We start from the raw sequence: 115,343 nt of genomic DNA on the forward strand, positions 1-115,343 counted from the left end.
CCCACGAATGTTGAAAAATTCGGGGATGAGGTGGGGGTAGCGGAGAAATTCCAATCGAACTCGGAGATAGCTGGTTCTCCCCGAAATAGCTTTAGGGCTAGCCTCGGTGAATAGAGTCGTGGAGGTAGAGCACTGATTGGGTGCGGGGCCCGCAAGGGTTACCAAGCTCAGTCAAACTCCGAATGCCATAGACTTGTAACCGGGAGTCAGACAGTGAGTGCTAAGATCCATTGTCAAAAGGGAAACAGCCCAGACCATCAGCTAAGGTCCCCAAGTGTGTGTTAAGTGGGAAAGGATGTGGAGTTGCACAGACAACCAGGATGTTGGCTTAGAAGCAGCCACCATTGAAAGAGTGCGTAATAGCTCACTGGTCGAGTGACTCTGCGCCGAAAATGTAACGGGGCTAAACACACCACCGAAGCTATGGCTTGATGCGTATGCATCAGGGGTAGGGGAGCGTTGTATACAGCGTTGAAGGTATACCGTAAGGAGTGCTGGAGCGTATACAAGTGAGAATGCCGGTATGAGTAACGAAAAGATCAGTGAGAATCTGATCCGCCGAAAGCCCAAGGTTTCCTGAGGAAGGCTCGTCCGCTCAGGGTAAGTCGGGACCTAAGGTGAGGCCGACAGGCGTAATCGAAGGACAACAGGTTGAAATTCCTGTACCACCGTAAACCGTTATGAGTGATGGGGTGACGCAGGAGGGTAGTGACGCGAGCTGATGGATGCTCGTCCAAGCAGTGAGGCTGGTGTGTAGGCAAATCCGCACACTTTAAGGCTGGGCTGTGATGGGGAGGGAAAATTACAGTACCGAAGGTCATGATCTCACACTGCCAAGAAAAGCCTCTAACCAGGTGAAGGTGCCCGTACCGCAAACCGACACAGGTAGGCGAGAAGAGAATTCTAAGGCGCGCGGAAGAACTCTCGTTAAGGAACTCGGCAAAATGACCCCGTAACTTCGGGAGAAGGGGTGCCCCGGTAGTGTGAATAGCACGAGGGGGCCGCAGTGAAAAGGCCCAAGCGACTGTTTAGCAAAAACACAGGTCTGTGCGAAGCCGCAAGGCGAAGTATACGGGCTGACGCCTGCCCGGTGCTGGAAGGTTAAGGGGAGCGGTTAGGGAGTAATCCCGAAGCTGTGAACCGAAGCCCCAGTAAACGGCGGCCGTAACTATAACGGTCCTAAGGTAGCGAAATTCCTTGTCAGGTAAATTCTGACCCGCACGAATGGCGTAACGACTTGGGCGCTGTCTCAACGAGAGATCCGGTGAAATTTTAATACCTGTGAAGATGCAGGTTACCCGCGACAAGACGGAAAGACCCCATGGAGCTTTACTGCAGCTTGATATTGGATTTGGGTACGATCTGTACAGGATAGGTGGGAGCCTTTGAAACCTGAGCGCCAGCTTGGGTGGAGGCGCCGTTGGGATACCACCCTGATCGTATCTAGGTTCTAACCTGGTACCGTAAACCGGTATGGGGACAGTGTCAGGTGGGCAGTTTGACTGGGGCGGTCGCCTCCTAAAGAGTAACGGAGGCGCCCCAAGGTTCCCTCAGAATGGTTGGAAATCATTCGAAGAGTGCAAAGGCAGAAGGGAGCTTGACTGCGAGACCTACAAGTCGAGCAGGGACGAAAGTCGGGCTTAGTGATCCGGTGGTACCGCATGGAAGGGCCATCGCTCAACGGATAAAAGCTACCCTGGGGATAACAGGCTTATCTCCCCCAAGAGTCCACATCGACGGGGAGGTTTGGCACCTCGATGTCGGCTCATCGCATCCTGGGGCTGAAGTAGGTCCCAAGGGTTGGGCTGTTCGCCCATTAAAGCGGTACGCGAGCTGGGTTCAGAACGTCGTGAGACAGTTCGGTCCCTATCTGTCGTGGGCGTAGGAAATTTGAGAGGAGCTGTCCTTAGTACGAGAGGACCGGGATGGACGTACCGCTGGTGCACCAGTTGTTCCGCCAGGAGCATGGCTGGGTAGCTACGTACGGACGGGATAAGCGCTGAAAGCATCTAAGCGTGAAGCCCCCCTCAAGATGAGATTTCCCAGTATGTAAGACCCCTTGTAGACGACGAGGTAGATAGGTTGGAGGTGGAAGTGCAGCAATGCATGGAGCTGACCAATACTAATCGGTCGAGGGCTTATCCAATAAGATTAATTCGCAGATTCGTTTCGTATCTAGTTTTCAGGTGATCAAGCACTTGAACGTTTGGTGGCGATAGCGGAGGGGTTCCACGCGTACCCATCCCGAACACGACCGTTAAGCCCTCCAGCGCCGATGGTACTTGGACCGAAGGGTCCTGGGAGAGTAGGACGTTGCCAAGCGGTATATTCCCTGATAGCTCAGTTGGTAGAGCACTCGACTGTTAATCGAGTTGTCACAGGTTCGAGTCCTGTTCGGGGAGCCATTTGCTCTCATAGCTCAGTAGGTAGAGTGCATCCATGGTAAGGATGAGGTCACCGGTTCGATCCCGGTTGAGAGCTCCATATTTGTGGCCCGTTGGTCAAGGGGTTAAGACACCTCCCTTTCACGGAGGTAACATGGGTTCGAATCCCATACGGGTCACTTTCTTCTTTTGTTCCACATAAGGTTCGTCGGATGTACTTTCGTTGGGACAAGCTTTGCTGCCTTTAAACGAAGGAAAGATCCGGACGGGTCATCGTGTGTTTTAATGGATACATAGTTTGCATGGAGGCTTAGCTCAGCTGGGAGAGCATCTGCCTTACAAGCAGAGGGTCGGGGGTTCGATCCCCTCAGCCTCCACCATTCATGATATGAAATACTTAAAATTGGGCAGACTATAGTTATTCGTAACTTTGGGGATTAGCCAAGCGGTAAGGCAACGGACTTTGACTCCGTCATGCATAGGTTCGAATCCTATATCCCCAGCCAGTGAGAGCCATTAGCTCAGTTGGTAGAGCACCTGACTTTTAATCAGGGTGTCGAAGGTTCGAGTCCTTCATGGCTCACCAGTTTTATTTACAGGTTTTGCGCGTGTGGCGGAATTGGCAGACGCACTAGACTTAGGATCTAGCGTCTTTGACGTGGGGGTTCAAGTCCCTCCACGCGCACCACTTTGTTTGATGCGGACGTGGCTCAGCGGTAGAGCATCGCCTTGCCAAGGCGAGGGTCGCGGGTTCGATTCCCGTCGTCCGCTCCATATGCGCCCTTAGCTCAGCTGGATAGAGCGTTTGACTACGAATCAAAAGGTCAGGAGTTCGAATCTCTTAGGGCGCGCCATTTAACTGTTTTACAATAGATATCGGGATGTAGCTCAGCTTGGTAGAGCACCTGGTTTGGGACCAGGGGGTCGCATGTTCAAATCGTGTCATCCCGATACGCATGCACAGCTTCGTGCAAGTCATGATTGTTTCAAGACTTGCACGAAGATCTGCGGGTGTAGTTCAATGGTAGAACTTCAGCCTTCCAAGCTGATAGCGTGGGTTCGATTCCCATCACCCGCTCCATACATACAACATAACGCCGAAAGGCGTTTTTTTGTTTGGAGCGGTAGTGTGGGAGAGAACCTACGCAGCGTGGGTACGACCGTCCGTGCTGGCTACTGTGAAGGAACCCGATCAGGACGCGCGTCAACATCTACCTCAATGGCGGGCCGAAGGCACTCTTTTAAATTTCAGATGTCTTCAACGGGCTGTTATGCACGATTACAAGGTATCTCTCTGAGGTTTTACCTGATTGCCTCTATAACCGCCTTATTTGCCCCTCTAGCCCTTTTAAATGGAGGTTAATAACCACACAATTGCATTTATTATGCCGAGCTAAGCAAGCTAAACACAATCTAATATTGGTATCCCCGTGATTCCTTAATATGTGTTCTAAGTTGGATCTATGAACTAACATCTATATGAACAAGAGATACAGTAAATCAGCTGCTGTAATGAAAAGGTCCAAAGACATTTTTCGTTAAACTAACTTCATGTTAAATATTAACGAGATGATTTGTTTAATGAGTTAACTTATGTGGTAAATAGTGGATGAGGCATCTGGGCTATGCATAAATAAACTCAATGCAGTATTTTATTTAGAATGAAACCCGCCGTATTATCCATAACATCTGGTAAACCATATGTCAGGAATTAGGCATGACTGAATGAAAATACATATTTTACATCGTGTTTTTACGCGAAAATCTGCGCTTTATTTAATAAAAGTGCAGATTTTCGATGTGATTTATTGTATGATGTTAAGAAAGTATGAACAAAGAGAAAGCAATACAGACGGGATAGAGACGGGAGGAGTAGCATGACTGAACTTACGGTAACCGCGAACAAAAGCAATTCCAACAACTTGCTGCGGCGTGACGTGCGATTCTTGGGGAACATACTCGGGGAAGTGCTTGTCCATCAAGGGGGCAATGAACTCTTAGATATCGTTGAGAAGATCCGTGAAACAAGCAAATCTTTACGTTCTGTTTTTTTGCCTGAATTGTATGAAGAATTCAAAAAGATGGTTGAAACCCTTGAGCCGGATATTCGCCATCAGGTGATTCGTGCTTTTGCGATTTACTTCCAGCTTGTGAATATAGCTGAGCAAAATCATCGGATCCGCAGAAAACGGGACTATGAGCGCTCAGCTGGAGAAAGTGCTCAGCCCGATTCGATCGAGATGGCCATCAAGGAACTGAAAGAGCGGAACTTTACGGTCGAAGAAGTTCAGGACATTATTGAGAGCCTGTCCTTGGAACTGGTAATGACCGCCCATCCGACGGAAGCCATGCGCAGAGCGATTCTGGATATTCATAAACGGATTTCCGAAGATGTCATGCTGCTGGACAATCCGACTCTTACGTTCCGAGAGCGCGAACAGCTTCGGGAGAAGCTGCTGAACGAAGTCATTACGCTGTGGCAGACGGATGAGCTTAGAGCCCGTAAGCCTACGGTACTGGATGAGGTCCGGAACGGAATGTATTACTTCCATGAGACGCTGTTCCACGTTCTGCCTGACGTCTATCAGGAATTGGAACGCTGCTTGACCAAGTATTATCCGGGACACCTCTGGCACGCGCCTACGTACCTGAAATTCGGCTCATGGATCGGCGGCGACCGTGACGGTAACCCATCTGTGACGGCCGAAATCACTTCGCAGACGCTTCGTATGCAGCGCAAGCTGGCTATTCGGGAATATCAGCGCATTTTAGTTGAATATATGCAGTATTTGAGCTTCAGCACTTCCATAGTAGAAGTTTCCAAGGAACTTCAGGATTCCATTGAACGGGACCGTGCAAATGTAACCGTTACAAAAAGGGATATTTGGAACAATGCGAAGGAACCTTACCGTATTAAACTGGTTTACATGATGGAGAAAATCGCGAACGTTCTGGACGACAGTAAAAAAGGAACAGCCGAGTCCTACGCTTCGCCAGCGGAGTTTATCGAAGACCTGAGCATTATTGACCGCAGTCTTCGCTTCCATTTTGCGGACTATGTAGCAGATACTTATATCAAGAAGCTGATTCGCCAGGTGGAGCTGTTCGGGTTCCATACGGCGGCGCTGGATATCCGTCAACATAGCCAGGAACATGAGAATGCGATGAAAGAGGTCCTGGAGAAGAGCAACATTACGCCGGACTATGCAGCGCTTTCCGAAGAGGAGAAGATTGAGCTGCTCACGAAGCTGCTGAGCGAACCGAGACCGATCTCGTCGGTATATCAGGACTACAGCCCAAGCACTAAAGAGTGCCTGGATGTATTCCGGGTAGTCAAGGAAGCACAGCAGGATTACGGCAAAGATTGCATTACCAGCTACTTGATCAGTATGGCTGAAGGAGCCAGTGACATTATGGAAGTCATGGTCTTCGCCAAAGAAGTCGGGCTGTTCCGGCAAGTTCCGGACGGTACCGTAGAATGTACATTGCAGGCGGTTCCGTTGTTCGAGACCATAGAGGACCTGCACGCCGCTCCGGAAATTATGAGACGGCTTTTCAAACTGCCGATTTATCGTCAGAGCATTACGGCCCGGAACGACCTTCAGGAAATTATGCTGGGTTATTCCGACAGCAACAAGGACGGCGGCGCGGTTACAGCTAACTGGGAACTGCGGGTTGCTCTGAAAGAGCTGACGGCTGTCGCCAGCGAGTTCGGCATTAAGCTGAAATTTTTCCACGGACGCGGCGGATCGTTGGGTCGCGGCGGCATGCCGCTGAACCGGAGCATTCTGGCTCAGCCGGCTTCTACCATCGGCGGAGGCATCAAGATCACCGAGCAGGGTGAGGTCATTTCCTCGCGCTATTCGTTGAAGGGCATTGCTTACCGCAGTTTGGAACAGGCAACATCGGCGCTGGTGACGGCAGCAATCAACTCGCGTTCGCCGGAAGAGGATGACGCAAACGAAGCCCATTGGGATGAGATCGTGCGCGAGATGTCCGAGGTTTCCCGGAATAAGTACCAGGATCTGATCTTCCGTGATCCGGACTTCCTGGCATTCTTCAAGGAATCCACGCCGCTTCCTGAAGTCGGAGAGCTGAACATCGGTTCGCGTCCTTCCAAGCGGAAGAATACCGACCGTTTTGAAGATCTGCGCGCCATTCCGTGGGTGTTCTCGTGGACCCAAAGCCGCTACCTGCTTCCTGCATGGTACGCCGCGGGTACAGGCCTTCAGAGCTTTTATCAGAACAAGGAAGAGAATCTGAAGGTGATGCAGGAGATGTACGAGAAGTTCTCCTTCTTCACTTCCTTGATCGATTCCCTTCAAATGGCGATCGCCAAGGCGGATATGGTCATTGCCAAGGAATACGCCGGCATGGCCCGCAACGATGAGGCACGTCGCCGTATCTTCGGACTGATAGAGGAAGAGTTCAAGCTGACATCAGAGCTGATTTTGAAAATTACAGGACAAAAAGAAATTCTGGATAATGTGCCTGTCATTCAGGAATCGATCCGTCTCCGCAATCCTTATGTGGATCCGCTCAGCTATTTGCAGGTACAGCTGCTCAGCGAGCTCCGCGGACTGCGCGAACAGGATGAGGATAATGCAGAATTGCTGCGTGAGGTTCTGCTCACGATCAACGGCATTGCCTCGGGACTCCGGAACACAGGCTGATGATACGATTACTTCAATAAGCATCCCTGAAGCCAGAATAGGAAAGCTCAGTGCCTGAACCCCAGGTGCTGTGGCTTTCCTATTGTTCTGTTATACGGCTTGTCTTGCTTTTTAGAGAGACTTCATTTACGATTTGAATGGAAAAATAAATTGTTGTCGTACCCATCAGCAAGTCTGGGGGAATCTTGATGGAAAATATAGAAAACCGGCTGACAAAACTGGCTCTGAAAGGAGACCAGCGGGCGTTTGCCGAAATTGTGGAACTGTACAAGGACAAAATTTATCATCTGGCTTACAGGATGCTGAACAACCGCCACGAAGCGGAGGACGTCGTTCAGGAGACTTTTTTACGCGTATATAAAAATTTGGACAGGTATGACCAGAATCAGAAATTCTCCACATGGATTTACCGCATTGGAACCAATTTATGCATCGACCGGCTGAGGAAACGGAAACCGACCTATTCCCTCGATGCTGAGATGAACGACCAGGAAGGTATGGACGGGTATTCGATGATTCCAAGCGATAACCGGACGCCTGAGAGCGAGACGCTGATCTCGGAGACGCAGCAGATCATTTACGAAGCGATTGAGAGCCTTCCGGCGAAGTATAAGTCGGTCATGGTCCTCCGGTATTTGCAGGATTTGTCCTTGCAGGAAATCAGCGATGTGCTTGGAATGCCCGTAACAACGATTAAAACGAGGGTGCACCGGGGTCGCGAATTTTTGCGCAAAAAATTAGAGCCCAAATTATAGAAAACGAGCTTCGGTTTTGAAACTTCTTCAGAACCTGTACGTATTACAAATGAAACTGACCTGTGCCCCTGAACCGGGGAGATTGAATACATTCATATTAATGAAAGGATTGGCTCAGAATGGATTGCAAATTAGCCGTCTCTTTAATGCATGATTATTTAGATGACGACTTGTCCAAGGAGCAGCAGTTGGAGCTTAAGACCCATATGCTGTCCTGCCCTGACTGTCGGATGCAGTTTAAAGAGCTGGAACAGACGGATATGCTGATGTACTCACTGACGCACCATACGCCGTCTGCATCTCTTGAGCTGACTGAGCGGATCATGAATTCTCTCCCGAAGCAGAAGAAGCAGCAGCTATGGCTTACATGGGTCAAGAGACATCCGGCCATTACAGCCGCGGCTATATTTGTCTTAGTGATGCTGTTTAGTACCGTGAGCTTCTGGGATCAGGATACCCAACTGGTGGTTAAAGGCAGTGATCTGGATCAAGTTGTCATTGAAGGGAACACGGTCATCGTGCCTGAAGGCAAGAGTATTGCGGGCAATTTGACGGTAGAAAATGGAAAGACTCAGATCTATGGTGACGTCCAAGGTAATTTGACGGTCATCGATGGATCGCTGTACCAAGCCTCAACCGCCCATATTTCGGGTCAGGTGAAGAGCATTGATCAGGCGATGGACTGGATATGGTATAAAATCACAAACATGTTCTCTGATGTCGCCTATCGTTAGTAAATCTTGATATTTGTGGATATTGGCGCCTCTTTGGGACAAAGCAGGCGTCTTTTTTGTTGGCAATATTTATAAATGGTTCCAATTTAAAACCGCGGCCGCTTGCAACCTGAAGGTGTACGTTATAACCTAGGTAATATAGGGGAAATTAAATGACATAGAGACCCATCATCATGAAGGGGAGTATGGGGGCCTAAGTATGAGTTATTTTGCGGACTTAACGTGGAAAGAGTCCATTAAAGATATCATTGACATCGCCATCGTTACATATATCATTTATCAGGTCATTTTGCTTGTAAGGGGGACCCGGGCGGTTCAGCTGTTGAAAGGGATTTTGGTCCTGGTCATCATCTGGGCGCTCAGTACATGGTTTGATCTGTACACCCTTAAATGGCTTATGAATCAGATATTTAACTTTGGCATTTTGGCGATCTTTATCATCTTTCAGCCGGAGCTCCGGCGGGCGCTGGAGCAGTTGGGGCGAGGTAAGCTGTTTGGCCGCTCATCGGCGGAAGATGAACAGCTCAATAAGCTGATCGGCGAAGTCATTAAGGCCGTGAACTATTTGGCTCGCAGAAAGATCGGAGCGTTAATCGTATTTGAACGGGAGACAGGTCTCAATGAATATACGGAGTCCGGGATTCCTATGCAGTCCATGGTGAGCTCCCAGCTGCTCATTAACATTTTTATACCGAATACACCTCTCCATGACGGTGCCGTGATCATTCAGAACCAACAGATCGCCGCTGCCGCCTGCTATTTGCCGCTGTCCGAGAATCCTTTTATCAGCAAGGAGTTGGGCACCCGGCACCGGGCGGCCATCGGGATCAGTGAAGTAGGGGATGCGGTGTCCATCGTCGTATCGGAGGAAACCGGACAAATATCGTTGGCCATTAACGGTCAGGTCGTTCGTGATATTAAAGAAGAATCCTTAATATCGAAACTGTATGAAGAGCTCCGTCCAAATTCCTCTGCGAAAGAAAAACGTCCTGTTTTCTGGAAGCGGAAGGGGAATGATAATCATGAATAAGTGGATCAATAACAACAATATTTCGAAAGTGCTGGCGCTTGCCGTAAGTATTTTGCTCTGGAGCATGGTTCATTTGAACGATGTGACGCCTACGCCTACCGCTAAAATTGATTCACGGATCATTGATAATGTGAAGGTACAGGCTTTTGGACTGGATGAGAAGAAATATATTCTGAGCGCCATGGACACGGATCAGGTTCAGCTTGAGGTCAAAGGAAAAAAGTCGGACCTGCTCTCGATGTACTCGGAAGATTATAAGGTAAGGCTGGACCTGAGCAAAGCCAAAGTAGGCACCAGCACGCTGCCGCTTACCGTAGACGTTCCTTCGGGAATTGAGGTGGTCAACGTTCAGCCGTCAACCGTGACTGTCAATATTGAAAAGAGGGATACATCGTCTTTCCCGGTATCGATCGTGACGAGCGGGGAGCCGGCAGCCGGTTATCAGATGGGCAGCATTACCATGGAACCGGCTACGGTGTCTGTTACGCTGCCTGAAAGCGACCTGAAGAGGGTCGATAAGATTCAAGGATCGGTATCCATTGATGGCGAAGACGCAACGATTAAGGAAAAGCGGGTGAAGCTGACCGCGTTGGACAAGCAGGGGAAGGAAATTGAGGGGGCGGTAATTGAGCCGTCAACCATCTCCGTGGTCGTACCGATTACGCCGCCATACAAAGAGGTGCCGATCGAACTGCACTATTCCGGCCAACTGCCTGACGGCCTCGTGATTTCCAAGGCTCAGCCAAGCGTGACTACCGTGAAGCTGTACGGTTCTCAAGATGCGCTTGCGGGAATAAAGTCCTATAATGACGTCGATGTGGATTTGGGGCAAATCAAGGAAGCGGGAACAATGGTACTTCCTGTGGACTTGACGCCGCCGCAGGGTTTTGAGAAAATCGAGCCGAGCTCTATGGAGGTTGAAATCACCACGGTGTCCAACTCCCAGCGGGTGATTGACGACATTCCGATTAAGATCAGCGGGGCCGGCTCTGACGTGCAGGCCGCGATCAAGAGCCCGGCAAGCGGCACTATGTCGCTTAAGCTGAGCGGCGCTCCCGGACTGCTGAACAGCCTGACAAAGGATGACATTCAGCTCATCGCCAGCGTTGGTAACCTGAAGCCCGGTACGCATCAGGTGAACCTGCAGGTGGTCCTCCCACGCTATGTTTCGCGGGTGGATCAGGGAAATGCGCTAACGGCGACCATAGAAATCAAGGATAATGCTGCAGCAACGTCGACCCAGCCGGATTCGAAGCCTGAAGATAACAGCAAGGGAACAACCGACAACAGCAATAAAGGAACAGGCGGCAATTCAGGGTCCGAGACGGATTCGACGAACGTGGATGAGACAGACAACAATGGAACGGCGGGTGACACCACGCCGCCGGAAGGGCAGGAGCCACAGACAGATACCGGCTCACCCTGATCTGAACGAACACATACAGTAACTAGAGATGCACTCAAAAAGGAGATCAATTATGGGGAAATATTTTGGAACTGATGGAGTACGCGGTGTTGCCAATAAAGAACTGACTGCCGAAATGGCATACAGCATTGGACGCTGCGGCGGTTATGTGTTGACCGGGGACGTGGAGAAACCTACGGTTGTCATTGGAATGGATACCCGGGTTTCGGGAGTTATGCTGGAATCGGCACTGGTTGCGGGTCTGCTGTCCATCGGGGCGCATGTTATCCGTATAGGTGTTGTATCTACGCCAGCGGTGGCGTATATTACACGGTTGTTAAAAGCGGATGCCGGAGTTATGATTTCGGCTTCCCACAATCCGGTCGAAGATAACGGCATTAAGTTCTTCGGCGGGGACGGCTTCAAGCTGTCCGACGAGACCGAACTGAAAATCGAAGAGCTGATGGACGCAGCCGAAGATACGCTTCCGCGTCCGATTGGCAAAGATCTGGGCAATGTTATTGTCGATAATGAATCGAAATATAAATATTTGGAGTATTTGAAAACGACGATTTCCCACAGCTTTGACGGGCTGAAGATCGTACTCGACTGTGCCAACGGCGCCGCTTACGAGCTGGCTCCTAAGCTGTTTGAGGAACTCGGCGCAGAGGTGGTTACGATCGGCACCGAGCCGAACGGGTTGAACATCAATGACCACTGCGGATCCACCCACCCGGAAAAGCTGAGAGAAGAAGTGCTCAAGGCCAAAGCCGACCTGGGTCTTGCCTTCGATGGCGATGCGGACCGTCTGATCGCGATTGACGATCAAGGCGAGGAAGTCGACGGCGATTTCATCCTCTGTATTTGCGGCGACGCTATGAACAAGCAGGGTAAGCTGAACAACGGCACAATCGTATCGACCGTCATGAGCAACATCGGTTTTTATAAAGCGACCGAGAAGCTGGCGCTGAAAACGGCCAAAACGGCTGTCGGCGACCGTTATGTGATGGAGGAAATGCGTAAAGGCGGCTATAACTTGGGCGGAGAGCAGTCCGGGCATGTTATTTTCCTGGACTACAATACGACCGGTGACGGCATTCTGACCGCGATCCAGCTGGTGGATACGATCCAAGCTTCGGGCAAGAAGCTGAGCGAACTGAGAACGATGATGCGCAAGTACCCTCAGGTGTTGGTGAACGTACGGGTAGAGGACAAGAGCAAGTATGAAGGCAATGCGGCCATTAAGGATGCTATTCAAGCCGTTGAGGGGATCCTTGGGGATAACGGCCGGGTATTGGTTCGTCCTTCCGGCACGGAATCGCTGATCCGCGTCATGGCTGAAGGTCCTAATAAGGAGGACCTGGATCAGTATGTCTCCCAAATCGTCGATGTGGTGAAACGGGAACTAGTATAGCAGGTAAATGTTGGTTTTTTCTATAAAATAAAGCATAAATGCCATAGGCCGGTGAGACTAGAATTGCGGTTTCATCGGCTTTTTTACAGGGTAAATAACGGGGACTCCGATTTGGGGCTATCAGCCCGATTGCAAAACGGAGATGACATGAATATAATTAGTAAATGTCATTACGAAACAGAAAGCGAGGGTCGTGAGGTTAGCAACAATAGCGCCAGAACTTGAGCTTGCGCGGGGAAGAATCTGAAGGAGCACGACGCTTCGGATTCACGGCAGCATCAAGTTGACGAGGTGGAGGTGTTCGAAATGTTCGGCGGGGACCTCCCGGTGATACACCACAGCCGTAAACTCGAAACGGAAAATGGACGGGCGACCGTTCACACAACGTTTCCAGTGGGTGTTAGAAAATAGTGATCATTTTTCATGAGTGTGCGGGCAAGCGCATAAGAGATGCGGCGATGCTAGGATGTACATTCGTGAATGCACCTTGTATAACTGAATACAATGTTCGTTTTCCTGTACATTCCTGAGCTATGCCGCACCTTTATGCTCCCGTACTCTTCTAAAACCCAATTCGAAGAAGTGAACGGAGGATATTAACTATGTGTGGTATTGTCGGATATATTGGTAAAAAGGATACGCAAGCGGTATTGATCGAGGGTCTGAAGAAGCTGGAGTACCGCGGGTACGATTCTGCGGGTATTGCCGTGTTCACCAACCAGGGATTGCAAATTGCCAAGGCGCAAGGACGTTTGGCCAATCTGGAGTCTAAGCTGGAAGGGACACCGCTGGTGGGTAGTGCCGGCATCGGGCATACGCGCTGGGCTACTCATGGCAAGCCATCGGACGTGAACTCTCATCCGCATACGGACAACAGTCATAAATTTTCGGTCGTGCATAACGGCATTGTCGAAAATTATCTGGAGCTGAAGGATGAGCTGATCAGCCAGGGACATCATTTCGTGTCGGAAACCGATACGGAGGTGATTTCCCACCTGATTGCCCGCGAATACGACGGCGATATCGTCAAAGCGGTTCAGAAGGCCATCGGTTATATGCGCGGCGCCTTTGCCCTCGGTGTATTGACCGAGTACGAACCGGATAAACTCGTGGCTGTGCGTCAAGCAAGCCCGCTGATTATCGGGATTGGCGAAGGAGAGAACTTCATCGGATCGGATATTCCGGCAATTCTTCAATATACGCGTAAAGTATATATTTTGAATGACGGTGAGATGGCCGTATTGACGCAGGATTCTGTCGAATTGATGACCATTGAGGGGAATTTTATTTCTCGGGAAATGATTCATGTCGACTGGGATGCAGTGACGGCGGAAAAAGGCGGCTTTGAGCATTTCATGCTGAAAGAGATCCATGAGCAGCCGAAAGCTTATCGCGACACGATGCGCGGACGGATTGACGAGTCGGGTAAAAAGGTAGTTCTGCCAGAGCTGAAGCTGACGGCCGATCAGATCAAAAATATCCGCAACATTCAAATCATTGCCTGCGGTACAGCATACCATGCAGGTCTCGTGGGACGCAGCGCGATTGAATCGCTGGTACGCATTCCGGTAGAGACGGATGTAGCGTCGGAATACCGTTACCGCTCTCCAATCGTAACGCCGGAAACGTTGGTCATCGTCGTCAGCCAATCCGGTGAAACGGCGGATACGCTCGCTGCGATGCGTGAAGCCAAAGCAAACGGCGCACATGTACTGGCCATCACCAACGTGGTGGGCAGCTCGATCGCCCGTGACGCCGACGACGTCATCGTGACGCTGGCCGGTCCGGAAATTGCCGTAGCATCCACTAAGGCGTATACGTCGCAGCTGATCGCGTTCTATCTGCTGGCGCTGTACCTCGCCGAGGTTCGCGGCACGCAGACGCCGGAAGCGGTGGCTCAGATCGTAGCCGCTATGCAGGCTCTGCCGGAGCAGGTGGAAAGCATGCTGGCCAAGCCGGATGCCATTAAAGCCTATGCAGAGCATATTTCCAAGCATGAGCACTTATTCTTTATCGGTCGCGGACTGGACTACGCGGTAGCGCAAGAAGGTTCGCTGAAATTGAAAGAAATCTCTTATATTCACTCCGAAGCGTACGCTGCGGGTGAACTGAAGCACGGTACGCTGGCGCTGATCGAGGAAGGCATTCCGGTCATTGCCCTGGCAACCCAGGAAGCCGTTCTGGAGAAAACAGTCAGCAACATCAAGGAAGTGAACGCACGCGGCGCGGACATCATGGCGATTACCCATGAAGAAAATGTCGCAGGTCTGCTGAAGTCGGTTGATCAAGCGTTTGCGATTCCGAAGACGCTGCCGCTGCTGACGCCTGCCCTGTCGGTTGTGCCGCTGCAGCTGCTGTCCTACTACGCATCGCTTGCCAGAGGCAACGACGTCGACAAGCCGCGGAATTTGGCGAAAAGCGTAACGGTGGAGTAAGGGGAGTAAGAGGATTGTCGACGACGACGACAACACGACGACCGACAACTTCTATCTGGTCACATTAAAGTTAGTGCTAGACATTATTGTTGAGCCGTTACACCAGTATTTTTGCAATAGAGTTGGTGTCTCGACATTTTAAGAATATAGCTGAACAAAGCAAAGTTAATGGCTTCGTCCCTGGTTGGGGGCGAAGCCATTAGTTGTTTTTGAGGAGCGGGACAGCTCGCTATATAAGATTTTGCTGATTTAAGTTCAAGGTCCAAGAGCGCCGATTGGTGTAGCTTTTGTACTGTGGTCAACCAAAGTACTAAAAAGTAACTGAATGATATTGGTTGTAACATCTTAACTATATACAAAGGAGCCCGGATTATTAAACTGGGCTCCTTTGTTGTTTCAAGGAAATCAAGGATATAAAAGTTAAAAACACTGTGTTTCGGAGGCTATCTCAGGGCTTAAGTTACCTCTCAAGGGGCTTTTATCGCATTCGCAGGAAATTGTGAGCCATTGACACAAATGATCCTCTTAAGAGCCCTAAACTGGGCTTACGCCCAACCTTAGATCTTATTATACCTCCCTGTGTACCCCCGACGGACCAACCCTAAAATCTAGTAACCTTCACCTGAAATGTAGCGGATATATTACATGATAGTTTTCTTCATATAATGTTTATTACAGAGAAGTTCAGCAATTACCACGATCACGCTCATGACCACCAGCGGATGAGCACTTCATACGGTAAGCAATAAGTAAGAGTACTGATCAGCAAGGATGGTGTCTGGAAAATCGCCAGGTTAAGAAACCGAAGAACAAATTAACAAAGGGGGGGATACATTGTGGAATTACGTCAGCTTGAATATTTTATTCAAGTTTGCAAATCTGGAAGTTTGACCAAAGCTAAAGAAGAATTAGGTGTGACTCAGCCTACACTAAGTCAGCAAATTCGGGTTTTGGAAGATGAGTATAATATTCAATTGTTCGATCGGGTAAGTAGAGGAGTTGAGGTAACGGAAGCGGGAAAAATTCTCTTGAATAAGGGCAATGCCATTATGAATCTTCTTGAAGAAGCGCGAAATGAAATCGTTGGCCGAATCAACAAATCTAGAGAAACCATTTCTATTGGATGTTGTCCCGCTGAACTTGAATATCTTGCTCCTTACTTCATGAGATTTCATCAAAAGTACCCGAATATTTTATTAAAAATTATCGATGCAGAGGATGTCGAAAATAAGGTTTTGGAGCAAAGGGTGGACATTGGGATCACTGCATATCCAGTTTCGGATACTTCGCTCATTTCGACTCATTTGTATAGACAAGAAATGGCGCTATTGATTCACTCAGAACATGCTTTGGCTAATAAATCTTCGATTCCTTTTCGATCTTTGAAGCAAATGAACTCGATCATGTTCCGAGAACAAAACAAATCATTACTTGATATGTATTGTTTCTCTAGTGGGTTTGCCTTGAAGTCGAGCATAGAAACGTCCTCCACTTCAGTATTGATTCACTGGGTTCGTCATGGGCTTGGAGCAGCTATTATACCCATATCTTTGCTTGAGAGCCTCAGGGGTGATTCTTTGCGTATTGTCAAATTAGAAGGCCATATACCTCGTTGGGATATATCTCTTGTATATCTTCATTCCGTTACGATGAGGCCCATGGCACGTCTATTCATTCAAGAGATGGATTCATATGTAAGAGAGGTTGAGGTGAATCTTCCATGTTCAGGCAATTAGAATGTTTCATTCAAATCTGCAGAGCAGGAAGCTTTACTAAGGCTGCAGAAGTGTTAATGATTTCTCAACCTACTTTAAGCCAACAAATCCGCTTTCTAGAGGTAGAAGTTGGAACCCCTTTGTTTCAGAGAGTTGGCAGAGGCGTAAAGATTACAGCTGACGGGGAAATACTTTACAAAAAAGCTCTTTCCGTCATGAGGCTCATTGAAGAATCGAAGAAAGAAACTCATGAGTTACGCTATGCTCGGGCAAATCAACTTTCGATAGGCATTTCTCCAGTGGACTTTTATGGTTTAATCCCTCGTTTTTTGAAATTCCATGAACAGTATCCTGACATTACATTAAAATTTGCCAGTACAGAAAATACATCACAGCAACTATTGAATCGTAGTATCGATATTGGCATTGCCGACAAATATGATCCAAACAAAGAAATTCATGCAATGCACCTATATAAAGAAGAACAAGCACTGGTCGTTTATGCGGATCATCCATGGGCAGAACGAACCTTTATTTCTTTTCAAGAGCTAGAAAGTTTAGAATCTTCCTTATTTGTTGGGGATAAAAGTTTAATCGAGCAACTTCATACATTCAGCGAGAAAATCACCAAATCTTTACAATCGAAATTTGAGTCCACTTCGACGGCTATTCTTCTTTCTATGGTACAGCAAAAGTTGGGGGTAGCTATTTTGCCTGCCTCATTAATTGAAACATTTTCTGGCCAGCATCTGAAAATGATTCGTTTCGTAGATCCAATGCCAGTACGTGAGATGAAGCTTATTTTTAAAAAGTATCATCACCATAATCCCTCTGTCCAGAAATGTATCGATTTTTTTCTGGAATCATAGATAGGGGAACGAAAACATCATAACTAACGAATGCGAGCCTAGACGAAGGAATATTGTCTTGCTCGCTTATTCGCGTTAGTCGGCATTAGGAAATATCCCAAATATAGTAACCTTGCGTATCATGTTAGACTCTTTCCTTTGCTTGCTATAACCTTTATACTAGCAATGGATTAAGGATTCTGAACGGCAATTGTCTGTTTTTGTGGAAATATATTAAATCATGGGATATTAACCGGCCGAAGGGGAATTTTGAATGGGAAAAATGCGTAAATCAGCAATGCTGTTAATGGCTCTGATGATGTGTTGCACTTTGGCGTCTTGTTCTGGGAACACGGGCACAACGAGCAATGGCACTGCTGACGATACGATTTTCAACGCCAATCTTAAAAAGGCAGATGCTTCTCAAACGAAGCTATCTCCAAATGAGCCCACCTGGAAGCTGGACACGACACCAATAACGTTTGACTGGTATATCAATTTCGATTGGTTCACCGGTAAGTGGGGGGGCAACGTAGTTTCCGATTATATAACGAAGAAGACGGGTGTCAGTTTGAACTTTATCGTGCCTGCTGGAGACGCCGGGGAGAAGCTCAACACGATGATGTCAGCAAGGTCGCTCCCTGACTTTATCACTCTAGGCTCGTACGAGGATTCCGTGCAGAAGATGATCAATGGAGATATGGTGCTTCCATTAAATGAGCTGGCGGAACAATACGATCCTTATTTTTTAAAAGTCGCTGACCCAGAGAAGCTTAGCTGGTACACACAGGCTGACGGGAATGTGTACAGCTACCCGAATGCATCTTCATCCCCTGCGGATTACCAAAAATACGGGAAGCTTTTTACGTCTAATCAGACCTTTGTTGTTCGGAAAGACATGTATGAAGCCCTCGGGAAGCCGGATATGAGCACGCCGGAAGGGTTTCTCGGCGCGCTGAAAGCTGCGAAGGAAAAGTTTCCGGAAGTAGACGGCAAGCCGCTCATTCCGATTGGCCTTCATGAATTTACGGAAACCGGCAACTATTCGCTGGAAGAATATCTTCAGAACTTTCTAGCCATTCCGAAGCAGCAAAACGGCAAATTGTACGACCGTCGAAGCGACCCGACCTATTTGAAATGGCTGAAGATGTTTCGCCAAGCGAATGAGGACGGACTTATGCCGACAGATGTCTTTCTTGATGAGAAACGAGTGGAAAAGGACGAAAAAATATCGCAAGGGCGTTATTTTGCCATGCTGTATCAGTGGTCCGATTTTTCAGAGATTAACCAGGCGCTGTATCAGAAGGACCCGAATAAGGTCTATATCGCGATTGACGGTCCTGCGAACGATGCGCATGATGCGCCAACCCTTGCAGGAAACGGCATCTCCGGTTGGACCGTGACGCTCATCTCGAAGAACGTCAAAGACAAGAAGAGGGCCATTGCCTTCCTCAGCTATTTGCTCAGCGAAGAGGGAAACAAGGACCTGTTCTTAGGAGAGAAGGGCGTCACCTACGATACGATTGACGGTAAAGATCAGTTCCTGCCGGAGGTCATGCAGCTGCTTAATACCGATCGCCAAGCGTTCGATAGAAAATATGGCGGTTCTTATATGTACTGGATGCTAATGGATACGAACATGAATCTAGCATGGATGACGGGGATGGATGCCGAGCCTTCCAAACAAATTGCCGATTGGACGAGGGGCAAGACGGTTAGCACAAGCGAGTTCGAAAACCTGGACCCGGACCCGACAACGAAGGAAGGTATTGCGGTAGGCAAAAATACGCGGCTCTGGGCCGAGACGCTGCCGAAGCTGCTGATGTCGAAGTCGGATGCCGAATTTGACCGACTGTTCGCCGAATTCATGAAAGCCACTACCGAGGATCCCGAGTATGAAGCCATCGCAGCAAGCCGCCAGGCGGCCTATGAACGAAATGTACAGAAGCTGAAGTCGTCACTCAATCCGTAGTTCAATAGAGGAAGCAGCAGGATGTGAAAATAGGGGATGGGATTTGCGGCAATTCGTTGGTTATTGGGGATACGTTCATTTACGTTTAACCTTTCGCTTCAAGTCAAACTGATTCTGTCATTTGTGTTCGTTATCTTTATACCGGTTGTTTTATTCTCTTGGTATACGCTTAATGAAGAGTCCGCCAAGGCAATGAAGGAATTGTTGGAGAACAATAAGAATGTGCTGGAAGTAGAGAAGATCAACATTGAAAATAACGTAGAGCTGATGGGATGGACCGGTCAGCTTGCGTTATCCAATCGGGAAATGAATAATTATCTGCAAATCGAACAATTTCAGGATACGGCGCAAGTTCTTCATATAAAGAAGGACGTGGTCAACAGCTTTCAATATTTTCTGTTTAACAATCCGCGGATCGCGAATGTCCGTCTATTCACGGATAACCGATATGTGAATGAGATTTGGCCGGTTATCCTGCAGGAGTCGCGTATTCAGAGCAAGCCTTGGCATGATGACGTGATGAAGCAAGGCGGCTTCCCCTGGTGGGAGATACAGGAGAACGTCGGCCTCACCGGTATGCCCTCCGAACAAATGCCGAACGAGCCCTTCATGACGTACTTACAGGAATTCAAGTATCCGGACAACGCTACCCATAACGGGATTCTAGAGATATCGATGCAGTTATCCGATTTCTTCTCCCAAACGTTCAGCAGCGTACAGGATAAAAACTCCCAGCTGATCGTAGTCGCAAGGAATGGACAAGTTTTCAGCTTAAAGGATTCGTCCGTGTTCAAGCAGCACGGCGCGGAGGAATTGATAAGCAGCATAAAGCTGACGAGCAATACGGATTACGAGACGGTGCGGTTCAAGGTTAATGGACATTCCTACTTGGCTTTACAGAGCTACATCCCATCGATTGACGTACATCTGGTCAATATGGCTAGTCTTGAGGAAACCATGGAAGGCATTAACCACTCGAAGGTTCGTTATATCGTGCTCGTTTCATTACTGGCGGCATTTCTCGTTCTGCTGTCTTACTCGATGCAAGCGATCATTTTGCGCAGGCTTAAGGCGCTAAGAGAATCGATGCAGCAGGTGAGAAATGGCAACTTCAACGTCGAGCTGCCGCCGATTATCGGTACCGATGAGGTAGGAGAGCTGGGCTTTCATTACCGCAAGCTCATTCTGAAAATTAACGAGCTCATTCAAGACCAGGCAGCTCGGCAGGCGGCAGGCAAAGAAGCTGAGCTTCGGGCGCTGAAGAACCAGATTGATTCCCATTTCCTCTACAATACGCTGGAGAACGTCAAGATGCTGGCGGAGATTGAAGGGCAGTATCTTATATCGGACATCATGACCTCGTTAGGCGGTATGATGCGGTATTCGATGGAATGGAGGCAGGATCACGTGATGCTCAGCGATGAGATCCAGCAGGTCCAGCATTATGTATCCGTCATGAACATCCGTTATGATGGCAGACTCGATCTCCAATTGTCTATTGGACCGGAATGCCTCAAGCAGGAGTCGCTTAAAATGTCGCTGCAGCCCGTAGTGGAGAATGCGATCAAGCATGGGATGAGCCGCATGCATTCCAAGGACGGAAATCTTCTCATTATGATCTCTGCCGTACGACGTGATCAAGCTTGTGTCATAGAGATTACGGACAGCGGCCGCGGCATACCGGATGAAACGCTGGGCTTGTTGAATCAAATGTTGCGAATGGAAGAGCATGCTTATCAGGAGGTCCGGCAATTATTCGTTCGTAAGGAGAACGAGGACGGTAATGGAATCGGTCTGCGTAATGTGGACCAACGTTTAGTGATGAGCTATGGGGTGGAATATGGGATTCGGATCGAAAGTCAGGAAGGAAGCTATACACGCATAATCATGACTTTGCCGTACCGGGTCATGGGAGGGGGATAGGACATCTATGATTAGCTTGCTGATCGTCGACGACGAGAAGATCATTCGGAGGGGCTTGCAATCTGTCATTGAGAGGCAGTTCCCTGATCTGTTTAATTATCGATTTGCCGAGAATGGAGAAGAGGCGCTGGAGCTGCTGCGCCAGGAGCCCGCGGATATTATGTTTACAGATATCCGAATGCCCATTATGGATGGGATCGAACTGCTTGACCAACTGCAAGACCATCCGGTTAAACCCGAGGTTGTATTGCTGTCTGGCTATAATGACTTCGTATACGCGCAGAAAGGGATCCGCTTTGCCGTAAAGGATTATCTCGTAAAGCCTGTGATTCGGGAGGAGCTGTTCGCCGTCCTGGAACGATTAATGCTGGATATAAAGAAAAGAGAAGAGCGAGCAGACAAGGCGGGCGAAGATGCCAGCCTTTTTGCTGCCGAGTTGGTTACCCTGCATTTAACCCAGAAGGATGTGGATGATGCGATCACACCGAACAAGCTGAAGCAGGCCGGCTTAAGCTGGCTGGATGCAGGATATACACTGGGCTTGGTTACGCAACGTGGTGGAAGACCACAGGCAAGCAGTACGGATGCAGCTTCTTTCAGGAATCAAATCGCTGAGCTGTTACAAGGGCATATGAATTGGATGCTGACGCGTGATGGAAAAGGCGGAACGATTATGATAGCAAGCGATCCTGGTATGTTCTACCGGTTGGCGGAACAGTGGGGGTTAAGTGAGTATGAGACACAGCTGCGAATTGCGATTAGTGATTCCGTTCAAGGGATTGAGCAGATAAGGTGGGCATACAGTCAGGCGAAGCAAACTATGAAATACGGGATTCTGCTTCCAGATCTCGATGTGCTGGATTACACCGGTATAAGTGAACGCAATGAGCGGTATGTCGTCCCTATAGAGTTGATTGGGCGGATATTGAATCTCCTTGGAATGGGACGCGGGGATGAAATCAAACAACTTCTGGATCAAATCCTCGATGTTCGCATCATTAGCAGCAGTGAAATCGGATATCTGGAACGTATTAGTCAGCTGCTCAACGAGGAGCTGTTCGATAAGTTGTTCCGCATCTACGGGCTTAAGGTATTCGGTCTATTAATGAAGTACGCTCCTGTTGGTCACATCGGAAATTTTGAACGATTTGAGGATTATTACAAATCCGTCGAACAGCTTCTCGATCGTCTGGATCGGTTCATCCAAGATCGGAAAGAGCAGATGCCAACGGAACAAAATACGATGCAAAAAGTACTCACCTACTTGCAGACGCATTATGCCGACAATTTAAACATGGCGGTGGTGTCCAACCATTTCTCACTCAATTACTCGTATTTCAGCCAAGCCTTCCAAGAATTTACCGGTGAGAGCTTCTCGAACTATGTTCGCCGGTTAAGGCTGGATAAGGCGAAGGAACTTCTGGTGCACTCCGATTTGAAGGTGTACGAAATCAGCGATCAGGTTGGATTCGAAAATGTGAAGCATTTTACGAGAATATTCAAGGATACCGAAGGCATCACAGCACTGGAATTTCGAAGCCAGAGGAGACGGTTTGAAACCGAGTGATGAGAAAAGACTAAAACACAAATGACCCATAAGAGGGTCATTTTTTTTGTGAAAAAGCATCCTCTCATGGGTCACAGTTCACACCTTTCAATCATTCAGCATTCAGAAAGTTAATTAAAGCTGTATTGAATTCTTCAGGGTGAGTCGCGTTTAGACCATGAGGTCCACCTTCGATGACGACGAGTTGACTACCTGGAACCGCTTCGTGGGAAAGTTGACCGCTGACTTCAAGCGACACAATTGCATCGGAATCCCCATGGATAACAAGCAGTGGGATATTAAATTTTGCCAAATCGCCACGGAAATCCGTCCGGCCGAAAGCCTCAACACAATCCAGCGTCCCCTTTGGCGAAGCAGAAGAAGCAATTTCAAGGTTGTAATGGCGGAAAGACTCGCTAACCAGGTCGGTTCGATCCCCTGCTTTAAAGAAATTGTGAGTGAAGTCGTCAAGGAAGGCGACACGGTCTTTTTTCAAACCGTCTTGGAAGCCTTGAATCGTGGCTTCATCCAGACCACCTTCCGGATGCTCGGCAGATTTGTAAAAGAACGGTGGAACCGCAGCAGCCAGCACGGCTTTTTTGACACGGCTTGTTCCGTATGTACCGATGTAACGGGCTACCTCACCGCCACCCATAGAGAATCCGACCAGCGTTACATCCTTAAGGTCCAGCTGTTCGATTAGCTTATGAAGATCCGCTGCAAACGTATCATAGTCATATCCGTTCCACGGTTGGGAGGATTGCCCGAATCCGCGGCGGTCATAGGTAATCACTCGGTAACCTGCATTGATGAGCGCTGGAACTTGATTCTCCCAAGAGCGTCCGCTCAGTGGCCAACCATGAATCAAAATGACAGGTTTGCCTGCGCCAACATCCTCAAAATTCAACTGAATAGGGTGCCCATTTTCTTCTCCGACTAATAATTTTGGCATGTTCATTCTCCTCTGTTTTTTAATGATGATGATTAGTTGTTGCTCCCGCCCTCGTGGCCGCCAAACATCGTTTGGGCATAAACAATACCCGCGCCATAAGCACCGGTATGCTCCTTAGCAATCGACATCACGGCGTCATAGGTTTCCTGGCGAGCCCAATCGCGTTGGTACTCAAGCATAACAGAAACCCAGGTAACCGGGATGGCTCCTGCTTGGATCATGCGTTGAACGGCCATGTTATGCGCTTCCGTAGTCGTCCCGCCTGAAGCATCCGTTACGATGTATACTTCGTATCCGTCTTTAATAGCTCCAATAACAGGAAAGGCAAGGCAAACCTCCGTCCAGAGCGCTGCCATGACCAGCTTTTTGCGGCCTGTTTTCTTCACGGCTTGTACCAGGTTTTCGTCTTCCCAAGAGTTCATTGTTGTACGGTCGATCGGTACCTGATCTGGAAATACCTCTTGAATTTGCGGATGAATCGGGCCTGAGAATGATTCTGCAGCCACCGTTGTAAGAATGGTGGGCACATTAAAGACTTTCCCGGTTTTGGCCAATCCAACCGTGTTGTTAATGATGGTTTGACGATCCGCGCTTTGAACTCCAAAGATCATTTGAGGCTGATGATCAATAAGAATAATTGCAGAGTTTTCAGCTGTAAGTAAATCAGTCTTGTCATTAAACATACGAGGATCCTACCTCCTAGATTTTGGTTGCAACAGGGCCCGATCCATTGGAGTTTCTGCTGCATGTATTCAGTCTATGGAAATACCAATGTGCAAACAATCTTCAGTTTTCTATATTTTTCATAGGAAAATCCTATATACTTCGAAAGTTCTATAAAGAATATACATAAGCAATTCCTATGGCTGTTATAGAAAAAGCCATATTGTTAGTGAAAATGTCGACTTTTAGACTTATGAATAAAGGCAGTCTAGCAAGAACATCACAATTCGTATTAAAGGAGGTATTGACTATGAGCACAGGTTCTATAGGTTCTATGGCCTTAGCCCTTGCCGCAGGTATTGTCATTGGCGTTGTTTTTCAATCGCTTAAGATCCCCTCGCCAGCACCCCCTTTTTTAGGACTGCTCGGTCTCGCCGGTATGTTTGTAGGCCAGCGGCTGATCCCCTGGATCCAGCAATGGCTAAACCACAAATAATGCAATCTAAAAGGAGAGCGGAATCATGTCTAGAAAAACGAAAGATGTTGAGGCCAGTCTAGTCATTCACAATGCCAGCATCGTAACGATGGACGATGCAAATCCTACCGCATCGGCAGTTGCCGTTAAGGACGGCCAGTTCCTGGCTGTGGGTGATGATGCCGAAATCATGAAATATGTCGGATCCTCCACGCAGGTTGTCAACGCCAACAAACGAATGTTGATACCAGGCTTGAACGATTCACATATTCATCTCATTCGCGGTGGTCTCAACTATAACCTTGAACTTCGCTGGGATGGAGTGCCATCCGTAGCGGATGCATTGCGAATGCTGAAAAAGCAGGTTGATCGTACACCAGCACCTCATTGGGTCCGTGTTGTAGGCGGATGGACGGAGTTCCAATTCATCGAACGCCGGATGCCAACTCTAGACGAAATCAATCGAATTGCTCCGGAAACCCCCGTTTTTATCCTTAATCTTTACCGTCAAGCCTTTTTGAATAAAGCTGCCTTACGGGTAATAGGGTATACGAAGGATACACCTAATCCGCCAGGCGGAGAAATCCAAAGGGACAGCCGGGGCAATCCAACAGGAATGCTCATCGCGAGGCCTAATGCAACGATATTGTACGCCACCTTAGCTAAAGGGCCAAAGCTTTCTTATGAGGACCAAATGAATTCAACCCGACTCTTTATGAGGGAATTGAATCGATTTGGTGTGACAAGCGTTATCGACGCTGGAGGGGGCTTTCAGAACTATCCCGATGACTATCAGGTGTTTGAGGAACTGGATAGACGTGGAGAAATTACGGTTCGCACGGCGTATAATTTATTCACTCAGCATCCCAAGAATGAATTAAACGATTTTAAAGCATGGACCGCTTCATCGCAGCCGTACACGGGCAGTTCTTATTATCGTCATAACGGTGCAGGTGAAATGCTTGTTTACAGCGCAGCAGACTTTGAGGATTTTGTTGAGCCTCGTCCGGAGCTTCCAGCTGTACTCGAAGATGAACTCTTTGAAGTTACCCAACATCTCGTTCAACAACGTTGGCCGTTTCGTCTTCATGCCACTTATGGAGAATCCATAACACGTTTTCTTGATGTTTTTGAAAGAGTAAACAAAGAGGTGCCGTTCAAAGACTTGCGCTGGATTCTGGATCATGCCGAAACGATCCATGAGAAGGATTTGGAGCGGGTCGTCGAATTAGGAGGTTCGATCGCGGTTCAAAGCCGAATGGCTTTCCAGGGGGAATATTTTGTCGAAAGATATGGGGCAAAAGCAGCGGAGAATGCTCCTCCGATAACCAAGATGATGAAGTCCGGATTGCGCGTTGGTGTGGGAACGGATGCCACCAGAGTAGCAAGCTATAATCCTTGGGTGGCCTTATATTGGCTAGTGACGGGCAAAACACTGGGAGGATTAAGCTTGTATCCTGCTTCTAATCGTGTAGAGAGACACCAAGCGCTTCGGATGTATACGACGGGGAATGCATGGTTTTCAAAGGAAGAAGATGTGAAAGGGCAGATCAAACCGGGTCAATATGCTGATTTTACGATCCTTTCCGATAATTTCTTTCATGTCTCGGAAGAAGCAATTAAAAAAATTGAATCTGTCTTTACAGTCGTAGGTGGTAAGATTGTCTACGGTACCAGCGAATTTCAGTCTTTGTCGCCTCCAGCTCCCAAAGCCAGCCCAGACTGGTCTCCGCATAATGTCTTTGGCGGCTATTACAAGGGACCGGAATATGGAGGTGGTGGATCAGGTGCCCATACGCCTAAACAGGTCCATCTTCATCATAAGTGTAACCATCATCACGGCAGCGGTTTCTGCGACTTGGATTGCTTTGTCTTCTAAAAGTAAATAAACCTAAGGCGATCCTAGGTCAGACAAAAGGAACAGTCCCTCATTAAAAATGGGGGACTGTTCCTTTTTGTTTAGAAGATTTTACCAGTGGCTTCGATCAAAACAGGAGTCATCATCCTAATGATAATGCTCAACGTTAGTTTGATTGGGCGGATTGATTGGGGTGGTGGCGGTATCCTTTTTCTCTAAGCGAATGAAGAATGGGACAATCGTACTTAGCAGCAGTAATCCGGCCAACACCTCGAAAGTGAACACATGACCTTTGATGCCGGTCAGATAAACCGAGACGATGGGGCCAAGTGAGGCTCCGATGAATAGCATAAACATATGGAAGGAAAGAGCGCTAGCTCTTAACTCTCCAGCTAAAGTGCCTATTAGAGACAACAAGGCGGGAAGAGCCATAGCTATACCAGCTGCAAAAACAATACTCGCCAAGATTAAAAATGTCAGGTTCCCCCAGGCGCCAACCAAACCTAAGCCAATACCGGCCAAGATCAGACCGCAACATAGTACATTTTTTACGCCAAACCTAGCAACGAACCTTCCATCAAACGGAGAAACGAGCATGCCGATGATACCGGCTGCGCGAACCCATAAGATTTCCTGGTGGCTCAGACTGAAGGGAGCGCTGCTTAGATAACTTCCAAGCGTAGAGAAAAAACCGACGAGTGCAATAAAGAGAGTTGAGGAAATGATGTAACAGAAGGGCAGGCTTTTTTTCTTGAAAATACCGCCAATGCGCTTTAACGGAGAAAAGAAATTGCCCTCCGGCTTCTGGATGATATCTTTGGGTACGCATAAGGTAATCAGAAAAAACGAAATAAAATACACGATGCCAAGGATGTAAAATACATATCTCCAGCTTAGTTCCAATATGACGGTGCTGCTATAGATCTGTCCAACAATACTGGCCATTAAAAAGGCGGTGCTTATAAATCCGAGGATCGTTACCCTTTTTTTCGTTGGGAACATCTCTATTGCGTAGGCTAACACAGAAGGGGGAAACATGGATGCTGCCAATCCTTGGATAACCCTCAGCACAATAAGCCACTGAAACTCATGGACCGTTCCAATAAAAGGGGTTGATACCGCGAGCAGGCATAATCCGGATATCATCATTCTTTTCCGTCCGTAGCGGTCGGAAAGCCCCCCGAACAGGAGTCCTCCGCCGGCAAAAGCAAATGAAAAGGCGCTTCCTGCCCAAGCAGCTTTGGAAGATGAAATCTGGAATACGTCCTCAAATAAGGGAAACAGGGGGATCGTTAAATATAGGGATGAGACGACAATTAATGAGCACCAGAATAGAATCAGGGTCGTAAGGTTATAACGTGGTGCCGCTTGCTTTGCTGGATTAATCAATCGTGATTCCCCTTTCTTCTGCAGGCGTCCCTTTTGTTACAGCTGCATTGGTTTCCTTCACATTTAAAAACACGTTGACAGCAAAAACAAGAATGCCGCTTCCGGCAACGGATTCACCTATACGTTTAATCGTTGATAACCATTCCTGATCATAGCCGTTTGCAATAAAGGACAGAGAGACTAACATGATTGGCAAGCCCGTGCCCTGCAACCAAAAGTGCCATTGGGCCAGACGGGACGCTGCGGCTTTGGGAAAGCGCAGATAAGTAAATCCGCAAAGGGCCAAAGTAGCCCATCCGAAAAGGTTGGTGTGGGCATGAACGCTAGTCAATGCAAAATTCAATGTTGCGCCCATGTAGATTCCAATGCCAATACCGAGAACAATATAAATAACAGCCATTTTTAAAAAACGTACTCCCATCCAAACTCTCCTTTGTATTTTACGAGATTCATTCTCCAGTCAAGGAGTTCTATAGATTATTGAATTCCAAGAACCGGATATGTAACACAATCGTATAAACGGATGTTCGCACGATCAATATCGATATTTCTATGTCTCATATAGCTTTTTCTTATAATCATCGCAACGGCTTGGGAAAATCCTCGGCCTTTTGCATTATGGGTTTTTCGTACAAAAGATATAGTAAATTCGCTATGCAAGTATAGAAATAATGGAATGGTTCGCTGCTGCTCTTTTCTCTATGATTTGAATCAGGAGTACTTTTCAGTTATTAGCAGGATCGAAAATACCTAACAGAAGGAGTCTGGGAAGGATGGGGAATATCATAAAGAAAACGGCAGGCATCCATCATATTACTTGTTTCGTGAAGGATGCGCAGAGAAATGTAGATTTTTATGCTGGAGTTCTAGGTCTTCGTCTTGTGAAAAAAACAATTAACTTTGACGCACCCGAGGTATACCATTTGTACTTCGGCAATGAAAAAGGCAGCCCCGGAACGATAATGACGTTCTTCCCGCACGAACTTTCCCGCAAGGGCCGCATAGGAGGAGGACAAGTAGGTACAACAACGTACGTGGTACCCATAGGCGCAATTGATTTTTGGAAAGCACGCCTCACGGCGTTCGATATTTCCTTCACGGAAAGCACCCGTTTTTCTGAAAACTATATCGAATTTTTAGATCTTGACGGTCTGCAGTTAGAAATTGTTGAACGGGAAGACGGAGCGCTCAACACGTGGTCATTCGGAGGTATCCCGGCGGATAAGGCGATCAAAGGATTTGGGGGCGCCGTGCTATACAGTGTTGCATCCACCCAGACCATGCAGGTACTTGAGGACGTTTTAGGTCTTGAAAGGGTAGGGCAGGATGGCGACTTTATTCGCTATAAGGCTGAAGGGGACATCGGCAACCTCATTGATGTGAATGCGGAGCCCATGGAATGGGGGATCCCAGGTAGCGGCACCGTTCACCATATCGCGTGGCGAGCCAAGGATTTTGAAGACCATGATGCCTGGCGAAGCCATGTAGAAAGTAGCGGTTTAAATCCTACACCGATTATTGACCGACAGTATTTTCATGCGATCTATTTTCGTGAACAAGGCGGCATTTTGTTCGAAATTGCGACAGATCCGCCGGGTTTCGCAAATGATGAGCCTGAAGATCATCTAGGCGAAGCATTAATGTTGCCGTCATGGTTTGAAGACAGCCGTGCTGAAATTGAAAAGAACCTGCCACCTATTCAAGTGCGCGAATTGGAGTCAATCAAGCAATGAAACACCCATTTGATAACGTAAAAAGAGCAGTTACACAGGCTATGATTAGCTGTGATAACTGCTTTTTGTTTAATAGGATAAAGTCTCCATATCTCTTAAACCAAGCCCCGTAGCAACCGCATTTCCCCATTCAGGATCGGCTTTATAAAAATGGGCGATTTGACGAAGTTTTATTTCATCCTTTTCAACCGGTTTCATGGCATTCACAATATTGTTTACCAAGCGCCCGCGTTCTTCTGCACTAAGTAACCGATACAAGTCACCAGGTTGAGTGTAATGGTCATCATGGTCATAAGGGACACTGTCGGCTGAACCGGATACCTCAAACGTAGCTGCCTTGTATGCTGCAGATTCAGTCACTCCGTTGTAACTATTCGGTTCATAATACATTGAACTTCCTCCGTTGCCATCAGAACGCATTTGACCGTCACGCTGATTGTTATTCACTTCGATAACGGGTTTATTAATAGGAAGCGTGTTATGATTTGTTCCAACTCGATAGCGGTGTGCATCGGCATAGGCGAATAAACGGCCTTGAAGCATTTTATCCGGAGAAGCTTCAATACCGGGTACGAATGCTCCAGGAGAGAAAGTTGCTTGTTCGACTTCAGCGAAATAATTCTGCGGATTACGATCGAGGACCATACGCCCAACCTCGATAAGAGGGTAGTCTTTTTGTGACCACACTTTTGTGACATCGAATGGATCGAATCGATAAGTATTTGCATCTTCAAGCGGCATGATTTGAACATACAACTTCCACGCGGGGAAGTCTCCCTTTTCTATAGCATGAAACAAATCCTCAATGTGATAATCCGGATTTTCGCCGGCCAGTTTAGCAGCTAGTTCGACATCCAGATTTTTAACACCCTGTTCCGTTTTGAAATGGTATTTTACCCAAACTCCTTGTCCATCTGCATTGACCCACTTAAACGTATGGCTTCCATAACCATGCATATGACGTAAAGTAGCAGGGATACCGCGATCAGACATCAAGATGGATACTTGATGCAAGGACTCGGGAGACAATGACCAGAAATCCCATACTGCGTTTGGATTTTTAAGGTGGGTTTGAGGATGTCGTTTCTGAGTATGGATGAAATCCGGGAATTTAATGGCATCTCTTATGAAGAAGACAGGTGTGTTATTTCCTACTAAGTCATAGTTCCCTTCTGCGGTGTAAAACTTTACGGCAAATCCACGAGGGTCACGCACGGTATCTGCAGAGCCAAGTTCGCCTGCAACCGTAGAGAAGCGGATAAACAAGGGCGTGCGTTTACCAACCTCGGATAAAAAGTCGGCTTTGGTATATGAGGACACATCGTGGGTTACTTCAAAATATCCGTGTGCACCGGCACCTTTGGCATGAACAACTCGCTCAGGGACACGTTCACGATTGAAATGGGCAAGCTTTTCAAGAAGATGGACATCTTGAATGAGTGTTGGACCTCGAGAGCCAGCGGTCATAGAATTCTGGTTATCTCCAACCGGAGCCCCCCAACTTGTCGTTAATTGGCCATGTTTGATTTCCAATTTAAATACCCCCCAATGTGTAAAATTAGTACATTAGAAACATCTTATTATCCATTTTGTATTTTGATCAATATCGGTCTATCTATATTTGACATAGTTATCGTTTATATCTTTTTAGAAGTCAGTGTAAGAAGAGGTAAAGGAGCTGAATTCCCCGCAGATATAAGAAATCCCCATGACAGATATTGACAAAGGCTTATTGATAGATACGAGTGGGAGGATTTAAGCTGTTACTATCACAAGGAGGGGGTAGCATGTTTCGTATAACCTGGGTTTCCGTTATTATTGTTGCGTATGTCATATTGCTTACCGCATGTGGAGCTGGTAAAAATGAAATGGTTCAATCAGCGCCTAGTGAAGAGTCAAAAACAGTAGCGAATGAAGTCGTGATCAAGGCAACGAATTGGAAGTTTGATAAAGCGGAGTATCGAATTAAAAAAGGAGAAGCCGTTAAGCTAACGTTAGATTCGGACTCCGGCGTCCATAGTATTGCATTTAAAGGCCTTGGAATTAAAGAACTGCGCTCCGGTGATTCCGAGGTTGTGGCAATAAATGAGGCTGGGACGTATGAACTCTTCTGTAACACAATGTGCGGCTCAGGCCACGCCAATATGAAAGCTAAACTTATCGTTGAATAAAAGCTTTGGCGATCGCGACACATAGATAAGCAGACAAATGAGAGGTCCGTCCTGCGATGCAGGGCGGACCGTTATTTTTAGCTGTTTACATATTTTTCTGCTGAGCGTTTACGAAGGCCGAGGGCGGTAATGCCAATCCCTAGGAGGGAAGCGGCAATCGGAACCATCATCGCTGTGCGGTAGCCGTCGAGCATCGCTTGAGGGGATTTGTCGAAACCTGTAGCACCAATCTGCACAGCGGTCACGACCGCCAAACCGAGTGCGGCGCCAAACTGGAAGGAGGTATTCAATAAACCGCTGGCGAGCCCCTGCTCTTCTTCCGCTATTCCGTCCGTGGCGGCGATGGTTAAAGGTCCATAAGTCAGCGAAAAGGCGAGGCCCGTCAGGATCATCGTCGGGAACATCGCTGCATAGGTCCAGTCCAAACCGATGGGAAGAAAAAGGGCGTAGGCTAATGCAGCGAGGCAGAACCCGCCGAAAATCACCGGAATATTGCCGAAACGGTTTACCAGCTTGGGGGTCAGGGTAGGTGCGAGTATGGAATCGACACCGACGGCGAGCAAGGCAAGACCCGTTTCAAGAGATGACCAGCCGCGCAGTTCTTGGAGGTAGAGCACCGTCACGAACTGGAACCCGAAAAAAGAGCCGGCAAACAACATGGCACCCAGGTTCGCCCGCACGAGTGAGCTGGCAGAAAATATGCCAAGGCGTACCAAGGGGGAAGCCGAGCGTCGTTCAATCGTTGCGAAGAGACCAAAAAGCAGGGCACTGCAGGCCAGGATTCCGGCGGTCCAGCTCCAGCCCAGGTTGGAGGATTCCACGACACCGTAAACCAGAAGCAGCATGGCCGCCGTGACACTGACTGCTCCGGCCAGATCGAAGCCTTTGGAGGAGGCCTCCGGCCGACCAGAGGCCGGTATGAGGCGAATCGCGGTTAGAAGAATCACAAACGCCAATAGAACCGGACCGAAGAAAACCCACCGCCAGCTGATCTCGCTTAAGATGCCGCCGACCACAAGACCGAGCGAAAACCCGGCGGCCGCTGTCCCGGCATAAACGAGCAAGGCCTTGTTACGTGCAGTGCCCTCCGCAAAGCTTGTCGTGATGATGGATAAGCCGGCCGGAGTCATGAACGCAGCGCTAATGCCTGTAACAAACCGGGCGGTGATCAGCATCCAGCCTTCGGTCGATAATCCGCCTAACCCGGAGAAAGCAAAGAAAACGGTGAGCCATAGCAGAAACATTTTTCGGCGCCCGAACAGGTCGGCTGCCCGGCCTCCCAGCAGCATGAAGCCGCCATACCCCAGTACATAGGCGCTGACTACCCATTGCAGCGAACCGGTCGACATGCCCAGTTCAGCACGGATCGAGGGCAGAGCCACGCCCATCATCGACACGTCGATCCCTTCCAGAAAAATTGCGCCGCACAAAACGAACAATAAGCCCCAGGAAAGCTTGCCGGAACTTTGAGACGTTTGACCGTTTGCCTTCATTCGATATGTCCTCCTCATTATGAATAATCATCCATTTTCGGAACCGGCACGATCGGGTCTGCCGATTTCCTTATTGGCACAAGGAGATTATGTATCATATAATCGAGGAACAGAAGTACGCACTTTTTTGTGTCATTTTCACCAAAAGGTAATATAGGAACCAAAAAGTACCTATTTTGATCGGGGGAAAAAATGCCATGAAAACGAGTATGCCGCAAGCTTTTAATATACCGATAGAAGCGACCCTTGAAGTCATCGGGGGGAAATGGAAAACGCTCATTTTATGCCATTTAACCTATGGAGCGAAACGAACGAGCGAGCTGAAAAAGTTGACCCCGGGCATCACGCAAAAAATGCTGACTCAGCAGCTTAGAGAGTTGGAGGAGGATGGGGTCATCATCCGGACGGTATACAACCAAGTCCCGCCGAAAGTCGTTTACGAATTGAGCGAGCTGGGCCAGTCCCTTCGGCCGGTCATCGATGTGATGTGCGAATGGGGAGAGCGGTACATCCAGGGATCAACTGAGAACCAGGCAAGCTCGAACATGTGATGTAAGCCGCGAAGAAACTTAAAAAAGAGCTCAGCAACCAGGCTGAACTCTTTTTTCATTCTATTTTATGATTGGCGAATGTTATGAATCCGACCAACAGGCACACTTAGGATTGATAAAAATACAAAATAATGGCGGCAACCACAAGCACGCAGAAAAGGGTGAAAAACGTAATTTTCCATCCGCTGCGCGGGACCTTGCCGCTGATGCTGCCCGTCTCCCCGTTGACCATATACCGATAAGTTTTCTCTTTATACGTGTAAGAGGCATTCCAAAGCGGCAGCAGAATATGCTTGTAGGTCCGCTCGGAGTATTGGGTATCGATGCTGAGGTTGCGCAGTTCGTCCCCGCCGATTTGCCGGCGTATCGAATCTTCCAGGCTGTCGTCCATCCGGGATACCGCGTCGCTCCAACCCTCACGCAGAGGCACGGTATACCTTTCCGCCACAAAACCGCTTAAATATTCAGGCTTGTATGGTCGAAGGTCCTCCAGGCTGAAATCGTCAAACTGCTCCATCAGGCGGGTGTCGTGTTGTTTGGAAGCAGGAACAAGCACATCGTTGAAAAATCGCTCGTAAGAGCCGGATGTCCAATGCCATACGGTGTACCGAACCTGCTCCTCGTACGTCTCTGTTTTCCCGTCAACAGTCCGGGTACGTGTCTCAGTGCGATAATGATAGGTTCCCACCTCTGCCGAATAATCGGAATCAGTTTGGGCATCAAAGGTCCAGAAGGGGACATAAATGCCGGAAACATTCGAGCGGGTCTGCTGCTTTTTGAAGGCGCCCGGCACGAACCATTTTTTCTTCTTCCACTTCAGGAACAGGGCGTTCGCCTCATCCTTCGAGATGTGAAAGGGGATGATGGATTCGGGCCGTATGCTGTCCGGATCCCCTTGGGGCAGGACCTTGGGGGAACCGCAAAATGCGCATAGAACCGCCGTCTGCGCGGCAGGCAGGAGCATCTGGGCCCCGCAGTTTTCGCATTGGACCGCCTGCTGCTCGGTCCCCCAGTCTTTCAAGGCCTGGTCTTGTTCATCCGCAAAATCCAGTTCATATTCGGTGGGCTCGGACGGATATCGGGGCTGTTCAATGGGAGCCAGGCTTCCGCAATACGTGCATTTCATCTGCTGGGTTTCGGTATCAAAAATCATTTGCGCCCCGCAGCCCGAGCAGGGGAAGCGGATCGGTGCTTCGACGGACATAAGCGCTCTCCTCTACACTTTATTGCCGCAGCTCGGACAGAACTTCATCGTGCTGCTTAAGCTGCCCCCACACTCTGTGCAAAATTTTTTCTCCGGCCGCGGCGTACCGCATTCCGGGCAAAATTTCTCGGAGGCCTTGAGCCCGTGTCCGCATTGGGCGCAGGGCTCGGTATCAACGGGGGACGCCGGATGGGCAGGAGCGGCTGGCTGGGGCTCCACAGCATCCGCCGAAGGCTTCATCGCTTGATTGAACATTTGCCCCATGGCCATGCCCGCCCCGAGGCTTGCCCCGGCGCCAGCGAGCCCGCTGTCGGGATTGTTGGCTGCATCGCGAAGCGATTCGGCGGCCTGAAACTTCATGTACTGATCGAGATTGCCAGCAATGCTCATGGATGATTTCCGGTCGATCATTTTTTCGACTTCTTCTGGTAAGGAGATGTTTTCGATAAAAAATCCGGACAGGGACAGACCCATGCCATTGAAAATCGGCTCCAGCTTGGTCCGGAGGGCGGAGCTCAGCTCGTCGTACTGCACCGCAATATCCATGATCGGAATTTTGGCCTCGCCAATCAGGTCGCTCACACCGGACACGATCACCGACTTGAGATAACCGCCGATTTGATCCGAACCGAATGAGGACTGGGTCCCGAAGATTTCTTTAAGAAACAATGCCGGGTCTTGCACGCGGAACGCGTAGCTGCCGAATCCCCGCATCCGGATGGCTCCGAATTCGGGATCCCGCATCATGATGGGGTTGGTCGTTCCCCATTTCTGATCCGTGAAGTTACGCGTGTTTACAAAATACACATCCGCCTTAAACGGTGAATTGAATGCATATTTCCATGACTTTAACGCCGTCAGAACCGGCATGTTCTGCGTGCTTAAGGTATACGTGCCTGGGCCGAATACATCGGCGATCTGGCCCTCGTTCAGAAAAATCGCGGCCTGCGATTCCCGCACCGTTAGCCTCGCACCCATTTTGATCGCTTTGTCGTAGACCGGAAACTGGTGCACGATTTCATTGGTGTTGTCCGTCCATTCAATAACCTCGATAAATTGGCCTTTAATAAAAGAAAACAAACCCATCGTTCAACCTCCATCTTTATTCCAGTTATCTCCATTATACGTGATTCCGGTTTGTCCGTCTCAACGAATCGGCGAAGGTTCAGCACCATACGCCACCATTGGACAAAATAGGTCGGGGATGATAGGGGAAGTTTACACATTCTTATGTCTAATAAAAAGAACGACCTGTATGGCTTCATCCATACAGGTCGTCTTTATGTTCGCATCCGGAGAACCGGGATAGGCGACTATTCGAGATACATCCGCTTCAGCTTCGCCTGCTCGTCTTTGCTTAGCCCCAAGCCTTTTTCCAGGAAGCCCTGGATCGAGCCGTATTTCTTGGCCATTTCGTCGAAAGCGGCGTTGATATATTCCGGGCGGACGTCCATTAACGCTTTGATGACTTCAATCGCATTCTCGTCCGTCAGGTTAAACTGCTTCACCATGGCATCCACAGCCGCCTTGTTGTACGCTTCGCGGTACTTGTTGCTGAGCAGGAAATCCTGCACTACGGTTTCTTTCGGAACGCCGAGCGCGAGCAGCATCAATGCCGATCCGAGGCCGGTGCGGTCTTTACCCGCGGTGCAGTGCTGTACGAGCGCCGCGGATGCCGGATCCAGCATCATATCGAACAATTTCACGTAAGCCGAAGGGGAGTCGACCATGTCGCGGTTGGCGGCGGTCAGCACGTCGCCGGGCTTGCCCATTTTGTCGAATTCGCCGCTCGCCATGAAGCTCATGATGTCGGTGCCGCTGCCGGATTGGCCGAAGACCGGGTTGCGGACATAGGCAGCGCCGGGAATCGCCGGATCGGGCTTGGACTTCACTTCATCGTCCGTGCGATAGTCCACGATCGTCTTCAGGCCGCTCTTCTGCAAATAGGCGATGTCGCTTGCCGTCAGGCCGGCGAGTTCATCCGAGCGGAACAGCTTGCCCCATTTGACCGTTTTGCCTTCCGCCGTTTTGTAGCCGCCGAGATCGCGGAAGTTGGTGGCGCCTTGGAGCGGCAGCAGGCGCTCGGCGGTTGTGATGACGGCGCCGCTCGCTGCCTTCACTTTAAAGTAAACCCGGCTGCCCGGATTCGGATCCTTCGTTCGCAGTCCGCCAAACGAGGCGTAGGTCCGGGCGAGCTCTTTCCAGCCGCTGTCCGGACTCTGGCTCCAGTAAACTTTAACCGGTCCCAGATTGGCGGTGGTCTGCCAGTGCAGCGTCAGCGTACCGTCTTTGGCCCGTTCCACGGCAGCCCCGGTAAAGCTGCCCTGCTTGGCCTTGGCTTGAATGCCGGACGCGGGTGCTTTGCCCGCAGGTGCAGCTGCGCTGGCCATGGCTGCCGACAGCGGCGCAGCCGAAAGCAGCAGGGCCGTGCCCAGCAGAATCGTTTTTTTCATCATTGTCGTTGTTCTCCCCCTCTGGTCTTAGAAAAATGCATGTTGTCCTCTTTATGATGGGGGAGAAGTGTTGGCATCATGTTATCCGAGCATCAGCGGAAGGTAAAATTGTGTCAGTATTTACATAATTGACGATAAAGGTGTCAGATTTAAACGAACCATGAGACAGAATGCTGACGGATGTGGGTCAGAGCAGAAGAAATTCGGCATACAGGGAGGGGGTTCCCGACCAATGTCGAATAGTTACTTGGAAGTAAAAGGAACAGGGGGGGATGGAGATGAAAGTAAAACGGATTGTCACGAACATCAATACGGACGATCTGGCGGCCGCCCGTACTTTTTATGAGGACGTGCTCGGTTTGGAGAAGTGGATGGACCACGGATGGATCGCCACCTATGGGACCGATGCCCGTATGGATGTTCAGGTCAGCGTCGCATCGGAAGGGGGCTCGGGTACCCCGGTGCCGGACCTGTCCATTGAAGTGGATGACGTCGACGAGGCTCTGAACCGCATGAAGCAGGCGGGCTTTCAGATCGAATACGGTCCGGCGGATGAGCCGTGGGGCGTGCGCCGTTTTTATGTACGGGATCCTTTTGGGAAACTGATCAATATCCTGGCCCACAAGCCGTAAAATAACAACAAGGAAGTGTGATACATCCATGATTCGAAGGTTTTTCGCGTACTACAAGCCGTACAAGGGGCTGTTTATCCTTGATTTCGTGTGCGCGGTGTTCGCCGGGCTGCTGGAGCTGGCCTTTCCGCTGGCCGTCAGCCATTTTATCGATAACCTGCTGCCCAGCAAGGACTGGGCGATCATCGTCGTCGCCTGTCTGGCGCTGCTGGCCATTTACGGGCTCAATATGGTGCTGCAGTATATCGTGACCTACTGGGGTCATATGCTGGGCATCAACATTGAAACGGATATGCGTAAAAAGCTGTTCGACCATATCCAGAAGCTCTCGTTCCGTTTCTTCGACAATCATAAAACCGGGCATTTGGTCGGGCGGATCACCAATGATCTGAACGACGTCGGCGAGGTGGCCCACCACGGGCCGGAGGATGTCTTTATTGCGGTCATGACGCTGATTGGCTCCTTTGCGCTGATGGCTTCCATTAACATGGAGCTGGCGCTGCTGACCTTTATCATTATCCCGGTCATGGCCTGGGTGATCATTCACTTCGGGGGACGAATGACCACGACGTACCGGCGGCTGTTCGGGAACGTGGGGAATTTCAACGCCCGGATCGAGGACAACGTCGGCGGAATCCGCGTCGTGCAGTCCTTTGCCAATGAGGAGCATGAGAAGAAGCTGTTTGACGTCGACAACCAGAACTTCCGCCAGACCAAGCTGATGGCTTATAAGACGATGGCGAAAAGCATGTCGGTCACCTACATGATGATGCGGCTCGTCACCGTATTCGTCATGCTGTGCGGCGCCTGGTTTTTCCTCAGCGGACGGATCGAGCTGGGCGAGTTCATGGCGTTCCTGCTGCTGTCCAACGTCTTTTTCCGTCCGATCGAAAAGATCAATGCGGTCATCGAAAGCTACCCGAAAGGCATCGCGGGCTTTCGACGGTATTTGGAAATTATGAATACCGAGCCAGATATTGCGGACGCTCCGGATGCAGTGGAATTGGATCGGGTTGTAGGCAATATCCGTTACGAAGGCGTCACTTTCGGTTATGATCCGGCCAAACCGATCCTGAACAACATCGATCTGTCGATCCGGGCGGGGGAGACCGTCGCGTTCGTCGGTCCTTCCGGAGCGGGGAAAACGACGATCTGCAGCCTGCTGCCGCGCTTCTATGAGCTGGATGGGGGACGGATTACGATCGACGGCATCGATATCCGGGACATCAAGCTGGATTCGCTGCGGCGGCACATCGGCATCGTGCAGCAGGATGTGTTCCTGTTCTCCGGCACGGTGAAGGAAAATATCGCATACGGCAATTTGAATGCCACCGATGAGGAAATTTGGAAGGCGGCGGAACGCGCATCGCTGGCCGAAGTGATCCGCTCCATGCCGGAGGGCATGGATACGGTGATCGGCGAGCGGGGTGTGAAGCTGTCGGGCGGACAAAAGCAGCGCTTATCGATCGCCCGGATGTTTCTGAAGAACCCGCCGATCCTGATTCTGGACGAGGCAACGTCGGCGCTCGACACCGAGACGGAAGCCGCCATTCAGCAGGCGCTGACCGAGCTGTCGCAGGGGCGCACGACACTGGTCATCGCTCACCGGCTGACGACGATCCGCAACGCGGACCGCATTATGGTCGTGAATGAACAGGGTATTGCCGAGGAAGGCATGCACCAGGAGCTGATTGCCGCTGGCGGCATATACAGCCGGCTGCACATGGCCCAGTCGCAGCATTCGTAATATCGGATTGAACCGAATTAGCGAAAGTTTTTCTTGCGATATAAGGAAGCCAATTCTCCTACTTTTATCATCACAAAGGAGCTCCACGATCCTCGTGGGGCTCCTTTGTATTTACTCCTCGTTATGGGCCAAGCTGACTTTGTGCAGCAGCGAGATCAGCTGATCATATTCTTCCGGGGTCAGATGCAGGGTCAAGATCCGGTTGTGCTCATCCAGGATCTCCTGCAGGTGAGGCTGTACTTCCTTGCCTTTGGAGGTGGGATACAGCAGCTGGGAACGCCGGTCATCCGGGTCCGGCTTGCGCTCGATATAACCAGACGCCTCCAGCTGTTTAATGGAACGGGCCGTGGTGGCCTTGTCGAATTTCAACTGCTGGGTCAGCTGTTCCTGCGTAATTCCCGGTCGATGCAGGATGGCCTTCAGGAAGCTGTGCTGTCCGCCGCCGCCGATGCCGTAAGGAGCCAGTTCCTTGGCGAGCCTTTTCTGGTTCTGGCGATGGATGTACGAGATCAGCTTGCCAATCGGTTCTTTGTTCGGCATTACATCGGCACCTTCTTTCATCATGAAGTGGAGGGACAACGGGAACGATAAACTCAAGTTCAGCAAATATTTTATCTCAAAATGGTTGCAAGCGCAACTAATATAAGGTACACTGTTACTGCCAATTAGTTGCGCGTGCAACTAATAATGATGAACAGGAGCAGGAGGTACCACATGAGTTCAATACAGCGGACGTACCAAGAGGATGCGAATATCCAGAAGAAGCGCTGGATCATCCTCATTGTTCTGAATTTATTTACATTTATGTCCACACTGGACGGAAGCATCGTCAACATCGCCCTGCCGGTGCTGTCCAAACAGATGGGATTGCCGATCGCCCAGATCGAATGGGTGACGACGGGGTACCTGATGGCGATCTGCGCGGTCATTCTTTTCTTCGGAAAATTGGGGGATATCGCAGGCAAGATCCGTATTTTTAAAATCGGCACGATCATTTTCATTATCGGATCGCTGCTGTGCGGGTTCAGTACAACGCTGCCGTTCCTCATCGTCTCACGGGTCATTCAGGCGCTTGGAGCTTCGATGACGATGGCGAACAGCCAGGGGATTCTGACTGATATTTTCCCGGCGAAGGAGCGTGGGAGAGCGCTGGGGCTGATCGGCACGTTCGTTTCTCTCGGGAGCATTGCCGGGCCATCCTTAGGCGGCATCATCATTTCATCGCTTGGGTGGGAGTACATTTTCTGGGTTAACGTACCGATCGGTTTGATCGCGATCATTATGGGGTGGAAGGTGCTGCCGGCGGATTTGATCCGGGTCAAGGCCAAGATCGACGTGCCGGGAAGCTCGCTGTTCGCGGTATTTATCATCACCTTGTTCGCAGGACTGCTGCTCGGCCAGCAGGCCGGATACGGCAACGTCTGGATTCTGCTCGCTCTTGCCGTCGCGCTGGTGGCGTTGGTCATCTTCCTTCGCACCGAAGCGGTTCGCAAGGACGCGCTGCTGGATCTGTCGCTGTTTAAAAATCCCCTCTTCTCCATCAGCATTCTGTGCGGCTTTCTCGTCTTTACGGCCAATTTCTGCTTCAACATCATCGCGCCGTTTTACGCCCAGAACATGCTGAATTTATCACCGTTTGCCGCCGGCTTCCTGCTGATGCTCTTCCCGATCTGCATGGTCATCGTGGCGCCGGTGAGCGGCGCTTTATCGGACAAAATCGGCTCGGAGCTTCTCACCTTTGCCGGCTTGGTCGTGATGGTGATCGCCCAATTCGGCTTGGCCTGGCTGCATGAAGGAAGCCGTCTCGTGCTCGTCGGGCTGTGGATCGCCATGCTCGGCATCGGCAGCGGCCTGTTCCAGTCGCCGAACAACTCGCTCGTCATGTCCCAAGTGCCGCGCACGCAGCTCGGCTCAGCCGGGAGCGTCAACTCTTTGGTGCGGAACGTGGGCATGGTCGTCGGCATCACTGTCGCAACGACGATTTTGTTCCACGTCATGAGCCTCCGCGCCGGCCGGCGGGTGACCGGGCTGGTGCCGGGGCATCCCGACATTTTCTTAAGCGGCATGCACGCCGTGTTCAGCACGTCAGCCTGCATCTGCCTGGTGGCCGCCGCCTTAACGGGCTGGCGCATGTACCGGGCGAAGGCGGGGAAGCGCCGGGAGGTAAAGGCTTAATTTTTAAGATGAAAAATCCAGTTTAATACTGAAAACAACCGTCCGAAAAAGGACGGTTGTTTTTTTAGGTATAAGAAAGTATTAACTTCGGAGATTCAAATTCCTTTATAGCGCAACAAAAACTTCAGCAAAATGGGTCCCGCATTACCCCGCGTTAACCTCGGACAGCTCACCGGATGCTTTTTTAGCCCGGGTGCTTTTTCCAAGCTTGATCCAGATTACAGCCGCGCAGGCCGCCCATATCGCAATGGTAATGACCCCGCTCTCCCCGGCCACGTAAGACCAGCCCGAAGCTTTATCGAAGAACAGCTGCTCCAGCCAACTCCGCGACAAATTGATGACCATATGAATGAGAACGACCGGCCAGATACTGCGGCTGCGCCAGCGGACCCAGCCCATAAATACGGATAACGGAAAGATCATAACAGTAAACAGCACCAGGTTGATCCACACATTCCCGTCCGTATTGTATTGGTTTAGATAAAAAGGATAGTGGAAGCAGGCCCACACGGCGGCGGTGATCAGAATGGACTTTCGAATGCCGTAAGCTTCCGTCAGCTTGGGCTGCAGGTAGCCGCGCCAGCCGATTTCTTCCCCGAAGGAAAAGATCAGCATGCTGATCAGCATCTGAGGAGCCCACGAGCTTTTGGTGATATACAAGGCATATTCGGAAACGGTGAAGCGGGCGGTGCCTTGGCTCAGGAATTCGGCCGACGGCAGTTGGACGATCCCGAAAGCCCACGCGGCAAGAAACCCGATTCCAATCGGGACGATGGACAAGATGGCGGCAAAATACCAGCGGAGACCGCCAAACGTGCCGAGCCCCGATGAACGGAGAGAATCTTTTCTTCCGGATATAAAGATCAGCATCAGCAGCACGGTGATCATTGGAGCAAGCTGGCTGATGGCGACGAGATTCATGCTTCCGGACAGATTGGCCAGCAGGGTAAGCAGCAGCACAGTCACACTGAATGCCGCCGCGGAGCGAATAGATGTTATTTTCATGAATAACTTCCTCTCTTGTTGGTTGTTAATGTTATGGTAAGGGGCAATTATCAAGAATTTATAAAGCTCTGATGATCATTTGCGGCCTTTTCGAAATACGACATGCAGAGGGAAGACCGGGGTATGCTACAATGGGGTTATACGATATGCGATAGGCTCCAAATAACGGATCGGCGATCCTGGCATAAGGAGAGGTGACTGGGGTGGAACGGGAAGATCAGAACAAAGATGCCAAAGATCAAGACGAAAAGGCCGAAGCGGAAGACCGATACCAGAACATGTCCACGCGGTACGGGCTGGTGGAATCGGCTATTGACGATTTTGCGAAGCGGGGCGGGTTTGACGATCTGCCCGGCAAAGGCAAGCCGCATAAGATCGACGACGGAGATGTGTTCAGCAGCATTTTGAAGAAAAACAATTATCAGCCTCCTTGGGCCGAGCTGCGAAAGGAAATCTCCGCGGATTTGAAGCGTCTGGCTGACAATCCCCGCTCGGATCACGAGCTTCGGGCCGAACTCGAAGCGGTTAACGACAAAATCAGAACGTATAACCGGATCGTGCCGCACCCGATGCTGCAGAAGGGGCTGGTGTCCAGAGCGAATTTGGAGAATGCCTACCCCAAATGGGTTTAATGCTATAAAACGTTCATCCAGATAGAATGAACTAAAGAAATTGAAGGTTATAGGCCGTGTCGGGCCGTTAAAACAGGAAGTTCAAATGCAAAACTTTAGTTCAATCTATCCACTTTATGATTAAGGAGATTTATCATTGCAGACACAGGCGGAATTGAACGACGTGAAAACGGCCAAGCCGGCCGGCCGCAACTATATGCTGCAGCTGGCGACCGTTTTTATCGGGTTCATCATTTTTGGGTTTTCAGAAAATATCAAGGGTCCGGCGATTCCCCGCATCCAGGCGGATTTCGGACTCGACGAGCAGCAGCTTGGAACCCTGCTCTCGCTCAATTCGCTCGGGTATCTGCTCGCCTGTTCCTTCACAGGGTATATTACCCGCAAGATCGGGATCAAATGGGTCAGCATGATCTCGTTCGGATCGATGGTTCTCTCGGGCGTCTTCATCTTATTGTCGCGAACATACCCTCTATTTTCGGCGTCCTATTTTTTCATGTACATCGGCAACGGCATGCTGGAAATCGGCCTGGCGATTCTGGGAGCGCGGATTTTCGTGCGCAATACCGGGACGATGATGAACTTGTCGCACTTTTTCTATGGGCTCAGTTCGATCGTGGCGCCGATGATCGCCTCAGGTTTAATGTCCGTTTCGATCATGGGCGTGATGCTCGGCTGGCGTGAGATGTATATGGTGATGCTCGCGCTGGCGGTGATTCCGATGATCCCGGCGCTGCTCGGCCGGTTTCCGGGCGACGACACCGTCCAGGAGGACCGGATCTCGCTGTGGATGCTGACCAAGGACCGGGCCTTGTGGATGATTGTGCTGCTGCTGACCTTCGGAGTCATTTCGGAAATGGCCGTAGGCAGCTGGCTGGTGAATTTTCTGGAGAAAAGCTATCACTGGGACCAGACGGCAGCTTCGGGCATGCTCTCGATCTTTTTCCTTTGTTTCTCACTGGCACGCCTTTTCCTGGGCCCCGTAACGGACCGGATCGGTTTTATTCTGTCGCTGATGATCCTCTCCAGCTTTTCGGGGCTGTGCACGTTCGCCGCCATTGTCAGCGGGGAAGGGGGCGCGTTCCTGTTTGCGGCCGCAGGCATCGGCATTGCTCCGATTTATCCGACCGTCATGGCGGTTATCGCCAAGCGTTACGTTAAAGGAAGCGATACGGCTATCACCTTCACCGTCACCCTAATGGGGGTCGGCAGCGTGATCGGCAATTATCTGATCGGCGCCATCACGAGCGGCGTAAAGCATATCTTTGGTTCCGGCACCCCTGAAGGCCTGGTCCGGGGACTGCAGGCCGGATATTCGTTTATCGGCTTATGCGCCCTGATCTGCTCGGCGGTCAGCTTCGTGCTGTACCGGTATTTGAAAAAAAGAAACGAACTGCTGTAGGGAAAGCGTGGGGGTTCCTCACGCTTTTTCCTAACGCTCTCTCAGGAGACGATGAACAATCATGAGTGTGAACCAAACTATAAACGATATACAGTGGCAAGAGCTGATCCGCAGCGTTGCGGAGTATTATAACGACCTGACGATCAAACGCGGATTTCAATATTATAAACAGGGCCGGGTGACGGAGCTGTCGATTGGCGGGGATGGCGAAATTGAGGCCGTGGTGAAGGGCGGGGAGGCTTACCGTGTCCACCTGAATCCCGAGTCAGTTCAGGAGGGGCGCTGCAGCTGCCCGGTCGGGGAACGATGCAAGCATTCCATCGCCGCCCTCCTGGAGTATGTCAGCCGGCAGGGCCGATCCGTGCATGCGATTGTCAATGCGCATACGACCGTCAGGCTCCAGCACCATCTGCCGGAGACGGAAGCTGAAGAAGACCTCGGGCCTGTGCAGCGGGGAAGTGCGGCGGATGCTTTAAGGGAGAAGGCGGCCCATTTGGCGGAGATGAGCCTCTCCGAATGGCACGCCTTCTTCAAGCTGTGCATCACTCCGCTGGAATTTACGAGCCAGAACTCGCACTATGCCCAAAACGCCATACATGCGATCAACGCCGTCAAGCCGGACCTGACTCCGGCCATGGAGCAGCTGTATCAGCTCCATGCCAGGCTGTATATGCTGATCAAGCTGATCAAGCCAATTGTGCCGGGCGGACGGTCTCCGGCATTTTTGGGGTACCACGTGCAGGTGGCCGCGGATGAACTGCGGGGAGGCATGCTGCAGCTGCTGGGCGAAGGGATCGATCTGGCCGCCGAGCCGGATCAGTGGCCGCGCGTGACCAAGACGCTGAACTACCTGCGCCGGCAGATGCTGACGGAAACGGGGCAGCAAGGTTATCTGTTCGATGTTTATGACCGGCTCTGGCTGAAATGGATCCATCCGAACGTCACAGACACCCGGATGCATGAGGAAGAGATGCGGAAACTGCAAAGCGTCGAAGAGGAGCTGGGCGATACGCTCTCCCGGCTGCCGTGGATGCTTGCCCAGTCCCGTATTGCGTTCCTGATGGGGGAAGACCGGCAAGCCTGGTCCTGGCTGCAGGCAGCGGACAAGGCTTCCATCATCCCGCACGGCTTCCTGACCTCCTTTCTGGACGAGCTGTCCGCTTCGGAGGATTGGGCCCGCCTGCAGGAATGGCTGGTGCGGCTGGCTCCTCTGTTCAGCAATCACCGGAAGGAGCCTCTGCACGAATATGCCGCCTATTGGAACACCTTTGTCCGGCATGTGCCCGAAGCGGAGGAGACGATGTGGCATACCCTCGCCGGGATGCTGCCGTATTCCAAGGAAGTTTATGAAGATAACCTGCTGGCTCACGAAAAATGGCGCTTGTGGATGGACGTGCAGCTCAGCTCCGGCAAGGACCCGCTGGAGTTCCGGGTCAGCGTGCTTGCGCCGATCGAGAAGCAGGCGCCTGAGCTGCTGCTGCCATTCTACCATCAAGGCGTGGAGCGGCATGTCCTCCTGAAGAACCGCTCCGGCTACAAAGCCGCGGTCAAGCTGCTCAAGCGTCTGGCCAAGCTGTACAAAAAATTGAAGCGGGAGGAGCGCTGGGAAGAATTCATCATCGTGTTTTCCAGCCGCCACAGCCGGCTGCGCGCGCTTCAGGAAGAGCTTCGGAAAGGAAAGTTGATCCCATGATTCCATACACCGACACCATCACGATCCATACCCGGCTCAGCGGGTACGGCGACGCGCTCATCTACGGCTCGACGCCAACGCGCCGGACCGTGCCCGGCATCGACCTGAAGCACAGGCTGTTCGCCTGGCATGAAGAGACTTTGTACGGTACGCAGCTGGACGTTCAGCAGGTGCAGGACATCGAGCTGGTCATTCTGCCGGCCGAGTACGTCATTGCGTTCTTCGCCCAGCTGGACCTGCTTGCCCACATCCAGTGGGCGGGAGACGAAGGGACGGAGACGTTGATCCGGCTCGCTCCTGCGCTGATGTCCTGCGTTCGTGAGAAGCGGTACAACCCGAGCCTGCCCGCGTTTCAGTCCGGCAAGCTTCAGTGGAACTGGGATGAATCCCGGCTGGATGCCGAAGCGCGGGAAGAGATCAGGGACCTGGGACCGGAGTTCGCCGAGGGGCTGCGCGCCGCGTTCTCTTCGCTGGTATTCAGCGAATGCTATGGAACGGAAGCGACGGCTTCCGACCTGCGCCGCGAGTACCCGATGCTCTTCACGAGAGAGGGGGCCGTCGCCGGCTTGACCGAGCAGGCGTGGCTCATCTCGATCGGCTGGAAAGCGGACGCGGCGCCGTTTCGGCCCGTGCTGCAGCTGCTGGAGCCGGACGAAGCCGAGCCCGTCTGGCGCCTTCAGCTTGTGCTGCAGGACAAGCTGGACCCGTCGGTGCTGGTGCCTGTCCGTCTGGATGCGGACGGACAGGCTTCTGGCGTGTGGCCGGACGTATGGACGGCCCACATCCGCGAGCGCTCCGCCGGGTGGGCGGAGCATCTGCGCGCCAGCCTGCCGGCGAGCGTGCGGGCTGCGGAGCGCAGCGACGTGCTGGGCCAGCCGCTGTCCGACGCGGCGGCGTGGCAGTTTTTGACGGCGGACAGCCGCCGTCTGCTGGATGCGGGCTGGCAGGTGCTGCTGCCCGCGTGGTGGGAAGCCGCCAGCCGGCGGAAGCCGAAGCTGCGGGCCAAGGTCAAGGCCGGCGAGGGCGAGGAGGCCGCCGCCAAAGGGCAGGGCAGCTCACTGTTCGGCCTGGACTCGATCATTCAGTTTGACTGGCGGGTGTCGATCGGCGACCTCCAGATCACGGAGGACGAATTCAAGGAGCTGGTCGCCCGCAACGAGCGACTGGTTCGCTTCCGCGGCGAATGGATTACGCTCGACCCCAGCCTGATCAAGCAGATCGGCCAGATGATGGAAGGAGTCGACAGCTCGCAGGGCTTGTCCCTTCAGGACGTTCTCCATCTGCATCTCCAGCGGAAGGACGAGGATGCCGGCTCCCGGAAGCGGGAGGACGGCGAGGAAGAAGAGGCGGACGAGGATCCGGATGAAGCGGCTCGGATCGAGCTCGAAGTAGAGCTGAACGAGCATCTTCTGACGCTCATGAACCAGCTCAGCCAGAAGTCGGCCTGGCCGAAGCTGGACGTTCCATCCGGGCTGCAGGCCGAGCTGCGTTCTTACCAGTACGACGGGTTCTCCTGGCTTGCGTTTCTGCGCCGGTTTGGGCTGGGCGCGTGCCTTGCCGACGATATGGGCCTGGGGAAAACCATCCAGTTTATCACGTATTTGCTGCACCTGAAGGAGACGGCGGACGCATCCGGAGAACGGCGCCTTCCTTCGCTGCTGATCTGCCCGACCTCGGTGCTGGGCAACTGGCAGAAGGAGATCAGCCGCTTTGCGCCTTCGCTGAAGGTGCTGCTGCATTACGGCAGCCGCCGGTCAGGCGAGGCGTCGCTCCGCGAAGAACTACGCGAGGCCGATGTGGTTCTGACCTCGTACGCGACCGCGACGCTGGACCAGGACCTGCTGAAGGAGTTCGCCTGGGAATCACTGTGCCTGGACGAGGCGCAGAACATCAAGAACGCCCAGACGAAGCAGTCGGCCGCCGTGCGCAGCTTTCCGGCCCGGCACCGGATCGCGCTGACCGGAACGCCGATCGAAAACCGGCTTTCCGAGCTGTGGTCGCTGTACGATTTTATGAACCCGGGATATCTGGGCAGCCTTCGGAGCTTCCAGGTCCGCTTTATTCAGCCGATCGAGCGGGATCAGGACGAGCAGCGGACGGCGCAGCTGCAAAAGCTGGTGAAGCCGTTTATGCTTCGGCGGAAGAAGAAGGATCCGCACATCCAGCTGGAGCTGCCGGAAAAGAACGAGATGAAAACCTATATCCACCTGACTGCCGAGCAAAGCGCCCTCTACGATCAGACGGTCAACGACCTGATGAACCGGGTGCAGAAGTTGGAGGGCATTCAGCGGAAGGGGGCCATTCTGTCGGCCCTGACGCAGCTCAAGCAGGTCTGCGACCATCCGGTGCTCTTGACCAGGGAGTCGGTCGACAACTTTGTGGATCCCGCGGATATTGCCGCGGTTTCTGGTACGGCGGGCGCAGCGGCAGGCACGGAAGGTGCGGCTGACTCAGGTATCCTGAGTGATTCAAACGCTCCAGGAGTTTTAGATGATCTGGAGACTGCCGGAAAGCATGAGGCTGAGGGCAGCGAAGCGGCTATAGTTGATCAACGGGCTTCGGCTGGCACAGTTGATGCCGTTGACTTGGCTGCGGAAACTTCAGCCGAAGCAAAGGCGCCAGAGCATGAGGCTGCTGCATGGATTGCAGCTGAATCCTCAGGAGGCCAGCTCGACACGGAACGGCTAATCAGCCGCTCGGCTAAGCTGGAACGGCTGCTGGCTATGGTCAAAGAGCTGCGGGAAGAGGGCGACCGCTGCCTGATTTTTACGCAGTATATCGGCATGGGCCAGATCCTTCAGCGGGTGCTGGGGCAGGAGCTGCAGGAGCCGGTGCTGTATTTGAACGGCAGCACGTCCAAGACCGCTCGGGACCGGATGATCGAACAGTTCCAGTCCCAGTCGCTGCCGGCCGACGAGCAGCCGGGTGTGTTCATCCTGTCGATCAAGGCGGGGGGCGTCGGTCTGAACCTGACTGCGGCCAACCACGTCTTCCACTTCGACCGCTGGTGGAACCCGGCCGTGGAGAACCAGGCGACGGACCGGGCCTACCGGATGGGCCAGACCAAGGACGTGCAGGTGCACAAGTTCATCTCGCTCGGCACGCTTGAGGAGCGGATCGACGATATGCTGGAGAGCAAGCAGCAGCTCAGCGATAATGTCATTTCCAGTACGGAAAGCTGGATTACCGAGCTGTCGACCGATGCGCTGAAGGACCTGTTTACGCTGCGGCGCGACTGGTAGGGACAGCATGGAAGAAGCTGAGGGAGAAGCTGGAGACATGTATCATTAGTTGGGGTGCGAGAACAGCGCAATCATGGTTCAGAAACATGAAATCATCAGCGATGAAATAATCCATATTGAAAAACAGCTGCAGGAAATTGCAGCTGTTTTTTTGCTGTTAGCGTGCCTGACACGCATGATCCTTAATTCCCGAGCTGCCTGGTTTGGACTGCCTTCATGCCCAAGTGGCCGACTAAGGTTAAAGCCCAACACACGTTATCCTTTGGAATTCCCGAGCTCCTTGCTCTGATCCACCTGCACTCCCGGGCTCCGCTTCAGGTTCACACCCATTACGCCGCCGATAATCAGGACAGCTCCCACCCAGTGGTACCAGTCCAGACGCTCGTTCATCAGCAGCACGCCGCCGGCGATCGTCACAACCGTGGAGAGGCTGCCGAAGACGCTGACGCGGGAAGCCTCCATGCGGGACAGGGCATAATTGGTCAGAAACGAAGTGACCAGAGAGGACAATACACCAAGGTACAGCACGGCCAGAAGAAATTTAGGCTCCAGGAACGGCGTGAAATACTGGCTGAGCGTCCCTTGAGATACATGCTTAATCACCGATATGGCGTTGAAAAACACAAAGCCGAAGAAGGTGATGATGTAGGTCATATCCTTTGGACGCCAGGTTTTGGTCATCCTCCGGGCGCCTGTATTATATCCTGCCATGGACAGGGCAGACAGGAGGATCAGCAGGATACCGCCAAGGCTGGCGGAGGAGATGCTGATCCCTGGCACGGCGAAGATCAGAATGACACCGGCCACCGAAACCAGGGTGAACATTTTTTGGGCAAACGTCGTGTGCTCCTTAAGGAAGATCGCAGCCAGAATCATCGTAAATACCGGCACGACCGCCTGGACGATCCCGGCCACCGATGACGAGGCGTAGAGCAGTCCAAATGCCTGCAAGGCAAAAAACAGCGAAGGATAAAAAAGGGCCAGCGGAAGCAGCGCGGCTGTCCGGGGCATGACTTCCTTCATTCGGGCCCGTCCGGGAAAGGCGAACAGCGATGCCGCCAGAAAGGACAGCGTGAAGCGATGGGCAAGCGTGTCGAGCGGATCCGATACGCTGAGCGCGATTTTGACGAAAATAAAAGACAATCCGATGATCAAAGCGTTGATGAGCGCGGCCGCGACCGCTTTTTTATTCGAAGAAGCATTCATAAAGTCAGACCTCCCTAATCACTGCGCGCGCTTTATGGACCGGTCCTGTTGATGGTTTCATTTTACGGGGGACGCGGCTGTGCTACAATATCAATAATCATCATCTGTACCGGTACAAAAGAGCGGGGGAGGAGGCGTTACGATGTATAAATACGCCGAGCTGATCAACGATTTGGAACTGCAAATCTCGGGTGACGCCTATAAGGAGGGGGACAGGCTGCCGTCCATCCGGGAGCTGTCAAAGCGCTATGATTGCAGCAAAAGCACGGTGATCCGCGCGCTGGAGGAGCTTCAGGACAAGCATTTGATTTATGCCGCCCCCAAGAGCGGTTATTACGTGATGAAGCGGTCCGGAAAAAAGCAGAATCCGGGAAACCGGTGGATCGATTTTACGGCAGCCGCGCCGGATCCGGATATTTTTCCGTATCTGGATTTTCAGCATTGTATCAATAAAGCGATCGATATGTACCGCAACGACTTGTTCATTTACGGAACCCCTCAGGGACTGCCGTCCTTGATCCGCGAGATGCAGCGCCAATTGGCCTCTTACCAGGTGTTCACCGATCAGCGCGGTATCTTCATTACGTCCGGGGTACAGCAGTCGCTGGGGCTGCTGGCGCGTATTCCGTTTCCGAACGGCAGGCACCGGGTTTTGGTGGAACAGCCGTGTTATCCGCTGCTGATGGAGTACCTGAAGACGTACGGCATAGAAGCAGAAGGGATCCGGCGGTCGGACGACGGCATCGATCTGGATGAGCTGGAACGGATGTTTAAGACCAGGGAGATCAAGTGGTTCTATACGGTGCCACGCTTCCACAATCCGCTGGGAGGATCCTATAACCGGTCGCAAAAGAAAGCTATCGCCCGTCTGGCGGCCCAGTACGACGTCTACATTATCGAGGACGATTACATGGCCGATCTGGAGCAGGATGCCAAAGAGGACCCGATCTATGCGTACGACAACTCCGCGCATGTCGTCTATTTAAAGAGTTATTCCAAGATCATATTTCCGGGCCTGCGGATCGGTGTGGCCGTGCTCCCTGAAGCGCTGTGGAACGATTTCAACCAATTCAAAAAACTGGCGGATATTGACAGCTCGATGCTCTCCCAGGCGGCCCTGGAGCTGTACCTCAAGAGCGGCATGTTCGAGCGCCACCGCAAAAAAATGCGCAGCTGCTATGGGCGAAGATCCGCCCTGCTGCATGAAACGATCATGATGCATGCGGGGAGTACGCAATCGTCGCATTTTACTTACCAGCCGGCCCGGCAGCTGGGTGTCCATACGTATCTGAAGCTGGAGGATGCTGCCCGTGCCCGTCAGGTGATCCAGCGGCTGCACAAAAAGTTCATTCGGGTCGAAACCGCAGATGCGGGTTACCTTGATTCGTTTGTGAAAGAGCCGCTTCTCAAGCTGAATGTGTCCAGTGTCAAGGAGCCAGATATCCGGTCCGGCATTGAGCAGGTGATTCGGGAGATCGGGTAAGACGATCGATGTGAAGGGAGGAGACCGATGTTTTTACGAAGCTTGACCATTCTGCGCAATGAACATACCAAGGGGAACGAGTACCCCTTTTCCATCCCGGCGCTGCGGAATTTGGAGTCCCTGTCGTTTCGGGGAAACGTCACCTTTTTTGTCGGGGAAAACGGGTCGGGCAAATCCACGCTGATGGAAGGAATCGCAGACCGGTGCGGATTCAACACGGCAGGCGGGAGCAGAAACAACGCGTATGAGGTGGATGCTTCCCAATCAGCGCTTGGCGATTATATCCGGTTGTCCTGGATGCCCAAAGTGACGAACGGGTTTTTCCTGCGCGCGGAGACGTTTTACCATTTTGCCAGCCATCTGGACACCATGCCTGCCAGCTTACGGTATTACGGAGGGCGATCTCTGCATGAGCAGTCGCATGGGGAGGCCTTTCTGTCGCTGTTCAAGCACCGGTTCGGTAAAAAGGCTATCTACCTGCTGGACGAGCCCGAAGCGGCCTTATCCCCGGCGCGGCTGCTGGCACTGCTGAAGGTGATCAAGGATTTGGAGAAAGAGGCCCAGTTTATCATCGCGACCCATTCGCCGATCCTGCTGGGCTATCCCGATGCGGATATCATCAATTTTGACGTCCATCCTCCCCAAGAGGTTCAATATGAAGATACGATGCACTATATTATCACCCGCCGTTTTCTTGAAAACCGGAAGCGTGTGCTGAGCGAGCTGTTTGAGGAGGACGGGGACTGAAGCGGATGATTCCATGTTAAAAGCCCATTTCGAGGAAATGGGCTTTTTTGCGTGGGCTCGATTGTTGCCATGGATCAAACTTACGCATTACGCCGGATTGCCTCGAAAAGTTCCTCCGCTCCTGCCTGCGGCAGCCCCCGCTGCAGAGCCTCATATAGCCTGGAGGCGGCCAGGCGCGGCGGGTATTCAGCCGACCGGCACACATAACCGCAGGTGATGTTGACGGCATTGCCTTTAAAAGGACGGATTACTGTTCCGGCAGGTGCAGGCTGCAGGACGGTCAGCGGCACGAGGGCAGCGCCCAATCCGCTCTGCACGTAAAATTTCAGCGCAGCCATGCTGCTGATTTCCATCGCATCCATAGGCGGGCCTCCGGGCTCCTGCATGATCATTTCAAGCTTCCGGCGGTAAGGGCAGTCGGCTTGCGTAATCAGCAGGCGATGCCCTCTAAAATCGGCGGGCGTGACGAGCTCCTTGGAAGCCAGCGGATGATCCTCCGGCATGAGGACGACAAAATGTTCGGTCAGCAGCGGTTCATAATAAAGCCCGGCACCAAGCTGGGGAGGAGAGCAAATCGCCATGTCCAGATCTCCCCGCAGCACCTGTTCGTTCAGCTGGGGCGAGCTGGCAATCGTCACGGATACCCGTATATTCGGGTAATCGCGCAGAAAAGAAGCGAGGATCTCCGGCAGCCGGTAGCTGGCAATGGGCTCTACGACGCCAAGACGGAGATGGCCAGCTTCCCCCGACAGCAGCTCCTTCATGGTGCCTTGAAGCTGCTCCACATCCTTGACGATATGTGCGCTCTGCTCGTGAAAAAGGCGGCCTGCTTCGGTGAGCTGAAAGGTTTTGCCCCGTTCGATCAACCGGACGCCGAGCTCCGACTCGAGCTTCTGGATTTGCATCGTGACGGTGGACTGGGCGTAATTCAGTTCTTCGGCCGCCCGGTTAAAGCCGCCAAGGGCGACGATCCGGTGAAAGGTTTTGACAGCTTTCAGGTCCATGATATGTTTGCCTCCTGCTGTATGGTTCAATATTTTTGAATTCGTCGTTTATTTAATTCAATTATACAAATATGATCCCCGGAATTACAATATGATTGCCGGCAGAAAGAAAACGGAAGCTACAGGAGGTTATAAGAACATGCCATTTGTACGGATTGACATAGGGCAGGGTCCCTCAGAGGAGGAACTGGCTGTTATCAGCCGCTCCATTCATCAGGCGATGGTGGATACGATCGACGTCCCGGAAGACGACTATTTTCAGGTGATTACCCGGCATGGGGCAGGGGAGCTGCTGTACGACCGAAGTTACTTAAACGTAGAACGGTCCGACGGACAGATATTTATACAGATTACGCTGAAGCAGGGGCGGACGCTTGCGAAGAAAAAGGCGCTGTATGCCGCCATCGCAGAAAGGCTGCAGCAATCGGCGGGCATCCGGCCGCAGGACGTTATGATCATTTTAACGGAAAATACGGCGGAAAACTGGTCGTTCGGCAACGGCATTGCGCAGATGGTCCCGTGATTGGATTTCGGAAAGACATCAATGAATTTCTGACCCAATTTAGGATTTTGAAAGGAGAGCTGATCACATGAACATTCAGCATAAAACAGCGATCGTCACAGGCGGAGGAACAGGGATTGGAAAAGCGGTGTCAATCGAGCTGGCGAAGCGGGGAGCCCGCGTCGTCGTCAATTACTCCCGGTCTCGAGAAGACGCGGAGGAAACGGTGCGGACCATTCAAGAGGGCGGCGGCACAGCCGTTGCGGTCCAAGCCAATGTAGCTAAAGAGGCAGAGGTTCAGGCGATGGTAGGCAGAGCCGCCAGGGAGTTCGGTTCGGTCGATATTTTGATTAATAACGCCAGCATTACCCGGTATATTGCCATGAATGACCTGGAATCCGTGAACGACGAGGCGTGGGATGAGCTCTACCAGGTCAACGTGAAAGGGATGTTCTACTGCGCCAGGGCGGCAGCTGCCGAGATGAAAAAGCAAAAACAAGGCGTTATCGTCAACCTGGGGAGCATCGCCGGCATTACGGGCAGCGGCTCTTCGCTGCCGTATGCCGTGTCCAAGGCCGCGGTGCATGGACTGACCCGCTCGCTCGCCCGGGCGCTTGCCCCGGAGATTCGCGTGAGCAGTGTCGCGCCGGGGGCGGTGGCGACCCGATGGTGGGCCGGGCGCGAGCAGCAGATGGAGCAGCTGGCAGGCTCCTTGCTGCTGAACCGGATTTCTTCGCCCGAAGATATCGCCCATATGATCTGTGCCGTGGTCGAACAGGATTCGCTGACCGGGCAGGTCATTACGGTGGATGCAGGGCAGACGATGTAATTAGGACATCGGGCAGAAGGGGCGGCAGAATTGTAAAAGAGGCGAGCGGCCGGCCGTACGTCGCGAAAACAAGGGAATTTGTGATCATAGATCCCAAATCTTCCGCACGTCCGAGGCGTTTCACAACATATCCACAGCTTATCCACAGAAAATCAACAGTATATCCACAGCAAACAACAATATATCCACAGCATATCCGTTGCGTGAAGGACTCCAAACGAGGTAACCTGATTTTAGCTCCACTTGGAAAAGACGGATTACACCAGCCGCGGTTAGAATCCGCGGGGTCAGGAGGGATTGCCCTATGCGCGAATGGATCGGCAAATGCCGCGATTGCGGCAGGGACATTTATTGCGAGAACGGTTTTTTGAATGGCGTGGTGCTGGGGGACCAGTCGTTGAAATGCTTCCCGTGTGCGGAGCAGGAGGATGCGGGAACCGGTGACTCGGAGCGGCAAAGTGCAGAAACCGATGATTCGGTACAGTATTCGGAGAGAGAACCGAATTAGCACAGGATATACTTGCAGACCTGGAGTAACTTCCAAGTGGCAGCCTGAACAAGCTGCCTTTTTGCTTTGTATCCTCTGTATCCTCTGCATCCTCTGCATCGTCAAAAATTCTGCATCGTTAGAAATCCCCACCCGATCCGAAGTTTTTTAGCCGATCTTAATCGATCTCATTTCCCCGGCCTGAGCATCCATACCTGGGTCGGTACCTATCCCCTTGGACGCCTTGCTTGAGTCCCGCGCAAGAGGAAGGCTGGGGATCCGGATTTTTCTCCGGGGCATGCATCGTTAGGCGATTGTGTCTCTATGGCTGATAATGGTAGGATGAAGAAAATAAGGGTGATACCTCATATGGGGATATCCGACAAGGAGGATGAGCAAGTGGCTGCAGAAGAGTACGACCCGACGCTGATCGCGCGGCTGGAGAGCCCGGAACGCCTGGAGAAGCTTCCCCCGGAGAAGCTGCTGGACCTGCTGGAGTTGTCCGGGCACGAAGACCTGCTGGATGTGGGGGCAGGCAGCGGGTACTTCACGTTTCCAGCGGCGGCACGAACTTCCGGAACGGTCTATGCGCTGGATACCCATCCGCAGATGCTGGACATGCTGAAGACCCGTTCGGAAGAGCGGGGCGTTTCGAATATTCGGCTGATTCAGGGAACGGCAGAACAGATTCCGCTAGAGGAAGAAAGCGTGGACGTGATGATCCTGTCCCTCGTCCTGCATATTGCCGAGCCGCATGAGCAGGGATTGAAGGAAGTGCAGCGCGTTCTTAAAAAAGGAGGCAAGGCGCTCTGCGTGGAATGGGCTTATCCGGACAGCGAACCGCCGTCGGATCATCGCATCTCCTCATCGGACATGGCCCGCATGGGAGAGGAGCTTGGCCTCAAGGTGCTCAGCAGGCAGCCGTGGTCGGACAAGTATTACAGCATCGTTTTTCAAAAATAACATTTGTATCGCCCGGTGGAAGCTGTGCACCGCTGTGCAGCGCCAAAAATGCAAACCCATTCACAGGAGAGGTGGCTTGAGAATGAAATACAGACGGCTTGGAAAAACGGAATTGAAGGTATCGGTGGTCGGTGTAGGAACATGGCAGTTCGGGGGAGACTGGGGGAAGGACTTTAACCAGCAGGAGGCGGACGCCATTTTGCATAAGGCGAAGGATCTCGGCATCAACCTGATCGACACGGCGGAATGCTATGGTCCGCATCACCTTTCCGAGAGCCTCATCGGAAACTTTCTGAAGCGGGACCGCCGCGAGGACTGGGTCGTGGCTTCGAAATTCGGCCACCGCTGGCATGATCATTGGGAAAACGCCTGGTCTGCAGATGAGGTTCTCGTCCAGTTGGATGAATCCTTGAAAGCGCTGCAAACGGACTATATCGACCTGTACCAGTTCCACTCGGGCTCGGATGAAGTATTTAACAACGACGATCTGTGGACACTGCTGGACAAGCAGGTGCAGGCCGGGAAAATCCGCAACCTCGGCATTTCCATCGGCAGCAACGATAACCTGGAGCAGACTTCCCGGGCGACTGAACTCAACGCCAAAGCGATTCAGGTCGTGTACAACCGGCTCGACCGGAAACCGGAAGAGCGCGTCTTTCCGTCCTGCACCGAGCAGGATCTGGGCGTGCTTGCGAGAGTGCCGCTTGCCAGCGGTTATCTAAGCGGCAAGTACAAGCCCGGCGCCGTGTTCCAGGATAACGTGCGCAAACGGCATGAACGCGACAACATCGATGCCCGCCTCCGCGAGGTAGAGGAAATCCAGCGGACTGAGGTGCCCGAAGGCGTGGGCATGGCCCAGTGGGCCTTGGCCTGGTGCCTGCAGAACCCCGCCGTGGACTGCGTGATCCCGGGCTGCAAGAGCCCGGAGCAGGTCGAAGCCAATGCGGCCGCTGCGGACCTCGATATGGTTCAGGATACGCATCCGCGGGCGTGGAAATAAGCAGGGAAGCAGGCGTTCGGCACATTCCTGATTAAAGGAGGAGCAGACCGAGTTATGTCCAGTAAAACAGGAGAAGGGCGGGAAGAACTGCCCGTGATCTTTTTTGAGAGTCAGCAGGCATGGGAGGAGTGGCTCGAAGCGCATCATGCCGAGTCACGCGGCATTCGGCTGCAGATGGCCAAGAAGGGATCCGGCATCCCATCCATCACGTATGACGAAGCATTAGAGATCGCACTCTGCTACGGCTGGATCGACAGCCGCAAGGAGGCCTGGGACGAGACGTATTGGATTCAGCGGTTCGGCCCGCGCGGGCCGAGAAGCATCTGGTCCAAGATCAACAAGGAGAAGGCTGAGCGCCTTGTCACAGAAGGCCGAATGAAGCCGGCCGGTCTTGCGGCGATCGAGGAAGCCAAACAAAAGGGCCAGTGGGAGCAGGCCTATGCATCCCAGAGCCGGTCGCAAATTCCCGAGGATCTGGAGCGGAAGTTCGAGGAGCATCCGGATGCGGCAGCCTTTTTTGCGACGCTGGACAGCCGCAACAAATACGCCGTCATATTCCGGGTCCAAAGCGCCAAGAAGCCCGAAACGAGGGCTAAACGAATCGACCAGTTTATCGACATGTTGGAAAAAGGCGAAAAAATATATCCTTAGATTGTGCATCAGTCCTCAGTCACCATGATCAGCCGAAGCCTCCGTCAACGACGGGGGCTTCGCCCTTTCTTGACCTGCTGCAGCACTTTCCTTCCTGAATATTACGGTGCTCTTCCGAATAGGCTGTTTATAGCTGAATCATCGGAAAAAGGCGGAAGGGGCGGGGCGGCCAAACCTGAAAAGCCGCATCCAGAAAGGCGGGTTTTGCTTCATGCTGTTAAATATTAGCGTGGTGATGGTCTTGGTGTATACGGCGGTATGTATCGGGTATGTCCAAATTCACCGGAAGCATCTTTTAAACATGACCGGCAACATGGTGGCGATGACGACAGGGCTGATCTCCAATTTGACGATCGGGGTCATCCTGGGCATGATGTTTGCCGGCGACCTCGTGCTGTCCACCGGTCTGTCTGTGCTGTTTTGCTTTGCGATCGGCTACTTGGTCGGCAAGCCGCTCCATCTCCTGGCGGTCATAGAGGGCATCGGCGGGGGGATCATGGGCGGACTGCACGGCGCTATGCTCGGCGAGATGATTCCCCGGGCAAGGTGGGACGTCATGCTGTTTATTATGGATGCGCTGTTTATTGCGATGACCGCCATGGTCATGTATTTGATTCATAACCAGAAATACAAGGCCCGGGAGGCTGCGGACGAAGAAGAGCGGACGGAAGGAGCGCAGGTGCCCGGGCTGATGCCGATCCGGCTGTCCTTTTGGATGCTGTATATTATCTTGCCGGTCGTGACCCTCTGCGCTGCAGCTATATTCAGCCATTCGGTCCCTGCCGGAGAAGTTCCGGTAACGGGACATGAGATGCATTCCATGTAAGTCCTTTGCAAAATCGTTCATAAACGGATACAATACAGGTAACGGCTGAATTGTAATGATTTTGGTTACACTTACACGCCGGGTGTCCGGCAGCCTGCCGGACCGCTGTATACCGACTAATGGACAAAGGGGATAGGATGATGGAACGCATTCAAACGGAAGCCCAATATAACGAACTGATTCAAGGGGACGGCATCACGGTCATCAAATACGATGCAACTTGGTGCCCGGACTGCAAAACGCTCGATAAATTTATGCCGGACATTATGGCCAAACATCCGGATAAGAAATTTTATGCACTGGATGTAGAGCAGTTGGAGGACGTATCTTCCCAGAACGACGTGCGCGGCATCCCAAGTTTGCTCGTGTACAAGGACGGGAAGAAAATCGCCCATCTGCACAGCAAATTCGCCAAAACGCCTGGTGAAGTATCGGAATACCTTCAAACGCTGGAGTCCAAGCAATAATTTAATGGAACGGAAGCCATCGGCCAAGCACCCCCGATTCACGGTAGATCGTGAAGAGGAGGGTGCTTTTTCTTTTGGAAAAGCCCGCCCGGCGGGTTATTTGTCATGCACCCGTTACGGGATTTTTTACAAACATGAAATGAAATGGAAAGCAATACACATAGGGTGAGAACATGATGCCAAGAGAAGGATGTGCAGCCATGGCAACGACAGACGAGATTCTGCAAATGATGGATGAGCACAGCGCCAACAATTACTATCCGCTGCCGATCGTCATTCATAAGGCAGAGGGCGTATGGGTTGAAGATTTGAACGGACATCGATACATGGATATGCTCAGCGCATATTCCGCCCTCAATCACGGTCACAGGCACCCCAAAATCATGCAGGCGCTGCAGGAACAGGCCGGCAAGGTAACCCTTACATCGCGGGCGTTTCAGAGTGAGGCGTTCGGCATCTTTGTGAGCAAGCTGGCGGCATATACCGGTAAGGACAAGATTCTGGCGATGAATACGGGCGCCGAAGCGGTGGAAACCGCGCTGAAAATGGCAAGGCGGTGGGGCTATCGGAGCAAGGGCATTCCGGAGAATCAAGCCGAGATCATTGTCTGTACCGGAAATTTTCACGGCCGTACGCTGAGCGTCACCTCGTTCTCCTCCGAAGAGGCGTATAAACGGGATTTCGGGCCGTTTACGCCCGGCTTCCGGATCATCCCTTACGGCGATGCTTCCGCGCTGGAGCAGGCCATTACGCCGAACACGGCGGCTTTTCTCGTGGAGCCGATTCAGGGTGAAGCGGGGATCGTGATGCCGCCTGAAGGCTATTTAACCCAGGTGCGGGAGCTGTGCCGCCGTCATCAGGTGCTGTTGATGGCCGACGAAATTCAGACGGGGCTCGGCAGGACGGGGCGCCGCTTTGCCTGCGATTGGGAGGGCGTCGTTCCGGACGTGTACATTCTGGGCAAAGCCCTCGGCGGGGGCGTGCTGCCCGTTTCGGCCGTCGCGGCAGACCGGGAGATCATGGACGTGTTTGAACCGGGTTCGCACGGCTCGACCTTTGGCGGCAATCCGCTGGCTTCCACGGTGGCGGCCGCTGCGCTGGATGTGCTGGAGGAGGAGAAGCTGGCGGAGCGTGCCGAAACGCTTGGGCGCCTGTTTATGAAAAAGCTTACATCGATCTCCCATCCCGATATCGTCTCGGTCCGCGGGCGCGGCCTGCTGATCGGGCTGCAGCTGTCTGTGCCGGCCCGACCTTACTGCGAGGCGCTGGCCCGCATCGGCCTGTTATGCAAGGAAACCCATGATACCACGATCCGGTTTGCGCCGCCGCTCATCCTGTCCGAAGAAGAACTAGAATTTGCGCTCAGCCGAATTGGGGAGGTATTCACCGGCCAAGGGAGGGCGTAAAAACGTATGGGGCAACCAACCATTTCGATTATCAGCGTACCGTTCGGTTACGGGGCGGGAAGGCCGGGAAGCGAGCAAGGGCCGGACAGCATCCTGAAGTTCGGTCTGGTCAAAAAGCTGGAGCAGCTCAGCTACGATGTGGACGCCGGGCGGAGGATCCAGCTGCCCTCCAGCCTGACGCCCTATCCCACCACGCGTATGAAGCATGTGGACCAGGTCATGGCAGTCTGCTCACAGCTGGCGCGGGAGGCGGCGTCGGCGGCGTCAGCCGGCAGCATTCCCCTCATGCTTGGGGGGGACCACAGCATCGCCATGGGCTCGCTGGCCGGGCTCAGCCGGCATTACCCGAACATGGGCGTCATCTGGGTGGATGCCCATTCGGACCTGAACACCGAGATCACTAGCCCATCCGGAAACATGCACGGCATTCCCCTGGCAGCCGCTCTCGGCTTAACGCAGCTGAAGCTGACGCAGATCCTGCCCGGCGCCGTTCAACTGAAGCCGGAAAACTGCGTCATCATCGGTGCCCGTGATCTGGACCGGGATGAGAAGACGCTCATTCGCTCGCGGGGCATCACCTGCTTCACGATGTACGAGATCGACCGGCTGGGCATCGAGCATGTCGTGCAGGAGGCGCTGCGGATCGCCGGGACCGGCACGGACGGCCTGCACGTCAGCTTCGACATCGACAGCGTCGATCCGTTTGAGGCGCCCGGAACGGGCACGCCGGTCCGCGGCGGGCTCAGCTACCGCGAAGCCCACTTGGTTATGGAGCTGATGAGCGAATCCGGCCTCATCACGTCCGCGGATATGGTGGAGGTCAATCCCAGCCTTGACCGGAACAACCAGACCTCGAAGCTGGCGGTGGAGCTGCTCAGCTCCTTGTTCGGCAGCCGGATTTTGTAGGCGAAAGGAGGCGTCTCCTTGGAGAAAGCCATGAAGTCTTTGTTTTTGACGCTGGCCAAAAACCGGGCGGCGAACCGCTGGGCCAAACGGTACGGACTCCGGCTCGGGGCCAGGCGCTTCGTTGCGGGCGAGTCGATCGAGCATGCGATTGACGCTGTCCGCAAGCTGAACGCCAGCGGGCGGATGGCCACCCTCGATTACCTGGGGGAGTTCACGAGCAGCGAAGAGGAAGTGCGCGAGACGGCCGACATGTGTCTCAAGACGCTGGATGCGATCCACCGGTCCAAGGTGCAGGCCAACCTGTCGCTCAAGCTGACGTCGCTCGGACTGGATCTGAGCCCGGACCTGTGCTTTGAGCTGATGCGGAGAATTTTGGCCAGGGCGCAGAGCTACCGACTGTTCGTGCGCATCGACATGGAGGACCATGCCCACTGCCAGCCGGCGATCGACATGCTGAAAAAGCTGCGGGGCGGGTATGACAATGTGGGGATCGTCATCCAGTCGTATTTGTACCGGTCGGAGGAGGATGTGAAGGAACTGGGAGCTCAAGGAGTCAATCTACGCCTGGTGAAAGGGGCGTACAAGGAGCCCGCAAGCGTCGCGTATCCCCGGAAGGAAGACGTGGACGACAATTTGATTCGCCTGATCAAGATGCACCTGAAGTCCGGCAGCTACACGGCGATCGCCAGCCATGACGAGCGGATCCTCAGCGAGGCTAAACGATTCATCGAGGAGGAGGGGATTCCGCGCTCCCGCTTTGAGTTTCAGATGCTGTACGGCATCTGCGAGGAACTGCAGCTGAAGCTTGTCGAGGAGGGCTACCGGTTCCGGGTATACGTCCCGTTCGGCGTGGACTGGTTCGGGTATTTCATGCGCAGGCTGGCGGAACGGCCGGCCAATGTCTGGTTTGTGCTCAAAAATACTTTTAAGTAAAAAGGGAGTGAGGTAGCCATGAACTCGTTTGCCTTGAGCGCCGCATTTCAAAATGAACCCTTCACCGATTTTAACCAGCCGGAGCACCGCGAAGCATTTCTGAAAGCTTTGGCCGCCGTGAAAGGGCAGCTGGGACATCGTTATCCTGTCGTGATCGGCGGAAAAGAGGTATACACGGAGCGGGAGCTGGTCTCGCGGAACCCAGGCTATGTGCGGGAGGTGGTCGGCCGGATGAGCCAGGCCGGTACCGATCTTGCGGAGCAGGCGATGCAGCAGGCGCAAAAGTCTTTTGCCACCTGGAAAAGAACGACGGCCACTGAGCGGGCGGCGCTGCTGCTCAAGGCGGCTTCCCTGCTGCGCCAGCGCAAGCACGAGTTTTCCGCCTGGATGGTCGTCGAGGCCGGTAAAAACTGGGCCGAGGCCGACGCGGATACGGCGGAAGCGATCGATTTTATGGAGTATTACGCCAGGGAAGCCGTCCGGCTCAGCGAGACGTCACTGCACCAGCCGCTGCCGCGGGTGCCGGGAGAAGAGAACCGGCTGCAGTACATTCCGCTGGGCGTCGGCATTATTATCCCGCCGTGGAATTTCCCGCTGGCCATATGCGCCGGCATGACGACGGCCGCGGTGGTGACCGGCAACACCGTCCTGCTCAAGCCCGCATCGAACACGTCCGTTATCGCCTACCAGTTCTTCAAGCTGATGAAGGAAGCCGGGTTCCCGGACGGTGTCATCAACTTTGTGCCGGGAAGCGGGGCCGTCATCGGCGATTACCTGACGGCGCATCCGCAGACCCGGTTCATCAGCTTCACGGGCTCGAAGGAGGTCGGCCTCCGGATCAACAAGCTGGCCGCGGAGCAGGCTGAGGGGCAGATCTGGATCAAGCGGGTCGTCGCCGAGATGGGCGGCAAAGACGGTATCGTGGTGGACGAGACGGCGGACCTGGAAGCAGCGGCGAAGGCTATCGTGGTCTCGGCCTTTGGCTACCAGGGGCAGAAATGCTCCGCCGGGTCGAGGGCGATCATCGTCGAGTCGGTCTATGATCAGGTGCTTGCCCGCGTGACGGAGCTGACCAACCTGCTGGAGGTGGGACCTGCGGAGGATAACGCGCCGGTCGGACCCGTCATTGATGAGAAGTCGCGGGACAAAATTTTGGAGTACATTGGGATCGGCAGGGAAGAAGGGCGTCTTGTGACCGGCGGGGAACAGGTCGGGGAAGCCGGGTATTATATCCGGCCGGCCATCTTTACCGATGTCCCGGTCAAGGGACGGATCATGCAGGAGGAGATCTTCGGACCGGTGCTGGCGGTCGTATCTGCACGGGATTGGGAGGAAGCGATCGAGATTTATAACGATACGGAGTTCGGATTGACCGGATCGTTCTTTTCGACGGACGAGAGCCGGATCTCGGCTGCGCTGGAACGCATGCACTGCGGCAACTTGTATGTCAACCGCAAGTGTACCGGTGCGCTCGTGGGCGGCCAGCCCTTCGGCGGCTTCAACATGTCCGGAACCGACTCGAAAGCCGGCGGGCATGATTACCTGCTGCTGTTCACCCAGGCGAAGGTGACCTCCCGCAAGCTTCCTTGAGCGTGCACTTCCGTGGCGGGTCATACCTGGATAAATGACAAAGCACCTTGACTTGCCGGCGTTTCGCCGCAATTCAGGGTGCTTTTATTGGGTTTGTTCTCGAAAGTGCAACGCTTCTAGAGCCCTTTCTCTTCGGATTCGAACTCGTCGCTTCGGATCCACATGATGAGGGGGATCACTGTGCCTGCCGCTCATTCCGCTGCAGCTGGATAAGCTCGCCAAGCTGACGGATGGTGTCCAGCAGATGCTCGGTTTCCTCGTCCGTCAAATTCCCCAGCGTTTCGACGATGCGGACGGCGCTCATTTCCGCCAGCTTTTTCAGCAGCGCAGAGCCTTTGTCCGTAATCGAGATGTTAACGAACCGGCGGTCCTGCTCGCTGCGGCTGCGCACAATAAGCTCTTCCTGCTCCAGCTTGTCGCAGATTTGCGTAATGGCGCTGGTGGTCAGGCCGGTGACCTTGACGATGTCCGTTCCGCGCTGGCTGCCGCTATTTTTCAAATATTGAAGTATAAACGATTCTGTCGTGCTTAGCTTCACCTGGCGAACCAGACCGGCATAATCTATAATTCTTGGAAGTCTGTCCATCAATTCAAAATATCGGGTCGCGAGTTCTGTAGATGTAGAATGCAAATTAATCTCCCTCCTGGAGGCAACGGACAAGCCGGCTCGGCTCGAAACGTCCGTTCATGCATTTAATTGGTCCTAATGACATGTTAGTTTGATTTTAAGATACCGTCAACTTTCACCGGACGGGTTCCATGGGGACGGTATGTGCTTGACAAACCGCTTGTGGAAGATATATACTTTTCCATGCACTTATTAAAAGTAAGCTTATATCCAATAAGCTCTTACTTATCAATCGATAGGATTATGTGATCCGAATGTGCAACCATTCATTCGCTTAATTCGACATCGATTACTCTCTTTATAACTCTCAGGATTCCTTTTTTATGGCAGCCGCGACGCGGCTGCTCTTTTTTTTGCCTGCAAGTTCAGTAAGGCGCCCGGCAGGAAGCAGAAGCTCCCTCCGAAACTTATCCTTTCTGATCTCCTAAAAAAAGGATTGACTCTAAAGTAACCATTGGTTATATTTATGGCATACAGATTAAGTAACCGTTGGTTAGTTAAAAAAGACCGAAAGGAACAAACACCCAGATGCCCAGAAAAAAACAAGTTCGATCCGAACAAACCAAGCAGGACATTTTGAATGCGGCCGGCCGACTGTTCGCGGCCAAAGGGTACGATGCCGTCACCATGAGGGAAGTGGCCAAGGAAGCCGGCTACTCCCATACAGCGATCTACATTTATTTTGAAGATAAGGAGGCGCTGCTCCATGAACTGTCCATTCCGGCGCTAACGGAATTGCAGCTTCAGATTGAGGAAAAGGTGTCCGGAAAGCTGGAGCCGGAAGAAGCATTAAGGCAAATCAGCCTGGATTTTATCCGCTTTTGCCTGATTCACCGCAATATGCATCGCATCTTTTTTGAGGCACGCTCCGTAAGGGTGGACGAAGCGGAGCCCGAACTTGAGATTAACCGCGTCCGTAACGGGATGTTCCGTCTGCTGATGCAGGCTGTCCGGCAGTGTCTGGATTTACCGGAGGGAAGCGAGCGGCTGCTGTCGGCCACCCGGATTTATTTTTACCTGCTTCATGGCATTGTGGGCACCTATCAGCTGTCCGAAGAATCGGCCGAGGAATTGATGGAGCGTCTGCTTCCCACGTTTCGTGAAGCGATCGAGGTTTTGCTGCTGGGCTTCCGCGCACAACATGCGCCGGATAAATAACGATCCGCAAAGGAGAGGTTGATGGATGAGCTTTATCGTTCTGATGCTTTTGTTTACGGTGGTTTGCGGCTGGCTTGATTCACGAATCGGCCGGACGACGAAAAAAGAGGGGAAGTAAGATGTTCGCAGGTCATTTTGGACTCGCCGCAGCGGCCAAAGCCGCAAGTCCCAAAACTCCGCTGTGGGCGATCATGCTGGGCACGCAATTGCTCGACGTCATTTTTGTGCCGCTGCTGCTTACGGGAATGGAGACAACCGTGGAAACGGATGGTGGAGGATACGGTGGAGCCGTTATCCATGCAGACTATACGCATTCGCTGATCAGTGCGCTGATCATCGCCCTGCTTGCCGGCCTTGGAGCCTGGAGGCTATGGGGAAAGCGGAGTGCAGGGGTTATCGGCGGCGTGGTCTTCAGCCACTGGTTGCTCGATCTGCTGGTGCACCGGAGTGACATGCCGATTCTGCCGGGAAATTTGGGCTCATTGCCTTTGATGGGGTTCGGCTTATGGAAATGGCCTTTCATCAGCGGCGCTTTGGAGGTTCTTCTTATTGCTGTGGGTGCCGTCATGTATTATCGGTCAGTGCGATTAAGGGCACGGAACGCGCCGGGAATCGCCGGAAGCGCCTTTCCTGCCAAAGCGGTATGGGCTGCTGCGGTCATGGCCGTCCTGCTGATGGGCTCGTTTATATCCGATCTGATCGGGATTTGATCTTCCGGACTTTTGCTGAAATTTGGATTTTCTTGATCAGCCCGTCCATGCGCTGCGTTTGGGGCTCACGTTCTCGGACATATAATTCCAATAAATTTTATCGGATTTATAATAATTTCCTTCTTTTCAAACCTCACAAAGTATGAGAAAATATGAAAAAATTCGCGTGTGGAATCATTTTCCACAGACACATGAAGGAGGATCCACCTATGTCCGAGAAACGCCCATTATCCATTGAAACGCTCGCCGTCCATGCAGGCCAAGAAATCGATCCTGCGACTTTTTCGCGTGCCGTGCCGCTCTATCAAACGACGTCTTACGGATTCAAGGACAGCGATCATGCCGCCAACCTGTTTGCTCTGAAGGAGTTCGGCAACATTTATACCCGCATTATGAACCCGACCACCGACGTATTTGAGCAGCGCATTGCAGCCCTGGAAGGCGGTGCCGGAGCGTTGGCGGTTTCCTCCGGACAGGCGGCGATCACCTTCTCCATCCTGAATATTGCCGGTGCCGGGGATGAGATCGTCTCGTCCTCTACACTGTACGGCGGAACCTATAATTTATTTGCCAATACGCTGGCGAAGCTTGGCATTAAAGTGCACTTTGTCGATGCCAGCAACCCGGAGAATTTCCGCGCAGCCATTACGGATAAGACGAAAGCGCTGTACGCCGAAACGATTGGCAACCCGAAAGGGGACGTGCTTGATGTGGAAGCCGTTGCCGCCATCGCCCATGAGAACGGCATCCCGCTGATCGTGGACAACACATTCCCGAGCCCTTATCTGCTGCGTCCGATCGAGCACGGTGCCGACGTCGTCGTTCACTCGGCAACGAAGTTCATCGGCGGCCACGGCACGTCCATTGGCGGCGTGATCGTCGACAGCGGCAAGTTTGACTGGGCGGCCAGCGGCAAGTTCCCGGGACTGACCGAACCGGATCCAAGCTACCACGGCGTCGTGTATACGGAAGCTGTCGGCCCGATCGCCTACATTATCAAGGCGCGCGTACAGCTGCTCCGGGATTTGGGATCGGCGATCTCCCCGTTCAACTCGTGGCTGCTGCTTCAAGGTCTGGAAACGCTGCACCTGCGGATGGAGCGGCACAGCGAAAATGCGCTGAAAGTCGCGCAGTTCCTGGAGAGCCACGATGCGGTAGAGTGGGTCAGTTACCCCGGCCTCGCAAGCCATCCTTCGCATGAGCTGGCGAACAAGTACCTGCCGAAGGGACAGGGAGCGATTCTGACGTTCGGCATCAAGGGCGGCACGGAAGCAGGCCGCAAGGTGATCGAGAACGTGAAGCTGTTCTCCCATTTGGCCAATGTCGGCGACTCTAAGTCGCTGATCATCCACCCGGCCAGCACCACGCACCAGCAGCTGTCGGAAGAGGAGCAGGTGGCCGCCGGGGTGAATCCGGAAATGCTGCGGCTGTCGATCGGTACGGAAGCGATTGAAGATATTTTGCACGATCTGGAGCAGGCCATTGAGGCCAGCCAGCAAGCTTAAGCCATCCAAAGCTATATAAAGCTATAGAAGTTAAACCCCGTCCTTATCCTGATCAGCCGCCTCGTTTGAGGCGGCTTTTTGTATTGTGAATCGTAAGCTTGCCCAATGGGGGCTCTCCGCCCGCAGGCTTTCCTTGGGAAACCGCGCAAATTCCGTATATTTCGCCCTTTCGGCTAATATTCTGTAGGGTATATAGATTGAACTCAAGTTTTGAATGAAACCCTCATTGTAACGGCTTATCCAAGTCTTTCAACATGAATTTCTTGAGTTCATTCTGTACAGCAATTTACGCAAGTGGAAGCTCATTTATCTCTGAAGAGAGGGTGGACAGCCAAAAATGAAGGGTGAACGGTGTCAGAACAGCTTCTGCCAATTCGGCTCCTGCCCCGCACCTTGCGGTGTGGAAGCGGTTCACCAGCCGGCATGCGGACAAATGGGCGGGACCGCCCGTGACCGGCGTTCCGGCAGGGAAGAGGAGAACGGCCGCCAGGAATCGGATGCCCCCCACTTGGAAGATGCCGGAGACTACGCAAGGGCAGGCTCCCTTCCCGAGATCGCATCCCTGGTAGAGCTTGCATCCATCGGCTCGATTACAAGGGAGAAGGCGCTTCTGTCCGCGGATTCCGAGCGGATTGGGGAAATCCTTCAGGAAGCGGAGGAATACCGGTCCAAGCCAGAGGAAGGCACGACCCCGGAAATGCTGTTGGATTGGAGTGATTCCATGCGCAGTTTGCGGGTATATACGGAGGAAGCTCCTTACCTGTACCGGCAAAACGAACGCCTGGACGGAGCGGCCGGTCTAGTGCTGCTTCGGGAAGAAGAGTGGCTGAGAACCGGCCATCTGAAGGAAATTTATGCGGAGTGGCTCAATCGGGATCCGGGAGATGACGGCCGCGAACGGGAAATTCAGGAGCGACTGATGAACCGGTGGAAGGGGCATCTGGTGAATCTCTTGCACAGCCTGCAGGGAGCACCGCTGACGGTGGCTCTCGTGTCCGGACGCCTGAAAGACTACCGTAAGCTGAAAGGCGACGCGGCGCTGGACATTGATATGCTCCGGGATATTCAGCTGGAAGCCCTGTTTCGGGCCGCCCAGTCCTGCCAAATGCAAAGGATCGACTGCAGTCTGGAACTGCTGGTTCCTTATCCGGAGGACGGGGAGGCTTTTCATAGGATTCATGATTTTATCGATCGGGTCGGCGAGGAAACCCTTTGTCACCAGCGCAGATCCTTAAGATACCGGGTCGGAGCGATGCTGGATTGGGACGTTCGCGAAACAGCCGCTGCGGAAATCGCCAGGTTCGCGGATTTCATCGTGATCAACGGGAAGCATGAAGGGGCCTGGCTGATGGAGTACCTGGTCAGCGAAGAGGAGAGGGGAAAAGTGCTCAGTGCGGGCATTCCGTACAGCGTGCTGGAAGAACTGGTGTACAGCATCCGCCGGACGAAGCCGGCCATTCGAATCTGCCTCTCCGGGGCGGTAAAACCGTCGGATCTCGCTTATGTTTATCGTTTGGGGCTGAACGCGGTCAGCACGGTTCCCTCCGAGCTGCCGGGTGTGCGGCTCGCCGCAGCGCAGTGGGAGCTCCTGGAAAGGCAGCACGAACAAAGGCGCAGATCTGCGCAGGGAAGAACGTAGCCGCTTTTGATAAGAAAACCAATCGAGGCCCTTCAAGGATGAGTGACCGCGATAAAATGTAGGTTTTCTTGCGATATAGAATTTCATCAGCTCTGCTGTTAACGAATACATTCTATATCTAACACGAAGTAATTCGGGAAGCTGATTCGGCATCGAACACGCGCTTTATAGGATAAATGATCAATAGGCTTAATGATTGCTGGGGCAGGAAGGTCTGCTGCGGATTCATTAAGCCTATTTTTTTGCGTAAAAAATAGCATACCCGTTTACTTTTTATGGGAGGACGCGTATACTGTAATTAACAAAAAGTTTCCTTAACACAAAATTATTGTATTGACGCAAAAATGATTATCATTCTCATTTAAAAACAACAATCGCGAAGGAAGAAAGGTTCGTCAGAGGCGTTCCGTTTCCATCCGCATACCATGCTGCTCCGGCTAGTCCGGAGCAGCATGTGCCATTTTAAGGGGACTAATAATGCTATTCATTCTCATTAGGAAGGTGATCACTCATGGAAAACATACGAAATGCTCCTGCTCAATCGATCCAGCGTCAGGCCAATCTGAACCGCCCAGGTCCCGGAAAGAAGGGGCGCTTTGATCTACGCTCGCTGATCCGCAATTCGGAAATGCAGGCGGCGCTGGCGAGCGGACTGCTTATGCTGGGCGGCTGGGCGGCCAGCTGGCTGTCCGCTCCGGCCTTCGTGTCGATCGGGCTGTATATTCTGTCCTATGCCGCAGGCGGCTGGCTGAAAGCGAAGGAAGGGGTCGAAACGCTGATCCACGAGCGCGATCTGGACGTCAACCTGCTGATGGTGGCTGCCGCGCTGGGTGCCGCAAGCATCGGCTACTGGAACGAAGGCGCCATGCTCATCTTTATTTTCGCCCTGAGCGGAGCATTGGAAAGCTATACTACCGAACGAAGCAAAAAGGATATTTCGTCGCTGATGGCGCTGAAGCCGGAAACCGCGCTGCGGATTCAGGACGGGCAGATGAAGCTCGTTCCGATCGGGGAGCTGGCCATCGGCGACCTGGTCCTGGTCAAACCGGGTGAATTGATCCCGGTGGATGGAATCATCCAGAAGGGGAGCTCCTCGGTGAACCAATCGTCCATCACCGGTGAATCGGTCCCGGCCGACAAAGCCGCGGGCGACGAGGTGTTTGCCGGAACGCTGAACGGGGAAGGCGTGCTGTACGTGGAGGTGTCGCGCTCGGCGGAGTCCACCGTCTTTGCCAAAATCGTGAAGCTCGTGGAGGAAGCCGAGACCGAGGTTCCGGATTCACAACGTTTCATGAAGCGGTTTGAAGCCATTTATGCGCGCATCGTGGTGGCGGCGACGCTGGTCCTCATTTTCCTGACTCCGTTTGTGCTGGGCTGGAGCTTTGGAACTTCCTTTTATAAAGCGATGGTGTTTTTGGTGGTAGCTTCGCCGTGCGCACTGGTGTCTTCCATTATGCCGGCGATGCTGTCCGTTATCTCAAACCGGGCACGCCGGGGCATTCTGTTCAAGGGCGGTGCGCATGTAGAGAACATGGCGCTGACGTCCGTGGTTGCTTTTGACAAAACAGGAACGCTGACGCTCGGAACGCCGCAGGTAACGGATTTCATTCCGGCGTATGGATACGACTGCCTGGAGCTTCTGGGCATTTGCGCATCCGTGGAACAGCTGTCCGAGCATCCGCTGGCCAAGGCTATCGTGGTGAAAGCCGAGGAGGAGGGGGCGATGCTGCCTTCAGCAGAATCGGTGACCTCGCTGACCGGCTGGGGTATGGAAGGCTGGGTTCAGGGCAGACGCTGGCGCATCGGGAAGGCGGATATGCTGGATCAGGCCGACCCGTCCGGCGAACATGCCGCATGGCTCCGGCAGCGTCGGGAGCTGAACGCGGCTGGCAAAACCGTGTCCGTGATCCTGGACGGAGAGCGGATTGCCGGGCTGGTCGCACTTGCTGATGTGATCCGTCCACAGGCGGCCGCGGCCGTGAAGCAGCTGCAGTCGATCGGCGTCAAGGTCGCGATGCTGACCGGCGATCACAGCCTGACGGCGAACGCCATCGGCAGCAGCATCGGGGTTGATCACGTCTTTGCCGATTTGCTGCCTGAAGAGAAGGTCAACCATGTGAAACGGCTGCGCGAGCAGTATGGCCACGTGGTGATGGTCGGCGACGGCGTGAATGACGCACCTGCACTGGCTACGGCCACCGTAGGCATGGGCATGGGGATGAACGGGAGCGGCACCGCGCTCGAGGTGGCGGATGTCGTTCTGATGAACGACAACATTGAGGAGATTGCCTCAACGATTACCCTCGCCCGCCGCGCCCGGCGCATCGTCAAGCAGAACATGGTGTTCGCCGTGTCGGTGATTTTGCTGCTGATGGTCAGCAACTTTGCCGCCGGCATCGCCCTTCCGTTCGGCGTGGTCGGCCACGAGGGAAGCACGATCCTTGTCATTTTGAACGGACTCCGTCTGCTGCGGTAAGTGCAGTGTCGAGACCGAAGCGGCTCATAAATGAAGGAACCTCCGAAGGAGAATCGGAGGTTCCTTTTTTGCGCGGAAGGAAATTGTTAAACGATTTGTAAAAATTAAATTGTTCACAATTCAGGTGAAAGGCATGTATACTTAATCTATTGACATCTTATGAAAAATGTATGATAATGATTATCAGATAATAATTATTTTAAATTAAATGATAAATAGATCCCGGACAAACCCGCTAAGGGACGATGCCCGGGAACGGGAAGCTTGGAGGGAGATCCTATGTATAAATCCGTAATTATCGGGACAGGACCTGCCGGATTGACGGCAGCGATTTATTTGGCACGGGCCAATATGAGTCCGCTGATTATTGAAGGGCCGCAGCCTGGGGGTCAGCTTACAACGACAACGGAAGTTGAGAACTTTCCGGGATTCCCCGAAGGCGTGATGGGACCGGAACTGATGGATAATATGCGCAAGCAGGCGGAGCGTTTCGGCGCTGAATTCCGCACGGGATGGGTGAACAACGTAGAACTGGGTGCACGTCCGTTCAAGCTTGACGTGGAAGGCATCGGCCAGATCGAAACCGAGACGCTGATCCTGTCCACTGGTGCTACCGCCAAATACCTGGGCATTCCCGGGGAGCAGGAGAATGTCGGACGCGGCGTAAGTACCTGCGCGACCTGCGACGGATTTTTCTTCCGCGGTAAAGAAATTATCGTGGTCGGCGGCGGCGACTCCGCGCTCGAAGAAGCCGGCTTCCTGACACGCTTTGCGTCCAAAGTGACGCTGGTACACCGCCGTACTGAGCTGCGCGGCTCCAAGATCATGCAGGACCGCGTGCGTGCCAACGAGAAGGTAGAATGGGCACTTAACCGTACTCCGCTCGAGGTTGTGGCTGACGAGCGCGGTGTGAAAGGCCTCAAAGTGCTGAACAACGAGACAGGTGAAGAGGAATTGATCGAAGCAAGCGGTGTGTTCGTTGCCATCGGTCATCACCCGAATACCGGATTTTTGGGCGGCCAAATTACGCTCGACGAGAACGGCTACATCGTTGTGCAGCCGGGAACGACCGAAACGAACATCCCTGGCGTCTTCGCTTGCGGCGACGTTCAGGACACCCGCTACAGACAGGCCATTACGGCAGCCGGCAGCGGATGTATGGCAGCAATCGATTGCGAGAAGTATATTGAAAGTCTGGAGCACAGCGCAGTCGCTCTGTAATGGATGCATGATTTGGACCGATCAGGCCGGCGCAAGAGCCTGTTGACATACACGACATTTTCACAATATGAGGTGACCTAAAGCGATGGATAAAGTGATTGTATATACCAGCACCAACTGCCCTCACTGCCGTCAGGTGAAAGGATACCTGACCGACAAGGGCATCGAGTTCGAAGAACGCAACATCGAGCAAGACGATGAGTATGCACAGCAGGTCTGGGACATGGGCGTTCGCGCCGTTCCTTTGACTGTCATTGGTGAGAACCGCGTGCTGGGTATGAACACAACCCAGTTCGAGAAGTTTTTGAATCAACAATAATTTTTCTGTTCATTCTATATAGAATGAACTAAAGAAATCAATCAAAGTTATATGCCATATTGGACTGTTATAACAGGGAGTTTAATGCAATACTTTAGTTCAATCTATCTATAACCGCTAAATTAGAGGTCGTCCCCTGGAGCAGAGATGCTGCCGTCGGGGCGGCCTTTTTTTCGTAGGCGCAAAAAAATAAGGGATAACCGCCAAAGGCGGGCCGCGATCCGGGCCGCTCTGGGGTATCCCTAGGCTTGTTTACATTTAAAAACGCTGTCAAAAGAACAGCTTCCCGACCAGCTGCAGCACGAAGTAGATGATAATGCCCGTCGCGATGAGCGTGAATCCGGCCTTGGGACGGCCCTGAAAAAAACGCAGAATGGCCAGGCTGAACAGCGGGGCGATAATCAGCAGAAACAGCAGCACGGTCACGAATACCTCGACCGATATATTGGAAATATCCACGTAAGTCACGGACAATCTCTCCATTCCTAAGGTAAAATCATCGGGTTTACCAACGTCCACAAACAATCATTTCTATACAACATTCCTATTATATACGAAACCCGCCCTTCTTTTCCGTAGATTCGGAGGAAAAATACGTCGATTTTTCGTCAAATCCTGTGCTAAGGACGAAAAAAACGGAAGCATGAGAGATCCTGCCGAATTGACATGTCCAGGAAGGAAAACGCCTGTAAAGTCCGAATATACTTAGAAAAATAGATTCGGAAGGAATGAAACGCATGCATACATCACAGGTACTGCAAGAACTGCTGTCCGCAAGAATGGTTGCGATCGTCCGGGGGATCACCCGGGATCAGGCCAGGACGGCAGGTGAGGGACTGATTGCCGGAGGCGTCCGGCTCATGGAAGTTACGCTGAATACCGATGGGGCGCTGCACATGATCGAAGGCTGGCGCTCGGCATACGACGGACGAGCCTATGTAGGCGCCGGAACCGTATTGAACCTGGCCATGGCCAAGGAGGCGGTTCAGGCTGGAGCGCAGTTTCTGATCTCGCCCAATGTCGATCAAGCCGTCATCTCCTTTGCTTTGGAGCAGGGCATCGACGTATGGCCTGGCGCCATGACGCCGACAGAGATTGTGGCCGCTTACGAGGCCGGTGCCAGCGCAGTGAAGCTGTTCCCGATGGGCAGCCTCGGAATTGGCTATTTGAAAGAGATCCGTGCGCCGCTGAATCATATACCCCTGATGGCTACAGGCGGGGTGACGATCGGCAATATTGCCGATTATTTCGAAGCAGGGGCGTGCGCGGTCGGGATCGGCAGCTCGCTGCTGCCGAAGGCGGAGCTGGAGTCGGGAAATGTCGAGGCCGTCCGGGAACGGGCTGCGGCATTTGTGCAGGCGGCTGCCCGAACAGAAGCGGACAAGTAGTGGAGCGGCAAGAGGTGCTTTAAGCCAGCAGGAGGCAGCGGGTGTGCTGCATGGAATCGTTCGTTAGCCGGTCACAAGCCGCCGCAGATGGCCGTTCACAAAGCAGCATACAAGCGGTTGTGTCATAACTTGCCCATAGCTGGAATAGAGTCATTTGGAAGGGCCATTATCATGTACGGGTGGGCTCGTTCGGCCATGGGATGACAAAAGCAAAGCGGTAAAGGTGTGGACCGGCATGATGGTCAGGAAGGGAGGGGGCCATATGATTGTAAAGCGCTTCTCGCTCGTCTCGGTGCTGCTCTTTGGAACGGTGGTTGCCGCCGCCGTTTCCCCGAGCATTGATTGGCAAAGGGTATATGCGGCCGCAACCTCTCCGGCGAATGTGGTCACGACCGTGGACGGGATTCAGGCGAAGCTGCTGGCCGCCATGAATCAGCGCCTGGAGAAGATTCAGTTTGTGTACCAGGGCAAGACGTCAGCCCTCAAGAGCCAGCTGAAGAGCGCCCTCGAACAGGCGCTGGAGAGCGATCCCTACATCAATTACACGATCGAAAGCTATGGCTACTCCTACAGCGGCAGCTCGAAATCGGCCACGGTGAGTGTGCAGCTCCGCTACCGGGAAACGGCCGCACAGACGGCTTACGTCGACCAGCGGGTGAAGGCGGTACTCGGCAGCCTGATCCGGCCCGGTATGAACGATCATGAGAAGATCAAGGCGATCCATGACTGGGTGATACTCCATTTGAAATACGATATGACCCTTCAGAAATACACCGCTTATGATGGACTCAGCTCGGGCAGCACGGTCTGCCAGGGGTATTCGCTGCTGACGTACAAGATGCTGAAGGAAGCCGGAATTCCGAATAAAATTGTGGAAGGCACCGCCGCTCCGAGGGATACGGGCGTAAGCCAGCTGCATGCCTGGAATCTGGTGCTTCTTGACGGCAAATGGTACCACTTGGACACGACCTGGGATGATCCCGCTCCGGACAAGGCCGGCGAGGTCGGTACGGGCTATTACCTGCGCACGGACGCGCAGATGAGGAAGGACCATGCATGGACCAAAACCTATCCTGCTGCAGTGACCTTGTATCGCGACACGCTGTCCGGCCTGATCCGGCAGGGAGGAAGCCATCTGGCGTTTTACCAGAAGCTGCAGGAACAGCTCGAATACCAGCTGTATGATCCGGCGCAGATCGTATCGACATCCGCCCAGCTCAGCGCCAGGGCCAAACCGGTAGTCGCCGCGGGAGGGAACTCGCTGCTCTTCCGGTTCCACGGGAACAAGGAGCAGCTGCTCGGCGCCCTGCAGGATTTGTACCGGCTTGGGGTGAGCTCGATCTCATACACGCAAAGCCCGCTGGATGAGACGGAGGATCTGAGAATTTACGTCACTTGGAAATAGGCAAAGCGTGTATTGGCGAGCGAGACTCGCCGGAATGCAGCAGAAGCCCCCTCACTCCGAAGCCCAGGAGCTTGGCAGGAGGGGGCTTTTTGGTGTTTGGCGAAAGCCATCAGCACATAAAAAAGGAGACTCACATGTTTATCAGTGAGTCTCCTTTTTATGTCACCGCGGATCGTGGCTGGTCAGGTCGCACTGCTCCAGCGGGGTCAGCTTGGTTTTCTTTTTCCACTTGTAGCCGAACCATACGGCCAGGAACAGCGGAATGCTGACATACGTCACGAGAATGCCGTACCAGTCGATTTTGCTGCCGGTAAATGCTCCGGTGTTCTGTCCCAGGATCGCGATAATGCACAGGATAAAGGCAAAGATCGGTCCGAACGGGAACCAGCGCGCCCGGTAGGGCAGCTCGTCCAGGGAATGTCCTTGGGCGAGGAAAGCCCGCCGGAAACGGTAGTGGCAGACAGCGATGCCGAGCCAGTTGATAAAACCGCACATGCCGGAGGCGTTCAGTAGCCAGTTGTACACGACCCCGTCGCCGAACAGGGAGGCCAGAAACGCCAGCATACCGATCGCCGTGGTGATCAAGAGAGCGTACACGGGAACGCCGCGGCTGTTCAGCCGGCTCAAAAATTTGGGTGCCAGGCCGTCCTTGGCCATGGCATACAGCACACGGGTGGAGGCGTACATGCCGGAGTTGCCCGCCGACAGCACGGAGCTCAGAATGACCGCGTTCATGACGGACGCCGCAAAAGCCAGACCCGCCTTTTGGAATACGAGGGTGAACGGACTGACGCCGATATTGTTCAGATCGGTCTTCAGCAGGTTCGGATTCGTATAAGGAATCAGGAAGCCGATGACGATGATCGCCAAAATGTAGAAGATCAGGATCCGCCAAAATACCTGCTTGATGGCGCGCGGCACGTTTTGGCGAGGATTTTCGCTCTCCCCTGCGGCGACCCCGATCAGCTCGGTTCCTTGGAAGGAAAAGCCCGCCGCCATAAAGACGCCGACGAAAGCAAAGAATCCGCCATGGAAGGAGCTGCCTCCCAGGTTGAAGTTCTCGAAGCCGACCGGCTTGCCCCCCATGATCCCGAAGATCATCAGAATGCCGACAATCAGGAAAATAATGACGACCGCGATTTTAATAATGGCAAACCAGTATTCGGATTCGCCGTAGCCCTTGGCTGATAGAATATTGAGGGCAAACATGATAGCGAGAAACAGCAGACTCCACAAAAAGGAGGGAGAGTCCGGAAACCAATATTTGATAATGACCGTCGCCGCGGACAGCTCGGCCGCGATTGTGATCGCCCAGTTGTACCAGAAGTTCCAGCCGACGGCAAACCCGAAGGCCGGGCTGACGAAGCGGGTGCCGTAGGTGCTGAACGAGCCGGAATCCGGCATGTAGGTAGCCATTTCCCCCAGGCTTGTCATCAGAAAATATACCATGAGGCCGACGGCGGTATAGGCCAGAATCGCTCCGCCCGGTCCGGAAGAGGAGATGGCGCTGCCGCTGGCCAGAAAGAGCCCGGTGCCGATAGAGCCGCCGAGGGCGATCATCGTCATGTGCCGGGATTTCAGGCTCTGTTTGAGTGCCGTTGCCGGTGTTTTTAAACGCATAAAAAGAAATCATCCCTTCAAATATGAATATGACTTCATGGAGTGGAAGGGGAACAACCAAAAGGGACCCCAGGTATGAAGTACCCGCGGTCCCGATAAATGACGCTATGGCTTCCGCACCCGTGCTTCCATGAAAGATAGCTCATCACGGTGTCTTCATCTTCCTGCAGGAGGAAGGAACACCGCGACAGTTCTGTCCCTTTCGGAGAACAGACCCAGCATGCCAACCGCAGAGCGGGTTCACACACTTCGGCGGAAGGCGCCCTTCACTGTCCGTCACCGGCGGCTCTTACGCCTCGGAACAGCTACTCATCGCTTCCGCAACCTCTACCTCACCTTGGACGGATGAGGTTATCTTTTACATATTTCTTTGTATTGATGTATTGAACACGTAACATAGTAACGTATTACGCCGGGAAAAGGCAATGGTTAAAGCTGGAACCCCGGAAGAGCTGTTCCCTGCAGCCTTCAGGAGCGGCTCCGCTTGGCCATCTGCTGCCACACGGTACCTGCGGCCTGTTCACCGGATTCGATGCGTTCCAAGGCCATCCGCGCCTGCAGGCTCACTTCGAACTCGGGATCGTTCACCGCTTCCTCCAGGGCATCGCGTGCTTCTTCCGTCCCCACTTCGTATAGGAAGCGGGCGGCGCGCCAGCGGACGATCTTGCTGCTGTCCTTCAGCGTCGCCTGCATCGCCGGCGTGGCCGCCGGGTCGCCGATGTCGGACAGCGTATCGCCTGCCGTCCGGCGGACGGTCGGCGAGCTATCCTTCAGCGCCTCGTACAGCAGCTCCATCGCTTCCGGCGTGCGCAGATCGCCGAGGTAGACGACCGCCAGGCGGCGGGTCTGCATCTTCTCGTCATGCAGCGCCTGACGGATGATCGGCAGCCGCTCCTCGGTCGGCTGCATGCCGTCCAGGGCGGCATAGCGAGCCTTCCAGTCGGCGCTCTGCATCGCCTCGGCGAGCTCGGCGTCGCTCAGCTCGCGCCGCTCCTCTTCAAACTCGCTCTCGCTGGCGCCATGGGCGATCGCCTGCTCGATGACCTGCTTCAGCCGATCCTCGGGAAACGCCGCTTCAAGCTCCTGCTCGACCTCACCGGCGATATCCTCCAGCTCCCCGTAGCGGACGCCGTAATCCTTCAGCTTGCGCTCCTTGATCATCGTCGCCGCGGTAACTTCCATTACGGCTTTCGTGAAGCGGTCGGACAGCGCCCGGCGAACCTCCTGAGTGCCCGATTTCACGCGGATCTGCATCGGGATGCCCCGGAAAAACTGCACGAATACTTCCGCCTCGCCGTAGTGGCTGCCCGCTTCCGCGTCTTCTTCCGTGAACTGGCTTGTCAGGCCCTCCTGTCCGAACCGCTCCTGCACTTCGCCGAGGATGGCGGACCAGTCCGCGCTGCCCTGGCGTTCCAAGGCGACAAAGTCAAGGGTATGGAACACGCTCTTGACCCCTTGGATATGCAGCATCTCCCGGATCCAAGCCGGGGCGGAGCGTTCATTGTCAAGCGTATATGTTTTGCGGATACCGGGCTCCAGACTCTCATCCAGGTGCAGCTTCATAGAGTTCGGGCTCGGCGTTGGCTCGATAAATTTGATCTTCACAGGTAAAGACCTCCTTCTTCTTCAATAACTTTTACTATTGAAAAAAATGATACAACTCATTCCTATATAGATGAAACCACCATCTAAACTACAGTTTACCTCACTTTGCCCCCAAACATAAACCTTTTGCCGCGGATAGAAAACAGATGGAAAGACGACAATGACTAAGAGGTTACCAAGCTGCATAGAAGGAGCTGTACTGCCGCGTGATATTCACCATTTATTTCGCGCCGATGCTGATTGTCGTCGTGACGATGATGCTTTTGGCGCTGTACGTCATTCATTACTCCGACCTGCATGACGAATAATTCATAGACTTAGCGGTAAGCAAGCTTGCGAAAGAGACGATGCATTCGAGCGTCAGCTCTTGTGGTACACAGGGTTTCGGATCGGGTAAAATGGAATAAACAGCGATTACACCCGGGAAGGAGGGGGACTCTTGCCGAAGATCCGTTACAATAACATGGATAATGTCAGTACGGATAAAACGTTGAAGCAGTTCAGACAGTGGCGCCAGGAGCGGCGGCAGAAGAAAAAGGACTACAGCTTCCAAATCCCGAATATGCCGCCGGATCTGGAGTATCTGCACGGCAACCGACAGGATACTTCGATTACCTGGATCGGTCACTCCACTTTTTTCATCCAGTATGAGGGCCTCAACATTTTGACGGACCCGGTCTGGGCCAAAAGAATGGGCTTTGAGCGGCGCCTTGGTGCGCCTGGCCTCCTGATCGAAGATGTGCCGCCGGTGGACATCATTCTCATATCGCACTCCCACTATGACCATATGCACATGGCTTCCATCCGGAAGCTGTACCGGGCGGGCACGACGCTGATCGTTCCGGTCGGTCTCCGCGCGAAGATGGTCCGCAAAGGGTTCCACAATTGCCGGGAGCTGAAGTGGTGGGAGCATGTAGTCATCGGCCAGGTGAAGATCAGCTTCGTCCCGACGCAGCACTGGACGCGCCGCACGCCGTTTGACACCAACACCTCGCACTGGGGCGGCTTTGTGCTGGAGCCGCATGAGACAGGGAAAGCCGGTAACGCCGGAGCGGAAGACGGCACCAGGATGCTTCCGCCCAACGTCTATTTTGCGGGGGACAGCGGGTATTTTGCCGGCTTCAAAGAGATTGGCCGGCGCTTCAACCTGCACGTGGCGCTGATGCCGATCGGGGCCTATGAGCCCGAGTGGTTTATGACGTCGCAGCACGTCAATCCCGAAGAGGCGCTGCAGGCTTTTCTGGATGTGGAGGCCGATATGATGATCCCGATGCATTACGGCACGTTCCGTCTCGCCGACGATACGGCCCAGGAGGCGCTGGACCGGATGGAGGCAGAGCGGGTCCGGCTCGGTCTGAGTAAGGAGCGGATTAAAGTGATGCATTACGGGGAGACGCTGACGATCCACCCGGAGCGGAGGTAGTTCCGGATACCGAACAGGAATCGGATACGTCGATAGATCCATACGAAACACCGGAAAGGCCGCCGGGCGGCTTCTTTCCGGTGTTTTTGCATGGGCCCTTCCCTTACACCATGGTGAATTCGAGCGGTTTGGACAACGCCCCCCATCCTTCCATGTTGGGGTCCTTTTGATTATCTCTTAGCGCGAGCGGGAATAGAAATAGATAAAAACGATTATATTGATAGAGATAGCCAATGATAGGACAAACGTCCGGGTAGGGGAAGGAATACCCGGGCTCGGCCGAATCCGCGGGCTATACTTTGTTCCTTCTATTATGAAATGGGCTTCGAACGCACGTTGATTTATGCTATAATGTGCTGAAGCCTACTAGCGAAAGGAATGGTAATACTTCATGATCAGTACAAGCGGCGTGACACTCCGTTACGGAAAACGCGCACTTTTTGAAGATGTAAATATAAAATTTACGCCAGGCAACTGCTACGGTTTGATCGGCGCCAACGGAGCCGGCAAATCGACGTTCCTCAAGATCCTCTCCGGCGAAATCGAGCCGAACCAGGGCGAGGTTCACATGACACCGGGCGAACGCCTTGCGGTGTTGAAGCAGAACCATTTTGAATACGACGAGTATCCGGTTTTGGAAACCGTCATCATGGGTCACAGCCGTCTGTATACCATTATGAAGGAAAAGGATGCGCTGTATGCGAAAGCGGACTTTTCCGAGGAAGACGGACTTCGTGCGGGTGAGCTTGAAGGCGAATTCGCCGAACTGAACGGATGGGACGCCGAGCCTGACGCGGCTGCGCTCCTGATCGGCCTCGGCATTCCGCGCGAGTTGCATGACAAGAAGATGGTGGAGCTCTCCGGCAACGAGAAGGTCCGCGTCCTGCTGGCGCAGGCTCTGTTCGGCCGTCCGAACAATCTGCTGCTCGACGAGCCTACCAACCACTTGGACCTCGAATCGATTCAGTGGCTCGAGAACTTCCTGATGGACTACGAAGGCACTGTCATCGTCGTATCCCACGACCGTCACTTCCTGAACAAGGTATGTACGCATATCGCGGATATCGATTTCGGCAAAATCCAGCTGTACGTGGGTAACTATGACTTCTGGTACGAATCCAGTAAATTGGCGCTGGAGCTCCAGCGCGAGTCCAACAAGAAGAAGGAAGAGAAGATCAAGGAGCTGCAGGCATTTATTCAGCGGTTCTCCGCGAATGCTTCCAAATCCAAGCAGGCGACTTCCCGGAAGAAGCAGCTGGATAAAATTACGCTGGACGATATCCGGCCTTCCAACCGGAAATATCCGTTCCTTCATTTCAAGCCGGAGCGTGAAGCAGGCAAGCAATTGCTGACGGTAGACCGCCTCACGAAGACGGTTGAAGGCGAGAAGGTACTGGATGAGCTGAGCTTCGTCGTAAACAAAGGCGACAAGATCGCTTTTGTCGGCCCGAACGGACTGCCGAAGTCGATGCTGTTCGAAGTGCTGATGGGCAAGGCGGAGCCGGACGCGGGCGAGTTCTCCTGGGGCGTTACGACGACACAGGCGTACTTCCCGAAAGACAACTCCGAATATTTTGACGGGGTGAACCTGAACCTGGTGGAATGGCTTCGCCAATTCTCCAAGGATCAGGACGAGACGTTCCTGCGCGGCTTCCTGGGCCGGATGCTGTTCTCCGGCGAAGAAGCGCTGAAGAAGGCGAGCGTTCTCTCCGGGGGAGAGAAGGTGCGCTGTATGCTGGCCAAGATGATGCTGAACGGTGCGAATGTGCTGCTCCTCGACGAGCCGACGAACCACTTGGACCTCGAGTCCATCACCGCGCTGAATAACGGGCTGATCGACTTCGACGGCACGATCCTGTTCACATCGCATGACCATCAGTTCATTCAGACGATCGCCAACCGGATCATCGAAATTACGCCGAACGGCATCATTGACAAAGTCATGACATACGACGAGTATCTGGAAAACGATGAAATCAAGGCGCTGCGCGAGCAGATGTATCCGCAGGAAGTTTAACACTTCAAGCCATGAAAAAAAAAGCTGCCATTCCCTTAAGCGGGGTGGCAGCTTTTTTGTGTTGTCCGTAAAGCCCGTGGCTTGTTTAGGACCCGCCAGTGCGGCGGCGCTGATTGTTGGGCTTTTTCGTGTTTTGGCTCTTCATCGCGTGCGGGGCATTGCTTTGGAAGCCACCGGGCTTGCCGCCCTTGTTCTGCTGCTTCTTCTGCTCCAGCTTCGCGCGGATGGCGTCGGCCAAATTGACCTTTTTGGCGTCCTGATTATCCGTCATGGGTAGGGTTCCTCCCTTTGGGGTTGTGTCCTTATTCTAGCTGTTTTTGCGGCTCCCCACAAGAGATGGGAGAGACAAAACCTCTTGAACATAAGCAACTATGTTTCTCTAGACCCACACGACTTTCGTTTGCTAGGATAAAAAAGTGCCTTTGGGCATGAAACGGTGAAAAGGGGCCAACGAACTTGGATCATATCTATGAAGATATCCGAAAAGGGGAACGCGGCGCCTGGATCAGCATCGCGGCGTATTTGATCCTCTCCGCGGGCAAGCTGGTCGGCGGTTACTTCTTTGCGTCCAGCGCCCTGCTTGCAGACGGGTTTAACAATCTGACCGATATCGTGGCATCGGCCGCCGTGTTGATCGGCCTGCGGATATCGCAGAAACCGCCGGACTCAGACCACCCGTACGGTCATTTCCGTGCGGAGACGGTAGCATCGCTGATCGCTTCGTTTATTATGGGTATGGTCGGTATTCAGGTGCTGGTGGAGGCGGTCAAATCCCTGTTTATGGGCAAAGAAGCTTCGCCGGATTTATGGTCGGCCGGCGTGGCGGCTGTCTGCGCTGTATGTATGATGTTCGTCTATCTATATAATAGAAAGCTGGCCAAGGAGATTAAGAGCCAGGCCTTGATGGCGGCCGCCAAAGACAATCTGTCCGACGCGCTGGTCAGTATCGGGGCGGCGGTCGGGATTGTCGGGGCACAGTTCGGCCTGCCATGGCTGGATGTGGTGGCGGCGTTTGCCGTGGGCCTGCTGATTTGCAAGACGGCCTGGGATATTTTCCGCGATTCCACCTACCGCTTGACTGACGGGTTCGATCAGGAGGAGCTCCGCGATCTGCGGGGCACCATTGCCAAAACCCCCGGCGTCGAAGGCATCAACGATGTGAAGGCCAGGGTTCACGGCAATCATGTTCTGGTCGATGTCGTCATCGTGGTTGACCCCACCCTCAGCCTGATCGAAGGGCATGCCATCAGCGACAAGATCGAAGAGCGGATGAAGAGAATTCATAATATTATGAACGTCCACGTCCATGTGGAGCCTCGGGAGAAAAGCTTGTGAAGTTCGGTTCCTTTGAAAAGCTCCCATGTTCTTGATAAGCTTCGGTGAACAGCCACAGTGCATAAGCATTGTGGCTATTTTTGCGTCCGCACGCTGCCTTTCGGAGAAATTGTCTCAGTTATGGGTCTGACGAAGCGCGATAATAAAATTGGAAAACGGTTCCAACGTAGCAGGTAATTATGAGGTTTGTGGGATATCCAGATGGAGAAATTCAATGAATAATGACATAGATGGAGGGATTTTACAAATTCCTGCGTCAAATCATGCTTACGATGGAAAGGAGTAAGGCTGTGAACAGAACGTTGTGGCGATTGTGGACTGCTTGCACTGCCGGATTGCTGGTGATGGTTGGGATGTGGCCCGGATTCAGCCTTGCGGCTGCCGAACCGACGCGGTCGGCGATTGAATGGTCCAAGGATTACGGAAGCCAGTCCAGCGGAGAGGGGGTCATCCCTACATCAGACGGTGGCTATCTAGCCCTGGGCGATATCTATGACTCGTATCGAAAGGCCTATGTGGTAAAGCTGGATGGAGAGGGGCAGGTGGAATGGGAGCATAAGCTGTCTTACTATGACTGGGGGGGCAGTACGGCATACCGGGCCATTGAGACCAGGGACGGGGGTTACCTTATCGCGGGGAACACGTCTGAAGAGTTCGAGCCGATTCGGCAGCTGTTCCTGATCAGGTTGGATGCATCGGGGAATGTGGTGTGGCAGAAAGCGATGGATGTCCAGGGGTATGATCAAAACCCGAAAGCCATCGTCGAGACGGAGGACGGCAGCTTTTTGATTGCCGGAAGCGGGATCGTCCACTGGGTTGCTTATGACAGAGCTTATATCGCCAAGATCGATCAAAATGGGAATACGCTGTGGTACAACCAGTACAGTTTTTCGGGAAGCGACTATTTAACCGATCTGATACCCGCGAGCGACGGGGGTTACATCGCTGTCGGCCACGCAGGTATGGTGGAATATGAATCGAGAGAACATGATGCGATGCTGGTGATGAAGATCGATGATCAAGGCAAAGAGGTATGGTCAAAGCAATCGGTCGAGCCACGCAGCGGTTGGACAGCCTACTCGGTCATTCCGGCCGAGGACGGAGGCTATATGATCTTGAGCCGTAAATCCGTCAACGGCAACGGCGTGCCGGTACTTACCAAGACGGATCTGACCGGACAGGTGCAATGGGAAAAGACATACCCGGATGGTGCCAATTCGCAGAATTTCAATCGTTTGGTCCAGACGGAAGAGGGCTACGCGATGCTGGGGGAACATGTTACATACTTGGACTGGAGCTCAGAGTGGAAGCATCAATACAGCGTGTTAAGCGTCGATCGGAGCGGAGGGTTGATCAGCAGGGAATTGTTCAAGGGGCCTCCAATCTACAGGGTCGGTACCGCATCGGGAACTCCGGACGGAGGTTATATATTCCCGGGAACCGTGCAGCGGGGAGACAGCGGGAAATTTCAGCTGATGAAGCTCACGCCGCCGGCGGACCAGCCGCCTGTTGAGCGAACACTAACAGGCGTCGGGTTTATGGAAAAGGATAAGAAACTGAAAACAGGTTCAAGCGTCTCCACTGTGCTGCAAGCGGTTTATGACGACGGAACCCGAAGCGACTTGTCCAACGCCGCAGTCTACGTTTCGGGGGACGCTGCGATTGCCGAAGTCGACGCATTAGGCCGAATCACGGGAAGGGAGCCGGGAGACACCTATGTGGAAGCATCTTACGAGGGTTATACAGCAAGATTGAACGTGACTGTACTGCCGGAAGATACGGGCGAGTATGATCCCCTGAACGGCTATCTCGAGCTGGATTCGTCCCAATACTCGCTTTCGGAAGGTTCGACGCTGGATATCAAGGTTTTTTTGTATGACTATTCGACACAGACGAGATCGGATATTACCAAACAGGTTCAATTTAGCAGCAGTCATCCGGACGTCGCCGAAGTGGACGGGGAAGGAAATCTGATCGGTCATAAGCCGGGCTTGACCCAGATCTCTGCCCGATATAAGGGAGGCAGAACGATGGCCTCGGTCCAGGTCGTCCGCGCTGCTGCTCCAATCGGAAATGACCTTCCGGATCAAGGCGGGACGGATAGCGGGAAGGATCTGAAGGATTCTGCAGAGGAATGATCGTGTAAGGTTCCGTCTGGTGGAAACATGGATGAACAAGGCTGGCTCTGAACAGGGCCGGCCTTGTTCTACTTTTTGGGCGCTGCAGGTATTTCCTTAATGTCCCTGATTTCCAGGGACCAGGCGTATTTAAGACCATAGACCTGTTTTATACCAACATTTGGAGTGTTTATTTGTGTAAAAAGGGCCATGCGGTTTCTCGATCCTCCTGCCTATAATGAGAGCAAGCGCTAAGCGGGCCGGCGTTCCCCGGTTTCTACAAGCGACTCAGACATCTCAAGGAGGAATGAAATGATTAACATCAAGAAAAGCTTACTCGGATGCCTGCTATTATCCGCTGCCATTTCTGCAGCCGTCATCATCCCGACCGGACATGAGGCTCAAGCGGCGTCGGCATCCAGCCAGGTTCAGGCACAGGGCCAGGTTGGCGTTATCCAGACCTCGGTGAATCTTCGGGACAAGCCTTCCCTGTCCAGCAACGTGCTCGGTTATGTAAAAAAAGGAGAGACCGTGCAGATTTTGGAGAAAAGCACGGCTTATTATTATAAAGTGAAAACTTCGTCGGGCAAAATTGGCTACGTCAGCACCCGCGAAAAATACATAGCCGTTAAGGGCACCGGTTCGGCATCCCAGCCGAGTACCGGATCCTCTGAAGCGGCACCACCTGTCTCCGCGGAAAATGCGAATGCCATGATCGAAAAGGTGATCCAGACCGGCATGAAGTATCTGGGAACCCCTTACGAGTTTGGTTCCAACCGGAATACGACGACCACGTTCGACTGTTCGGATTTTACCCGCCAAATCTTCAAAGAGGCTGCAGGCGTTGTGCTTCCGGCAGATTCCAGACAGCAGGGCTCCTGGGTGAAGGAAAACAGCGGAGCTGTATACAACACGGACCAGCTGAAGCGGGGAGATCTCGTGTTCTTTATGAGTTACCGCGGATCCAGCGCTTCCGCCTATCAAGGCGTTGATAAGTCCAGCCAGCGGATTACCCATGTGGCGGTGTATCTGGGCGATGGCAAGCTGCTGCATACCTACTCCAATCAAGCCGGCGGCGTTACGGTATCGGATTTCAGCAACTCTTGGAAGCTGAGATTTCTGTACGGTGGCAGCGTACTGAAATAAAGGCTGCGTAAATGCAAAGGACCGGAGAATTCTCCGGTCCTTTGTTGTCCCCCGCAAAGGCTTCGCTGAACGGAAGGTTTGATGATATTCTATGTAGAAGGAACTAAATGACGCCGACACCCGTTAGTAAAACCCTTAGTTCATTCTAGTACTGGCATGTTGCTTTTAGGATGTCTTATTTTACGAGAATCCAAGCCGTTCCGAGCCACGTGTAAACTTCCACCCACTCGCCGAGAAGCGATCCAACGCGGTTGCCCGTGGTGTTCACGACTTGCGGAGCAAGGACGCTTGCGACTTTACCGCCGGGCTCAAAGTAAAACGGTGTATTTACCGTCAGGATGAGAGGCACCGTAGGCGTTGTTACTTCTTCTCCTGCCGAAATGATCGGCTCAGGTACCAGCTTGGTAGGTTCGGCAACGGTCTCTGACGAGCCTGTGACCGAAGTCGTGGTGGACGGAGTGCTGTTCGTTGTGGACGTTGTGGATGCGCTGTCCGCGAACGCTGCGGTCCCCATGGAAGCCATTAATCCGAGTGCTGCTGCAATAGTGATGATTTTTTTCATAGACTTTGTTCCTCCTTGGAATAGTATGCTTCTACACTATCCAAATAACCCTCTGACAGACAATTGAACCAAGTTATCTAGTAGATCGTAGAAAAAAAGATTGTTTTAGTTTACCATAAATATGGTAGAAGCGTCAGGGAGGATGGTACCAAAAATCCCGGCTGCCTGCTTTTGAAGTAGGCCAAAAATAAAACTTTAGAAATGCGCCGAATGGTGGAGTATATTTGCCTTTTCGGCAGAAAGGGGGCGGACATGCGCCTAGGGAAGTTTTTGTTTCGGTTCATGATAACGATCATCATCGTGGTCATTATCGCCGCCGGCGTGCTGATCTGGTACATCGCTCCGGACCGCAAGCTGAATTTGAACTATACGGATCTGAATATCCAGGATAAAGCGATGCAGATGCTGAAGACGAAGAAACCGGAAATTACGCTGAACAACGAGGAATTGAATGAGCTGGCCAAGAAAGAGTTCATCAAGCACATGGGTGATATGCCCCCGCAGGTTACCGTTACTGGAGCCGAGTTCCAGTTCCATGGGCAGGAGGTTACGGCGGATATTAACGGCAAGTGGGAGTTTATCCCTTTTGGTGCCGAGCTGACCTTCACGATGGATGCCGACGGCAGCGTCATTGTGCTGAAGCATGAATCTACGAGGATCAAGTCGATCCGCGTCCCGGCGGAGACCTGGGGGCTAGGCACTCTTTCCGTGCCGCTCAAGGAGCACTTGCCGGACATCCTTAGAGTAGACGATGTTCAGTTCTTGGATAACGGCGTCAAGCTGACGTTCAAGCTGAACTGGCTGGATCTACCGTCGCTCTTTTAATGAAACAAAAGATTGCGGGCATTAAAAAAACCAAGCGCCTTCTATCCGAAGGACCGCTTGGTTTTTTTGCTCATTCTAACCTTTTTCTTATCTCTTTGGGCTTGTTCGTCTTCTCGTATCAGCTGCCCTTATACCGTTAAGGCGTTCGGCTGCGGCCGGTAAACAGGGAGATGATAAAGAGAACCAGGAAAATGAAGAACAGCACCTTGGCAATCGTAGCCGCCGCAGATACGATTCCGAAGAACCCGAAGATTCCGGCGACGATCGCAATAATTAAGAAGATAATCGACCATTTCAACATCTTGCTCACCTTTCTTTCCTGTAGAGTTTGGGCGATAAATGACCGGACATACGCTGCTAAACCAGCGGGTCCCGTTCACCCTCGTAGTCATACTTAACCGGGCCCGAGGGGAATGAAACAAGCCCTGTCTTTGGTAAAAAACGGCGCTGTTTCGTCATTTGGGCGATAGGGTAACTAACGCTTAAGTGAGCCTTACAGGAAGCATGGAAGGCATCTTGAAGAGACAAGAAAGAGAGGTTATGCACATGATTATGTCGCTTAGTGTCGCGTTAATCGCGGTCGCTTTTGCGGTCCTGGTCGTTTATCTCATTAAAACGCTGCTGGCCGCGAAAAGTTCGCTCGAGAAGACGACGCAAACCCTGCAGGAGGTTCAGCAGACGATCGACGAACTCAGCTATGAGATCAAGCAAATCGTCCGGCACGCCAACGATATTACCGCGGATGTCGAGCATAAGATGAAACAGATTGATCCGGTCATGAATTCGGTGAAAAATTTGGGTGAAGTGCTCAGCGAGTTAACCCTGGCTGCGAAACAGGCTTCCACAACCTTGATTCACAAGTTCAAGCAGCCTAAGCACCAGGTAGAGTCCCGTCCGCGGCACATGCTTGCCTCCGCGTCGACGCCAGAAGAGCGCACGATTGAGTCCTATTCGGCTGTATATGAAACGGGAGCAAAGGCCAAGCCTGCGGCTAACGTGGTGAAATGGATCGACACCGCCGCGACGGTCTGGCAGAGACTGCGCCGGTAGGACCTATGGCTCAGGCTGGATCCATTGACAACAGAAAGGATGAGAATCATGTTGAAAATGATTACGCTGCTGCTTGGAATGCTGTCACCCTTGTCCTTCGTGTCCGCTGCCCAGCCTGACCCGGGCCATACGGCGAATGTCCAGACTGTCCGGCAGGCCGTCCAGCAAACCCCTGATCGCTTTAGCGCGTTTGATACGATGAACGGGGTTTCCCTGAACGATACCAAGCAGGAGGTCCTCGCCCACAAGGGCAAGCCGCTGAAAGTGACGCCCGATCCGTTCACCGGCTGCTCGGCTTACGTCTACCAGGATGCGGCGGTCGTGCTCTGCGACGGCATCGTGGACTACGTTCATGTGGGAGCGGCTGCAGGGAAGATGCAAATCAACGGTTCCTGGATCCCTTTGAGCAAATACCGGGTTGCCGATGCTTTAGGGCAGCCGCAGTTCCGTGCGGAGGATGGTGACGTCTACATTCGCGGACACCATGCCGTCAAGGTTTACACGGATCCGGAAACGGGAAGGCTCGCGGGAGTCGACTTTTTTGACCAAGCGAGTGAATAACCCGCCGTTTCCTGGAATCGGCGTTTCAACTATACCCGCAGAGGTTAATTAGAACATGTACGGGATCAACAAAGAATAGGAGAGTGAGAACGATGAATTCATCAACCAATACCAAATCATTTGCGAAAGTTGTGGAAAACGGCGTCCAAGCGGTGGAAGAAGTCAATCAGCTGCGCAGCGCAGGTTATGTGTACGATGATATTTTCGTACTGGCCCATGACGGCGACCGGACCAACCGGATTGCGGACACGGCAGGGGCAAGTGAGGTTGGCATTAAAGAAGAAGGCATGTTTGATGCTCTTGCTAATCTGTTCCGTTCACGCGGAGACGAGCTCCGGGCCAAAATCACGTCTCTGGGCTTCACGGAGGCTGAGGCTCAATTTTATGAAAAGGAACTGGATCTGGGCAAGGTGCTGGTGGTTGCCAAAAAGGCATGAGACCGGTATTTCCCGCATACAGATGCATGTCAAAAACATAGATAAGGAATGGGATAACGCTTCCCATTCCTTATCTATGTTTTTGGAACAAGTGGGATATCATGCCCCGAGTTCCAACGACTGATAGACCTTAGATGCTGAAATATTCACACGGTATGGTATATAGTATATAAATAGAGATTTCAACAATTTCATAGGATCGTAAGGAGAGGGTTATGAGAATATTAATTGTTGATGACAATCCCACTAACGTCATAATCATCCGGGAGATTTTAAAGAAGGAAAACTACCGGGATATCGATAAAGCCTCATCGGCAAGAGAAATGTTTGAAATCTTGGGAGCGGAAGGCTATGCCAAAGAGGGTCAGCCGAAGGCGTCCGATTTTGACTTGATTTTGCTCGATATGATGATGCCTGAAATGGATGGGATCGAGGCCTGTCAGGTGATCCAGAAAAACGAACATCTCAAGGATATACCGATCATCATGGTCACGGCAGTGGGAGATTCCAAAAAGTTAGCCGAGGCGCTGGATGCCGGAGCGGTCGACTATGTGACCAAACCGATCAACAAAGTGGAGCTGATGGCCCGGATCCGCCTGGCACTCCGTCTCAAACATGAGAAGGACTGGCATAAGGAGCGCGATCAGCGGATTCAGGAGGAACTGAGATTGGCTGCGCTGGTTCAGAACGCGGTGCTGAGTCCCGCTATTGAGGACGAGCTGTTTGAGGTCCACGCCATTTATCAGCCTTCCGCCGAGCTTGCCGGTGATCTATATGCCTGGTATTCCCTCGGCAACGGCCGTTACGGTGTCATTCTTTTGGATATGATGGGCCATGGCATCTCGTCGTCCCTGTTTACGATGTTCATCGCGTCGGTCCTGAAGGATACGGTAACGACCTATGTGGAGCCGGAGAAAGTGATCCAGGAGCTGAACCGCCGGTTCAACCAGCTTCACATCGAAAATCAGCTTGTCCAATATTATTTTACGGCGATTTATTTAGTCGTGGATACCTCAATGAAACGGATTGACTACGTCAACGCCGGGCATCCCCCGGCTATATTTTTCCAACAGAACGGAGACATGCTGCTGCTTGACCGGGCAAGCTGTCCGGTCGGCTTATTCGACAAGATGGACATCGATCCGCAGACCTTGTCTTACGAAGGGGAAGGCCATATTGCGCTGTACACCGACGGCTTGCTGGAACTGGTCCAGGGCGATCATGACGAACAAGTCGACTTTTTGGTCAGCCATCTGAAGCATTCGCATGAATGGAATGAAGAGAAGATGTACCAGGCATTTTTTGAAGACCACGGAACCCAGGAGCGGGAAGACGATAAATGTCTCGTCTGGATTTCGTTAAAAGAGGGAGCGAATGAAGAATGAAACTGAAGACTAAGCTGGTGATCGGCTTCGGTTCGCTCATGCTCATTTTGATTGCTTTGACGGTGGTTGGCTACGACCGCATGAATTATATGAACAAGCAAATGGATCGTATCTATGAGGACCGGTATTTGAAAGTGCGGTATTCCACCGGGGTCCGGAGCGAAGTGAACGATATGTCCAGGTTCGTTATGAGCATGATGCTGAATCACAGCGTGGCGACAGATAACAGCACTTCCCAGATCAACGATATGATCGTTAAGGGCGAACAAGGTTTGCAGAAGCTGAATGCAACCACCACCTCTCCTGAGGAAAAACAAATGCTGAACCGCGTTCAGAAGGCGTGGTCGGATTACAAGGAATATATCAACAAGCAGTCCGCCTTGTTATCCAAAGGGATGATGGACGAAGCCAACACCTATCGAAATGAGAGCGGAACCCCGATCCAGCAGGAAGCGATAGACAGTATCAATGCGCTTTCCGAATATCAGGATCTGCTGGTCGATGAGCAAATCAGTAATGCCAAAGCAGCGTACAACCGGTCCGTTCAAATCACGACCGTCATTATGATTGCCGGTCTACTGCTTGGACTTGCCGTTATTCTGTGGGTCATCTCCACCATCACGAGGGGACTCGGCGTCGTGAACATGATGATCAACAGCTTTGCCAAAGGCCGGATCCAGGCCATCCGCCGGATTAAGGTGACCTCAAGAGATGAAATCGGCCAGGTGGCCCATGTGTTCAAGGAGATCGCCGAAGACCTGGAAGAGAAGCAGGAGCTGGAGCAGAACTACCTCCAGGCCCAGAAGGACCAGAACTGGCTTAATTCCAATGCGAGCCGGGTTACCGAGCTTCTTCGTGGCATCAATTCCAGCAAGCAGGTATCCCAAATGTTCATCAGCGAGTTTACGCCGATCATCGGGGCGGCCTATGGGGCTATATATATTCAGGACGATGATAAAAATCCGAATATGCTGTCTCTTGGCGGAACATACGCCGGCCAGGGAGAACGCTCGCCGAGAGGCAGAGTTGAAATCGGAGAAGGGCTGGTCGGGCAGAGCGCTTTGGACCGCAAACCGATTATCACCGAGCTGCCGGAAGACTACCTGTCAGTGGACTCAGCCTTTGGTTCGGCGAAGCCGGCTCATCTGCTGATCTATCCGGTTGTGTTTGAAGACGAGCTGCTCGGTGTCGTTGAAATGGCGTCGTTCGAGCCGTTCAGCGAGCTGGCCAGACAGCTCTTGTCCCAACTCACCGCGAGTCTGGGCGTCATTATTAATAACATTAACCGCCGCGTTCGCGTCGAGGAGCTTCTGCGTGAATCGCAGGCGCTGACCGAGGAGCTGCAGTGTCAATCCGAGGAGCTGCAGACCCAGCAGGAGGAGCTGCGCCGCTCCAACGAAAATCTGGAGGAGCAGACCGAAGCGCTCAAGCGCTCCGAGGATTTGCTGCAGCGCCAGCAGGAGGAGCTCGAGCATTACAATACCGAGCTGATCGGCAAGACGCGTGCGCTGGAAGAGCAGATGCAGCAGCTTGAGGAGAAGAACATCGAGGTTGAGGAGGCGAAGGCCAGACTGGAGCAGCAGGCGATGCAGCTGGCGGTGACCAGCAAATACAAGTCGGAGTTCCTGGCGAATATGTCCCACGAACTCCGCACGCCGCTCAACAGTCTGCTGATCCTGTCGCAGCTCCTGTCCGAGAATAAGGAAGGAAACCTGAGCGATAAGCAGAAGGAATACGCTCATACGATTTACATGTCGGGCGCCGATCTGCTCAAGATGATTGATGAAATTCTGGATTTGTCCAAGGTCGATGCCGGCAAAATGGAGATCAACTCCGAAACGGTGCCGATCGAGGAATGGCAGACCTTCGTCAACCAGAATTTCAAGCCGCTGGCCAATTCGAAGCAGGTTGCGCTCCACGTTCACGTGGACAACGATGTGCCGGATTCCGTCGTTACCGACGGATACCGGGTTAAGCAGATCCTTCGCAACCTGTTGTCCAATGCCTTTAAATTCACCAGCCAGGGTTCGGTCGTGTTCACGGTCCGCCGGGCGGATCCGGAAGCCCTGCCAGCTTATCTGGACCGGAACAAGGAATATATCGCGGCGGCCGTCAAGGATACGGGCATTGGCATTCCGAAAGATAAGACCGACCTGATCTTTAAGGCGTTCCAGCAGGTGGACGGCACCACCAGCCGCAAGTATGGCGGTACCGGACTTGGCCTTTCCATCAGCCGTGAGCTGTCCCGCCTGCTTGGCGGGGGAATTGAGGTCGAATCGGTCGAAGGGCATGGCAGCTGCTTTACGCTGTATCTGCCGGTCACGGAGGAGAAGCCGGAGGCGTCTTCTTCCGCTCAGGACGAGGCCGCCGTTTCCAGCGAGCTGATGCTGCCCAAGCCGGCGCAGAACATGGTGGATGAAGAGGAATCCGCCATCAACGCGGCGGAGCCTCTGGAAGACGACCGCGAGCGGATTGCCGATAAAGATAAGGTACTGCTCATCATTGAGGATGACATCAAATTTGCCCGTATTCTGATGGATATGGCGCGGGGGAGAGGCTTTAGGGCCCTCGTGGCGATGCAGGGCGATATCGGCCTCGATATGGCGAAGACTTACCTGCCGGATGCGATCATCCTGGACATCCAGCTTCCGGTCATGGACGGCTGGGCGATCCTGGGCGAGCTAAAGGGAGATTCGGCAACCCGCCATATCCCGGTTCACATCATTTCGGTATCGGATGAAGTGAAGCAAGGGCTGAAAATGGGGGCTATCGCCTACTTGAAGAAGCCTTCGACCAAAGCGTCCCTGGAGCATGCCTTCTCGCATATTGAATCGTATACCGAGCAGTCGCTGAAGCATCTCCTCATCGTTGAGGACGATGACATCCAGCGCCGTTCGATTATTGAGCTTATCGATCACGATGACGTGGCCATCACCGCCGTGTCCACCGGCAAGGAGGCGCTCAGCGAGCTGCGGAAGAAACGCTACGACAGCATGGTGCTCGATTTGATGCTGAGCGATATGACCGGCTTCGAGCTGCTGGATCAGATCCAGCAGGACGAAAACCTGGGCTACCTTCCGATCATTGTGTACACCGGCAAAGATCTCGACAGCAAGGAAGAAATGCGCCTGCGCCAATACACCGAGTCCATTATTATCAAGGACGTGAAATCGCCTGAACGCCTTCTGGACGAAACTACGTTGTTCCTGCACCGGGTGGAAGCCAACCTGCCTGAGGACAAGCGTCAAATTTTGCAGAAGCTTCATAACAGGGAAGCGCTGTTTGAAGGGAAGAAAATCCTCCTCGTCGACGACGATATCCGGAACGTCTTTGCGCTATCGAGCGTTCTGGAGAATTACGGCATGGAGGTGACCTTCGCCGAGAACGGACGCGAGGCGATCGATATCCTGACCGGAGGCGAGCCGTTCGATTTGGTGCTGATGGATATGATGATGCCGGAGATGGACGGCTATGAGGCGATGCGGCAGATTCGCCAGATGCCTCAGTTCCATAAGCTTCCGATTATTGCCTTGACCGCCAAGGCGATGAAAGAAGACCGCTCCAAGTGTATCGAAGCCGGCGCTTCCGATTACGTGAAGAAGCCGATCCAGACGGAACAGTTATTATCCCTGATGAGGGTTTGGTTGTATTCGTAAGGGCAATAACGGGGTAATAGGTAATAGCGTTACATTTTCATCATTGAAGCAAACGTAAGCAGGAGGAAAGAGAATGGATTTGGGGCATACAGATCAGGACATCCCCGTAAAGGATGAGACGGAACGGGAAGATATCGAGCTTGAGCTTCTTCTGGAAGGCATTCACCGTTTATATGGTTACGATTTCCGCAATTATGCGATTCCGTCGCTCCGGCGCCGGATATGGCATTTTATACGCGCGGAAAGTTTAAGCAATATTTCCCAGCTTCAGGAGAAGGTGCTGCATCACCGGCCCGTTTTTGAGCGGCTGGTTCATAATCTGTCGATTCCCGTCACAGAGATGTTTCGCGATCCGAACCTCTTTCTGACTTTTCGAAAAAAGATCGTCCCCCTGCTGAGAACCTATCCGTATATCCGCATTTGGCATGCAGGCTGCTCCACCGGAGAAGAGGTCTACTCCATGGCGATTCTGCTGCATGAAGAGGGACTTCTGGACAAGGCGAGGATTTACGCCACGGATATGAACGACCGTTCCCTGGAGCAGGCGAAGCAGGGGATCTTCGGGATTGAGAAAATGAAGCTGTATACGAAAAATTATATTGAGGCGGGCGGAACCCGTTCCTTTTCCGAGTATTATACCGCTAAGTATAACTCGGTGATTTTCCAGCCCTTTCTAAGCAAAAATATGATCTTTGCGGAGCATAACCTGGCAACGGACCGCTCCTTCAACGAGTTTAACGTTATATTTTGCCGTAATGTAATGATCTACTTTAACGACACGCTCAGGGATCATGTCCACGGCCTGTTTTATGAAAGCTTAAGCCGTTTCGGAATTCTGGTTCTTGGAGCAAAAGAGTCGATACAGTTTACGGAATACAGTGATTCTTACGAACCGCTGGATCGTGTGGAGAAAATCTACAGGAAGATTAACTAGAGAAGTGGGAGGATTCCATGGGGTCTCAAGAACCGATTCATATTCTGCTGGTTGATGACCGTCCGGAGAACTTACTCGCCCTTGAAGCAGTACTGGAGAGTGAGCAATATAATCTAGTGAAGGCGACCTCTGGTGAGGAAGCGCTCCGGTGCCTGCTGAAGGATGAGTTTGCTGTGATAATACTGGATGTTCAAATGCCAGGTATGGACGGGATTGAAACAGCCAAATTGATCAAGGCAAGGGATAAAACGAAGGACATTCCGATCATCTTCATTTCAGCGAACAGTAAAGAAGCCGAGCATTTATTCGCAGGTTATTCAGCCGGTGCGATCGATTATATGGTGAAGCCGTTTATCCCGCAAATCCTGAAGTCCAAAATTGAAGGCTTTGTGGAAATGTACTTGACCAACAAAAAGCATAAAACCCAGTCCATGCTGCTGCAGCAAAAAACGCAGGAGCTGGAAAAAGCCAATCAGGAGCTCATTAAAGCCAAAGAGGCGGCTGAAATCGCGGCCAAGGCCAAAACTGAATTTTTGGCGATGATGAGCCATGAAATCCGCACGCCGATGAACGGCGTGATCGGTATGGTGGATCTGCTGATGGAAACCGAGCTTAAGGAAGAGCAGCTGGAATATACGGAGATCATCCGCAAAAGCGCCGACGCACTGGTCACGGTGATCAACGACATCCTCGATTTTACCAAGATGGAATCCGGGAAAATGGAGATGGAGGAGCATCCGTTTGAGCTGCAAAACTGCATCAAGGAAGTATTCAGCCTCTTTTCTATGGAAGCAGGGAAAAAGGATCTGGAGCTGGTGTACTTTATCGATGAAGCAATCCCGCCCATTATTTACGGGGATATGGCTCGCCTGCGTCAGGTGCTGATCAATCTGATCTCCAATGCGGTGAAGTTTACGCATCAGGGCGGAGTCTATTTGATGGTGTCCCTCCGGGAAAGAGCTGAAGACGGCAGCCTCATGATCGAATTTGCGGTGAAGGATACCGGTATCGGCATTACGCCGGATAAGCAAAACCGCTTGTTCCAGCCGTTCTCCCAGCTGGATTCTTCGATGACCCGGAAATACGGGGGCACGGGGCTGGGACTGGCCATCTGCAAATCGCTCGTTGAAATGATGGGCGGCAGCATTAACGTGGAATCGACCGAGGAGAAGGGTGCCACGTTTATCTTTACGATCCGGACGAGCGAGCCTGAATCGGATGACGGCATGATGGGCATGGGCGACGACTTGCCTGTTTCCCTGCCGTCTGCAAAAGACGAAGAACCGCTGATCCTCGTGGTAGACGACCATCCGGTCAACCAGAAGCTGATGGTGAGCATGCTGAGCAAGCTGGGATTGAGAGCAGAAGTGGCCGAGGACGGGCGGCAGGCGGTGGATAAAATCCGCGCCAATCCGGTGTATCGGCTGATCTTCATGGATTTGCAAATGCCGGTCATGGACGGTCTGGAGGCCACGGCCCTCATCCGCGAGATGCAGCCTCAGGGATACCGGCCGGTTATCATCGCCATGACCGCCAATGTGATGGAAGGCATCCGGAGCCGGTGCAGGGAAGCCGGGATGGACGATTATATCAGCAAGCCGGTCAATATGAAATCGGTGAAGGAGATTCTGATGAAGCATCCGGTGCCTGCACAAAGCAAAGGCTTGCAGACTTCCGATGCCAACTCCATGTGACGGGAGCTAAATATTGCCAGGCATAAGCTTGCGTACAAGCTGATTCAAACGGGGGGATTTAGGGTTAACTGTTCTTATACAAGAAAAACAAAAAATTCGGGAGAGAATGTCTATGAATACGAATAAGAACGAAAAATTCAATGCAACGACAGAACGCCATGAAGGTTCCTGCACGGTCTACCTGAGCGGGGAACTGGATTTATCGGTGGCGCCCGACTTCAGGCTTGTCATGGAACCGCTTGTTGGGGATTCCGAAATCGATCTAGTGATTAACTTGAAGGATCTGAAATATATCGATAGCACAGGGATCGGCATTCTATTGTCCATATTGAAGGCCAGACATGGGATGGATGCCCGTTTTGTCGTGGAAGAGGTTCCTTCCCAAATCCAAAGGCTGTTTGACATGACGGGTATTGCGAAGTTTTTTGCCGCGAGTAGGAATTCCCAATAGGAAAGGATCGAAGACAGTATGAATGCTGAAGTTCAAAAAGTCGTGATAACATTACCGGCCAATGCTGATTTTGTAGATATCGTAAGATTGAACTTGTATGGAATCGCATCGAAGATGGGTTTTTCTTATGAGGACATCGAAGATATGAAGGTAGCCGTATCGGAAGCTTGTAACAACTCCGTTTTGTATGCTTATGCTCAGGAAGGCGGCATGGTGGAAGTAACGTTCGAAATCGGCATTGACCAATTGTCCATCAAGGTCAAGGACGACGGGGAGAGCTTTGACCGGATGAACCGTACCGAAAACACCGTGACATTGCATGACAAAGACCTTCATGATGTGGAAATCGGGGGACTCGGCTTCTACTTGATGGAGGCGCTCATGGACGATGTGATGGTAGATAATGAGGCCGGACGCGGCACCCAGGTGGTTATGACCAAACGGCTCATGAGAAGTGAGGAGAAAGTATGAATGATAAGGTGACTCCCCCCGAGTCCATGAGCGAGGCGGTCGGTCTGATCTGGGAATACCAGCAGACGAAAGACAACGATATCGCCACCGTGCTTATCCAAAAATATGAACCGATGGTCAAGATGGCCGCGGGTAAAATCGCCCGTAACCGCCCGGACCTCTATGAGGACTTGTACCAGGTCGGCCAGATGGCTCTGATCCGGCTGCTGCAGCAGTATGACATCAGCTTGGGCATTCCGTTTGAACCGTATGCCATGAAGAGCATGATCGGGCATATGAAAAACTTTTTGCGGGATAAGTCCTGGTATATCCAGGTTCCAAGAAGGATCAAAGAGAAAGGCGCACTCGTCCAGCAGGCGATTGATGAGTTAACCGTCAAGCTGGAGCGTTCGCCGGACGTCCGCGAAATCGCCGAATTCCTGGATTTGTCGGAGGAAGAAACGGTAGAGGTCCTGGCCGGACGCGAATGCTACCACTATGTTTCACTGGACTCTCCGCTGTCCCAGGAAGAAACGGGTGCAACGCTCGGTGAACTGATCAGTTCGGACGTCAACGACTATGATTCGGTGGAAAAACGGATGGACCTGCAGCAGGCGATGAGCCAGCTGAAGGAACAGGAGCAGAAAGTGCTGCTGCTTGCCTTCCAGGATGGTGAATCCCAGCGCTCAATCGCCCAGAAGCTGGGGGTTTCCCAGATGAGCGTATCGCGGATTCAGAAGCGCGCAACGGAAAAGCTGAAAGAAATCATGTCTAATTCATACCAATGACGGACAAGCTTATGTTAGGTAACGAGTCAACCGGAAGTTCGTAAGGACACGCCAGTTCTCCCTTGAGAATATACGGCGTGTCCTTTTTGGTGAACAGAGATATGGATGGTGAGATAGAGGAGGCGGGGTCATATGGCGGCTGAGGTTTCAAGCAATATATTATCTTTTGCGGGCCACTGGACATGGCATGATCTGGTGGTGGAGGACTGGTCATCGGAAGACTTCAGGCAGCTGCAGGAGGCATGCCCCCTGATCGAGGAATGGCTGGAAGTCATCCCGAACATCGAGCAGAATTATATGTCCGTCCGGTTTCCCAACGGCGTGGATGCCGTCATGTTCGGCACGCTGCCCTACTCGGTCAAAATGGAAGTGGAAGACAGCGCCCACGTGGACCGGGTTCACTTTTACGTACAGCGCGACAAGCTGATTACGATCAACCTGGATCAGAACACCCGCGAAATCATGGCTACCGAAGAACGTACGGCCATGCTGCACCAATGCCACAGCGCGGTGGACGGCATGTTCGTGCTGGCCCGGACGATTCTGCACTATTTTCATCTCGGGCTGGACCATTTCGAAGCGAACCTCCGCAAGCTGGAGCATGCGATGGAGATGGATAATCAGCGGTATTTGATGGACAAAATCCTGAACTCGCGGTTTGCTTTGCTGTATTGGAGCAATCTGTTCACGCCGTTTCAGGAGCTGATCGCGGCTGCCAGAGAGGGGTATTTGGACAAGCTGGAGAACAGCCGGCCGTTCATGCAGCTGCTGCACCGAATCGAGCGGATGGACCGGGCGTTCCGCCATTACGAAGATGAGATTGATACACTGATATCCATCGATGATGCCATTTCGGCGTTCCGCGGCAACGAAATCATGAAGACGCTGACGATCCTGACGGCGATCTTTACTCCGGCAACGGTAGTAGGCGCAATTTGGGGGATGAACTTCGAGAACCTGCCAGGCATCAAGGTGCCATGGGGATTCGTCGGGATCATGCTGATTACGTTCCTCAGCACCACCATCATGTACCTTTGGATGCACCGGAAGGGATGGACCGGCGATTTGCTCAAGGTCAAATCCAAAAAATCGAAGATCTAGCATCCCGCCGAATATCAAGAACAGGACTCGAGTTAATCGGTTAATCCCGCACGACGGATAGATCCCCTGCAAGCAGACAAGCGCTGAGTTAGCGCACAGCCGTATGCTTGGAGGGGATTGTTCATTTATCGACGCTACCAGCGGCCGATAACGACTACGATCGCCAGCACCAGAAATACGATATTGATGCCAATCTCTTTATATTCCTTCCGACTCACATGGAAAGCGGCGCCGAGCAGCACAGTCACGGCCAGGCCGAGTGCGGCGATCGGTGTTAATATTGGTGCGATCCCCGTGGCCAAAGGCAAAATCACCCCGACAACCCCGGCCAGTTCCATCAATCCGATCCCCCAAACGAGCGGTTTAGGTACATCTCCAACCCAAGGCCAGGCCTTTCGCGCTTGTTCATGCTGAAACGCCTTCATCCAACCGGAATATAGGAATCCGGCTCCTAAAATTCCTTGCACAATCCAAAGTACAACGTTCATGTCTTCACGGCTCCTTATCCTGGCTCTGTTTCGTCTTCAACCATGGATATATAATAGGGAGTAAGGGTGGGATAGTGGAAGTAGGCACTTTAAATAAACGTAGTATCGAAAAATATACCTTAAGCCAATCAAGGGGTAGGAGGATGTGCGTGAATACTTACTGTAAGTTTGAAACGGCGCTGGATATCCTGATCGGGAAATGGAAGCCCGTGATTTTGCTCCGTCTGCTGAACCATGGAACGATGCGGTTCAGCGAGCTTCAGAAATCGATCCCGGACATCACGAAGAAAATGCTGACCCAACAGTTAAGGGAACTGGAGTATCACGATATCGTGCATCGTGAGGTCTATAAGGAGATCCCGCCAAGGGTCGAATATTCCATTACTGACTACGGTCAACGCATGACGCCATTGCTGCAGGCGATGAATGACTGGGGAGTCAATCACATTGCTCACCTGCAGGAGCTTTATGGGGAAGAGCAGGTAGAGTGAGAGGGGCATTTTCTGCATGCGGCATCGTTCAAGGGAGCCTTTCACAACGAATTGAACGAAAACAGGAAGCGCCTAAAATGAAACAGCCTTAGTCCGGTGGAGTTACCGTACTAAGGCTGTCTGGTTTATTCCTATAGCTGTCTAATTCGATGGGCGGAACACCAGTCCCGACCGTACGCTTGTCATCGCTTAAAGCTTCGTGTTCGCCGTGTTCGCGGCAACCGTCTCTCCGGGAAAGCACTCCATCTCGGTCAAATAGGTCACTTGGGGCTCTAAATCCTTCCTGCGGATCATTTCGATCATTCGGTTGACCGCCAGCTCCCGGCTCGCAGGAGCGACGTAAAAAGTGGTCAGCGGCGGCTTGCTCAGCTTCGCCAACTCCGAGAAGCCGTAACCGACGAGGCTGACCTCGCCGGGAACCTGCACGCCATGCTCCTTCAGCCACTGCAGGGCACCGAACTGAATAACCGTATTGACGGAAAATACTGCTGTATAGCCGATATCGAGCACATTCATCCGGGCGCACAGCTCGTAGCCGTCTTCGCCGCTGCTGGCCTGGACCAGCGATTTGTCCAGTGGAATCCCGGCTTCCTCCAGCGCGCGGTAGTAGCCGTTCAGGTTTTTCTGATGAATGGGAATGTTCAAATTCCCGCTGAAGAAGGCGATCCGTTTGTGCCCGAACGACAGCAGATACTTCACGGCCTCGTAAGCCCCTTTTTCATGATCCATCACGATGCTGTTCGTGCCTTCACGGGGAATGCCCCCGTAGAAAAGATAGGGTACCTTGGCTTCGGTAATCAGGTCGATCGCTTTATCGTCCAGATCGCCTGTCACGAAGTAGCCCTCCGCTTCCTTGCTCAGAACCGCCTTGCGCATCTTTTCGAGTCCCTCGGCATCCGCCTGCACGTTCATAAACAGCAGCGAGAAATGGTGGCGGCTTGCCGCCTGCTCAATCGTCGCGAGGTCGTACATGTACCTGGGGTCGTCAGGGGCGCGTCCGTACAAAATAAAGCACAGCTTCGGGGTGACATCCGCCCCGTTGTACCCGAGTTCCCTAGCGGCCTGAAGGATCCTTTGGCGCGTCTTTTCCGAAATCGTGCTGCCCGGCGCGTTATTGAGAACGAGGGAAACCGCGGAGCGGGACACGCCGAGGTACTCGGCAATTTCTTTTTTTGTAACGGACATGCGTATTACACTCTCCTTGTAACCGTGGCGGCGAGACATGGGCTGCCTTGCGGGCTGTTCTTTGCTGTATTATAGCATAGGTCGATTTCCGTTGAAAAAAGCTGCCTATTCCTTCTTGTACCGTTCGTAAGCTTGGTTATAGATGTCCATGTAATCGTCCAGCCCCATTTTTTTGAGCGTGGCCACGTAATTGTCCCATTCCGAGAACGGGGCATCCCCCGTCACGAATTTGGTCGTCATTTCTTCGACATAGGCACTGATGTCGGTTTCAAGTGAGGTGAAGCGGGCCACTTCATCCTGGGTATAAGTGAATGGAGGCCATACCTCTTCCGGATAGTAAGGCTCGATTTTTTTGGCGGCTTCCAGGTTTGCCGGTGAGCTCTCGCCGCCCTTAAAGGTCTTGGCTGTCAGCATCGCCGGATAATATCCGCCTGCCCAGGTGACGTACTTCTTCCCGAATTCCGGATCGGCCTTGTATTCGTCGGTGTAGTCAACGGAGCCGTCCGGTTTGACGATGTAGCTCTTGTCCTTGATGCCCATGAAGAACATCGTGCTGCCTTCCTCGCTGTAGAAGTAATCCGCCCACCGCATCGTCGCTTCCGGGTACTTGTTGCTGCTGGTGATGGCGAAGGCGCCGGCATCCACCAGCGGGGAGCGCGCCCGGGAGAACAGCCGCTCCCCACCCGGGCCGGTCAAGGCGTTTGCGCCCGTATAATCGTCTTTATGGTCGCCGAACGTATCGGCATTGGTGTACATAAAGGAGCCGTACAGGCCGTCCTTGCCTTTGGCGAGCACCTCATTGCCTTTGATCGTCAAAATTTCAGGAATGAACAGGTTCTCCTTATACAGCCGGTTCACATACTGCAGAAGCTCCTTGTACTTCGGATCCGCCGGAATAAATCTCAGTTTGCCGGTATCCGGGTCCATATCTACGCGGGGGTGGGTGTTCCCCCGGTTGCCGAGACCCCAAGAGCCCTTCAGCTGATCGAGCAGTCCCCCGACTCCGCTGGCTGCGTACGGAATTTCGTCGTTCTTGCCGTTACCGTTCGGATCGCCTGTCTTCACAGCCTTCAGATACTGATAGAACTCTTCAGTCGTGGTCGGCTCTTTCATCCCGAGTGCGCTAAGGAACTTTTTGTTGATCCACAGCTCCGAGCCGATGACGACGGATTTGAAATCGGGATCATAAAAGGTGGGGAGGGAGTAGATGTTGCCGTCGGGCATCGTCAGTCCTTTCTTGATTTCCGGATGCTTTTCCATCAGCGCCTTAAAGTTAGGGGCGTATTGGTCAATCAGGTCGTTTAGCGGAATCAAGAGCCCCTGGGCACCATAGTTGGCCAGATCGACGCTGGTAAACCTCGCCGTATGGAAGGCGTCGGGCAGGTCCCCGCCCGCCAGCAGCAGGTTGCGTTTTTCGGTCAGGCTGTCCACGGGCGTAAGCTGCCAGTTGACGTTGACGTTCGTCTTTGCCGCATATTCCTTCCAAATCTCGACCTTGTTCCAGTCCGGGGGAGCACTGGCCGCCTGCCCGGCAAAAAAGTTCAGCGTAATCGGCTGCTGCACGATAGGAAACCCGGTTGCGCTAACGGATGATTTGCCGCTGTTTTCACCGCCGGGCTTTTCCTCCGCCTGCCCGCTTCCAGAACCCCCGCTGCAGCCTGCGAGGATCCCGGTCACCATCAAAATCGTAGTCAGCAGCTGTGCGCCTTTTTTCCATTTCATACGGATAAGACCTCCCTGAACACATCAGATTTATCGACAAGAGCGGATTAGCCCTTAATCGCGCCGATCATAATGCCTTTGACGAAGTACTTTTGCAGGAACGGATACAGCAGAAAGATAGGGACGTTAGCGACAACGACCATGGCGTATTTAATAATCTCAGCATCCAGAATCTGCTGGTCCTGGCCGATCATGGCCGCTCCGCCCTGAACCATGTTATCGACTTCCCCCTTGACGAGGATTTCGCGGAGAAACAGCTGAAGCGGAAACTTGCTGCGCTCGGACAGATAAATGAGGGCATTGAAATAAGAGTTCCAGTGTCCGACGCTGTAAAAGAGCACCATGACCGCAAGAATGGGCATCGACAGTGGAAGGACGATCCGCCACAGTGTCTGCAGATTGCCGCAGCCGTCGATCGCCGCCGCTTCCTGGAGCTCCGGCGGGATGCTCATTTGAAAGAAGGTGCGCATGATAATGATGTTATAGACCGAAACGGCCCCCGGAAGAATGAGCGCCCAGATGGTGTTGATCATATGAAGGCTTTTGATGAGCAGGTATGTAGGGATGAGGCCGCCGCTGAAGAACATGGTGAACACGAGGATGGCGGTAATGACACCGCGCCCGGCAAAGTCCTTCCGGGACAGCGGATAGGCCGCGGCGGTCGTCATGAACAGATTGATGGCCGTCCCGACCACGGTGTAGAGAATCGTATTGCGGTAGCCGATCAGCACTTCTTCGTTGTGGAAGATTTTGTTGTACCCGGTAAACGTCAAGTCGACGGGAAACAGCCACATTCGGCCCTCGATCACGGCGGAAGGCTCACTGACCGATGCGCTCAGCACATAAATGAGCGGATAAAGCACAAGCACCAGAATGACGGCCAAGGCGGCATAAATCAATGCCCCCGAAATGCGGTCGCCGATCGTTGGATGATCCACGGGAATCCCTCCTCACCAAAGGCTGGTTTCGTTCAGCCTGCGCGCGGCGGCGTTGACGATCACCAGCAGAATAAAGTTCACCACCGAATTGAATAATCCGACTGCGGCCGAGAAGCTGTATTGGGAACCGAGAATGCCGCTTTGATAGACATAGGTGGCAATGACGTCGGAGCTTTCTTTGTTCAGACTGTTTTGCATCAGATAGACCTTCTCGAAGCCGACCCCCATCAGGCTGCCGAGGTTCAGGATCAGCAGGATCACGACGGTTGCCATAATTCCGGGGAGGTTAATGTGCCAAATCCGGCGCAGGCGGCTGGCTCCGTCAATGATAGCGGCTTCATGAAGGCCCGGATCAATGCCGGCGAGCGCGGCCAGATAGATGATGGAACCCCAGCCTGCAGACTGCCAGACGCCCGAGAGTACATACACCGTCTTGAACCATTCGGGTTCGGTCAGGAAGGAGATCGGCTCGCCGCCGAACCAGGTTATCAGATGATTGACGACGCCCTTTTGCGGCGACAGAAACATCAGAACCATGCCGACCAGAACGACCATGGACAGGAAATGCGGCGCATAGGTGACGGTTTGGACAAATTTGCGGAAAGAGCGGTGACGGACTTCGTGAATCATCAGCGCGAGGAGCAGAGGGGCCGGAAAACCGACGGCCAGCTCATACAAGCTGATGCCCAGCGTATTACGGATGAGGCGCCAGAAATAATAACTGTCGAAGAAGCGCTGGAAGTGGTCGAGTCCGGTCCATGGACTGCCCCAAATGCCTTTGACGGCGACAAAATTCTTGAAGGCAATCTGCAGGCCGAACATCGGATAGTAGTGGAAGACGAGCACATACACCAAGACGGGAAGGATGAGCAGATACAAATCCCAGTATTTCCTGAACACTCTCATAGCGGCGCCTCCAAACAAATTTAATAACGCGTTATAAAAATGAGCATGTTTTTAATTCCACATTTTTAGGGTACGGAACTTAAAAGTCAAGCGTTTTTTTGAAATTTAACATAGGAATTACAGTCTGAATAAGGAGTTTCAAAAGGATTGACCCCAGGTATTTATCATGTTATATTCTACCTGCCATAATCAGGAAAATAACGTTCGTTACTTTTTGTGATAAGAAGTATTGCGGAGAAAAACATAGACGGGAGGTGTATTTGTAAAAATTAATGCTATCAAAACCAGCTGGGATTTACATAACACGTTATGAATGTTTGTAGGTTGCGGGACCTCGTCGTCCGGCTGATTCGGAGATGATAGGCCTGCCCAAGGAAGGATCATCATTATGGCTTAAGGAGGCTGTTTGGATGAAGGGGAAAAGGATGATGGCGGTATCCGCCGCCATGCTGCTGGCCGGGATGCAGCTGGGTACAGGCTGGTGGAGCCCGGCGGCTGCGCGGGCAGAAAGCTCTCCGTCGTTTGCGGTGTACGTTCCGACGAACATGGATAAAATTCTCCGGGACGATCCGGTGCCGCAGCAGGCGGCGCCTGTACTTCAGATGGCGGCGGCGCGTAACGAATACGAAGGCGGACAGGTGATCGTTCACGCCGGGGATCAAGCGCTCAGCCGCCTTCAGGTCAGCATCAGCGAGCTGAAGCAGGAGGGGGGCAGCGCCAAGATCGGCAAGGATCAGATCGAGCTGTTCACAGAGCATTACATACAAGTCACGAAGCCGACGACCGGCGCGTATCCTGCCGGCTGGTATCCCGATGCGCTTGTCCCACTGAACGGGACGCTGCAGGTCGAAGCCGGACGTAATCAGGGAATTTACGTGAAGGTGCACGTGCCGAAAGGGCTCCCGGCCGGGAACTACACGGGGGAGATCACGCTGCACGAGACGGGAAACCCGGTGCGGATCCCGATCTCGTTTACGGTATGGGACTTCGAGCTGACCGATGAAAGCCATGTGGAAACAGCGTTTACCCTATGGGGGGACCAGGTTGCCGCCGCGCACGGAGGAGTCGAAGGGGAAGCTTATTGGAGCCTGCTGGATAAGTATTACTGGGCATCGGTCGAAGATAGGCTGACCCCAAGCTACCTCCCGGTGCCGACAGGTGATGTGGAGGAGTTCGTCCGGAGGGCCGAGCCATATATCAAGAATCCCAAAGTTTCCGCCTACCGGCTGCCGGTGTATACCAAAACCGACGGATCGCTGGATGTGCCGAAAATCAAAGCCTTGGTCGACCTGCTCCGCTCCAAGGGGCTGCTGGACAAAGCCTATTTTTACCCAAGCATGGTGGATGAACCGGGACCGGCGAGGTATCCTCAGGTCGTCAGCATCGCCGAGCAGCTGAGGGAGGCGGCACCGGACGTGCGCAGCTTTAACACGACGCAGCCGGTCGATGAGCTGACGGGCAGCGTTCATTCGTGGGTGGCGCTCGTCAATAAATACGATGAGAGCTTCGCGCATCAGCTCCAGGCAAGCGGGGATCATGTATGGTGGTATACGAGCGTCGTGCCTAAGGATCCGTTCCCGACCTACCATACCGACGATGATCTGCTGGGCAGCCGGCTGCTGTCCTGGGAGCAGAAGGATTATGGCGTGGAAGGGACGCTGTACTGGTCGACGACCATTTTTCAGAAATGGAACGGCCAGAAGTACGTCCCCCGGGACGTATGGACCGATCCGATCGCCTTCCCTGGAGCGAATGGCGACGGTTATTTGTTCTACCCCGGTTATGATCTGGGCATTGACGGACCGGTACCGACGCTGCGGCTGGAGAATCTCCGCGAAGGCGCGGAGGATTACGAATATTTGTGGCAGCTGGAGCAGCTTGTGAAGCAATCGGCTGCATCTTTGGGCCTGGGAGACGAATTCGCTGCGCATGACGTGCTTCAGCCGTTCTTCGACGAGCAGTACACGAATATGCGGGATTATCCGGAGGAGCCGGAACGTCTGCTGGAAGTACGCAAGGAGGTGGCGGGCCTCAATGCGCAGCTCGCAGAGGATCCCCAAGGCATCCCGCTGGTCACGGTCCGCAAGCCGGACGAATCGAGCCGGACGTTCTCTGTTTATACGGCCAAGGGAGCGCAGGTGCAGATTGACGGAGAGCCCCTGGAGGCATCCGATACCGGTGCAGGCTACGACAAATTTGAGCGGACTTTAACGCTTGATCCGGGGATGCACGAGGTAGAGATAGCGGTAACGAAGAATGGAGAGACGAGGACTTCCGTACGCAAACTGCAGGTAGCTGAGAGCAATCCGTACGCGACTCCGCTGAACGAGGCGGATTCGGAAGCCGATGTGTCCCGCTGGACCAAGACAGGCGTAACGCTTCACCTGACGGATGCCTTCTCGACCAGTGGCGGTCAAGGGCTGCAGGCCGATTTTGCCTCGGGCGTAAAGTTCCCGAACATCCGCCTGTTTGGCGCGGGAACCGGGTTTGCGTCCGCCGACTGGTCTTCCTATGGCGCGCTGCAGTTTGACGTCCGGAATCCGAATCCTGACCGGACCGCAGTCTTTTATGTGAAATTTCATCAGACGAACGGCAGCTCGGATGATACACACTTCGTCTCGGTGCCGGCGGGACAGACACGGACGATCACCGTGCCGCTGCGGGAAGTGCGGCTGGATTTGACGCAGATGAAAGGCATCGAGCTGTGGATGTTCCAGCTGGAGCAGCCGTTTAGGCTGTACTTTGACAGCTTCCGGCTCACCTCGAAAACACCAGGCGGTACGATGGTTCCTGGTTCGGAACAGGGAGCTGGATGATGCGGCTCGGCGTGATCGGCTACGGGTTTCGGATCAGCTTGATGATCCGCGAAATGGAGGCGTTCGTCCCTGGACTGCACGTTGCCGCCGTGACCGACGTCAATCCGGATCAGGTGAGGCATCGAATGGGACCGCTTGCTGCCGCCAAGTGGGACCCGCGGTTTTACGCGCAGGCTGACGACATGCTGGAGAGGGAACAGCTGGATGCGGTCCTGATCGGCACCCGCTGCAGCCTGCATGCGGAAATGGCCGTCAAGGCACTCGCCCAAGGCATTCCGCTTTTTCTTGAAAAGCCCGTGGCCACCCAAATGGCCGACTGGACCAGGCTCTACGAGGCTGCCCGCCAGTCCGCGTCGCCGGCCGTCGTCTCGTTCCCGCTCCGGATGTCGGGGATCGTTCAGCTAGTGAAGGAAATCGTCGATTCGGGCAAAATCGGCACGGTGGAGCATGTTCAGGCGGTGAACAACGTCCCCTACGGCGGGGTCTATTTCCACGACTGGTACCGTGACGAGCAGGAGACGGGCGGTTTGTTTCTGCAGAAGGCTACGCATGATTTTGACTATATTCACCATATCATTGGCGGGACTCCTGTCCGAATCGGGGCAATGACCTCTAAGAGGGTATTCCGGGGCGACAAGCCGGCCGGTCTGCGCTGCTCCGCGTGCAAGGAGGAGGACTGTGCCGAAAGAGTAACTGCCGATGATTCCGGCTCCGAGATTCAGGATTACTGCTGTTTCGCCCGGGATACGGGCAACGAGGATTCGGGAAGCGCCATACTCATGTACGACAGCGGTATGCACGTGAGCTATTCGCAGAACTTCTTCGCCCGCCGGGGTGCGGCAAGGCGCGGCGCCCGGCTGCTGGGCTACAAAGGAACGCTCGAGTTTGATTTTTACACGCAGACGGTTCGGGTCGATCTGCATCATACGCCGCAGGTCGAGACATACCAGCTTGAGGCAAATGGCCGCCATTTTGGCGGGGACGCCGCGCTGGCCGGCCACTTCGTCGAAAGGTTAGCAGGCCAGGCTGCGGCGGGCCCGGATCTCGAAGCCGGTCTGCGGAGCGCCCTGATCTGCCTGAAGGCGAGGGAGTCGGCTGCGACGAGCGCCTTTCTGGAGATCGAACCGTTCACCCTCGCGATGAACGGAGAACCGGCACCTTCATAACGCCAAAACGGATGGCCCGGGATTCCCCGGAACCATCCGTTTCTTTTTTAAATGAATCGTCGACTGACGTTCTTCTTATCCCGTAAACGATCATGAAACGATCTGTTACTGCGATTTGTATTGGCTGATGTAATCCTGCAGGTTGGCAATGTATTGGCCAATCACCGGCATATCAACAAACAAGCTGAGCAAGTATCCGAGCAGGCCAAGCACCACAAAGGTTCCGAGGGACAGGCCAAGCCCGCGGGACAAGCCTGCCGTAAAGTTGGTGATCAGCCGCTTCTTGGTGTTCGTATAGTTCTCGATCATATCTTGAAGCTCGGACCGCTCCAGGGAATCGGCAATCTGGTCAAGGCGGTTGTTCAGCCTCTTCACTTCGTGCCTTAGCTCAAAAGGATGTTCATCCACGTCATAAGGATTGGCTTTGCTCATCAGAATCCCTTCCTTCTTCAGCCGGTATTCCGGCCTTAATGATCACGGACCTGTGCACGAAAATAGCCAGCTGGTCAGCTGGCTATCGGGTGAATCGGCAGCTTAGTAAGAAGTCTTATTAAGCTCCCGGCGGATATCGCTAGATGCATCGGATGATTTGTCCATGACATCCTTCGAAGCGCTTTTGACATCGTCTGTAACGTCGCCGGATGCGCTCTTCATGTCATCCGCCACGTCGGCCGAAGCCTGCTTGACGCTTTCCATAATCGTATTTTTGCTTTCGTTGACGGATTTGGCGAGATCGGTCGTCTTGGACGATACCGTCTTGGCCAGATCCGTTGCCTTTTCCGTCACGACGGAGGCTACTTCCTTCGTCTTGTCGGTAACGACGCTCAGCTTGTCGGAGAGATCCCCGCGCAGCTCGCGTCCGGTCTTGGGCGCAAACAGCAGCGCCGCTGCCGCCCCCAGCAAACCTCCGATAAATACGCCCTTTAAGAAGTTGCTTCCGCTTTGAACCGGATATTCCGTCTCTGCTTTATTCATACCAATCACTCCTTATTTATTATTGGTGTATATCAATTTAGGTGGTACGCGAGAACAAGCGGCTGATCAAGCCAAGGATAAAGACGAAGATCGCCGTCCCGAGAATCGCCGGAATTACGGCGAAGTTACCGATGACAGGACCCCAGTCGCCGAACAGCCAAGCTCCAACCCATGCGCCAACAAAGCCAGCGATCATGGCGCCGATCACGCCTCCCGGCATGTTGTGTCCTGCGATGGCATCACCGATAATCCCGATAATGATGGCCATGACGATACTGATGATAATACCCCACATGACGATCGCCTCCTTTTTATAAGGTTTGATAAAATTCTCTAAATGCGGCATAACCTGCTGTGACATGGTGTCAACGCGTCGATCTTACTTCGTATATAAACGGTGAGAAATGGTGTGAAACAACAGATGTGAAAAAAGAAGATAATCAGCGAAATATGGGGAATGATTTCGAATACATGGGATATTATTAATGAATTGGCCATTTAAGTGGCTTTACAAATATCGTGGAGTGCATTTCTTTTTCAAACCGGATATGAGCCTGCAGACAATCAACTTTATTATGCTGTGAATAAGTTGTATCATAGGTAGGCAACAAGAAAAGGAGAGAGGCTGTATGGACGCTTTATTGGTGAAAGAGTATCGGGCCGGAATCGTGGAAAGTACCCATTATGGACATATATGTATCGTAAATGATCAAGGCGAAGTGTACGCGTCGGCGGGAGATCCCCATTTTGTCACCTTTACGCGTTCGGCGGCCAAGCCGCTGCAGGCCATTCCCGGGATCCGGGCGGGGATCGCGGATTATTACGGGCTGACTGAAGAGGAAATCGCCATTATGGCCGCTTCCCATTTGGCAGAACCCCGGCATATCGAAGTGCTGGAGAGCATTCAGCGGAAAATCGGGGTGGACGAGGAGCAGATGGTGTGTGCGCCGACATATCCTCTAAGTGAAGACAGCAAGGAGCACACCATTCGCGAACAAGGACACAAGCGGCGCCTGTACCACAATTGTTCCGGAAAGCATTTGGGGGTGCTGGGCTACAGCCGGATGCGGCATAACCCGGAGGAGACATATGCGGAACCGGATCATCCTGCGCAGCGGGAAATTCTGGATGTCATTGCGATGATGAGCGGCATGGAAGCGGAACGGATTGGACTCGGGACGGACGGCTGCGGCTTTCCGGTTTTTGCGCTGCCTTTGTCCGCCATGGCTAACGCTTATGTGAAGCTGGCCTGCCCGGACCTCATTACGGACGAACCGACGCGGACGGCCGTGAGAACGATCACAGCAGCCATGAACCATTATCCGGCCATGGTTGGCGGAACCCGCCGGGTGGACACATTCATTTTGCAGGACCCGAACATTGTCGCCAAAGGCGGCTTCAAAGGCGTGTACTGTTTCGGTCTGAAAAAGGAGCGGATCGGCATCGCCCTGAAAATACTGGACGGATCGGAAGAAGAATGGGGCTGGGTAGTCGAATCCATTCTCCAGCAGATCGGGTATGATAACCGCCGTCTTTTGGAGGGCCTGCGATCCGAATTTACCAAAGACATCTACAATGATGCCGGCCGGAAGGTGGGTCACGCCGAAACCGTATTTACGCTGGAGCGGTCCCGCTAGAGGCAGAGGTGCCTGTCTGGATTGATATATAGAAGTAAATGAATGCCCTTGGAGGAAATCCTTGGCCCCGGCTGCGCGCAGTGCGGGGCTTTTTTTGTGCCGATGCCGTCTT

General features: G+C 52.9%; 96 protein-coding genes, 11 tRNA genes, 2 rRNA genes and 1 riboswitch (1 of these 110 only partly in view). Of the genes, 81 read left to right on the forward strand and 28 right to left on the reverse strand.

Annotated elements, in window-relative coordinates; all coding sequences use genetic code 11:
- From GCU45_RS19765 to GCU45_RS19885, 25 genes are all read left to right on the forward strand, one after another.
- Positions 1 to 2,146, forward strand: a 23S ribosomal RNA gene (locus GCU45_RS19765); it begins 784 nt to the left of the window's first position.
- Between the two features lie 59 nt (positions 2,147 to 2,205).
- Positions 2,206 to 2,322: ribosomal RNA gene (gene rrf, locus GCU45_RS19770) — 5S ribosomal RNA — on the forward strand.
- A gap of 7 nt (positions 2,323 to 2,329) precedes the next feature.
- Positions 2,330 to 2,405, forward strand: a tRNA-Asn gene (locus tag GCU45_RS19775).
- A 3-nt stretch (positions 2,406 to 2,408) separates the two neighbouring features.
- Positions 2,409 to 2,484 (forward strand) — tRNA-Thr (locus GCU45_RS19780).
- Between the two features lie 7 nt (positions 2,485 to 2,491).
- Positions 2,492 to 2,563 (forward strand) — tRNA-Glu (locus GCU45_RS19785).
- A 125-nt stretch (positions 2,564 to 2,688) separates the two neighbouring features.
- A tRNA-Val gene (locus tag GCU45_RS19790) sits at positions 2,689 to 2,764 on the forward strand.
- A gap of 51 nt (positions 2,765 to 2,815) precedes the next feature.
- A tRNA-Gln gene (locus GCU45_RS19795) sits at positions 2,816 to 2,890 on the forward strand.
- A gap of 4 nt (positions 2,891 to 2,894) precedes the next feature.
- Positions 2,895 to 2,970: transfer RNA gene (locus tag GCU45_RS19800), tRNA-Lys, on the forward strand.
- 18 nt (positions 2,971 to 2,988) lie between these two features.
- Positions 2,989 to 3,072 (forward strand) — tRNA-Leu (locus GCU45_RS19805).
- 11 nt (positions 3,073 to 3,083) lie between these two features.
- Positions 3,084 to 3,158: transfer RNA gene (locus GCU45_RS19810), tRNA-Gly, on the forward strand.
- Between the two features lie 3 nt (positions 3,159 to 3,161).
- Positions 3,162 to 3,238: transfer RNA gene (locus GCU45_RS19815), tRNA-Arg, on the forward strand.
- Between the two features lie 23 nt (positions 3,239 to 3,261).
- A tRNA-Pro gene (locus GCU45_RS19820) sits at positions 3,262 to 3,335 on the forward strand.
- A 56-nt stretch (positions 3,336 to 3,391) separates the two neighbouring features.
- A tRNA-Gly gene (locus GCU45_RS19825) sits at positions 3,392 to 3,465 on the forward strand.
- Between the two features lie 796 nt (positions 3,466 to 4,261).
- Positions 4,262 to 7,057, forward strand: coding sequence for a phosphoenolpyruvate carboxylase (gene ppc, locus GCU45_RS19830; RefSeq protein ID WP_152400036.1), 2,796 nt, complete (start codon positions 4,262 to 4,264; stop codon positions 7,055 to 7,057).
- 188 nt (positions 7,058 to 7,245) lie between these two features.
- On the forward strand, positions 7,246 to 7,812 hold the full coding sequence (gene sigW, locus GCU45_RS19835; RefSeq protein WP_076176256.1) for an RNA polymerase sigma factor SigW: 567 nt from the start codon (positions 7,246 to 7,248) through the stop codon (positions 7,810 to 7,812).
- A 119-nt stretch (positions 7,813 to 7,931) separates the two neighbouring features.
- The gene (locus GCU45_RS19840) at positions 7,932 to 8,546 is read left to right on the forward strand and encodes a zf-HC2 domain-containing protein (RefSeq protein ID WP_076176254.1); all 615 of its coding nucleotides are present in this window, start codon (positions 7,932 to 7,934) and stop codon (positions 8,544 to 8,546) included.
- A gap of 199 nt (positions 8,547 to 8,745) precedes the next feature.
- Complete coding sequence (cdaA, locus tag GCU45_RS19845) at positions 8,746 to 9,576, forward strand: diadenylate cyclase CdaA (RefSeq protein WP_152400037.1); 831 nt, start codon at positions 8,746 to 8,748, stop codon at positions 9,574 to 9,576.
- Positions 9,569 to 11,002 (forward strand): CdaR family protein, encoded by a 1,434-nt coding sequence (locus tag GCU45_RS19850; protein WP_167527169.1) that lies wholly within the window; start codon positions 9,569 to 9,571, stop codon positions 11,000 to 11,002. The genes cdaA and GCU45_RS19850 overlap by 8 nt, the downstream gene beginning before the upstream one ends.
- Positions 11,003 to 11,054: 52 nt before the next feature.
- Positions 11,055 to 12,395, forward strand: a complete 1,341-nt coding sequence (glmM, locus tag GCU45_RS19855) for a phosphoglucosamine mutase (protein WP_152400039.1) — start codon at positions 11,055 to 11,057, stop codon at positions 12,393 to 12,395.
- Positions 12,396 to 12,997: 602 nt separating this feature from the next.
- Positions 12,998 to 14,830 (forward strand): glutamine--fructose-6-phosphate transaminase (isomerizing), encoded by a 1,833-nt coding sequence (gene glmS / locus GCU45_RS19860; RefSeq protein ID WP_076176244.1) that lies wholly within the window; start codon positions 12,998 to 13,000, stop codon positions 14,828 to 14,830.
- Positions 14,831 to 15,666: 836 nt separating this feature from the next.
- Positions 15,667 to 16,566 (forward strand): LysR family transcriptional regulator, encoded by a 900-nt coding sequence (locus GCU45_RS19865; protein ID WP_152400040.1) that lies wholly within the window; start codon positions 15,667 to 15,669, stop codon positions 16,564 to 16,566.
- The gene (locus GCU45_RS19870) at positions 16,551 to 17,414 is read left to right on the forward strand and encodes a LysR family transcriptional regulator (protein ID WP_152400041.1); all 864 of its coding nucleotides are present in this window, start codon (positions 16,551 to 16,553) and stop codon (positions 17,412 to 17,414) included. The genes GCU45_RS19865 and GCU45_RS19870 overlap by 16 nt, the downstream gene beginning before the upstream one ends.
- Positions 17,415 to 17,667: 253 nt before the next feature.
- On the forward strand, positions 17,668 to 19,365 hold the full coding sequence (locus GCU45_RS19875) for an extracellular solute-binding protein (RefSeq protein WP_425281205.1): 1,698 nt from the start codon (positions 17,668 to 17,670) through the stop codon (positions 19,363 to 19,365).
- Positions 19,366 to 19,401: 36 nt separating this feature from the next.
- Positions 19,402 to 21,288, forward strand: a complete 1,887-nt coding sequence (locus tag GCU45_RS19880; RefSeq protein ID WP_152400042.1) for a histidine kinase — start codon at positions 19,402 to 19,404, stop codon at positions 21,286 to 21,288.
- Positions 21,289 to 21,295: 7 nt separating this feature from the next.
- A complete protein-coding gene (locus GCU45_RS19885) occupies positions 21,296 to 22,855 on the forward strand; it encodes a response regulator (protein ID WP_152400043.1) in 1,560 nt (519 codons plus the stop codon).
- A gap of 91 nt (positions 22,856 to 22,946) precedes the next feature.
- On the opposite strand, the gene GCU45_RS19890 is transcribed toward GCU45_RS19885, so the two are convergent.
- Together GCU45_RS19890 and GCU45_RS19895 are read right to left on the reverse strand one after the other, a co-directional pair.
- The gene (locus tag GCU45_RS19890) at positions 22,947 to 23,786 is read right to left on the reverse strand and encodes an alpha/beta fold hydrolase (protein ID WP_152400044.1); all 840 of its coding nucleotides are present in this window, start codon (positions 23,784 to 23,786) and stop codon (positions 22,947 to 22,949) included.
- A gap of 32 nt (positions 23,787 to 23,818) precedes the next feature.
- Positions 23,819 to 24,469, reverse strand: a complete 651-nt coding sequence (locus GCU45_RS19895; RefSeq protein WP_152400045.1) for a hydrolase — start codon at positions 24,467 to 24,469, stop codon at positions 23,819 to 23,821.
- A 290-nt stretch (positions 24,470 to 24,759) separates the two neighbouring features.
- Here GCU45_RS19895 and GCU45_RS19900 point away from each other — a divergent pair, with 290 nt between their 5' ends.
- The gene (locus GCU45_RS19900; protein ID WP_076176227.1) at positions 24,760 to 24,945 is read left to right on the forward strand and encodes a XapX domain-containing protein; all 186 of its coding nucleotides are present in this window, start codon (positions 24,760 to 24,762) and stop codon (positions 24,943 to 24,945) included.
- A 25-nt stretch (positions 24,946 to 24,970) separates the two neighbouring features.
- Entirely contained in the window at positions 24,971 to 26,803 is a 1,833-nt protein-coding gene (locus GCU45_RS19905; protein WP_152400046.1) for an amidohydrolase, read from the forward strand.
- A 126-nt stretch (positions 26,804 to 26,929) separates the two neighbouring features.
- Here the strand turns inward: GCU45_RS19905 and GCU45_RS19910 are convergent, their stop codons facing one another.
- Together GCU45_RS19910 and GCU45_RS19915 are read right to left on the reverse strand one after the other, a co-directional pair.
- Positions 26,930 to 28,171: an MFS transporter gene (locus GCU45_RS19910; protein ID WP_152400047.1), complete on the reverse strand. Its 1,242-nt coding sequence runs from the start codon at positions 28,169 to 28,171 to the stop codon at positions 26,930 to 26,932.
- Complete coding sequence (locus tag GCU45_RS19915; RefSeq protein ID WP_152400048.1) at positions 28,164 to 28,592, reverse strand: hypothetical protein; 429 nt, start codon at positions 28,590 to 28,592, stop codon at positions 28,164 to 28,166. Before GCU45_RS19915 ends, GCU45_RS19910 begins: the two co-directional genes overlap by 8 nt.
- Before the next feature lie 361 nt (positions 28,593 to 28,953).
- On the opposite strand from GCU45_RS19915, the gene GCU45_RS19920 reads away from it, so the two are divergent.
- Positions 28,954 to 29,904, forward strand: coding sequence for a ring-cleaving dioxygenase (locus tag GCU45_RS19920; protein WP_167527278.1), 951 nt, complete (start codon positions 28,954 to 28,956; stop codon positions 29,902 to 29,904).
- A 69-nt stretch (positions 29,905 to 29,973) separates the two neighbouring features.
- On the opposite strand, the gene katA is transcribed toward GCU45_RS19920, so the two are convergent.
- Positions 29,974 to 31,431 (reverse strand): catalase KatA, encoded by a 1,458-nt coding sequence (gene katA / locus GCU45_RS19925; protein WP_208837155.1) that lies wholly within the window; start codon positions 31,429 to 31,431, stop codon positions 29,974 to 29,976.
- Between the two features lie 260 nt (positions 31,432 to 31,691).
- Between katA and GCU45_RS19930 the strand changes: the two genes are divergently transcribed.
- On the forward strand, positions 31,692 to 32,075 hold the full coding sequence (locus GCU45_RS19930; protein ID WP_152400051.1) for a cupredoxin domain-containing protein: 384 nt from the start codon (positions 31,692 to 31,694) through the stop codon (positions 32,073 to 32,075).
- Positions 32,076 to 32,152: 77 nt separating this feature from the next.
- Here the strand turns inward: GCU45_RS19930 and GCU45_RS19935 are convergent, their stop codons facing one another.
- A complete protein-coding gene (locus tag GCU45_RS19935; protein WP_152400052.1) occupies positions 32,153 to 33,568 on the reverse strand; it encodes an MFS transporter in 1,416 nt (471 codons plus the stop codon).
- Between the two features lie 197 nt (positions 33,569 to 33,765).
- On the opposite strand from GCU45_RS19935, the gene GCU45_RS19940 reads away from it, so the two are divergent.
- Positions 33,766 to 34,119 carry a winged helix-turn-helix transcriptional regulator gene (locus GCU45_RS19940; protein WP_105445333.1) on the forward strand — a complete coding sequence of 118 codons (354 nt, stop codon included), beginning with the start codon at positions 33,766 to 33,768 and terminating at the stop codon, positions 34,117 to 34,119.
- A gap of 106 nt (positions 34,120 to 34,225) precedes the next feature.
- Here the strand turns inward: GCU45_RS19940 and GCU45_RS19945 are convergent, their stop codons facing one another.
- From GCU45_RS19945 to GCU45_RS19955, 3 genes are all read right to left on the reverse strand, one after another.
- Positions 34,226 to 35,323, reverse strand: coding sequence for a hypothetical protein (locus tag GCU45_RS19945; protein WP_152400053.1), 1,098 nt, complete (start codon positions 35,321 to 35,323; stop codon positions 34,226 to 34,228).
- Positions 35,324 to 35,335: 12 nt separating this feature from the next.
- Complete coding sequence (locus tag GCU45_RS19950; RefSeq protein ID WP_152400054.1) at positions 35,336 to 36,409, reverse strand: SPFH domain-containing protein; 1,074 nt, start codon at positions 36,407 to 36,409, stop codon at positions 35,336 to 35,338.
- Between the two features lie 227 nt (positions 36,410 to 36,636).
- The gene (locus GCU45_RS19955) at positions 36,637 to 37,779 is read right to left on the reverse strand and encodes a tyrosine-protein phosphatase (RefSeq protein ID WP_244364166.1); all 1,143 of its coding nucleotides are present in this window, start codon (positions 37,777 to 37,779) and stop codon (positions 36,637 to 36,639) included.
- Positions 37,780 to 38,054: 275 nt separating this feature from the next.
- Between GCU45_RS19955 and GCU45_RS19960 the strand changes: the two genes are divergently transcribed.
- Together GCU45_RS19960 and GCU45_RS19965 are read left to right on the forward strand one after the other, a co-directional pair.
- Positions 38,055 to 38,408 carry a VOC family protein gene (locus GCU45_RS19960; RefSeq protein ID WP_152400055.1) on the forward strand — a complete coding sequence of 118 codons (354 nt, stop codon included), beginning with the start codon at positions 38,055 to 38,057 and terminating at the stop codon, positions 38,406 to 38,408.
- A gap of 28 nt (positions 38,409 to 38,436) precedes the next feature.
- Positions 38,437 to 40,155, forward strand: a complete 1,719-nt coding sequence (locus GCU45_RS19965) for an ABC transporter ATP-binding protein (protein WP_152400056.1) — start codon at positions 38,437 to 38,439, stop codon at positions 40,153 to 40,155.
- Between the two features lie 111 nt (positions 40,156 to 40,266).
- On the opposite strand, the gene GCU45_RS19970 is transcribed toward GCU45_RS19965, so the two are convergent.
- Entirely contained in the window at positions 40,267 to 40,695 is a 429-nt protein-coding gene (locus GCU45_RS19970) for a MarR family winged helix-turn-helix transcriptional regulator (protein WP_152400057.1), read from the reverse strand.
- A 174-nt stretch (positions 40,696 to 40,869) separates the two neighbouring features.
- Between GCU45_RS19970 and GCU45_RS19975 the strand changes: the two genes are divergently transcribed.
- Positions 40,870 to 42,330 (forward strand): MFS transporter, encoded by a 1,461-nt coding sequence (locus GCU45_RS19975; RefSeq protein WP_076176203.1) that lies wholly within the window; start codon positions 40,870 to 40,872, stop codon positions 42,328 to 42,330.
- Between the two features lie 144 nt (positions 42,331 to 42,474).
- Here GCU45_RS19975 and GCU45_RS19980 read toward each other — a convergent pair whose 3' ends face one another.
- Positions 42,475 to 43,335 (reverse strand): CPBP family intramembrane glutamic endopeptidase, encoded by an 861-nt coding sequence (locus GCU45_RS19980; protein WP_152400058.1) that lies wholly within the window; start codon positions 43,333 to 43,335, stop codon positions 42,475 to 42,477.
- 203 nt (positions 43,336 to 43,538) lie between these two features.
- On the opposite strand from GCU45_RS19980, the gene GCU45_RS19985 reads away from it, so the two are divergent.
- From GCU45_RS19985 to GCU45_RS20000, 4 genes are all read left to right on the forward strand, one after another.
- Complete coding sequence (locus tag GCU45_RS19985; protein ID WP_244364168.1) at positions 43,539 to 43,967, forward strand: DnaJ family domain-containing protein; 429 nt, start codon at positions 43,539 to 43,541, stop codon at positions 43,965 to 43,967.
- Positions 43,968 to 44,163: 196 nt separating this feature from the next.
- Positions 44,164 to 45,366, forward strand: coding sequence for an MFS transporter (locus GCU45_RS19990; RefSeq protein ID WP_152403220.1), 1,203 nt, complete (start codon positions 44,164 to 44,166; stop codon positions 45,364 to 45,366).
- A 61-nt stretch (positions 45,367 to 45,427) separates the two neighbouring features.
- The gene (locus tag GCU45_RS19995) at positions 45,428 to 47,059 is read left to right on the forward strand and encodes an SWIM zinc finger family protein (RefSeq protein ID WP_152400059.1); all 1,632 of its coding nucleotides are present in this window, start codon (positions 45,428 to 45,430) and stop codon (positions 47,057 to 47,059) included.
- Positions 47,056 to 50,301: a DEAD/DEAH box helicase gene (locus GCU45_RS20000; protein ID WP_244364170.1), complete on the forward strand. Its 3,246-nt coding sequence runs from the start codon at positions 47,056 to 47,058 to the stop codon at positions 50,299 to 50,301. Before GCU45_RS19995 ends, GCU45_RS20000 begins: the two co-directional genes overlap by 4 nt.
- A 255-nt stretch (positions 50,302 to 50,556) precedes the next feature.
- Here GCU45_RS20000 and GCU45_RS20010 read toward each other — a convergent pair whose 3' ends face one another.
- Positions 50,557 to 51,507, reverse strand: coding sequence for a DMT family transporter (locus GCU45_RS20010; protein ID WP_152400060.1), 951 nt, complete (start codon positions 51,505 to 51,507; stop codon positions 50,557 to 50,559).
- A 142-nt stretch (positions 51,508 to 51,649) separates the two neighbouring features.
- Here GCU45_RS20010 and GCU45_RS20015 point away from each other — a divergent pair, with 142 nt between their 5' ends.
- Both GCU45_RS20015 and GCU45_RS20020 read left to right on the forward strand, forming a co-directional pair.
- On the forward strand, positions 51,650 to 52,990 hold the full coding sequence (locus GCU45_RS20015) for an aminotransferase-like domain-containing protein (RefSeq protein ID WP_152400061.1): 1,341 nt from the start codon (positions 51,650 to 51,652) through the stop codon (positions 52,988 to 52,990).
- Between the two features lie 27 nt (positions 52,991 to 53,017).
- Positions 53,018 to 53,737: an AAA family ATPase gene (locus GCU45_RS20020; protein WP_152400062.1), complete on the forward strand. Its 720-nt coding sequence runs from the start codon at positions 53,018 to 53,020 to the stop codon at positions 53,735 to 53,737.
- Positions 53,738 to 53,817: 80 nt separating this feature from the next.
- Here GCU45_RS20020 and GCU45_RS20025 read toward each other — a convergent pair whose 3' ends face one another.
- The gene (locus tag GCU45_RS20025) at positions 53,818 to 54,741 is read right to left on the reverse strand and encodes a LysR family transcriptional regulator (RefSeq protein WP_152400063.1); all 924 of its coding nucleotides are present in this window, start codon (positions 54,739 to 54,741) and stop codon (positions 53,818 to 53,820) included.
- 139 nt (positions 54,742 to 54,880) lie between these two features.
- Between GCU45_RS20025 and GCU45_RS20030 the strand changes: the two genes are divergently transcribed.
- The 12 genes from GCU45_RS20030 (at position 54,881) to pruA (ending at position 65,301) form a co-directional block, all read left to right on the forward strand.
- Positions 54,881 to 55,264 (forward strand): tautomerase family protein, encoded by a 384-nt coding sequence (locus GCU45_RS20030; protein ID WP_152400064.1) that lies wholly within the window; start codon positions 54,881 to 54,883, stop codon positions 55,262 to 55,264.
- 67 nt (positions 55,265 to 55,331) lie between these two features.
- Positions 55,332 to 56,072: an SDR family NAD(P)-dependent oxidoreductase gene (locus GCU45_RS20035; RefSeq protein ID WP_105445321.1), complete on the forward strand. Its 741-nt coding sequence runs from the start codon at positions 55,332 to 55,334 to the stop codon at positions 56,070 to 56,072.
- 304 nt (positions 56,073 to 56,376) lie between these two features.
- Positions 56,377 to 56,580: a hypothetical protein gene (locus GCU45_RS20040; RefSeq protein WP_152400066.1), complete on the forward strand. Its 204-nt coding sequence runs from the start codon at positions 56,377 to 56,379 to the stop codon at positions 56,578 to 56,580.
- Between the two features lie 378 nt (positions 56,581 to 56,958).
- Positions 56,959 to 57,522: a class I SAM-dependent methyltransferase gene (locus GCU45_RS20045; protein ID WP_167527170.1), complete on the forward strand. Its 564-nt coding sequence runs from the start codon at positions 56,959 to 56,961 to the stop codon at positions 57,520 to 57,522.
- Between the two features lie 82 nt (positions 57,523 to 57,604).
- On the forward strand, positions 57,605 to 58,522 hold the full coding sequence (locus GCU45_RS20050) for an aldo/keto reductase (protein ID WP_152400070.1): 918 nt from the start codon (positions 57,605 to 57,607) through the stop codon (positions 58,520 to 58,522).
- Between the two features lie 54 nt (positions 58,523 to 58,576).
- Complete coding sequence (locus GCU45_RS20055; protein WP_152400072.1) at positions 58,577 to 59,173, forward strand: YdeI/OmpD-associated family protein; 597 nt, start codon at positions 58,577 to 58,579, stop codon at positions 59,171 to 59,173.
- A 211-nt stretch (positions 59,174 to 59,384) separates the two neighbouring features.
- A complete protein-coding gene (locus GCU45_RS20060; RefSeq protein WP_152400074.1) occupies positions 59,385 to 59,999 on the forward strand; it encodes a hypothetical protein in 615 nt (204 codons plus the stop codon).
- A 140-nt stretch (positions 60,000 to 60,139) separates the two neighbouring features.
- Positions 60,140 to 60,466 (forward strand): thioredoxin family protein, encoded by a 327-nt coding sequence (locus GCU45_RS20065; RefSeq protein WP_076176171.1) that lies wholly within the window; start codon positions 60,140 to 60,142, stop codon positions 60,464 to 60,466.
- 200 nt (positions 60,467 to 60,666) lie between these two features.
- Positions 60,667 to 61,872 (forward strand): ornithine--oxo-acid transaminase, encoded by a 1,206-nt coding sequence (gene rocD, locus GCU45_RS20070; protein ID WP_152400076.1) that lies wholly within the window; start codon positions 60,667 to 60,669, stop codon positions 61,870 to 61,872.
- A 6-nt stretch (positions 61,873 to 61,878) separates the two neighbouring features.
- Positions 61,879 to 62,778, forward strand: a complete 900-nt coding sequence (gene rocF, locus GCU45_RS20075) for an arginase (RefSeq protein WP_152400078.1) — start codon at positions 61,879 to 61,881, stop codon at positions 62,776 to 62,778.
- 18 nt (positions 62,779 to 62,796) lie between these two features.
- Complete coding sequence (locus GCU45_RS20080) at positions 62,797 to 63,711, forward strand: proline dehydrogenase family protein (protein ID WP_152400080.1); 915 nt, start codon at positions 62,797 to 62,799, stop codon at positions 63,709 to 63,711.
- An 18-nt stretch (positions 63,712 to 63,729) separates the two neighbouring features.
- Positions 63,730 to 65,301, forward strand: coding sequence for an L-glutamate gamma-semialdehyde dehydrogenase (pruA, locus tag GCU45_RS20085; RefSeq protein WP_152400082.1), 1,572 nt, complete (start codon positions 63,730 to 63,732; stop codon positions 65,299 to 65,301).
- Between the two features lie 175 nt (positions 65,302 to 65,476).
- On the opposite strand, the gene GCU45_RS20090 is transcribed toward pruA, so the two are convergent.
- Complete coding sequence (locus tag GCU45_RS20090; RefSeq protein WP_152400084.1) at positions 65,477 to 65,932, reverse strand: MarR family winged helix-turn-helix transcriptional regulator; 456 nt, start codon at positions 65,930 to 65,932, stop codon at positions 65,477 to 65,479.
- Between the two features lie 525 nt (positions 65,933 to 66,457).
- Between GCU45_RS20090 and GCU45_RS20095 the strand changes: the two genes are divergently transcribed.
- From GCU45_RS20095 to GCU45_RS20125, 7 genes are all read left to right on the forward strand, one after another.
- Complete coding sequence (locus tag GCU45_RS20095) at positions 66,458 to 67,087, forward strand: TetR/AcrR family transcriptional regulator (RefSeq protein WP_152400086.1); 630 nt, start codon at positions 66,458 to 66,460, stop codon at positions 67,085 to 67,087.
- Between the two features lie 119 nt (positions 67,088 to 67,206).
- Positions 67,207 to 67,797 carry a permease gene (locus GCU45_RS20100; RefSeq protein WP_152400088.1) on the forward strand — a complete coding sequence of 197 codons (591 nt, stop codon included), beginning with the start codon at positions 67,207 to 67,209 and terminating at the stop codon, positions 67,795 to 67,797.
- A gap of 209 nt (positions 67,798 to 68,006) precedes the next feature.
- Positions 68,007 to 69,302: a homocysteine synthase gene (locus tag GCU45_RS20105; RefSeq protein ID WP_152400090.1), complete on the forward strand. Its 1,296-nt coding sequence runs from the start codon at positions 68,007 to 68,009 to the stop codon at positions 69,300 to 69,302.
- Between the two features lie 337 nt (positions 69,303 to 69,639).
- The gene (locus GCU45_RS20110) at positions 69,640 to 70,941 is read left to right on the forward strand and encodes a hypothetical protein (RefSeq protein WP_152400092.1); all 1,302 of its coding nucleotides are present in this window, start codon (positions 69,640 to 69,642) and stop codon (positions 70,939 to 70,941) included.
- A gap of 511 nt (positions 70,942 to 71,452) precedes the next feature.
- Positions 71,453 to 73,417, forward strand: a complete 1,965-nt coding sequence (locus GCU45_RS20115) for a heavy metal translocating P-type ATPase (RefSeq protein ID WP_152400095.1) — start codon at positions 71,453 to 71,455, stop codon at positions 73,415 to 73,417.
- A 279-nt stretch (positions 73,418 to 73,696) separates the two neighbouring features.
- Positions 73,697 to 74,638: a thioredoxin-disulfide reductase gene (trxB, locus tag GCU45_RS20120; RefSeq protein WP_145142445.1), complete on the forward strand. Its 942-nt coding sequence runs from the start codon at positions 73,697 to 73,699 to the stop codon at positions 74,636 to 74,638.
- A gap of 85 nt (positions 74,639 to 74,723) precedes the next feature.
- Positions 74,724 to 74,957: a glutaredoxin family protein gene (locus tag GCU45_RS20125; protein ID WP_152400097.1), complete on the forward strand. Its 234-nt coding sequence runs from the start codon at positions 74,724 to 74,726 to the stop codon at positions 74,955 to 74,957.
- A 270-nt stretch (positions 74,958 to 75,227) separates the two neighbouring features.
- On the opposite strand, the gene GCU45_RS20130 is transcribed toward GCU45_RS20125, so the two are convergent.
- Entirely contained in the window at positions 75,228 to 75,425 is a 198-nt protein-coding gene (locus GCU45_RS20130) for a hypothetical protein (protein WP_076176143.1), read from the reverse strand.
- A 269-nt stretch (positions 75,426 to 75,694) separates the two neighbouring features.
- Between GCU45_RS20130 and GCU45_RS20135 the strand changes: the two genes are divergently transcribed.
- Together GCU45_RS20135 and GCU45_RS20140 are read left to right on the forward strand one after the other, a co-directional pair.
- Entirely contained in the window at positions 75,695 to 76,345 is a 651-nt protein-coding gene (locus GCU45_RS20135; protein WP_425281206.1) for a bifunctional 4-hydroxy-2-oxoglutarate aldolase/2-dehydro-3-deoxy-phosphogluconate aldolase, read from the forward strand.
- A 262-nt stretch (positions 76,346 to 76,607) separates the two neighbouring features.
- Entirely contained in the window at positions 76,608 to 77,750 is a 1,143-nt protein-coding gene (locus GCU45_RS20140; protein WP_152400101.1) for a transglutaminase domain-containing protein, read from the forward strand.
- A 162-nt stretch (positions 77,751 to 77,912) separates the two neighbouring features.
- Here the strand turns inward: GCU45_RS20140 and GCU45_RS20145 are convergent, their stop codons facing one another.
- Complete coding sequence (locus GCU45_RS20145) at positions 77,913 to 79,370, reverse strand: amino acid permease (RefSeq protein ID WP_152400103.1); 1,458 nt, start codon at positions 79,368 to 79,370, stop codon at positions 77,913 to 77,915.
- A gap of 130 nt (positions 79,371 to 79,500) precedes the next feature.
- Positions 79,501 to 79,708: riboswitch (Lysine riboswitch) on the reverse strand.
- 130 nt (positions 79,709 to 79,838) lie between these two features.
- On the reverse strand, positions 79,839 to 80,975 hold the full coding sequence (locus GCU45_RS20150; protein WP_152400105.1) for a virulence factor: 1,137 nt from the start codon (positions 80,973 to 80,975) through the stop codon (positions 79,839 to 79,841).
- 439 nt (positions 80,976 to 81,414) lie between these two features.
- Between GCU45_RS20150 and GCU45_RS20155 the strand changes: the two genes are divergently transcribed.
- Both GCU45_RS20155 and GCU45_RS20160 read left to right on the forward strand, forming a co-directional pair.
- Entirely contained in the window at positions 81,415 to 82,398 is a 984-nt protein-coding gene (locus tag GCU45_RS20155) for an MBL fold metallo-hydrolase (protein WP_152400107.1), read from the forward strand.
- Positions 82,399 to 82,789: 391 nt separating this feature from the next.
- Complete coding sequence (locus tag GCU45_RS20160) at positions 82,790 to 84,415, forward strand: ABC-F family ATP-binding cassette domain-containing protein (protein WP_145165009.1); 1,626 nt, start codon at positions 82,790 to 82,792, stop codon at positions 84,413 to 84,415.
- Positions 84,416 to 84,500: 85 nt separating this feature from the next.
- Here the strand turns inward: GCU45_RS20160 and GCU45_RS20165 are convergent, their stop codons facing one another.
- Positions 84,501 to 84,686, reverse strand: a complete 186-nt coding sequence (locus GCU45_RS20165; protein WP_076176128.1) for a hypothetical protein — start codon at positions 84,684 to 84,686, stop codon at positions 84,501 to 84,503.
- A gap of 185 nt (positions 84,687 to 84,871) precedes the next feature.
- Between GCU45_RS20165 and GCU45_RS20170 the strand changes: the two genes are divergently transcribed.
- The 3 genes from GCU45_RS20170 (at position 84,872) to GCU45_RS20180 (ending at position 89,013) form a co-directional block, all read left to right on the forward strand.
- Entirely contained in the window at positions 84,872 to 85,750 is an 879-nt protein-coding gene (locus GCU45_RS20170; protein ID WP_145949856.1) for a cation diffusion facilitator family transporter, read from the forward strand.
- A gap of 290 nt (positions 85,751 to 86,040) precedes the next feature.
- Positions 86,041 to 87,888 (forward strand): Ig-like domain-containing protein, encoded by a 1,848-nt coding sequence (locus tag GCU45_RS20175; protein WP_167527171.1) that lies wholly within the window; start codon positions 86,041 to 86,043, stop codon positions 87,886 to 87,888.
- A gap of 291 nt (positions 87,889 to 88,179) precedes the next feature.
- Entirely contained in the window at positions 88,180 to 89,013 is an 834-nt protein-coding gene (locus GCU45_RS20180) for a C40 family peptidase (RefSeq protein WP_152400111.1), read from the forward strand.
- A 175-nt stretch (positions 89,014 to 89,188) separates the two neighbouring features.
- Here the strand turns inward: GCU45_RS20180 and GCU45_RS20185 are convergent, their stop codons facing one another.
- On the reverse strand, positions 89,189 to 89,575 hold the full coding sequence (locus tag GCU45_RS20185) for a hypothetical protein (protein WP_105445294.1): 387 nt from the start codon (positions 89,573 to 89,575) through the stop codon (positions 89,189 to 89,191).
- Positions 89,576 to 89,827: 252 nt separating this feature from the next.
- Here GCU45_RS20185 and GCU45_RS20190 point away from each other — a divergent pair, with 252 nt between their 5' ends.
- Positions 89,828 to 90,400, forward strand: coding sequence for a hypothetical protein (locus GCU45_RS20190; RefSeq protein WP_152400113.1), 573 nt, complete (start codon positions 89,828 to 89,830; stop codon positions 90,398 to 90,400).
- Between the two features lie 136 nt (positions 90,401 to 90,536).
- Here the strand turns inward: GCU45_RS20190 and GCU45_RS20195 are convergent, their stop codons facing one another.
- Positions 90,537 to 90,701 carry a DUF1328 domain-containing protein gene (locus tag GCU45_RS20195; protein WP_076176112.1) on the reverse strand — a complete coding sequence of 55 codons (165 nt, stop codon included), beginning with the start codon at positions 90,699 to 90,701 and terminating at the stop codon, positions 90,537 to 90,539.
- Between the two features lie 245 nt (positions 90,702 to 90,946).
- On the opposite strand from GCU45_RS20195, the gene GCU45_RS20200 reads away from it, so the two are divergent.
- The 11 genes from GCU45_RS20200 (at position 90,947) to GCU45_RS20250 (ending at position 102,907) form a co-directional block, all read left to right on the forward strand.
- On the forward strand, positions 90,947 to 91,450 hold the full coding sequence (locus GCU45_RS20200; protein WP_145029836.1) for a DUF948 domain-containing protein: 504 nt from the start codon (positions 90,947 to 90,949) through the stop codon (positions 91,448 to 91,450).
- A 48-nt stretch (positions 91,451 to 91,498) separates the two neighbouring features.
- Positions 91,499 to 92,011 carry a hypothetical protein gene (locus GCU45_RS20205; protein WP_152400115.1) on the forward strand — a complete coding sequence of 171 codons (513 nt, stop codon included), beginning with the start codon at positions 91,499 to 91,501 and terminating at the stop codon, positions 92,009 to 92,011.
- A gap of 92 nt (positions 92,012 to 92,103) precedes the next feature.
- Positions 92,104 to 92,448 (forward strand): YflT domain-containing protein, encoded by a 345-nt coding sequence (locus tag GCU45_RS20210; RefSeq protein WP_152400117.1) that lies wholly within the window; start codon positions 92,104 to 92,106, stop codon positions 92,446 to 92,448.
- Between the two features lie 215 nt (positions 92,449 to 92,663).
- Positions 92,664 to 93,833, forward strand: a complete 1,170-nt coding sequence (locus GCU45_RS20215; protein WP_152400119.1) for a PP2C family protein-serine/threonine phosphatase — start codon at positions 92,664 to 92,666, stop codon at positions 93,831 to 93,833.
- Positions 93,830 to 97,489, forward strand: a complete 3,660-nt coding sequence (locus tag GCU45_RS20220; RefSeq protein ID WP_152400121.1) for a response regulator — start codon at positions 93,830 to 93,832, stop codon at positions 97,487 to 97,489. The genes GCU45_RS20215 and GCU45_RS20220 overlap by 4 nt, the downstream gene beginning before the upstream one ends.
- Positions 97,490 to 97,562: 73 nt before the next feature.
- Complete coding sequence (locus GCU45_RS20225) at positions 97,563 to 98,423, forward strand: CheR family methyltransferase (protein ID WP_076176101.1); 861 nt, start codon at positions 97,563 to 97,565, stop codon at positions 98,421 to 98,423.
- A 17-nt stretch (positions 98,424 to 98,440) separates the two neighbouring features.
- Positions 98,441 to 100,117, forward strand: coding sequence for a response regulator (locus GCU45_RS20230; protein ID WP_152400122.1), 1,677 nt, complete (start codon positions 98,441 to 98,443; stop codon positions 100,115 to 100,117).
- Between the two features lie 112 nt (positions 100,118 to 100,229).
- Positions 100,230 to 100,568 carry an STAS domain-containing protein gene (locus GCU45_RS20235; RefSeq protein ID WP_076176095.1) on the forward strand — a complete coding sequence of 113 codons (339 nt, stop codon included), beginning with the start codon at positions 100,230 to 100,232 and terminating at the stop codon, positions 100,566 to 100,568.
- Between the two features lie 18 nt (positions 100,569 to 100,586).
- Positions 100,587 to 101,039: an anti-sigma B factor RsbW gene (gene rsbW, locus GCU45_RS20240; protein ID WP_105445289.1), complete on the forward strand. Its 453-nt coding sequence runs from the start codon at positions 100,587 to 100,589 to the stop codon at positions 101,037 to 101,039.
- A complete protein-coding gene (locus GCU45_RS20245) occupies positions 101,036 to 101,806 on the forward strand; it encodes a sigma-70 family RNA polymerase sigma factor (RefSeq protein WP_152400124.1) in 771 nt (256 codons plus the stop codon). Before rsbW ends, GCU45_RS20245 begins: the two co-directional genes overlap by 4 nt.
- A 132-nt stretch (positions 101,807 to 101,938) precedes the next feature.
- Positions 101,939 to 102,907, forward strand: a complete 969-nt coding sequence (locus GCU45_RS20250; protein ID WP_152400126.1) for a magnesium transporter CorA family protein — start codon at positions 101,939 to 101,941, stop codon at positions 102,905 to 102,907.
- A 134-nt stretch (positions 102,908 to 103,041) separates the two neighbouring features.
- Here the strand turns inward: GCU45_RS20250 and GCU45_RS20255 are convergent, their stop codons facing one another.
- Complete coding sequence (locus GCU45_RS20255) at positions 103,042 to 103,395, reverse strand: DoxX family protein (protein ID WP_152400128.1); 354 nt, start codon at positions 103,393 to 103,395, stop codon at positions 103,042 to 103,044.
- A 149-nt stretch (positions 103,396 to 103,544) separates the two neighbouring features.
- On the opposite strand from GCU45_RS20255, the gene GCU45_RS20260 reads away from it, so the two are divergent.
- The gene (locus tag GCU45_RS20260) at positions 103,545 to 103,886 is read left to right on the forward strand and encodes a winged helix-turn-helix transcriptional regulator (RefSeq protein WP_244364172.1); all 342 of its coding nucleotides are present in this window, start codon (positions 103,545 to 103,547) and stop codon (positions 103,884 to 103,886) included.
- Positions 103,887 to 104,075: 189 nt separating this feature from the next.
- On the opposite strand, the gene GCU45_RS20265 is transcribed toward GCU45_RS20260, so the two are convergent.
- The 4 genes from GCU45_RS20265 to GCU45_RS20280 form a co-directional block, all read right to left on the reverse strand.
- Positions 104,076 to 105,071, reverse strand: coding sequence for a LacI family DNA-binding transcriptional regulator (locus tag GCU45_RS20265; protein ID WP_167527172.1), 996 nt, complete (start codon positions 105,069 to 105,071; stop codon positions 104,076 to 104,078).
- A gap of 105 nt (positions 105,072 to 105,176) precedes the next feature.
- Positions 105,177 to 106,793 (reverse strand): type 2 periplasmic-binding domain-containing protein, encoded by a 1,617-nt coding sequence (locus GCU45_RS20270; RefSeq protein WP_152400134.1) that lies wholly within the window; start codon positions 106,791 to 106,793, stop codon positions 105,177 to 105,179.
- 47 nt (positions 106,794 to 106,840) lie between these two features.
- Entirely contained in the window at positions 106,841 to 107,731 is an 891-nt protein-coding gene (locus GCU45_RS20275; RefSeq protein ID WP_089549856.1) for a carbohydrate ABC transporter permease, read from the reverse strand.
- A 12-nt stretch (positions 107,732 to 107,743) separates the two neighbouring features.
- Positions 107,744 to 108,637: an ABC transporter permease gene (locus GCU45_RS20280; protein WP_152400136.1), complete on the reverse strand. Its 894-nt coding sequence runs from the start codon at positions 108,635 to 108,637 to the stop codon at positions 107,744 to 107,746.
- Between the two features lie 410 nt (positions 108,638 to 109,047).
- On the opposite strand from GCU45_RS20280, the gene GCU45_RS20285 reads away from it, so the two are divergent.
- A complete protein-coding gene (locus GCU45_RS20285) occupies positions 109,048 to 111,453 on the forward strand; it encodes a DUF4091 domain-containing protein (RefSeq protein WP_244364174.1) in 2,406 nt (801 codons plus the stop codon).
- Positions 111,450 to 112,619, forward strand: coding sequence for a Gfo/Idh/MocA family protein (locus GCU45_RS20290; RefSeq protein ID WP_244364176.1), 1,170 nt, complete (start codon positions 111,450 to 111,452; stop codon positions 112,617 to 112,619). Before GCU45_RS20285 ends, GCU45_RS20290 begins: the two co-directional genes overlap by 4 nt.
- Before the next feature lie 105 nt (positions 112,620 to 112,724).
- On the opposite strand, the gene GCU45_RS20295 is transcribed toward GCU45_RS20290, so the two are convergent.
- The 3 genes from GCU45_RS20295 to GCU45_RS20305 all read right to left on the reverse strand — a co-directional run bounded on the left by GCU45_RS20295 (position 112,725) and on the right by GCU45_RS20305 (position 113,889).
- A complete protein-coding gene (locus tag GCU45_RS20295; protein ID WP_105445284.1) occupies positions 112,725 to 113,051 on the reverse strand; it encodes a DUF5665 domain-containing protein in 327 nt (108 codons plus the stop codon).
- A 102-nt stretch (positions 113,052 to 113,153) separates the two neighbouring features.
- Entirely contained in the window at positions 113,154 to 113,594 is a 441-nt protein-coding gene (locus GCU45_RS20300; RefSeq protein ID WP_152400138.1) for a YtxH domain-containing protein, read from the reverse strand.
- 37 nt (positions 113,595 to 113,631) lie between these two features.
- Positions 113,632 to 113,889 (reverse strand): GlsB/YeaQ/YmgE family stress response membrane protein, encoded by a 258-nt coding sequence (locus GCU45_RS20305; RefSeq protein ID WP_076176073.1) that lies wholly within the window; start codon positions 113,887 to 113,889, stop codon positions 113,632 to 113,634.
- A gap of 334 nt (positions 113,890 to 114,223) precedes the next feature.
- On the opposite strand from GCU45_RS20305, the gene GCU45_RS20310 reads away from it, so the two are divergent.
- Positions 114,224 to 115,231, forward strand: a complete 1,008-nt coding sequence (locus GCU45_RS20310) for an asparaginase (protein WP_152400140.1) — start codon at positions 114,224 to 114,226, stop codon at positions 115,229 to 115,231.
- Positions 115,232 to 115,343: the final 112 nt, after the last annotated feature.

It is taken from the genome of Paenibacillus cellulositrophicus (genome assembly GCF_009363095.1).
Lineage (GTDB): Bacteria > Bacillota > Bacilli > Paenibacillales > Paenibacillaceae > Paenibacillus_AQ > Paenibacillus_AQ favisporus.

Excerpts from the sequence above, each read along its gene's own strand:
- ppc (WP_152400036.1), top strand. The coding sequence starts at position 4,262 with ATGACTGAACTTACGGTAACCGCGAACAAAAGCAATTCCAACAACTTG.
- sigW (WP_076176256.1), top strand. The coding sequence starts at position 7,246 with ATGGAAAATATAGAAAACCGGCTGACAAAACTGGCTCTGAAAGGAGAC.
- GCU45_RS19840 (WP_076176254.1), top strand. The coding sequence starts at position 7,932 with ATGGATTGCAAATTAGCCGTCTCTTTAATGCATGATTATTTAGATGAC.
- cdaA (WP_152400037.1), top strand. The coding sequence starts at position 8,746 with ATGAGTTATTTTGCGGACTTAACGTGGAAAGAGTCCATTAAAGATATC.
- GCU45_RS19850 (WP_167527169.1), top strand. The coding sequence starts at position 9,569 with ATGAATAAGTGGATCAATAACAACAATATTTCGAAAGTGCTGGCGCTT.
- glmM (WP_152400039.1), top strand. The coding sequence starts at position 11,055 with ATGGGGAAATATTTTGGAACTGATGGAGTACGCGGTGTTGCCAATAAA.
- glmS (WP_076176244.1), top strand. The coding sequence starts at position 12,998 with ATGTGTGGTATTGTCGGATATATTGGTAAAAAGGATACGCAAGCGGTA.
- GCU45_RS19870 (WP_152400041.1), top strand. The coding sequence starts at position 16,551 with ATGTTCAGGCAATTAGAATGTTTCATTCAAATCTGCAGAGCAGGAAGC.
- GCU45_RS19875 (WP_425281205.1), top strand. The coding sequence starts at position 17,668 with ATGGGAAAAATGCGTAAATCAGCAATGCTGTTAATGGCTCTGATGATG.
- GCU45_RS19880 (WP_152400042.1), top strand. The coding sequence starts at position 19,402 with ATGGGATTTGCGGCAATTCGTTGGTTATTGGGGATACGTTCATTTACG.
- GCU45_RS19885 (WP_152400043.1), top strand. The coding sequence starts at position 21,296 with ATGATTAGCTTGCTGATCGTCGACGACGAGAAGATCATTCGGAGGGGC.
- GCU45_RS19890 (WP_152400044.1), bottom strand. The coding sequence starts at position 23,786 with ATGCCAAAATTATTAGTCGGAGAAGAAAATGGGCACCCTATTCAGTTG.
- GCU45_RS19895 (WP_152400045.1), bottom strand. The coding sequence starts at position 24,469 with ATGTTTAATGACAAGACTGATTTACTTACAGCTGAAAACTCTGCAATT.
- GCU45_RS19900 (WP_076176227.1), top strand. The coding sequence starts at position 24,760 with ATGAGCACAGGTTCTATAGGTTCTATGGCCTTAGCCCTTGCCGCAGGT.
- GCU45_RS19905 (WP_152400046.1), top strand. The coding sequence starts at position 24,971 with ATGTCTAGAAAAACGAAAGATGTTGAGGCCAGTCTAGTCATTCACAAT.
- GCU45_RS19915 (WP_152400048.1), bottom strand. The coding sequence starts at position 28,592 with ATGGGAGTACGTTTTTTAAAAATGGCTGTTATTTATATTGTTCTCGGT.
- GCU45_RS19930 (WP_152400051.1), top strand. The coding sequence starts at position 31,692 with ATGTTTCGTATAACCTGGGTTTCCGTTATTATTGTTGCGTATGTCATA.
- GCU45_RS19935 (WP_152400052.1), bottom strand. The coding sequence starts at position 33,568 with ATGAAGGCAAACGGTCAAACGTCTCAAAGTTCCGGCAAGCTTTCCTGG.
- GCU45_RS19940 (WP_105445333.1), top strand. The coding sequence starts at position 33,766 with ATGAAAACGAGTATGCCGCAAGCTTTTAATATACCGATAGAAGCGACC.
- GCU45_RS19945 (WP_152400053.1), bottom strand. The coding sequence starts at position 35,323 with ATGTCCGTCGAAGCACCGATCCGCTTCCCCTGCTCGGGCTGCGGGGCG.
- GCU45_RS19950 (WP_152400054.1), bottom strand. The coding sequence starts at position 36,409 with ATGGGTTTGTTTTCTTTTATTAAAGGCCAATTTATCGAGGTTATTGAA.
- GCU45_RS19955 (WP_244364166.1), bottom strand. The coding sequence starts at position 37,779 with ATGATGAAAAAAACGATTCTGCTGGGCACGGCCCTGCTGCTTTCGGCT.
- GCU45_RS19960 (WP_152400055.1), top strand. The coding sequence starts at position 38,055 with ATGAAAGTAAAACGGATTGTCACGAACATCAATACGGACGATCTGGCG.
- GCU45_RS19965 (WP_152400056.1), top strand. The coding sequence starts at position 38,437 with ATGATTCGAAGGTTTTTCGCGTACTACAAGCCGTACAAGGGGCTGTTT.
- GCU45_RS19970 (WP_152400057.1), bottom strand. The coding sequence starts at position 40,695 with ATGCCGAACAAAGAACCGATTGGCAAGCTGATCTCGTACATCCATCGC.
- GCU45_RS19975 (WP_076176203.1), top strand. The coding sequence starts at position 40,870 with ATGAGTTCAATACAGCGGACGTACCAAGAGGATGCGAATATCCAGAAG.
- GCU45_RS19980 (WP_152400058.1), bottom strand. The coding sequence starts at position 43,335 with ATGAAAATAACATCTATTCGCTCCGCGGCGGCATTCAGTGTGACTGTG.
- GCU45_RS19990 (WP_152403220.1), top strand. The coding sequence starts at position 44,164 with ATGCTGCAGCTGGCGACCGTTTTTATCGGGTTCATCATTTTTGGGTTT.
- GCU45_RS19995 (WP_152400059.1), top strand. The coding sequence starts at position 45,428 with ATGAGTGTGAACCAAACTATAAACGATATACAGTGGCAAGAGCTGATC.
- GCU45_RS20000 (WP_244364170.1), top strand. The coding sequence starts at position 47,056 with ATGATTCCATACACCGACACCATCACGATCCATACCCGGCTCAGCGGG.
- GCU45_RS20010 (WP_152400060.1), bottom strand. The coding sequence starts at position 51,507 with ATGAATGCTTCTTCGAATAAAAAAGCGGTCGCGGCCGCGCTCATCAAC.
- GCU45_RS20015 (WP_152400061.1), top strand. The coding sequence starts at position 51,650 with ATGTATAAATACGCCGAGCTGATCAACGATTTGGAACTGCAAATCTCG.
- GCU45_RS20020 (WP_152400062.1), top strand. The coding sequence starts at position 53,018 with ATGTTTTTACGAAGCTTGACCATTCTGCGCAATGAACATACCAAGGGG.
- GCU45_RS20025 (WP_152400063.1), bottom strand. The coding sequence starts at position 54,741 with ATGGACCTGAAAGCTGTCAAAACCTTTCACCGGATCGTCGCCCTTGGC.
- GCU45_RS20030 (WP_152400064.1), top strand. The coding sequence starts at position 54,881 with ATGCCATTTGTACGGATTGACATAGGGCAGGGTCCCTCAGAGGAGGAA.
- GCU45_RS20035 (WP_105445321.1), top strand. The coding sequence starts at position 55,332 with ATGAACATTCAGCATAAAACAGCGATCGTCACAGGCGGAGGAACAGGG.
- GCU45_RS20040 (WP_152400066.1), top strand. The coding sequence starts at position 56,377 with ATGCGCGAATGGATCGGCAAATGCCGCGATTGCGGCAGGGACATTTAT.
- GCU45_RS20050 (WP_152400070.1), top strand. The coding sequence starts at position 57,605 with ATGAAATACAGACGGCTTGGAAAAACGGAATTGAAGGTATCGGTGGTC.
- GCU45_RS20055 (WP_152400072.1), top strand. The coding sequence starts at position 58,577 with ATGTCCAGTAAAACAGGAGAAGGGCGGGAAGAACTGCCCGTGATCTTT.
- GCU45_RS20060 (WP_152400074.1), top strand. The coding sequence starts at position 59,385 with ATGCTGTTAAATATTAGCGTGGTGATGGTCTTGGTGTATACGGCGGTA.
- GCU45_RS20065 (WP_076176171.1), top strand. The coding sequence starts at position 60,140 with ATGGAACGCATTCAAACGGAAGCCCAATATAACGAACTGATTCAAGGG.
- rocD (WP_152400076.1), top strand. The coding sequence starts at position 60,667 with ATGGCAACGACAGACGAGATTCTGCAAATGATGGATGAGCACAGCGCC.
- rocF (WP_152400078.1), top strand. The coding sequence starts at position 61,879 with ATGGGGCAACCAACCATTTCGATTATCAGCGTACCGTTCGGTTACGGG.
- pruA (WP_152400082.1), top strand. The coding sequence starts at position 63,730 with ATGAACTCGTTTGCCTTGAGCGCCGCATTTCAAAATGAACCCTTCACC.
- GCU45_RS20095 (WP_152400086.1), top strand. The coding sequence starts at position 66,458 with ATGCCCAGAAAAAAACAAGTTCGATCCGAACAAACCAAGCAGGACATT.
- GCU45_RS20100 (WP_152400088.1), top strand. The coding sequence starts at position 67,207 with ATGTTCGCAGGTCATTTTGGACTCGCCGCAGCGGCCAAAGCCGCAAGT.
- GCU45_RS20105 (WP_152400090.1), top strand. The coding sequence starts at position 68,007 with ATGTCCGAGAAACGCCCATTATCCATTGAAACGCTCGCCGTCCATGCA.
- GCU45_RS20110 (WP_152400092.1), top strand. The coding sequence starts at position 69,640 with ATGAAGGGTGAACGGTGTCAGAACAGCTTCTGCCAATTCGGCTCCTGC.
- GCU45_RS20115 (WP_152400095.1), top strand. The coding sequence starts at position 71,453 with ATGGAAAACATACGAAATGCTCCTGCTCAATCGATCCAGCGTCAGGCC.
- trxB (WP_145142445.1), top strand. The coding sequence starts at position 73,697 with ATGTATAAATCCGTAATTATCGGGACAGGACCTGCCGGATTGACGGCA.
- GCU45_RS20125 (WP_152400097.1), top strand. The coding sequence starts at position 74,724 with ATGGATAAAGTGATTGTATATACCAGCACCAACTGCCCTCACTGCCGT.
- GCU45_RS20135 (WP_425281206.1), top strand. The coding sequence starts at position 75,695 with ATGCATACATCACAGGTACTGCAAGAACTGCTGTCCGCAAGAATGGTT.
- GCU45_RS20140 (WP_152400101.1), top strand. The coding sequence starts at position 76,608 with ATGATTGTAAAGCGCTTCTCGCTCGTCTCGGTGCTGCTCTTTGGAACG.
- GCU45_RS20145 (WP_152400103.1), bottom strand. The coding sequence starts at position 79,370 with ATGCGTTTAAAAACACCGGCAACGGCACTCAAACAGAGCCTGAAATCC.
- GCU45_RS20160 (WP_145165009.1), top strand. The coding sequence starts at position 82,790 with ATGATCAGTACAAGCGGCGTGACACTCCGTTACGGAAAACGCGCACTT.
- GCU45_RS20165 (WP_076176128.1), bottom strand. The coding sequence starts at position 84,686 with ATGACGGATAATCAGGACGCCAAAAAGGTCAATTTGGCCGACGCCATC.
- GCU45_RS20180 (WP_152400111.1), top strand. The coding sequence starts at position 88,180 with ATGATTAACATCAAGAAAAGCTTACTCGGATGCCTGCTATTATCCGCT.
- GCU45_RS20185 (WP_105445294.1), bottom strand. The coding sequence starts at position 89,575 with ATGAAAAAAATCATCACTATTGCAGCAGCACTCGGATTAATGGCTTCC.
- GCU45_RS20190 (WP_152400113.1), top strand. The coding sequence starts at position 89,828 with ATGCGCCTAGGGAAGTTTTTGTTTCGGTTCATGATAACGATCATCATC.
- GCU45_RS20195 (WP_076176112.1), bottom strand. The coding sequence starts at position 90,701 with ATGTTGAAATGGTCGATTATCTTCTTAATTATTGCGATCGTCGCCGGA.
- GCU45_RS20200 (WP_145029836.1), top strand. The coding sequence starts at position 90,947 with ATGATTATGTCGCTTAGTGTCGCGTTAATCGCGGTCGCTTTTGCGGTC.
- GCU45_RS20205 (WP_152400115.1), top strand. The coding sequence starts at position 91,499 with ATGTTGAAAATGATTACGCTGCTGCTTGGAATGCTGTCACCCTTGTCC.
- GCU45_RS20210 (WP_152400117.1), top strand. The coding sequence starts at position 92,104 with ATGAATTCATCAACCAATACCAAATCATTTGCGAAAGTTGTGGAAAAC.
- GCU45_RS20215 (WP_152400119.1), top strand. The coding sequence starts at position 92,664 with ATGAGAATATTAATTGTTGATGACAATCCCACTAACGTCATAATCATC.
- GCU45_RS20220 (WP_152400121.1), top strand. The coding sequence starts at position 93,830 with ATGAAACTGAAGACTAAGCTGGTGATCGGCTTCGGTTCGCTCATGCTC.
- GCU45_RS20225 (WP_076176101.1), top strand. The coding sequence starts at position 97,563 with ATGGATTTGGGGCATACAGATCAGGACATCCCCGTAAAGGATGAGACG.
- GCU45_RS20230 (WP_152400122.1), top strand. The coding sequence starts at position 98,441 with ATGGGGTCTCAAGAACCGATTCATATTCTGCTGGTTGATGACCGTCCG.
- GCU45_RS20235 (WP_076176095.1), top strand. The coding sequence starts at position 100,230 with ATGAATACGAATAAGAACGAAAAATTCAATGCAACGACAGAACGCCAT.
- rsbW (WP_105445289.1), top strand. The coding sequence starts at position 100,587 with ATGAATGCTGAAGTTCAAAAAGTCGTGATAACATTACCGGCCAATGCT.
- GCU45_RS20245 (WP_152400124.1), top strand. The coding sequence starts at position 101,036 with ATGAATGATAAGGTGACTCCCCCCGAGTCCATGAGCGAGGCGGTCGGT.
- GCU45_RS20250 (WP_152400126.1), top strand. The coding sequence starts at position 101,939 with ATGGCGGCTGAGGTTTCAAGCAATATATTATCTTTTGCGGGCCACTGG.
- GCU45_RS20255 (WP_152400128.1), bottom strand. The coding sequence starts at position 103,395 with ATGAACGTTGTACTTTGGATTGTGCAAGGAATTTTAGGAGCCGGATTC.
- GCU45_RS20265 (WP_167527172.1), bottom strand. The coding sequence starts at position 105,071 with ATGTCCGTTACAAAAAAAGAAATTGCCGAGTACCTCGGCGTGTCCCGC.
- GCU45_RS20270 (WP_152400134.1), bottom strand. The coding sequence starts at position 106,793 with ATGAAATGGAAAAAAGGCGCACAGCTGCTGACTACGATTTTGATGGTG.
- GCU45_RS20280 (WP_152400136.1), bottom strand. The coding sequence starts at position 108,637 with ATGAGAGTGTTCAGGAAATACTGGGATTTGTATCTGCTCATCCTTCCC.
- GCU45_RS20285 (WP_244364174.1), top strand. The coding sequence starts at position 109,048 with ATGAAGGGGAAAAGGATGATGGCGGTATCCGCCGCCATGCTGCTGGCC.
- GCU45_RS20290 (WP_244364176.1), top strand. The coding sequence starts at position 111,450 with ATGATGCGGCTCGGCGTGATCGGCTACGGGTTTCGGATCAGCTTGATG.
- GCU45_RS20295 (WP_105445284.1), bottom strand. The coding sequence starts at position 113,051 with ATGAGCAAAGCCAATCCTTATGACGTGGATGAACATCCTTTTGAGCTA.
- GCU45_RS20300 (WP_152400138.1), bottom strand. The coding sequence starts at position 113,594 with ATGAATAAAGCAGAGACGGAATATCCGGTTCAAAGCGGAAGCAACTTC.
- GCU45_RS20305 (WP_076176073.1), bottom strand. The coding sequence starts at position 113,889 with ATGTGGGGTATTATCATCAGTATCGTCATGGCCATCATTATCGGGATT.
- GCU45_RS20310 (WP_152400140.1), top strand. The coding sequence starts at position 114,224 with ATGGACGCTTTATTGGTGAAAGAGTATCGGGCCGGAATCGTGGAAAGT.